The 115343-nt window shown below is 40.8% G+C and carries 115 protein-coding genes, 2 riboswitches and 1 other annotated feature (1 of these 118 running past the window's edge); of the genes, 77 read left to right on the top strand and 38 right to left on the bottom strand.

Features of this window, described 5'->3' with window-relative positions; all coding sequences use genetic code 11:
* The 3 genes from EBQ12_RS16280 to EBQ12_RS16270 all read left to right on the top strand — a co-directional run.
* A protein-coding gene (locus EBQ12_RS16280) for a restriction endonuclease subunit S (protein ID WP_125590705.1) crosses the window boundary here: on the top strand, positions 1-265 show its end. Its footprint begins 1199 nt before the window's first position; only the last 265 of its 1464 coding nucleotides appear in the window; the start codon falls outside the window, past its left edge; the stop codon is at positions 263-265.
* A gap of 836 nt (positions 266-1101) precedes the next feature.
* Positions 1102-1554, top strand: coding sequence for a MarR family winged helix-turn-helix transcriptional regulator (locus tag EBQ12_RS16275; protein WP_125590703.1), 453 nt, complete (start codon positions 1102-1104; stop codon positions 1552-1554).
* A 22-nt stretch (positions 1555-1576) separates the two neighbouring features.
* Positions 1577-2188 (top strand): FMN-binding negative transcriptional regulator, encoded by a 612-nt coding sequence (locus EBQ12_RS16270; RefSeq protein ID WP_081114873.1) that lies wholly within the window; start codon positions 1577-1579, stop codon positions 2186-2188.
* A gap of 35 nt (positions 2189-2223) precedes the next feature.
* Here the strand turns inward: EBQ12_RS16270 and EBQ12_RS16265 are convergent, their stop codons facing one another.
* Positions 2224-3102, bottom strand: a complete 879-nt coding sequence (locus EBQ12_RS16265) for a D-alanyl-D-alanine carboxypeptidase family protein (RefSeq protein ID WP_019743784.1) — start codon at positions 3100-3102, stop codon at positions 2224-2226.
* Positions 3103-3307: 205 nt separating this feature from the next.
* Between EBQ12_RS16265 and EBQ12_RS16260 the strand changes: the two genes are divergently transcribed.
* Entirely contained in the window at positions 3308-3733 is a 426-nt protein-coding gene (locus EBQ12_RS16260) for a hypothetical protein (RefSeq protein ID WP_048002790.1), read from the top strand.
* A 45-nt stretch (positions 3734-3778) separates the two neighbouring features.
* Here EBQ12_RS16260 and EBQ12_RS16255 read toward each other — a convergent pair whose 3' ends face one another.
* The 3 genes from EBQ12_RS16255 to EBQ12_RS16245 all read right to left on the bottom strand — a co-directional run bounded on the left by EBQ12_RS16255 (position 3779) and on the right by EBQ12_RS16245 (position 5534).
* The gene (locus EBQ12_RS16255) at positions 3779-4129 is read right to left on the bottom strand and encodes a DUF4064 domain-containing protein (RefSeq protein ID WP_008344359.1); all 351 of its coding nucleotides are present in this window, start codon (positions 4127-4129) and stop codon (positions 3779-3781) included.
* Positions 4130-4267: 138 nt separating this feature from the next.
* Positions 4268-4735, bottom strand: coding sequence for a hypothetical protein (locus EBQ12_RS16250; protein ID WP_025206834.1), 468 nt, complete (start codon positions 4733-4735; stop codon positions 4268-4270).
* Positions 4736-4859: 124 nt separating this feature from the next.
* Positions 4860-5534, bottom strand: a complete 675-nt coding sequence (locus tag EBQ12_RS16245) for a hypothetical protein (RefSeq protein ID WP_125590701.1) — start codon at positions 5532-5534, stop codon at positions 4860-4862.
* 209 nt (positions 5535-5743) lie between these two features.
* Between EBQ12_RS16245 and EBQ12_RS16240 the strand changes: the two genes are divergently transcribed.
* Positions 5744-6112, top strand: coding sequence for an RlpA-like double-psi beta-barrel domain-containing protein (locus tag EBQ12_RS16240; protein WP_003213878.1), 369 nt, complete (start codon positions 5744-5746; stop codon positions 6110-6112).
* Positions 6113-6185: 73 nt separating this feature from the next.
* Positions 6186-7235, top strand: a complete 1050-nt coding sequence (locus EBQ12_RS16235) for a TolB family protein (RefSeq protein WP_035391488.1) — start codon at positions 6186-6188, stop codon at positions 7233-7235.
* Positions 7236-7449: 214 nt separating this feature from the next.
* Here EBQ12_RS16235 and EBQ12_RS16230 read toward each other — a convergent pair whose 3' ends face one another.
* The 3 genes from EBQ12_RS16230 to gabP form a co-directional block, all read right to left on the bottom strand.
* Positions 7450-7824 (bottom strand): carboxymuconolactone decarboxylase family protein, encoded by a 375-nt coding sequence (locus tag EBQ12_RS16230; RefSeq protein ID WP_057078383.1) that lies wholly within the window; start codon positions 7822-7824, stop codon positions 7450-7452.
* Between the two features lie 267 nt (positions 7825-8091).
* Positions 8092-9621 (bottom strand): multicopper oxidase family protein, encoded by a 1530-nt coding sequence (locus EBQ12_RS16225; RefSeq protein WP_017359847.1) that lies wholly within the window; start codon positions 9619-9621, stop codon positions 8092-8094.
* Between the two features lie 97 nt (positions 9622-9718).
* On the bottom strand, positions 9719-11107 hold the full coding sequence (gene gabP, locus EBQ12_RS16220) for a GABA permease (RefSeq protein WP_017359846.1): 1389 nt from the start codon (positions 11105-11107) through the stop codon (positions 9719-9721).
* Positions 11108-11589: 482 nt separating this feature from the next.
* Between gabP and EBQ12_RS16215 the strand changes: the two genes are divergently transcribed.
* The 5 genes from EBQ12_RS16215 to guaA all read left to right on the top strand — a co-directional run bounded on the left by EBQ12_RS16215 (position 11590) and on the right by guaA (position 18684).
* Positions 11590-12489, top strand: coding sequence for a cation diffusion facilitator family transporter (locus EBQ12_RS16215; protein ID WP_008344349.1), 900 nt, complete (start codon positions 11590-11592; stop codon positions 12487-12489).
* Between the two features lie 102 nt (positions 12490-12591).
* Positions 12592-13554 carry an AAA family ATPase gene (locus EBQ12_RS16210; protein ID WP_035391483.1) on the top strand — a complete coding sequence of 321 codons (963 nt, stop codon included), beginning with the start codon at positions 12592-12594 and terminating at the stop codon, positions 13552-13554.
* A complete protein-coding gene (locus tag EBQ12_RS16205) occupies positions 13551-14741 on the top strand; it encodes a DUF58 domain-containing protein (protein ID WP_125590699.1) in 1191 nt (396 codons plus the stop codon). The genes EBQ12_RS16210 and EBQ12_RS16205 overlap by 4 nt, the downstream gene beginning before the upstream one ends.
* A gap of 9 nt (positions 14742-14750) precedes the next feature.
* A complete protein-coding gene (locus tag EBQ12_RS16200; protein ID WP_164511661.1) occupies positions 14751-16958 on the top strand; it encodes a transglutaminase TgpA family protein in 2208 nt (735 codons plus the stop codon).
* 184 nt (positions 16959-17142) lie between these two features.
* On the top strand, positions 17143-18684 hold the full coding sequence (gene guaA / locus EBQ12_RS16195; RefSeq protein WP_125590697.1) for a glutamine-hydrolyzing GMP synthase: 1542 nt from the start codon (positions 17143-17145) through the stop codon (positions 18682-18684).
* Between the two features lie 169 nt (positions 18685-18853).
* On the opposite strand, the gene EBQ12_RS16190 is transcribed toward guaA, so the two are convergent.
* Positions 18854-19306 carry a hypothetical protein gene (locus EBQ12_RS16190; RefSeq protein ID WP_116307536.1) on the bottom strand — a complete coding sequence of 151 codons (453 nt, stop codon included), beginning with the start codon at positions 19304-19306 and terminating at the stop codon, positions 18854-18856.
* A gap of 198 nt (positions 19307-19504) precedes the next feature.
* Between EBQ12_RS16190 and EBQ12_RS16185 the strand changes: the two genes are divergently transcribed.
* From EBQ12_RS16185 to EBQ12_RS16145, 9 genes are all read left to right on the top strand, one after another.
* Positions 19505-19828 carry a hypothetical protein gene (locus tag EBQ12_RS16185; RefSeq protein WP_125590695.1) on the top strand — a complete coding sequence of 108 codons (324 nt, stop codon included), beginning with the start codon at positions 19505-19507 and terminating at the stop codon, positions 19826-19828.
* Positions 19829-19888: 60 nt separating this feature from the next.
* Positions 19889-20251, top strand: a complete 363-nt coding sequence (locus tag EBQ12_RS16180) for a hypothetical protein (protein WP_125590693.1) — start codon at positions 19889-19891, stop codon at positions 20249-20251.
* Between the two features lie 134 nt (positions 20252-20385).
* Positions 20386-21657, top strand: a complete 1272-nt coding sequence (locus tag EBQ12_RS16175; protein ID WP_241215652.1) for an FtsK/SpoIIIE domain-containing protein — start codon at positions 20386-20388, stop codon at positions 21655-21657.
* A 298-nt stretch (positions 21658-21955) separates the two neighbouring features.
* Positions 21956-22459, top strand: coding sequence for a peptidase (locus tag EBQ12_RS16170; protein WP_116307542.1), 504 nt, complete (start codon positions 21956-21958; stop codon positions 22457-22459).
* Positions 22440-23468: a replication initiation factor domain-containing protein gene (locus EBQ12_RS16165; RefSeq protein WP_116307544.1), complete on the top strand. Its 1029-nt coding sequence runs from the start codon at positions 22440-22442 to the stop codon at positions 23466-23468. Before EBQ12_RS16170 ends, EBQ12_RS16165 begins: the two co-directional genes overlap by 20 nt.
* 20 nt (positions 23469-23488) lie before the next feature.
* Complete coding sequence (locus EBQ12_RS16160; protein WP_056705756.1) at positions 23489-23692, top strand: DUF3173 domain-containing protein; 204 nt, start codon at positions 23489-23491, stop codon at positions 23690-23692.
* Positions 23692-24948, top strand: coding sequence for a tyrosine-type recombinase/integrase (locus EBQ12_RS16155; protein ID WP_125590692.1), 1257 nt, complete (start codon positions 23692-23694; stop codon positions 24946-24948). The genes EBQ12_RS16160 and EBQ12_RS16155 overlap by 1 nt, the downstream gene beginning before the upstream one ends.
* A 215-nt stretch (positions 24949-25163) precedes the next feature.
* Complete coding sequence (locus EBQ12_RS16150) at positions 25164-26120, top strand: HipA domain-containing protein (RefSeq protein ID WP_125590690.1); 957 nt, start codon at positions 25164-25166, stop codon at positions 26118-26120.
* Positions 26121-26131: 11 nt separating this feature from the next.
* Entirely contained in the window at positions 26132-26869 is a 738-nt protein-coding gene (locus EBQ12_RS16145) for an HIRAN domain-containing protein (protein ID WP_125590688.1), read from the top strand.
* Positions 26870-27108: 239 nt separating this feature from the next.
* Here EBQ12_RS16145 and EBQ12_RS16140 read toward each other — a convergent pair whose 3' ends face one another.
* The 6 genes from EBQ12_RS16140 to EBQ12_RS19540 form a co-directional block, all read right to left on the bottom strand.
* Positions 27109-27594 (bottom strand): YbaK/EbsC family protein, encoded by a 486-nt coding sequence (locus tag EBQ12_RS16140; protein WP_125590686.1) that lies wholly within the window; start codon positions 27592-27594, stop codon positions 27109-27111.
* Between the two features lie 15 nt (positions 27595-27609).
* On the bottom strand, positions 27610-28692 hold the full coding sequence (locus tag EBQ12_RS16135; protein ID WP_125590684.1) for a helix-turn-helix domain-containing protein: 1083 nt from the start codon (positions 28690-28692) through the stop codon (positions 27610-27612).
* A complete protein-coding gene (locus EBQ12_RS16130; protein ID WP_125590682.1) occupies positions 28693-30354 on the bottom strand; it encodes a 2-isopropylmalate synthase in 1662 nt (553 codons plus the stop codon).
* 55 nt (positions 30355-30409) lie between these two features.
* Positions 30410-30674 (bottom strand) — a binding site (T-box leader).
* Positions 30675-30779: 105 nt separating this feature from the next.
* A complete protein-coding gene (locus tag EBQ12_RS19550) occupies positions 30780-31271 on the bottom strand; it encodes a hypothetical protein (protein ID WP_039168461.1) in 492 nt (163 codons plus the stop codon).
* A 38-nt stretch (positions 31272-31309) separates the two neighbouring features.
* On the bottom strand, positions 31310-31642 hold the full coding sequence (locus EBQ12_RS19545) for a helix-turn-helix domain-containing protein (protein ID WP_231101356.1): 333 nt from the start codon (positions 31640-31642) through the stop codon (positions 31310-31312).
* Positions 31642-31791 carry a hypothetical protein gene (locus tag EBQ12_RS19540; protein WP_231101357.1) on the bottom strand — a complete coding sequence of 50 codons (150 nt, stop codon included), beginning with the start codon at positions 31789-31791 and terminating at the stop codon, positions 31642-31644. Before EBQ12_RS19540 ends, EBQ12_RS19545 begins: the two co-directional genes overlap by 1 nt.
* 519 nt (positions 31792-32310) lie before the next feature.
* Between EBQ12_RS19540 and EBQ12_RS16120 the strand changes: the two genes are divergently transcribed.
* Together EBQ12_RS16120 and EBQ12_RS16115 are read left to right on the top strand one after the other, a co-directional pair.
* Complete coding sequence (locus tag EBQ12_RS16120; RefSeq protein ID WP_125590680.1) at positions 32311-32748, top strand: hypothetical protein; 438 nt, start codon at positions 32311-32313, stop codon at positions 32746-32748.
* A 421-nt stretch (positions 32749-33169) separates the two neighbouring features.
* On the top strand, positions 33170-34327 hold the full coding sequence (locus EBQ12_RS16115) for a hypothetical protein (RefSeq protein ID WP_048003530.1): 1158 nt from the start codon (positions 33170-33172) through the stop codon (positions 34325-34327).
* 311 nt (positions 34328-34638) lie between these two features.
* Here the strand turns inward: EBQ12_RS16115 and EBQ12_RS16110 are convergent, their stop codons facing one another.
* The 4 genes from EBQ12_RS16110 to EBQ12_RS16095 all read right to left on the bottom strand — a co-directional run bounded on the left by EBQ12_RS16110 (position 34639) and on the right by EBQ12_RS16095 (position 36924).
* A complete protein-coding gene (locus EBQ12_RS16110) occupies positions 34639-35370 on the bottom strand; it encodes a CPBP family intramembrane glutamic endopeptidase (RefSeq protein ID WP_048002170.1) in 732 nt (243 codons plus the stop codon).
* Positions 35371-35464: 94 nt separating this feature from the next.
* Positions 35465-35875 (bottom strand): hypothetical protein, encoded by a 411-nt coding sequence (locus tag EBQ12_RS16105; RefSeq protein WP_125590677.1) that lies wholly within the window; start codon positions 35873-35875, stop codon positions 35465-35467.
* Between the two features lie 5 nt (positions 35876-35880).
* Complete coding sequence (locus EBQ12_RS16100) at positions 35881-36333, bottom strand: LytTR family DNA-binding domain-containing protein (protein WP_125590675.1); 453 nt, start codon at positions 36331-36333, stop codon at positions 35881-35883.
* A gap of 15 nt (positions 36334-36348) precedes the next feature.
* Positions 36349-36924: a GNAT family N-acetyltransferase gene (locus tag EBQ12_RS16095; protein WP_125590673.1), complete on the bottom strand. Its 576-nt coding sequence runs from the start codon at positions 36922-36924 to the stop codon at positions 36349-36351.
* Between the two features lie 138 nt (positions 36925-37062).
* Here EBQ12_RS16095 and EBQ12_RS16090 point away from each other — a divergent pair, with 138 nt between their 5' ends.
* Positions 37063-37632: a hypothetical protein gene (locus EBQ12_RS16090; protein WP_125590671.1), complete on the top strand. Its 570-nt coding sequence runs from the start codon at positions 37063-37065 to the stop codon at positions 37630-37632.
* Between the two features lie 45 nt (positions 37633-37677).
* Here the strand turns inward: EBQ12_RS16090 and EBQ12_RS16085 are convergent, their stop codons facing one another.
* Positions 37678-37851, bottom strand: a complete 174-nt coding sequence (locus EBQ12_RS16085; protein ID WP_034282854.1) for a hypothetical protein — start codon at positions 37849-37851, stop codon at positions 37678-37680.
* Between the two features lie 179 nt (positions 37852-38030).
* On the opposite strand from EBQ12_RS16085, the gene EBQ12_RS16080 reads away from it, so the two are divergent.
* Positions 38031-38576, top strand: coding sequence for a sigma-70 family RNA polymerase sigma factor (locus EBQ12_RS16080; protein ID WP_125590669.1), 546 nt, complete (start codon positions 38031-38033; stop codon positions 38574-38576).
* Positions 38545-39993, top strand: coding sequence for a DUF4179 domain-containing protein (locus EBQ12_RS16075; protein ID WP_125590667.1), 1449 nt, complete (start codon positions 38545-38547; stop codon positions 39991-39993). Before EBQ12_RS16080 ends, EBQ12_RS16075 begins: the two co-directional genes overlap by 32 nt.
* 18 nt (positions 39994-40011) lie before the next feature.
* On the opposite strand, the gene EBQ12_RS16070 is transcribed toward EBQ12_RS16075, so the two are convergent.
* On the bottom strand, positions 40012-41193 hold the full coding sequence (locus EBQ12_RS16070; protein ID WP_125590665.1) for an MFS transporter: 1182 nt from the start codon (positions 41191-41193) through the stop codon (positions 40012-40014).
* A gap of 100 nt (positions 41194-41293) precedes the next feature.
* Between EBQ12_RS16070 and EBQ12_RS16065 the strand changes: the two genes are divergently transcribed.
* The 21 genes from EBQ12_RS16065 (at position 41294) to ablB (ending at position 60842) form a co-directional block, all read left to right on the top strand.
* Complete coding sequence (locus EBQ12_RS16065; RefSeq protein ID WP_125590663.1) at positions 41294-42172, top strand: LysR family transcriptional regulator; 879 nt, start codon at positions 41294-41296, stop codon at positions 42170-42172.
* A gap of 126 nt (positions 42173-42298) precedes the next feature.
* Positions 42299-42400, top strand: a riboswitch (purine riboswitch).
* 145 nt (positions 42401-42545) lie between these two features.
* Positions 42546-43871 (top strand): NCS2 family permease, encoded by a 1326-nt coding sequence (locus EBQ12_RS16060; RefSeq protein ID WP_024719393.1) that lies wholly within the window; start codon positions 42546-42548, stop codon positions 43869-43871.
* A gap of 206 nt (positions 43872-44077) precedes the next feature.
* Positions 44078-44239 (top strand): hypothetical protein, encoded by a 162-nt coding sequence (locus EBQ12_RS19405; RefSeq protein ID WP_008344307.1) that lies wholly within the window; start codon positions 44078-44080, stop codon positions 44237-44239.
* A gap of 18 nt (positions 44240-44257) precedes the next feature.
* Positions 44258-44440, top strand: coding sequence for a YezD family protein (locus tag EBQ12_RS16055; protein WP_008344304.1), 183 nt, complete (start codon positions 44258-44260; stop codon positions 44438-44440).
* A 217-nt stretch (positions 44441-44657) separates the two neighbouring features.
* Entirely contained in the window at positions 44658-45455 is a 798-nt protein-coding gene (locus EBQ12_RS16050; RefSeq protein ID WP_050827019.1) for a hypothetical protein, read from the top strand.
* 305 nt (positions 45456-45760) lie between these two features.
* On the top strand, positions 45761-46315 hold the full coding sequence (locus EBQ12_RS16045) for a DUF2179 domain-containing protein (RefSeq protein WP_008344300.1): 555 nt from the start codon (positions 45761-45763) through the stop codon (positions 46313-46315).
* The gene (locus tag EBQ12_RS16040; RefSeq protein ID WP_017366746.1) at positions 46312-46512 is read left to right on the top strand and encodes an NETI motif-containing protein; all 201 of its coding nucleotides are present in this window, start codon (positions 46312-46314) and stop codon (positions 46510-46512) included. Before EBQ12_RS16045 ends, EBQ12_RS16040 begins: the two co-directional genes overlap by 4 nt.
* Before the next feature lie 79 nt (positions 46513-46591).
* Positions 46592-46693: riboswitch (purine riboswitch) on the top strand.
* A gap of 169 nt (positions 46694-46862) precedes the next feature.
* Entirely contained in the window at positions 46863-47351 is a 489-nt protein-coding gene (purE, locus tag EBQ12_RS16035; RefSeq protein WP_017359824.1) for a 5-(carboxyamino)imidazole ribonucleotide mutase, read from the top strand.
* Positions 47344-48486 carry a 5-(carboxyamino)imidazole ribonucleotide synthase gene (gene purK, locus EBQ12_RS16030; RefSeq protein ID WP_041093202.1) on the top strand — a complete coding sequence of 381 codons (1143 nt, stop codon included), beginning with the start codon at positions 47344-47346 and terminating at the stop codon, positions 48484-48486. Before purE ends, purK begins: the two co-directional genes overlap by 8 nt.
* Positions 48483-49778, top strand: coding sequence for an adenylosuccinate lyase (gene purB, locus EBQ12_RS16025; protein ID WP_034664786.1), 1296 nt, complete (start codon positions 48483-48485; stop codon positions 49776-49778). Before purK ends, purB begins: the two co-directional genes overlap by 4 nt.
* Before the next feature lie 72 nt (positions 49779-49850).
* A complete protein-coding gene (gene purC / locus EBQ12_RS16020) occupies positions 49851-50573 on the top strand; it encodes a phosphoribosylaminoimidazolesuccinocarboxamide synthase (RefSeq protein ID WP_007496901.1) in 723 nt (240 codons plus the stop codon).
* Positions 50566-50820 (top strand): phosphoribosylformylglycinamidine synthase subunit PurS, encoded by a 255-nt coding sequence (gene purS, locus EBQ12_RS16015; RefSeq protein ID WP_003214349.1) that lies wholly within the window; start codon positions 50566-50568, stop codon positions 50818-50820. Before purC ends, purS begins: the two co-directional genes overlap by 8 nt.
* Positions 50817-51500 (top strand): phosphoribosylformylglycinamidine synthase subunit PurQ, encoded by a 684-nt coding sequence (purQ, locus tag EBQ12_RS16010; RefSeq protein ID WP_008344292.1) that lies wholly within the window; start codon positions 50817-50819, stop codon positions 51498-51500. The genes purS and purQ overlap by 4 nt, the downstream gene beginning before the upstream one ends.
* Positions 51484-53715, top strand: a complete 2232-nt coding sequence (gene purL / locus EBQ12_RS16005; protein WP_008344291.1) for a phosphoribosylformylglycinamidine synthase subunit PurL — start codon at positions 51484-51486, stop codon at positions 53713-53715. Before purQ ends, purL begins: the two co-directional genes overlap by 17 nt.
* Complete coding sequence (gene purF, locus EBQ12_RS16000; RefSeq protein WP_017359819.1) at positions 53691-55121, top strand: amidophosphoribosyltransferase; 1431 nt, start codon at positions 53691-53693, stop codon at positions 55119-55121. Before purL ends, purF begins: the two co-directional genes overlap by 25 nt.
* Positions 55122-55217: 96 nt before the next feature.
* A complete protein-coding gene (gene purM / locus EBQ12_RS15995; RefSeq protein ID WP_035391448.1) occupies positions 55218-56258 on the top strand; it encodes a phosphoribosylformylglycinamidine cyclo-ligase in 1041 nt (346 codons plus the stop codon).
* Positions 56255-56824 carry a phosphoribosylglycinamide formyltransferase gene (gene purN, locus EBQ12_RS15990; RefSeq protein WP_125590661.1) on the top strand — a complete coding sequence of 190 codons (570 nt, stop codon included), beginning with the start codon at positions 56255-56257 and terminating at the stop codon, positions 56822-56824. The genes purM and purN overlap by 4 nt, the downstream gene beginning before the upstream one ends.
* A 15-nt stretch (positions 56825-56839) precedes the next feature.
* Positions 56840-58378 (top strand): bifunctional phosphoribosylaminoimidazolecarboxamide formyltransferase/IMP cyclohydrolase, encoded by a 1539-nt coding sequence (gene purH / locus EBQ12_RS15985; RefSeq protein WP_125590659.1) that lies wholly within the window; start codon positions 56840-56842, stop codon positions 58376-58378.
* 12 nt (positions 58379-58390) lie between these two features.
* Entirely contained in the window at positions 58391-59665 is a 1275-nt protein-coding gene (gene purD, locus EBQ12_RS15980) for a phosphoribosylamine--glycine ligase (protein WP_125590657.1), read from the top strand.
* Positions 59666-59785: 120 nt separating this feature from the next.
* Positions 59786-59977, top strand: coding sequence for a hypothetical protein (locus EBQ12_RS15975; protein WP_017359816.1), 192 nt, complete (start codon positions 59786-59788; stop codon positions 59975-59977).
* 19 nt (positions 59978-59996) lie between these two features.
* On the top strand, positions 59997-60842 hold the full coding sequence (gene ablB / locus EBQ12_RS15970) for a putative beta-lysine N-acetyltransferase (RefSeq protein ID WP_046342864.1): 846 nt from the start codon (positions 59997-59999) through the stop codon (positions 60840-60842).
* Here the strand turns inward: ablB and EBQ12_RS15965 are convergent.
* Complete coding sequence (locus EBQ12_RS15965) at positions 60837-62495, bottom strand: PucR family transcriptional regulator (RefSeq protein ID WP_125590655.1); 1659 nt, start codon at positions 62493-62495, stop codon at positions 60837-60839. The genes ablB and EBQ12_RS15965 overlap by 6 nt on opposite strands.
* A gap of 191 nt (positions 62496-62686) precedes the next feature.
* Between EBQ12_RS15965 and EBQ12_RS15960 the strand changes: the two genes are divergently transcribed.
* Genes EBQ12_RS15960 through EBQ12_RS15945 form a run of 4 tightly spaced genes read left to right on the top strand, consistent with a single transcriptional unit; the run spans position 62687 to position 66671 of the window.
* Positions 62687-64051 (top strand): aspartate aminotransferase family protein, encoded by a 1365-nt coding sequence (locus EBQ12_RS15960; RefSeq protein WP_125590653.1) that lies wholly within the window; start codon positions 62687-62689, stop codon positions 64049-64051.
* Between the two features lie 12 nt (positions 64052-64063).
* Positions 64064-64750, top strand: coding sequence for a CoA transferase subunit A (locus EBQ12_RS15955; RefSeq protein ID WP_125590651.1), 687 nt, complete (start codon positions 64064-64066; stop codon positions 64748-64750).
* Entirely contained in the window at positions 64726-65391 is a 666-nt protein-coding gene (locus EBQ12_RS15950) for a 3-oxoacid CoA-transferase subunit B (protein WP_035391442.1), read from the top strand. The genes EBQ12_RS15955 and EBQ12_RS15950 overlap by 25 nt, the downstream gene beginning before the upstream one ends.
* A gap of 14 nt (positions 65392-65405) precedes the next feature.
* A complete protein-coding gene (locus tag EBQ12_RS15945) occupies positions 65406-66671 on the top strand; it encodes a peptidase (RefSeq protein WP_125590649.1) in 1266 nt (421 codons plus the stop codon).
* A 25-nt stretch (positions 66672-66696) separates the two neighbouring features.
* Here the strand turns inward: EBQ12_RS15945 and EBQ12_RS15940 are convergent, their stop codons facing one another.
* Positions 66697-66918: a YgaP family membrane protein gene (locus EBQ12_RS15940; protein WP_008344274.1), complete on the bottom strand. Its 222-nt coding sequence runs from the start codon at positions 66916-66918 to the stop codon at positions 66697-66699.
* Positions 66919-67043: 125 nt separating this feature from the next.
* Between EBQ12_RS15940 and EBQ12_RS15935 the strand changes: the two genes are divergently transcribed.
* Entirely contained in the window at positions 67044-68786 is a 1743-nt protein-coding gene (locus tag EBQ12_RS15935; RefSeq protein WP_041093185.1) for an adenine deaminase C-terminal domain-containing protein, read from the top strand.
* 532 nt (positions 68787-69318) lie between these two features.
* Entirely contained in the window at positions 69319-69633 is a 315-nt protein-coding gene (locus tag EBQ12_RS15930; protein ID WP_007496879.1) for a YerC/YecD family TrpR-related protein, read from the top strand.
* A 57-nt stretch (positions 69634-69690) separates the two neighbouring features.
* Here the strand turns inward: EBQ12_RS15930 and EBQ12_RS15925 are convergent, their stop codons facing one another.
* A complete protein-coding gene (locus EBQ12_RS15925; RefSeq protein ID WP_125590647.1) occupies positions 69691-70221 on the bottom strand; it encodes a DUF3916 domain-containing protein in 531 nt (176 codons plus the stop codon).
* A gap of 93 nt (positions 70222-70314) precedes the next feature.
* Positions 70315-71895 (bottom strand): FMN-binding glutamate synthase family protein, encoded by a 1581-nt coding sequence (locus EBQ12_RS15920; RefSeq protein ID WP_048002157.1) that lies wholly within the window; start codon positions 71893-71895, stop codon positions 70315-70317.
* Between the two features lie 139 nt (positions 71896-72034).
* Here EBQ12_RS15920 and EBQ12_RS15915 point away from each other — a divergent pair, with 139 nt between their 5' ends.
* Complete coding sequence (locus EBQ12_RS15915; protein WP_017366762.1) at positions 72035-72265, top strand: hypothetical protein; 231 nt, start codon at positions 72035-72037, stop codon at positions 72263-72265.
* Here the strand turns inward: EBQ12_RS15915 and EBQ12_RS15910 are convergent.
* Entirely contained in the window at positions 72246-72668 is a 423-nt protein-coding gene (locus EBQ12_RS15910) for a DUF2283 domain-containing protein (RefSeq protein ID WP_230680595.1), read from the bottom strand. The two genes, EBQ12_RS15915 and EBQ12_RS15910, sit on opposite strands and share 20 nt — an antisense overlap.
* A 273-nt stretch (positions 72669-72941) precedes the next feature.
* Here EBQ12_RS15910 and pcrB point away from each other — a divergent pair, with 273 nt between their 5' ends.
* From pcrB to EBQ12_RS15885, 5 genes are all read left to right on the top strand, one after another.
* Positions 72942-73634, top strand: a complete 693-nt coding sequence (gene pcrB / locus EBQ12_RS15905) for a heptaprenylglyceryl phosphate synthase (RefSeq protein WP_008344257.1) — start codon at positions 72942-72944, stop codon at positions 73632-73634.
* Between the two features lie 57 nt (positions 73635-73691).
* Positions 73692-75914 (top strand): DNA helicase PcrA, encoded by a 2223-nt coding sequence (gene pcrA / locus EBQ12_RS15900; protein ID WP_017366764.1) that lies wholly within the window; start codon positions 73692-73694, stop codon positions 75912-75914.
* 44 nt (positions 75915-75958) lie between these two features.
* Positions 75959-77965, top strand: coding sequence for an NAD-dependent DNA ligase LigA (ligA, locus tag EBQ12_RS15895; protein WP_007496867.1), 2007 nt, complete (start codon positions 75959-75961; stop codon positions 77963-77965).
* A gap of 15 nt (positions 77966-77980) precedes the next feature.
* Positions 77981-79168 (top strand): CamS family sex pheromone protein, encoded by a 1188-nt coding sequence (locus EBQ12_RS15890; RefSeq protein WP_008344253.1) that lies wholly within the window; start codon positions 77981-77983, stop codon positions 79166-79168.
* A gap of 163 nt (positions 79169-79331) precedes the next feature.
* Positions 79332-80339 (top strand): phosphotransferase enzyme family protein, encoded by a 1008-nt coding sequence (locus tag EBQ12_RS15885; protein ID WP_048002155.1) that lies wholly within the window; start codon positions 79332-79334, stop codon positions 80337-80339.
* A gap of 44 nt (positions 80340-80383) precedes the next feature.
* Here EBQ12_RS15885 and EBQ12_RS15880 read toward each other — a convergent pair whose 3' ends face one another.
* Both EBQ12_RS15880 and putP read right to left on the bottom strand, forming a co-directional pair.
* On the bottom strand, positions 80384-81076 hold the full coding sequence (locus EBQ12_RS15880) for an MgtC/SapB family protein (protein WP_008344247.1): 693 nt from the start codon (positions 81074-81076) through the stop codon (positions 80384-80386).
* A gap of 168 nt (positions 81077-81244) precedes the next feature.
* Positions 81245-82726, bottom strand: coding sequence for a sodium/proline symporter PutP (gene putP, locus EBQ12_RS15875; protein WP_039168534.1), 1482 nt, complete (start codon positions 82724-82726; stop codon positions 81245-81247).
* Between the two features lie 412 nt (positions 82727-83138).
* Between putP and gatC the strand changes: the two genes are divergently transcribed.
* From gatC to gatB, 3 genes are read left to right on the top strand one after another with little or no spacing between them, the layout of a single operon-like run.
* On the top strand, positions 83139-83429 hold the full coding sequence (gene gatC, locus EBQ12_RS15870; RefSeq protein WP_003213898.1) for an Asp-tRNA(Asn)/Glu-tRNA(Gln) amidotransferase subunit GatC: 291 nt from the start codon (positions 83139-83141) through the stop codon (positions 83427-83429).
* Between the two features lie 14 nt (positions 83430-83443).
* Positions 83444-84901 (top strand): Asp-tRNA(Asn)/Glu-tRNA(Gln) amidotransferase subunit GatA, encoded by a 1458-nt coding sequence (gene gatA / locus EBQ12_RS15865; protein ID WP_007496857.1) that lies wholly within the window; start codon positions 83444-83446, stop codon positions 84899-84901.
* Between the two features lie 13 nt (positions 84902-84914).
* Positions 84915-86345, top strand: a complete 1431-nt coding sequence (gene gatB, locus EBQ12_RS15860) for an Asp-tRNA(Asn)/Glu-tRNA(Gln) amidotransferase subunit GatB (RefSeq protein ID WP_007496855.1) — start codon at positions 84915-84917, stop codon at positions 86343-86345.
* 182 nt (positions 86346-86527) lie between these two features.
* Here gatB and EBQ12_RS15855 read toward each other — a convergent pair whose 3' ends face one another.
* Positions 86528-87373, bottom strand: coding sequence for a TetR/AcrR family transcriptional regulator (locus tag EBQ12_RS15855; RefSeq protein WP_035391424.1), 846 nt, complete (start codon positions 87371-87373; stop codon positions 86528-86530).
* Between the two features lie 131 nt (positions 87374-87504).
* Between EBQ12_RS15855 and EBQ12_RS15850 the strand changes: the two genes are divergently transcribed.
* Complete coding sequence (locus EBQ12_RS15850) at positions 87505-90723, top strand: efflux RND transporter permease subunit (protein ID WP_125590645.1); 3219 nt, start codon at positions 87505-87507, stop codon at positions 90721-90723.
* Positions 90724-90949: 226 nt separating this feature from the next.
* On the opposite strand, the gene EBQ12_RS15845 is transcribed toward EBQ12_RS15850, so the two are convergent.
* The gene (locus EBQ12_RS15845; protein ID WP_048002028.1) at positions 90950-91903 is read right to left on the bottom strand and encodes a nucleoside hydrolase; all 954 of its coding nucleotides are present in this window, start codon (positions 91901-91903) and stop codon (positions 90950-90952) included.
* A gap of 181 nt (positions 91904-92084) precedes the next feature.
* On the opposite strand from EBQ12_RS15845, the gene EBQ12_RS15840 reads away from it, so the two are divergent.
* Together EBQ12_RS15840 and rlmD are read left to right on the top strand one after the other, a co-directional pair.
* Complete coding sequence (locus tag EBQ12_RS15840) at positions 92085-92993, top strand: diacylglycerol kinase (RefSeq protein WP_007496845.1); 909 nt, start codon at positions 92085-92087, stop codon at positions 92991-92993.
* 61 nt (positions 92994-93054) lie between these two features.
* Positions 93055-94428, top strand: coding sequence for a 23S rRNA (uracil(1939)-C(5))-methyltransferase RlmD (gene rlmD / locus EBQ12_RS15835; RefSeq protein ID WP_164511660.1), 1374 nt, complete (start codon positions 93055-93057; stop codon positions 94426-94428).
* A gap of 298 nt (positions 94429-94726) precedes the next feature.
* Here rlmD and EBQ12_RS15830 read toward each other — a convergent pair whose 3' ends face one another.
* Positions 94727-95062 (bottom strand): hypothetical protein, encoded by a 336-nt coding sequence (locus EBQ12_RS15830; RefSeq protein WP_125590641.1) that lies wholly within the window; start codon positions 95060-95062, stop codon positions 94727-94729.
* Between the two features lie 25 nt (positions 95063-95087).
* Positions 95088-96629, bottom strand: coding sequence for a T7SS effector LXG polymorphic toxin (locus tag EBQ12_RS15825; protein WP_125590639.1), 1542 nt, complete (start codon positions 96627-96629; stop codon positions 95088-95090).
* Between the two features lie 541 nt (positions 96630-97170).
* Between EBQ12_RS15825 and EBQ12_RS15815 the strand changes: the two genes are divergently transcribed.
* On the top strand, positions 97171-98145 hold the full coding sequence (locus EBQ12_RS15815) for a tRNA dihydrouridine synthase (RefSeq protein WP_017366774.1): 975 nt from the start codon (positions 97171-97173) through the stop codon (positions 98143-98145).
* A gap of 106 nt (positions 98146-98251) precedes the next feature.
* The gene (locus tag EBQ12_RS15810) at positions 98252-99109 is read left to right on the top strand and encodes an SMI1/KNR4 family protein (protein ID WP_125590637.1); all 858 of its coding nucleotides are present in this window, start codon (positions 98252-98254) and stop codon (positions 99107-99109) included.
* Positions 99110-99199: 90 nt separating this feature from the next.
* Here the strand turns inward: EBQ12_RS15810 and EBQ12_RS15805 are convergent, their stop codons facing one another.
* Entirely contained in the window at positions 99200-99571 is a 372-nt protein-coding gene (locus tag EBQ12_RS15805) for a hypothetical protein (RefSeq protein ID WP_125590635.1), read from the bottom strand.
* Between the two features lie 181 nt (positions 99572-99752).
* Here EBQ12_RS15805 and EBQ12_RS15800 point away from each other — a divergent pair, with 181 nt between their 5' ends.
* A complete protein-coding gene (locus tag EBQ12_RS15800; protein WP_125590633.1) occupies positions 99753-100190 on the top strand; it encodes an Rrf2 family transcriptional regulator in 438 nt (145 codons plus the stop codon).
* A gap of 65 nt (positions 100191-100255) precedes the next feature.
* Entirely contained in the window at positions 100256-101170 is a 915-nt protein-coding gene (locus EBQ12_RS15795) for an NAD(P)/FAD-dependent oxidoreductase (RefSeq protein ID WP_125590632.1), read from the top strand.
* A gap of 10 nt (positions 101171-101180) precedes the next feature.
* Here the strand turns inward: EBQ12_RS15795 and EBQ12_RS15790 are convergent, their stop codons facing one another.
* On the bottom strand, positions 101181-101381 hold the full coding sequence (locus EBQ12_RS15790) for a hypothetical protein (protein ID WP_041093156.1): 201 nt from the start codon (positions 101379-101381) through the stop codon (positions 101181-101183).
* A 113-nt stretch (positions 101382-101494) separates the two neighbouring features.
* On the opposite strand from EBQ12_RS15790, the gene EBQ12_RS15785 reads away from it, so the two are divergent.
* Positions 101495-102142: a DUF3885 domain-containing protein gene (locus EBQ12_RS15785; protein WP_125590630.1), complete on the top strand. Its 648-nt coding sequence runs from the start codon at positions 101495-101497 to the stop codon at positions 102140-102142.
* Between the two features lie 32 nt (positions 102143-102174).
* On the opposite strand, the gene EBQ12_RS15780 is transcribed toward EBQ12_RS15785, so the two are convergent.
* On the bottom strand, positions 102175-103503 hold the full coding sequence (locus tag EBQ12_RS15780; RefSeq protein ID WP_125590628.1) for a 6-phospho-beta-glucosidase: 1329 nt from the start codon (positions 103501-103503) through the stop codon (positions 102175-102177).
* A gap of 204 nt (positions 103504-103707) precedes the next feature.
* Here EBQ12_RS15780 and EBQ12_RS15775 point away from each other — a divergent pair, with 204 nt between their 5' ends.
* Positions 103708-104439 carry a MurR/RpiR family transcriptional regulator gene (locus EBQ12_RS15775; RefSeq protein ID WP_017366780.1) on the top strand — a complete coding sequence of 244 codons (732 nt, stop codon included), beginning with the start codon at positions 103708-103710 and terminating at the stop codon, positions 104437-104439.
* Positions 104440-104452: 13 nt separating this feature from the next.
* Here the strand turns inward: EBQ12_RS15775 and EBQ12_RS15770 are convergent, their stop codons facing one another.
* Complete coding sequence (locus EBQ12_RS15770) at positions 104453-105655, bottom strand: MFS transporter (RefSeq protein WP_125590626.1); 1203 nt, start codon at positions 105653-105655, stop codon at positions 104453-104455.
* A 146-nt stretch (positions 105656-105801) separates the two neighbouring features.
* On the opposite strand from EBQ12_RS15770, the gene EBQ12_RS15765 reads away from it, so the two are divergent.
* Complete coding sequence (locus EBQ12_RS15765) at positions 105802-106281, top strand: aminoacyl-tRNA deacylase (protein ID WP_125590624.1); 480 nt, start codon at positions 105802-105804, stop codon at positions 106279-106281.
* A 32-nt stretch (positions 106282-106313) separates the two neighbouring features.
* Here EBQ12_RS15765 and EBQ12_RS15760 read toward each other — a convergent pair whose 3' ends face one another.
* Complete coding sequence (locus EBQ12_RS15760; RefSeq protein WP_125590622.1) at positions 106314-107222, bottom strand: LysR family transcriptional regulator; 909 nt, start codon at positions 107220-107222, stop codon at positions 106314-106316.
* Between the two features lie 103 nt (positions 107223-107325).
* On the opposite strand from EBQ12_RS15760, the gene EBQ12_RS15755 reads away from it, so the two are divergent.
* Positions 107326-108525 carry an MFS transporter gene (locus tag EBQ12_RS15755; protein ID WP_035391404.1) on the top strand — a complete coding sequence of 400 codons (1200 nt, stop codon included), beginning with the start codon at positions 107326-107328 and terminating at the stop codon, positions 108523-108525.
* A 63-nt stretch (positions 108526-108588) separates the two neighbouring features.
* On the opposite strand, the gene EBQ12_RS15750 is transcribed toward EBQ12_RS15755, so the two are convergent.
* Complete coding sequence (locus tag EBQ12_RS15750) at positions 108589-109668, bottom strand: DUF3900 domain-containing protein (RefSeq protein ID WP_017360425.1); 1080 nt, start codon at positions 109666-109668, stop codon at positions 108589-108591.
* 200 nt (positions 109669-109868) lie between these two features.
* Positions 109869-110018, bottom strand: a complete 150-nt coding sequence (locus tag EBQ12_RS15745) for a DUF1540 domain-containing protein (RefSeq protein ID WP_008344201.1) — start codon at positions 110016-110018, stop codon at positions 109869-109871.
* Positions 110019-110372: 354 nt separating this feature from the next.
* On the opposite strand from EBQ12_RS15745, the gene rfbF reads away from it, so the two are divergent.
* From rfbF to EBQ12_RS15720, 5 genes are read left to right on the top strand one after another with little or no spacing between them, the layout of a single operon-like run.
* Complete coding sequence (gene rfbF, locus EBQ12_RS15740; RefSeq protein ID WP_125590620.1) at positions 110373-111137, top strand: glucose-1-phosphate cytidylyltransferase; 765 nt, start codon at positions 110373-110375, stop codon at positions 111135-111137.
* Between the two features lie 4 nt (positions 111138-111141).
* On the top strand, positions 111142-112113 hold the full coding sequence (locus EBQ12_RS15735) for a GDP-mannose 4,6-dehydratase (protein WP_025092661.1): 972 nt from the start codon (positions 111142-111144) through the stop codon (positions 112111-112113).
* A 12-nt stretch (positions 112114-112125) separates the two neighbouring features.
* Positions 112126-113037, top strand: coding sequence for a putative nucleotide-diphospho-sugar transferase (locus EBQ12_RS15730; protein WP_058214226.1), 912 nt, complete (start codon positions 112126-112128; stop codon positions 113035-113037).
* Entirely contained in the window at positions 113034-114224 is a 1191-nt protein-coding gene (locus tag EBQ12_RS15725; protein ID WP_125590618.1) for a glycosyltransferase family 2 protein, read from the top strand. The genes EBQ12_RS15730 and EBQ12_RS15725 overlap by 4 nt, the downstream gene beginning before the upstream one ends.
* On the top strand, positions 114225-115154 hold the full coding sequence (locus EBQ12_RS15720) for a putative nucleotide-diphospho-sugar transferase (protein WP_125590617.1): 930 nt from the start codon (positions 114225-114227) through the stop codon (positions 115152-115154).
* Positions 115155-115343: the final 189 nt, after the last annotated feature.

The following is a 115343-nucleotide window of genomic DNA, read 5'->3' as shown; positions in this document are numbered from 1 at the left end:
AAGATATAATACAGGTTTTATTTGTGCACAGATGCTTATTTTACGTTTCTTAAACAAAGAAGTAATTGATTATATAAGCTATGCAATTAAGTCTCCGATGTTTAAAACAGTATTAGAAAGCAAAATAACCGGTACTGCTGTAAGACAATTGCCAGCGGCAGAACTAGCTAAAGTAATTGTACCCTTACCACCACTTGAAGAACAAAAACGAATAGTATTAAAGGTTAAAGAAATGTTACCTTACTGCCAACAGTTAGTTAAGTAATACAAGCAATTAGGGAAGCAATTAATCTATCGCTCTAGGGGGAGTCAAATCTCTACAACTGTCAATATGGCGACCGCGCCCCAGCCACACGCGAAAAATCGCATAATTCGATAGGGGGGGTACCCCTAAACCGCCAAAATTAAGCCACATAGCCTTGTAAACCTTGATATTAAGGGGTTTGCGGGTTATGTGGCTATTTTTATTTCGTCCAAAAGTAGGGGTGGGCTACCAGATTCAGATGATGGGAATTTCACTTAATTTACTTAAATACATTCCAACATGTGCAGGCTTTAAATAGGGTAACAAACGGGTAACATAATCATGTGAAAAGTCGTTATCTCTTGATAAAGATGTTACAGTACATCCCTTGTCAAAATGCTAGTATGACGCACTTTTTCAACTATCGTGGAATCAAGTGAAACATGTTACAAATCTACGGACATATGGGTGGCATGATGTAACACCCTTCGAAAACCCCTTGAAATATAGGGGTTTTTGTTTTGTCTATTTTTTGGTTAAGAGCGTTAAATGAATTGAAACTTTCACCGCTTTACATCCGTTAACTAAAGAGACAGTGATTTTTTTGGTTTTATCTAACATAAAGAGATGAGATGATTTTAAAAGAAAAGCGGTGATCATATGGGCTTTACGACTTGGGTGGCGATTATTGTTGCACTGGCTGTCGTGTTTGGATTGTTTGGATCGAAGAGGCGTGATAAATAAGAGGTTAAACCCACTTCCAGAGAGGAAGTGGGCTTTTTATTGCATATACAATATTCATGAGCTATACTAATTTTTAAAATTTATGTAAATACAATAAAAAAGAGGCGTGATAAATGAGAGAAATTTTGCGGGAGATCGGCGTGATTGCTCGCGCGCTTGATTCCATTAGTAATATTGAATTTAAAGAGTATGATTTAACGAAGGGGCAGTATTTGTATCTTGTGCGTATTTGTGAGGAGCCTGGCATCATTCAGGAAAAACTAGCGGAAATGATTAAGGTGGATCGAACTACGGCTGCTCGGGCTATTCAAAAATTAGAGCTGCATGAATTTATTGAGAAGAAACATGACTCAGCGAATAAAAAAATCAAGAAATTGTTTCCAACTGAGAAAGGGAAAGCCGTCTATCCAATTATCAAACGAGAACATGATCATTCAAATCGGGTAGCGCTGGATGGGTTTTCTGAAGAGGAAGCGGAACAGATTTATGAGTATCTTCTAAGGGTGCGAAAGAATATCGAAAAAGATTGGGAAGATGTGAAAAAAGGCAAAAAGAGAAGCTACTAATTAAATAAGGGGGGAAGGGAACATGCATATACCATCATTTTTTCAAGTGAAAGATATGGAGAAAATCAAATCATTTATTCAATCTCATTCATTTGCTACAGTTGTGACGACAACGAATGAAAAGCCCATTGCGACACATATTCCAGTGAGTTTTCATCAAATTGGCGATTCGTATGTGATCTCAGGGCATATGGCAATTGGAAATCCTCAGTGGAAAACGTTTGAAGAAAATGAGAAGGTGCTCGTCATTTTTCAAGGGCCGCATGCCTACATATCCTCTTCATGGTATGAGAAAGAAGCCGTACCGACGTGGAATTATCAAGCTGTACATGTATATGGAAAGGCTGCACTGCTCGAAAAATCAGAACTGGTCAAGGAATTAACAGCGATGCTGGAGACATATGAAAGTCATAGAGATCAGCCAGTGTTATGGGATACGTTGTCTGAGGAACTGTTAGAGAAACAAATGAAAGGGATTGTGGGCTTCAAAATCATCATTGATGAAGTTCAAGCTGCTTTTAAGTTAAGCCAAAATCGCCATGAAAGAGATTATGCTCGCATTATTGAACAGCTGGAAGCAGAGGGTGAAGTGGAAATGGCGGCTGCGATGAAAAAGAGAGAAGAGAATATATGAAAAGAGCACTCTGAAGAAAAAGAGTGCTTTTGTTGTTATCCTTTTATGTTTAAATATTCTTCAAGGGTTTTGCCGCTCTTTTTCACTTTTTTCGCATTTTTTGATCCGAGGTATCTGAGGTGCCATGGTTCATATTGATAGCCTGTCACTTTTTCTTTACCTTTCGGATAACGGATGATAAAACCAAATTCATGGGCATGTTTGGCCAGCCATTTCGCTTCTTTTGTATTGGCAAAAGAATCTTCAGCCCAATGTTTTGAATTGGCACCGCCGATATCAAAAGCAAGGCCGGTTTGATGTTCGGAATAGCCTGGTCTTGCGCTAAATCGATCTGCTTGTTTTTTGCCATGAGAGGCGACGTAATTGTTGTACAAGACACGCTGACGGTCGTATGAACGGAAGGTGCTAAAAGCGGTGAGTCGGATGTTTGCTTTTTTTGCTTTCGCGATCATAGCGTTTACTGCTTTTCTCGCTTGTTTGTTTTCTCCGGGATTGTATGAAGATGGGAGTCTATGTTTCTTATTCACAACCAATATCCCTTTTACATACGTACCTGGCGTTTTAGTGGAAGGAGCAGCATATGAAGCTGGTGAGCTTTTGCCTGCTTTTTTGATATATTGAGAGCTGACGTAACCCGTCTTTCCTTTATACTTTGTTTGAATCCATGAACCATTCTTTTTAAGATAAGGAATCCTTTTCCCTTTTGGAATGGTCAATATCACTGAATATTTTGTTCCAGGTCCCTTGCGAAGATGAACATTCGCTGTTGTCACGTATTTCGGTGCGGCTGCTTTTGCGACTGGTGTCGCATGAGTCATGTGTAAAAAGGGCAGCTGGACAGGAAAGATTCCAAGCCCAAGTACGAGAACCACACTGACAATAATTCCTTTGATCCACGGGTGTTTCATCTTCATTTCTCTCATCCCTTTCAATCTACTAACATACATATATTGAGATAGATTGAAATAAAGTGCAATGGTTTTTTTATGTCAATTGAGATTGAATCATATCATTTGGTTCTTTTTTTGTTTAAAATTACATAAAAAAATCCACTATTTCCATAAAAAATCAGATGAATTCCTTATAATAAAAGTATCTGAGAACGGGGAGTGAGTCGAGATGGACCAAAACGTGCTGCAAATGGATCAAGACAGATCAGAGAATGAATTCGCGGTTCTTAATATATCTTCTAAAGAGATTGGTGCTCTATCAAAGGGAGCAGCGGAGCAGATTTTACAAACGGGAGATACGGACCGTATTCATCAGCTGATGTACGTTTCGATTGAAAAGAAAGAAGATTTGAATTGGCTGATCCAATGTGTTGGGGAGGCGCTAAAGAATGAAGTTGGTGATGACGTTGCACTAGAAGTAGCTGATTTGCTCTATTTCTTTGTCATTCCGTATTATGGGAAGTATATGTTGAAAGATCGTCATTTGTATGAGTATATCGATCATTTGCTGGTACGATTAGCATCTAGAACTCACTCGGATATTGACACACTGATTGATATCATAAGAGAAGATTTAAATGAAAATATACAATGAAAAAAGCTTGTAGAGCGACCCTCTACAAGCTTTTTTATATCAACTTTATTCAGCTGGAACTGTTTTGACAGGCTCTTTTCTAAACACACCCATGCATCCTGCGATGAGGATTAATACAGCTGGAAGGATAAAGAACATAGAAATAGAAATAATACCACCAACAGCAGATACTAATAATAAAATCCCGCCAAGCTTTGCTTTTTTCTTCACGATAACAGATGCCACAATCGCAAGAATAGAGAAAAGCATTGCTGCCCAGCCTAATCCTGTGATTTGACTCGTACCTGATTCACTAAATGCGGCATCGAGTCCTCCAAAGGCAATGGCAAACATTGCACCAAAAAACCCAAAAATACCTCCAATTAAGCCTAAAACAAATTCCGTTGTTCTTTTCATAATACTTTCCTCCGATATGTAAATAAGAATTATTGGTACTTAAGAACCAACACAATCTTACTCATCGGCATTCTTTTCACAATGTTAATAGTTTTGTTAAAAAAAACAAGAAAATCCATAAAGGATTTTCTTGTCCAATTACTGGGCTCTCTCCCAGGTAATCTTTGTTTCAGTTGTTGTTTTCTTTCCTTTTGCCAGTACTTTTCCGTTTTCCTGTTTCACGGTAATGTTTAGGTCATAAAAGGAGTAGAGGGCGCCGAGGCTGTCATTTTCCGGTTTATGCAGGTTGTTTTCCTTTTCAGTGGATGCACCAATAGCTAGTGTTTTGGCAAAGTTCAAACCAATGACTTCAGCGTAATCACTATTGGTCTCAGATGAAGCCGTCACGTTTAAGGAAATGACTTTTTTCTTTTGATCAACGGTGATCGCTGTGTCTTTTACGAGCTTAGACTGCTCCATGACCTCTTTCGTTTCATTTTGAATGCGTTCATTAATCGTTGGAAGTGCCGTAGATTCTGTTTTTTCTTCTTTTGCCGTATTTGAGCAAGCTGCTAGGATAGAGAAGATTGCAACAAGACTCATGAAAACAAGTAGACTTTTTCTCACGTTCTTTCTCCTTTGTTCTTCAAAGTATGTATGCTTATGTTACCACGAATTGATGTTTTGATTAAAAGAGAAGTGTTGATAAGCTGTGAACAATCAAAAGCACCCAAAGTTGGGTGCTCGTGTTTTATTGTGCTGAAAGGGTTGTACTAAGTGGGATAGACGAAATGACCGTGAATTTTGGAGCCGGAGCACCAGATTCTAGATTTTTGCGTAAAAGAGATGATTTGACGGTGCCGTCCCATTTTTTATAGACACTTCCAGATGTATTTGCGCGAAGCTGTACATTAGAGAAACTTGCTTGCGAGTAGCTGTTTGTTCCATTATCTTGTACGCCATGTACCATTTTGACGACATCGAAGTCTTTCAGACGACTAGGATTGAAAACAGGCTGCTTATAACGCAGTTTTCCGTTGACGTATAGTGACACTGTGCCATCACCATTGTTGATGAGCTTTAAGTTGACACGTGCACCATCTTTAATACTTGAATCGTATTCGCTGTTCCAATATTGACTGCCGCCTTGGGAGCCGGTGCCCAGGAATACCTTATAGCCAGAAGATGTTTTTGAAATCCCGCTTTCAACAACGGCAGAACCGAGACCAAGATACCAGTCAGCATAGCCATTTTTAATAGTGGCTGTTTTTGGCAGCACAATATCAGCCGAGATACCTGACCATTTGGCTTCATCCGTTTGTGTCACGATGGCGCCGTGACGAGGACCAGCCGCAGAGGCGGGAATACTTGAAAGCATCAAAACGAAGGTCAAACTTACACTCAAAACGATGAACCACTTTTTCATGGAAATTCCTCCTTATCTTTGATTCATTTCTATTATATAAAACGAAAGGGGAGGTCTACTTACGATGTTCTGGCTGTTTTTGGTGAAATTTATGAACAAAATCGGTCATTAAGTGGTCAACTTGTATTCGAATTGTAATGTGACTGTAAAATAACTGGGTGCATCTTCATGTATAATAGGGTCAGAAACCAAATACGGAGGATTTTTTAATGAATAAAAAGCTTATCGCGACAATCGTAACAGTAGCTAGTTTATTTTTAGCGTTTAGTTTCTCACATGGAGCAAGTGCAAAAAAAGTAAGCGGCAATATTACATGGTATAATGGTGTCGGTAAAAAAGGCGCAGATGGAAAAAAACTCGGTCATTGGGATGCAGCAACGAAAATGGGATTTGACGTACCGAAAAAAGGTACAAAACTAAGAGTGACAACAAAAGCGAAACCACATAAAGTGATTACAGTATATAAATATGATGTAGGTAGAATGCCAAACGCAGTATTAGACGTAAGTCCGAAAGCATTCAAAGCACTTGGGTATAAAACAAGTAAAGGTGTCGTCAAAGGGCATTACACTTATTAATACATAGGCATGCAAAGAAGCGGGAAAAGTTCATTTTCTGGCTTCTTTTCTTGTGGAGAGGGTCTGAAAATCAATGAAAAAATCAACATGGTGGATCGTCACAGTGATTGGAGTCGCAGCAATTGCGGCCGTCATCTTCTTCATGATGAAGCCGGGGCAAGAGGCAAAACATGCAGGAAAAGTGAAAACAAATCAAGATGCAAAAGACGAATTGCTTGTTTCATTTACGGATCAAAAGTTAAACAATACTTATTACTTGCATGACAAGGCGCTTCATACAGAGAAACTGACAGCATATCCTTCAATTGCTTATGATCAGGCAAAACAGCTTTTATACTACACGTATACAGATGAAGACACACAAAAAGTAAGTATACGGGAATTGAATGTGAAAACGGATAAAGAAAAAACGCTCTTTACGAGTGACGATTCAATCGACAGTATGAGACTTTCTGGTGACGGAAAACAGTTATATTTAAGGTATAACAAGGATTCAGGTGAGCAATTTTATGTAGCGTCTTTTGATTTGAAAACACAGAAAGTGAAAGTGTTATATCCAGAAAAAAGTGATGATGATACGGTGAGTTCTTTTGCTTATGATCCAGCATCAAATCTGTTGGTCATTCAGCATTATTCGTTAAAAGAGGATTATAAAAAGACGGATGAGGCAAATGAAAAAGGAATGGATCCTGAACCAACGACCATGAAGATTACCCTACAAACAGGTGAGAAGGGAAAGCGAATTGCACGTATTTCTCAAACCATCAATGATATTTCTTTTTCACCAGATCATAAAAAACTCATTTATACAGAAGTGAAGGTTCGAAATGAAAAAGAAGTATCATCTATTAAGGTGATGGATGTAGATACAGGAAAAACGAAGACACTTGTTAAAAACAGTCAGGATGTACGTATTTTAAGTGCTGCCCAGCCGCAATTTTCTGCGGATGGTACATCTGTTTATTTCTTAGGTGTTGCAAAGAACGCAAAGGAATTAAAGGATGACACAGGACGAAAGGCGAAGGTCAGAACCATTTTTGAATATGATATTAAGAAGAAAACAGTAGAAACCGCTTGGGAGAAAGAAGGCGGGATTGTTAACAATTTCACTGTCAATCGGTAAAAGGTGCGCGTTCAGTTATTTCATATAACTGGACGTTTTTTTATTTTGTCATGGGATGTGTTGGTGAAAAATGCGGATTTGTGAAATCAACATCACTTTTTAAGCAAGGAAATGAGTGGTATTTTGATATTTTGCTACTGTGACAGAATCAGCGTAAGAGAGTAAAGTAAGTGGAAATAAAAAAACGAGAGGACAGAAGACTTCTCGTTTTCTCTTATTTATTGTTTTCATCTAGTAAGTTTTGAAAAATAAACAAGGCATTAATGGAATGAGGGAATCCTGCAACCTTTGTACAGTGTTTAATGATCTCCATAATCTCTATAACAGAGAGCCCGATATGTAATGCTTGTACAAAATGAGCTTTTAACTCTTCATCACAATCACCTTTTGCAATGAGAGCCGATAATGTGCTGATGGCCTTCTGTTTTTCATCTAATATGAAGTGATTGAATTCTTTTTGTTCACCGAGTTCAATTGTTAGTTGTTCAATGTTTGATCGAATGCTCTCGTTTTCATGAATTGAAAGCTTCTCCCTGTTACCTGCCACTGTTTCTTGCTTGAACTGGCAAGTCTCTTTTTCTTCATTCAAATTGAACTCCTCCGTTTTTTATGACGATTTTCTATTTGTTCGTGCTTGGTTTCTTAAGTGCCTTTTGATAGAGGTAATGGGTATATAGTAGTATTATCGGTTTACTTCGTCAACTTTTTAAGTGTGGAATGTTCAAAAAAATGCCATTCATGCGATACATTGTTCGTTTTTTCTCATGGAGATTGAAAAGAAAATAGAGGGCTAATATATAGAAGCTGTTAGCCCTTTTCATATTACGCAATTAACAGAGAGGAGGTTTCATATTTACTAAATGATATCCATCGGCCGCATCATGTCATAATCCTCGTGTTCTAAAATGTGACAATGCCACACATATCGTCCGCTATATGGGACAAACCGAGCGATGATGCGAATGACTTCACCGGCATGCGCCTGAATTGTATCCTTGTAGCCTTGTTCATGCAAAGGAGGCGCCTCATTTGGTCCTGTGTACACGATTTCACCTGTTGATTGATAGATGTCTGTATCGAATGGTCTTCTATCAATCACTCGAAATTGAACAAGATGTAAATGAATAGGGTGTGTACCTCTTGTTGGATTGACGATGTTCCACACCTCTACACTGCCAAGTCGAGGATTTTCTGTGACAGGATCATTCCAAAACTGGTTATCTAGTAATAAAATCGGGCGCCCATATTTATCTTGTGTGCCAGTAAGGGTCAGCGTTCGCTCGTTATCAGCTCGGCTCGGCCGGAGCGGTGGCAGTGGTTTGAAGATCGGACGTAATGTTTTAGCTGCTCTTCCTTTGAGCGGACGAGTGACTTTAAATTGCATAATGTTCGCATCTGTTTCTGGATTGACATCCTGACCGCAGCCTGCCGTATTTTTTAAAACAATCGTTTTGTTTTCATAAGCTGAGAAGTCGATGATGACATCAAAACGTTCAGCAGGTGCAATGCTAAAAGATTGGTGATGAACAGGTCTTGGCAAAAAGCCGCCATCAGATCCAATTTGTAAGATTGTGGCGTCGTTATCTAGATGAAGCTCGTAAGTTCTTGTATTGGAGGCGTTTAAGATACGAAAACGATATTTTCGCGGCTCTACTTCTAAATATGGCCATACTTTTCCATTGACTAAAATCGTTTCCCCGCAAAAAAATGGCACGATAGAGGGATCTGGAAGGTCACTATCTTCTGGTGTGTTATTTGGTCTACTTGGGTAAAACAGTGCGCCATCCTCCTGGAATGTCCGATCCATGATCATTAAAGGGATATCATATTCATCTTTCGGTAATTCGAGTGATTTTTCAAACGCATCTGAGATCAAATAAAAGCCAGCTAATCCGGCGTATACATTTAATCGTGTTAATGCCATGGCATGATCGTGATACCACAATGTGCATGCTTGCTGGTGATTAGGGTATTCGTAAACCTCTCGTTCAAAGAAGGGGCCGGTCGCTTCAAAGTCTCGCGAAAACCAAGCCTCCGGATAACCGTCACTGCTTGCAGGTGTCACGCCCCCATGCAAGTGAACGACTGTTTTGACTTCGGGTTCATCATGATGTCCAGCGTGAATGGTATGATCGACAGGCAGGAAGTGTTTCAGCGGCAATTTGTTCATCCATTTCACTTTGACCTTTTCATTTCGATTCGCTTTAATGGTTGGACCCGGCAAACTGCCATTATAGGTCCATAGCTTGGTTGGGGGCAGATCTCTATGAACTTTGAGGAACACCTCCTCCATAGCGATTTCATAATACGTTTGTCTTGGATTTTTTTTGACGGGCTCTGCGACTTCTGGAATTGGCAGCTCGTCAACAAACTTTTCTAGGTTCATGTTGACTAATCCTCACTTAAAATCAATTTGATACATTATAAGTGTGGACATCCAAATAGGTGAATAAAATAAAAAAAACCGCTTTTCAGCGGGAGAATTAAGGGTGTTTATTTTCAAGCGCTGCACTTGCAGGCACTTTTTTGTTCGGTTTAAAGATGAAGTAGGCGGCTAGTACACTGATGGTAATGATGCTTGTCAGTATGAGCTGAGGTCTCATTGATTCGATAAACAGCATAGAGGCCAAGATGGCGCAGATGACCAAAATGGTAAAGTACGTAAGGTATGGGAACAGCCACATTTTGATTTTGAGTTGTTCTGGATTTTCTTTTTCGATTTTACGACGCATTCTTAATTGTGAAACGGCAATGACCAAGTAGACAAGAAGTGCAATGGCACCAGAGGCATTGACTAGAAATAGAAAGATGGTTTCAGGGTAAAAATAGTTCATCATGACGGCAATATAGGAAAAGAAGGTACCTGCGACTGTCGCTGCTACAGGGACACCGCGTTTGCTGATTTTCATAAAACGTTTTGGTGCTTCGCCTCTTTCAGCTAATGAATAAAGCATTCTGGACGTTGTGTATAGGCCGGAGTTTAAACAAGAAAGAACGGCTGTTAAAACAATGACGTTCATGACTTGAGCGGCTGATGGGACACCGATGTATTCTAATACTGCAACGAACGGGCTTGTTAAAATATTCGCTGAATTCCATGGGAGTAACGTGACAACGACGGCGATCGACCCGACGTAGAACACAATAATACGCCATACAACTGAACGAGTAGCTGTTGTCACAGATTTGACAGGGTCTGCTGATTCACCTGCGGCAATTGCCACAATCTCGGTTCCCATGAAGGAAAAGATGACAACGACAATCCCGAGGAGCACAGAGCCGAATCCGTTTGGAAGGAAACCGCCATTCCCCGTTAAATTAGCAAGACCTGCAGTATGATGACCGCCAAAACCAAAGATAAATGCAAAACCAATGAGTAGGAAGAGAATAATGCTGACGACTTTAATCAATGAAAACCAATATTCAAATTCGCCAAAAGATTTAACAGAAAAGATATTTGTCAAAGTTAAGAGGATTGTGAGGATAAGACTTGTGAGCCAAACAGGTGCATCTCCATACCAATATTGAATAATGGCAGCACCGGCAATGGCTTCAATGGCGATGACGATGACCCAGAAGAACCAGTAAAGCCAGCCGATTGTAAACCCGGCCCACGGGCCGATGGCGTCGCTCGCATATTGTGAGAAAGAGCCGCTTGTCGGATAGGCACATGCCATTTCTCCAAGCATTCTCATAATAAAGATGACCAGAAGTCCGGCAAATGAATAGGAAAGAATCGATCCAGGCCCTGCAGAATGAATGACAGCACCACTACCAACAAATAGCCCTGCCCCAATGACCCCGGCAATGGAGATCATTGAAATATGTCTTGTCTTAAGGTTTTTTTGAAGACCGTTTGTCATGTTGGACATTTCTTTACCTCCAAACATTTCTCTTTTATTCGAGAGTTTGTTTTTAGAATATTTTAAATTTTATCATACTGAATTGTCATTCAGCATTGGACAGGTTATCAAACTGACATTTCAAACCTCTTAACATGATGTTAAAAAGTATAAAGGATTTGAGAGATTATGTTCCCTCATTTTCCTCTGCCCATTCTTAAAAATAGCATAAGAAGTAAGAAAGAAAAGTTGTGTTTTGAAATAAAACTATTCTGACAATTTTATAGTAGAGTGATTTTGTTCTTTTTCATTTTTCGGGGTGGTTTTGAAAAACGTTGATGGGAGTAGGTCTTGAGGTCAATTGACCTTATAAAAATAAGTTTGCTTAGGTCAACACATTTCTATGTATCCTATTTTGCTGATTCAAGCGAATCATGTTGCTGTAGACCCACACGGGCTTGGCTTTGTAAGATAAATATAGAAAAGTAATGTGTGAGGAGGCGCTGTTCGGTATGGAGCGCTACAACGAATTAAGACAAGGTGAAACAGGTGCTTGGGTCAGCATTATAGCCTATGTGATCTTATCTGCTGTCAAACTGATCATTGGGTATGTGTTTCATTCAGAAGCCCTTTCCGCAGATGGCTTGAATAATACGACAGATATCATTGCTTCGCTTGCCGTATTAATTGGGTTGCGTATTTCTCAGAAGCCACCTGATGAGGATCATCCATACGGTCATTTTAGAGCTGAAAATATTGCGTCACTTGTGGCTTCCTTTATTATGATGCTTGTCGGGCTTCAGGTTTTGCTGAGTGCAGGCCAGTCGCTTTTCTCATCAGAGCATCAAACGCCTGATATGATTGCAGCTTGGACGGCAGCAGGAAGTGCGGTTGTGATGTATGGCGTGTATATGTATAACCGTAAACTGTCTAAACGAATTAATAGCCAGGCGCTATATGCGGCAGCGGCTGATAATAAATCAGATGCTTATGTGAGTATCGGGACGTTTGTCGGAATTATCGCCTCTCAATTTCAGCTGGCGTGGGTTGATACGCTTGCTGCGTTTGTGATTGGCTTAATTATCTGTAAAACGGCGTGGGAGATTTTCAGAGATGCGTCTCATTCGTTAACGGACGGTTTTCATATAAAAGATATGTCTAAATATAAAGAGACGATTGAAGCGACACCAGGAGTGGGCGATTTGAAAGACATTAAAGCTCGTTATCTTGGAAGCACCGTCCATGTGGATGTGGTCGTTGAAGTAGAACCGCATTTAAACATCGCAGAAAGCCATGATATTGCAGATGAAATTGAACGCAGAATGAAGCAGGAACATGATATTCTACACTCTCATGTTCATATGGAACCAGCAAGTGAACCTAAAGAGGAGCAGAAGTCTTTTCCATCGTGAGAAGGCTTCTTTTTTCTACGTGTTGATGTTTCATGCAAATGCGCGTTGTATGGTAAAGTTAGACTATATGAAAATTGACGGAAACGTGATAGGAGGATCAGGATGGCATTTGATGAACCGATGCATTCAGATTTACAAAAAATCGTAGATAACATCAATAAAGTGATGGTGGGGAAAAAAGATATTGCGATATTAAGCCTTGTTGCGATTTTGGCGAAGGGGCATGTGCTATTAGAGGATGTGCCTGGCGTTGGGAAGACCATGATGGTTCGTGCTCTGGCAAAATCCATTGGGTGTGAGTTTAAGCGAATCCAATTTACGCCTGACCTTTTGCCTTCAGATGTAACAGGTGTGTCGATTTATAATAAAAAGACAAACGAGTTTGAATTTAGACAAGGACCGATTATGGGGCAGATTATTTTGGCTGATGAAATCAACCGAACCTCTCCTAAAACACAATCAGCCCTTCTTGAAGCGATGGAAGAAGGCAGTGTGACAGTGGACGGAGAAACGATGCCGCTGGCAGATCCTTTCTTTGTGATGGCAACGCAAAATCCAGTGGAGTATGAGGGAACCTATCCACTTCCAGAAGCGCAAATGGACCGCTTCTTATTTAAGCTGCAGATGGGGTATCCAACCATGTTGGAGGAGCTTGAGGTGCTGAATTTGCAGGAGAAACAATCGCCAATTGACACGCTTCAGGCAGTCATGACAAAAGATCATATCCATGCTTTGCAGCAAGCGGTTCAGACCGTACATGTGGATGCGTCGATTAAAGAATATATTGTCGAAATCGCCCAAGCGACGCGAAATCATTCGTCTGTCTATTTAGGCGTGAGCCCAAGGGGTTCAATTTCATTGATGAAAGCGGCTCAGGCGTATGCGCTGTTGAACAGGCGGGATTATGTGATTCCTGATGATGTACAGTATTTGGCGCCTTACACATTGCCGCATCGCATGATTTTGACATCAGAAGCAACATATGAAGGGAAGAAGGCGGAGACACTGTTGCGACAGATGATTGAGCATATTGGCGTACCAGTTCAAAAGTCGATGACTCAATGAAGTCACGTGACCGTTTCGCTTTTTCACTATGGTTACGGGTGTTTATGCTCTTTCTCCTCACGGCAGCAGCCTTTTGCTATGCCATGTTTCAGGGCGGCTTTGTGAGCTGGTTCCTTTTTTATGCATTTTCACCATATGCTTTGTATGCTTTGCTGTTTGCCCTTGTTCCACTTCGTGCAACAGCCAAAAGGACATTACAGCATACCCGGTTAAAGGCAGGGGAAGTGCTGTCTGTGGACCTTGAAATCAAGCGGACGAATCTATTTCCGTACGTGTACGTCATACTTGAGGATGAACCGCCGGATACCTTCCATTTACAGGAACAGATTGAAATGAAGCGAATGATCTTTCCATGGTTTCGGAAAACGTGGCGATTTTCGTATCAATTCAATGACATCATGCGGGGAGAGCATCAATTGACGGCGATTAGAATCAAAACGGGTGATATGTTTGGGTTTGTTGAAAAAGAAGTGATTCTTCCACTAGAGAAAAAATTGCTTGTGTATCCGAAAATGTTGGATATTCCGGTTGAATCTGCTGCATCGGTGAATGAAAATGGAGGCAAAGCGGTGCACTCTTGGTTAAATGAACCGACAAATGTGACGACAGGTGTGCGTGAATACCAGCAAGGAGACCGTTTCGCTTGGGTGGACTGGAAGACAACAGCTAGAAGAGGTCAGCTTATGACGAAGGAGTTTGAACAGAATCAGACAAAGGATCTGGTGGTGTTTGCTGATTTTACAGATGAAGCCGCTTTTGAAACGATTGTGTCTATGGCCGCATCGGTTTTGCAAACGGCTGTGAAAAAAGGGGTGCCGGTAGGCCTTGTCCCGCTTGGGGATCAGCACTTATTTCGAGTGGATCAAGGAGAGTGGCATTTACAGGACATGCTCTACTATTTAACGAAGGTGCAGTATCAGCCTTCTCGTGCACCTGATTATCAATCATTAACAGCGAGTGAGCACCAGCAGACAGGAAAGTATGTGGTGACAGGTCATCTGCAAGAAGAGCTTGCTGCCATTTTACTTGGGAATCGAAACAGAAAGAACATCACCGTTCTTTTAGTGAAGAGAGCCGTTGATCGATTGACGGCAAAAGAAAAACAGCTTGTGGACCGGCTTAAAGCTTCTGGGATACACACGACCCTTTTATTTGAGGACCGGCTGCACGAAAGAACTGTGAGGTGACAAACATTTATGCTGCATATGCATCAGCGGCAAAGTCGTTTTGAGTTGTTCATCTATTATGCTGTCGCATTTCTGCTGCTTTGGGAGTGGCTTCGTCCGCTTCAAGATTTTACAGAGACGAGTCATACGTCTTATTTCATCATTTTTATAGGGCTTACGTGTTTGTTTACGTTCTTTCGATTGAAGTGGTATGTGACGTTTCCTATTTGTGCTGGATTGATCTTGCTCGCATTATATTTGATTTTTTATCAATCAGAGCCAAGTTATCTGCCTGCGCTGTTTGCTGATATTCAAGATAATATTTCTTTGATGAGCATGGGCATGTGGAGTGACATGTATCCGTCTTTCCGCACATTGTTGTTTTATATTTTGCTTTGGCTACTTGTTTATTTACTTCATTATTGGGTTGTGTATCAGCAGCGTATCTTTTTCTTTTTACTGATGACGATTGTATATGTCACGATTCTTGATACGTTTACGCCTTATGATGCGACTTTTGCGATCGTTCGAATTATGGTATTTGGCTTTTGTTTGCTTGGCCTGCTCTATTTCGACAGGCTTCGTTCGGCTGAAGGTGTGCGGGTGTCACAGAAAGCGCGTCTCAATTGGTTCTTACCCATGCTGGCGCTTGTCCTTGTATCAGCATCACTCGGTGCTTCTTTGCCAAAATCTGATCCAAAATGGCCTGACCCTGTTCCGTTTTTTAAAGCGGTCACGAATCAAGATGGTTCCGCCGGGCAGAATAAGGTGGGATATAGTGCGGATGATTCGTCGCTTGGGGGACCGTTTAGTGAGGATCGTACACCGGTATTTAAATGGAGCGGAAAAGAGCCGTCTTATTTTCGTGTAGAAACAAAAAGTATTTACACGGGGAAAGGCTGGGAGGATGCTTCAAATGATACGAAACCTACTCGGTTAAAAGGGAATGAAGTGCCGAATCGGTGGTTTACCAATCGCGTGAAAACAGAGGAGCATGAAACGAGAGTCGATATGGAATCAAATTATCGATTTAATCATGCTGTTTATCCGATTGGTACGGTTATGCTGACGCCAATGGAAAACATTCCACTGCAAATGATGGGCAAAACGGAGAAAATTGTCCCGTCTACTCAAAACCCGCCCAAAAATTTAGGGAACTATCGAGTCAGCTTCTTATCACCTACATTTATCCTAGAGGACTTACAGCGAATCAAAGTGCCAACCAAGAAGCAAGTGAATCAGCAGGTCGGACGTGAATACTTGCAGCTCCCATCCTCGCTGCCAGAGCGTGTGAAAACATTGGCGAACAGCTTAACGGAAACGAAGGATAATATGTATGATAAAGCAAAAGCGATCGAGGATTATTTAGGATCTGCGAAGTTTTCATATGAAACCCAAAATGTCGCTGTGCCTGGGCGTAACGAAGACTATGTGGATCAGTTCTTATTTGACACAATGATTGGCTATTGTGATAACTTTTCAACCTCGATGATTGTCATGCTTCGCTCGATTGGAATTCCGGCGAGATGGGTGAAAGGGTACACGTCAGGTCAATTATATGAAACACAGATGGATGGAAACAATGTGTATGAAGTGACCAATAACAATGCCCATTCATGGGTAGAGGTGTATTTTCCAAACCGTGGTTGGGTGACTTTTGAACCGACAAAAGGGTTCACGAACCCAGAGACATTTACGAATGAAACCACGGCTAACAACGACCAAGCAGATGATCAAGAGGATGAAAAAGATCAGCCCGCATCTGATCAACAAGAAAACGAGCAGACACAGCAGCCGCAGCAACAAGAACCAGAACAGGCGGCAAAACAAGAGGAACAAGCTGCTAAAGCAAAGCCAAGTATGGTTCATGTTGGTTCAATCTTGGGTTACGCAGCAGGTGTGCTTGTCCTTCTTGGCTTCATAGGCTGGATGCTTTACCGGTTCAGAGCAAGGTGGCTGCCAATCTTTATTGTGAGAAAGGTAAAACGTCTGCCAGATGAGGAAGCTTTTTTCTACGCGTATGCTGCTCTATTAAAACAGCTAAGGCGCAGAGGGATCGAGAAAAAGCCAGGCATGACGCTAAGAGAATTTGCTTCTTTGATCGATGACAAGGAAGGGAATCATCACATGTCTGAACTAACGCAGTTCTATGAGCGGGCGCTCTACAGGCGAGAAGATGCGTCGGCGCTTTGGCGGCAGTCGGTGAAGTTATGGGAAAATTTAATAAACAGGAGATAGTCTTGACCACATACCTTCCTGTTGTTAGAATAGGTGAATATTAAAACCTTCTAAAATACATGAAATTGAAGCGTTCGGATGTGAGTCTGGGCGCTTCAAAAGCGTGATTTACACTGAGAGAGGTTTTCTCCTCTCATTTTTTCTGTGCGTTTATAAAAACTATATTGGACATAGAGGTGACACCATGACAAATTTAGTAAATGAAATGATTTTGGTTCTCGATTTCGGTAGTCAGTACAATCAGCTGATCACTCGCCGTATTCGTGAATTTGGTGTGTACAGTGAGCTTCATCCGCACACTTTAACTGCTGAAGAAATTAAAGAAATGGCCCCTAAAGGAATCATCCTTTCTGGTGGACCAAACAGTGTTTATGATGAAGGATCTTTCCGCTGTGATGAAAAGATTTTTGATCTAGGCATTCCGGTTCTAGGCATTTGCTACGGCATGCAGCTGATGACTCACTATTTAGGTGGGAAAGTAGAAGCGGCTAGCCAGCGTGAATATGGAAAAGCAGACATCCATATTAACGGAACACCAGCTTTATTCAAAGACCTTCCAACGGATCAAGTCGTTTGGATGAGCCATGGTGACCTCGTTGTTGAAGTACCAGATGGCTTTACAGTCGATGCAACAAGTGCACATTGTCCAAACTCAGCCATGAGCTTAGCTGAGAAGAATTTCTATGGCGTTCAGTTCCACCCAGAGGTTCGTCACTCTGAGTATGGAAATGACCTATTGAAAAACTTTGTCTTCGGCGTGTGTGATTGCGATGGCAAATGGTCAATGGAGAACTTTATTGAAATCGAAATGCAGAAAATCCGTGAACAAGTAGGCGACAAGCAAGTATTGTGCGCACTAAGCGGCGGTGTGGATTCATCTGTTGTAGCGGTATTGATTCACAAAGCAATTGGCGATCAGCTGACATGTATTTTCGTTGACCACGGCCTTCTTCGCAAAGGCGAAGCAGAAGGGGTTATGAAAACATTTAGCGAAGGTTTCAACATGAACGTGATTAAAGTAGATGCAAAAGATCGTTTCTTAAACAAGCTAAAAGGTGTGTCTGATCCTGAGCAAAAACGTAAAATCATCGGTAACGAATTTATTTATGTATTCGATGACGAAGCGGACAAGCTAAAAGGAATCGACTACTTAGCACAAGGAACACTTTACACAGACATTATTGAGAGCGGAACAGCAACGGCACAAACAATCAAATCTCACCACAACGTAGGCGGTCTTCCAGAAGACATGCAGTTCGAATTGATTGAGCCACTCAATACGCTATTCAAGGATGAAGTCCGTGCCTTAGGTTCAGAGCTCGGCATTCCTGATGACATCGTCTGGAGACAGCCATTCCCAGGTCCGGGACTAGGTATCCGTGTATTAGGTGAAATTTCTGAAGAAAAACTAGAAATCGTCCGTGAATCTGATGCGATTCTACGAGAAGAAATTGCCAACTTCGGCCTTGAGCGCGACATCTGGCAATACTTCACAGTCCTCCCAGACATCCGCAGCGTAGGTGTCATGGGTGACGCAAGAACATACGATTACACAATCGGTATCCGTGCTGTTACATCTATTGATGGTATGACGAGTGACTGGGCAAGAATCCCTTGGGATGTACTTGAAAAGATCTCGACTCGTATCGTGAATGAAGTGAAGCATATTAACCGTGTGGTGTATGATATTACGAGTAAGCCGCCTGCTACGATTGAGTGGGAATAAGACATATAAATAAGTTGGTTTGTAAAAGCCTATTTATTGACTTTTTATATACTGATAAAGGTTGAAAACAACCTTAAAATAAATAGTTCCCCACCAAAAAACCCCCCAAGAAATTCTTGGGAGGTTTTTTTATTGTTAAGGAAATAATATTCGTGAATTGTAAATCACACTATGAACTAAACTTAAATTCATTTTTAACTACAAAACGACCTTTAGTCGCTATACCTTTTTCTTCATAAGCTTTAAACAGTTCCTCTATTTCTTGTTCATGGTAAGTATAGTTACTTTTATTAGAGAGATTGGCAATTAAATTCATATCTGCAAATACCTTGGAAAGACGAGTCTGTGCTATTTCTCTAAACTTATCGTTTTTTTCATTATTAATTTTATCTGTTCTAAAAGTAAAAGTTTTTGTTAACACTTTTTTCTCTGCAGAAGCTTCAAAAAATGACCTTATCTCAATTCCTTTTTCTTCATAAGCTTCAAACATTTCATTTACTTCTTCAATGGTGTAATCATAATATCGCTTATTGGCTAAATTCTCTATTAATGACATTGTTGAAAATACTCTTGAAAGACGATTTTCTGCTATTCTTCTAAATTTATCATGTCTACTTTCCACTTCTAGCCCCCCTATCCTATATATTCTAACATTCACTAAGGTTGTTATACAAATAATTATTGTGTACACGTGTGTATAAGATATATTTAATTTTTTGAATTGATTTAATAACATTAAAATGTTATAGTATCAACTAACACTATATATGTTTTGTACACATGTGTTTTGTTATTTAATTAATGAAAATGGGGTGAGAGGGTGAATTCGGAGTTTGAAGATGTATTGGAGAAGCTTCTAAAGGGAGAGTATTCAGCAAGAACGATTCGCAAGATCCATGGTCAAGAAAGGAAGATTAGAGGAATAAAAAACATTCCTCATTATGACCTTGAAGAGACTGCAAGAAAAAAGTTAGAGGAGATATTCAACGCAGGTAAAGTCTTCGGTAAGTATGCAAGAGAGACCTTATGTGCTTTACAGTACTGTTCAAATCATCATCATTATTTAACAGATTCCTTATTGATAGACGATATTGTTGATCATAAGAGAATTGTTTTTAACAACTATCTCATCGAGTATAGGTAATCAAAAAAGGGGGTAGCTAACTAGTTACTCTCTATTAACTAGGGAAATAAGGAGATTTTAATGAAAAATAAAATTAAAGTGATAAATAAATTCATCTTTGAAGTAGCTATAATTCTTCTACCTTTTGCGATTGTTTATTTGGTATTGGGGAATTGGCTGTCAGGTGTTACGGATTTTGGTAGAACTTATGTGTTTTCATCTGATGTAGCTAATCTTCGTGAAGTTTATGGGACAGGAGTAAAGTATGGCTGGATAGAGTTTGATACCTTTGGTCAAGGTTTTGGAAATTATAGTTTTGATGTTTCCCATGTATTTTGGGGCGGATTAATATCTGCAATTCTTCTAGTTTTAATTGGCAAGCTAATTCATGTGGGCCTTGTAAAATTATTAGTGAATCGAGTAAATATAAAAAATAGAACTTGAAAGGGCGTTAGTGATCCGTGAAGCTAGAGGCACTAAAGAATATCCTTAGTAGAAGGCAGAGTGAATGGCATCATGTTGTTTTTCCGCGCAGGAAAATGAATTTATTAAAATATCTCCTTGGAGTATTCATATTTGTGCTGACAGCTTTTTGTGGAATGGTGTCTAATGCTATTCCTCCACTAATAATTAATATTCCTGTTGTGTATCGCTCAATCAGTTTTAATGGTTTCGTTAATCTAATCATCATCATTTTTTGGGCGGTATCCATTTATAAAAGTATAAGGTTCTATTTTAAATTTGTTAAGAATCCTAAATCATGGATTGCAAACAATTTAGCTTATATGATTGATACTTTGAAATTATATGACGAAGACCACTTTGAATCTATTAAAAACGATAAAGTTGTTAGGGAAAAGCGTATTGTCAGAGTAATTCGCATTCAATATAGGGAAACAAGTAAGCATGTAGTCGTAAGGATTTTACGTGACGGTGATAGGTTTACCAAAGAAGCCACTAAACTTGGAGAGAATTTAGAAGCTGCTTTAGGCTTGGAGCTAGACTCTACCAATAAGACAGTGGATTATGCTGAATATGTATTTTTAAAGCATAAAGATGAACGTATAGATTTAAATTCTACTGTAACTAACGTAAATGATTCAGATGTAATCAAAATAACTGGCAACATATCTTATGAGCTTCATAAGGTTCCCCATTCTCTCATTGTAGGAGGTACTGGATCGGGCAAGTCATTCTTTATATTAGGTAAGATTGTTAATTATTTGAAGTTAACTCCGCAAGCTGATTTACGAATTATAGACCCTAAAAAAGCCGATTTGAGTCTGTTTAGATTTGTTACTGGATTTGAAAATAAAGTTGCAACAGATGCTAACCAAATATGTCGAATTCTTAGGGAAACTGTCGAATTGATGGATCGAAGATATACGGATTATTTTAATGATATATCAGCTTTCGGAAAAACGTATCGAGACTTCAATTTGCCTGTCGTTATTGTGATATTTGATGAATTTTCAGCTTTTATGCATTCAGTGGATAAGAAAATTGCTAAAGAAGCATTAGATTATGTATTTACTCTAGTAATGAAAGGTAGACAAGCAGGAGTAATGATCGAGATCCTTATGCAACGTCCATCGGCAGATGATCTACCTACAAATATAAGGGCACAAATGGGGTTTAAAGCTGGGTTAGGTGCTATGGATTCCATTGGCTATAATATGATATTTGATACGAAAAACGTTGAATATAAGACTGTCACAGAAAAAGGTGGAGGTTACATACAACTAGATGGCAAACACACTTCTCCAGTTTATTTTGAAACGCCGTATATAGACAAAGATTTTGATTTTATAGCAGAAATAGAAAAACTAATGATTCATAGAGCAAATTAAGTGTTTAATGCTTTTCTTGTCAAACAGCTACAGCCAACATTGACCGTCAATTTTTGTGAAGGTTTGAGGCGGTGGCAGAGCCAACCGAACGGAGTGGTCGAAAACGTTCAGAAAAAGTGATGGCCAGTTGAGCGATTTTTGCTCAACATGAATCGAAAAAAGGGTCGCACCAGTTGGGTAACACTGGTGAATCTCCCTCAACGAAAATGCTCGAAACCCTTGGTGCTCATAGGTTAGAGGGCTGTGTGAAATCCCGAGAGTTGGGGATTTAAAAAATGATAAAGAGGTGTCTGTAAAAATGGGAAAACTAATATTAAAATCGTCTAAATTACATTCGTTAAATGACTCGGAAAATGTGGATTTAGCTGATTTCCACTTTGATATTAAACAATTTAAGATTCCTACAGCCATGCTGATTCAGAAAGATGGCTTTACTACTCGAATTGAGAAAGAAAAAAATCTAAATGGAGAGTTAGTTGAAACTGGAAAGTATTCTGTCACATTTAAAGTATATGATCGTCCATTTATCGAACTCGTCTTACAAAATGGCGGTACTGAAATTGGCTCCCCTATTACTGTAATAGTTGAAAAACAGGATAGCCTACCTATTTTAGATGATTATGAAGATGGTGAGTTCATTCCAATTTCCTTTTTGGGACTAAAAGTAAAGCCTAAAAAGGTTCAAAAGAAAGCATTTGTTGGGCAAGGTAAACCAATGATTGATACATGGCAGTATTCAGAGCTTAAAGTTGAAGCTGATAGTTATATCATTGGTGAAGCACATGAGCCTAAATCGAAGTAATCAGTGTCTTATTGATTACTTTCGTTGTTCAATTCCAAATAGTGAATTTTCAATCGTTGCTAATGAAATTTTAGGAATCCCTATCTCTGAATTTTCTTCAGAGATTAAGGGGTCGCCTTATCCAACATACGATAGGTGCATTAGCTTTGCGAATATAAAACTCCACTCTTCAGGAAATCATGGAAGCATTCTTGTAGATATGTCAGGACAAGCTTGTCGACAGTATGAGGAATACATGTCAAGAATTGATGGATGGCATTGGTACAAATTTGTATCATTTATTTTAGGAATACAAGGGAAGGTATCAAGGATAGATTTGGCATTAGATATATTCGATAATGCTTCTCCATCTGTAAAAACGCTACAGGATTATGTGAAACGAGGGCAGTTGAGTACAAAAAGCCATAAATATGTTGAAATAAATAGTGGAAGGATTCTTGATGGAAAACTAACAGGGTTTACGTTGTACGTAGGATCATCTCCTCAAATTTTACGAATTTATGATAAGAAACAAGAAAGACGAGATAATGCAGATGAAGTTGTGAACATTGGAAAATGGGTTAGATGGGAACTTGAGTTGACAGGAAACAAAGCAATGTTAGTTGCTCTTCAAATCTCAAATGGGAAACCATTGAACGCTATAGTTAAAGGTGTTCTATCAGCACATTATTGTTTCAAGAGACAACCTAAGAATGTTAGTGAGTTACATAACAAAAATAGGCTTCCTACAATGAAATGGTGGGGAAAGTTTATAGAAGGTATTGAAGAAATACCTTTGAAAGTACAGCGTGAAAAGTTGACTTTAAAGAAAAAGAAAAAATGGGTTGAGCATTCAACTGTAAAGTCAATAAGTATGGTCTATGAATCATTTAGGCGAGTATACGGTGAAAAATATGCTGAGGAATATTTGAAAGAGTTAGTACACATAGGGAAAGAAAAAATCACTGAGTCTGATCAATCATTAATCGAGCAACGTGTTTTAGAACTTGTAAGCGAAGATGAATATTAGTGTGGAAAGGGATATGTGTGATGGGTACAACAATTTGTAAAGATGATTTAATAAAACTAGGCTATAAGAAATATCAAGCTATTTCGCTAATTAGGCAGGCAAAAGCAATCATGGTACAAAAAGGTTGTCCGTATTATAACAACAAAAGGCTGGGGAGAGTACCGAGGGATGTGGTTGAATCAATTTTAGGAGTTTCCCTTTTGGCAGAAATGAGTAACTCCTAATGAAAAATAAAACGCAACAAACAACGAAATACCCTGGTGTATATGTTGATGATAAAGGAAATTTCTTTTATCAATCGGAATTTGGTATTGATCGAATTACGGGAAGACGAATACGTAAAAAGGGAAGAAAAGATGTTAATGGTAAGCCTTTTGCTTCCGCATTTGAAGCAAACAAAGAGTTAACTAGATTAAAAAGAGAATATCATAAGGTTAACAGTTATTCTAACTATAAAATGACATACGAACAATTTATGAATAGTGTGTACATACCTTATTATCAAACAAATGTTGAGGAAAGTACATTCTCCGTTCGAAAAAGAATATTGGAGAAGATCAGGGATAGATTTGCTTCTATCCCTCTTCGTTCAATTTCAGTTGAAGACGTACAGCATTTTCGCACATGGTTATTAACAAGTAAAGAAAATGGTGGTGCTGGGTATTCACAATCGTATGCAAGTCTAGTCTTTGGAACGTTCCGTAAAAGTTTAGATAAAGCTGTGGAAATGCAATACCTAGAAATGAATATTACTAAGAAGGTTAGAGCAATACCAAAAGGTAAGGCAAATGTGTCGTATTGGACAAAAGAAGATTTTGAAAAAGTGATAAACCAAATTTATATAGAAGATTTTTATGAACATTTGAATTTTGTCATGCTGTGGGTCTATTATATGACTGGAATACGAGTGAATGAAGGCACTGCTTTATGGTGGAATGATGTTGATTTGAAAAATAAACGTTTACGTGTCCATCATATGTTAATTATGAAAACGAGAAGTGAATGGAAAAGAAATTCGTATACAAAAACGGAAGATGGAAAGAGAATAATTGCACTTGATGATGATACAATAAATATATTAACAGTATGGCGAAATCGACAATTGGAGATAGGGTTAGGTAATTCAAATGACTTTATTTTTAGTTATGATGGATTGCCAATGATTAAATCGACAATAGGCAGAATCATTAAACGCTATTCTCAATTCGCAGGAGTAACAGGGATTCAAGCAAAAGGATTGCGTCACTCCCATGCTTCATATCTAATCAACGAGTTTAACGTTTCTGTTCTTGTGTTATCACAACGTATGGGGCATTCAAATCCAGAGATTACTTTAAAACACTATGCTCATATGTGGAGTGGGGCAGATACTGCAATTGCTGATGCAATGACTGGAAATATTGAAATTAAAACCTCTGAACGATCTAAAATTAAATTCAAAGGAAATCAAGTATTAAATAAAAGTAATATAAGAAGGTAACTATTATTTAGGGGACAAACACAAAATAGGGATTTCCTTTTGACTTAATAAAGAATTTATTTTTAATTTTGGTGTCCGTACCTTAAATAAATATTTACAAGATATATAAATTTGGTAGGCTATATTCGACAATACTTTGATTAGATTTGTTACAAAGTTGAAAGCTGATGTTATACTTAAATAGGGTTTATTCTAAGCTATTGGAGAGAAGTACTATGGATTATTTTGAGGTTGACATCTCTAGTTGGAAATATGAAAATATTAACGTTTCAGGTTCAAAAGAAAAGCGTTGGTATCGATCACTAGATACAAACCAGTTAGCGCTATTTAAATTGCCTATTTCTATGACGAGCGATAGCTCAATTGGTTTAGGGGAGTCTACTGGGGAAGTGTGGTCTGAAAAGATATGTAGTGAAATCGGTAATTATATTGGTTTTCCTACACATAATGTAGACATAGGTGCTCTTGTAATTGATGATGAGGCTATAGAGTTCTACGGCTTGAATGGGAAAGGTGTCCAATCTGGAGATAAGGTGTTTGGTGCTTTATGCTGGTCTTTTCTAAACGAGGATAAAGATAGTTTAGTTGAGGGTGCAGATATGATTATGGATTTTGACGAAACTTATGATCGAGAAATATTACAAGGTAAACGTGAAATATATAATTTTGACTTGTTATATAGGCTTTTCGGTGAAAATAATATTTTAGATCATTTATTTCAAATGATAATATTCGACACATTGATTGGCAATACTGATCGACATCAGGATAATTTTGGTGTAATCAGGGACGAAGAAACCGGACAGCAAAAATTTGCTCCATTATATGATAACTCCTCGTCACTGGGGAGAGAAATGAATGAAGAACGAATAAAACTTATGTTACGCGATCAAAAAATGTTTGATTCTTATATATTTGGGAACAAGTCTTCTACACTTATACGATGGGAAAAGTCATGGACGAAAAAAAAGTTAAATATTATAAAGTTCTATGAGAATGTGAAAAAAGTACATCCGCAAGAAATTAATAAACATTTATCCAATGTTGAAACACTTACGGACGAAGTTATAGAAAGTATAATTTCTAAGGTTCCGTCGATAGTAATGTCTGAACCTAAAAAAGAATTGGTAAACAAAATTTTAAGAACGAGAAGAGATTATTTAGTAGAGTAGGGGAATGTGATATGCCCAAAGGAAATGAAAAATTATTAGTATCATGGAAAGGTCCTAAATCCAAAGAAAATTATTTTGTTGGACTAATCTCAAAAAATCATAGTCCTGATGGTTTAAATTATAAATTCATTTATAATCATGAAGTTGTTCTACAAGCAAAGGAAGAAGGTTTTATTCCATTTGTTGGATTGAAGGATATTAATAAAGAATACATTAGTGATAAATTATTTTCTGTTTTCGAGAGAAGGTTGCCCAACCAAAGTCGCAATATTTTTAAAAAAACCATTGATGATTATCAGCTTCAAAAAAGTGATTCTGTAACGTGGGAATATTTAAAAATTACGAAAGGAAGAACTGCTACTGATAATTTATCTTTCTTAGAGCCTGTGTATTTTGAAGATGATAAACTAACCTATAATGGAGAAATTGCGGCTTGGTCCTTCACCCAAAAAAATAATATTGACTTGAAAGTGAATGATCAATTAATTTTACGTATCGACGAAAAAAATGAAAAGGATATTCAGGCAGTTGAAATTGTTAATCCAAATAATAAAAATGGACGTGTGGGATTTATTCCAAAGCCCTTCAATAAAGTATTTTTTAATTTGTTGAAAAAAGGATATGTTTTATCGGGATACGTTAAATCATTGGATATTAATGATAGTAGGCCAACTTTAACTTTAGAAACAAAAGTTTCTAAGGAGGATATTGATTATAATGAATTAGAATACTTAATTCATTTTAAGTAATAAAGGGATAATTTTTTAAAATATAATGAGATATGTTTAAATGGCTAATAGTGAATGATGAGGGATTGTTTTTCCCACCTAAAACACCACCAAAACAATAGGATTCTCCAAGAAGTACCGTCATTTAAGGAAATACAGAGTACTATCAATTATTGAGTGGGAATAGTTATAATAGAGCTAGAAACCTTGTGTATCAAGGGTTTCTAGCTCTTTTTTATTTTTAATTCTTTCCTTTCGTTTTAATGTGTGAATTCATCATTCCATCCCTTACACACATCAATCCATTGTGTATAACCAGAGTGTTTTTCTAATTGTTTGATTGTGAGTTCAATAGCACTGTTACTGCTCCCGCAGGCTGGATAGACTGTCTCAAAACGTTTGAGTGACATATCTAAATAAACAGAAACGCCATTCTTTATAGCAAAAGGACATACTCCGCCAATTTCATGACCGACCAAGTCAACGACCTCATGAGGAGGCAGCATTTTCGCTTTTGTTTTAAAATATTCTTTGAATTTTTTGTTATCAACTTTTGCATCGCCAGAGGTCACAACTAAAATAGCTTGTCCATTTACTAGAAAGGAGAGTGTTTTTGCGATTCTTTCAGGTTCGCAGCCCAATGCAGAAGCAGCCAAGTCTACGGTTGCACTAGATACTGAAAATTCCTGAATTCGAGTATCCATCTCATATTGTTTAAAATAATCTTTTACTTGCTTGATTGACATGATGATTTCTCCTTTTTATTCGTATTGATTTGAAGTTTGCTCGACTTTATTATTTAAACGATATTGATGTGGTGTTAGGTGATACTTTTTCTTAAATAAACGAATGAAATGCTCTACATTTTGATAACCAACGGCTCCCGAAATATGATCCACTTGTAAATTACTCCCGGTTAGCATTTCGCAGGCTTTGTCCAATCTTATTTCTTGTCGAATCTCACGAAATGATTTGCCGAGTTTACGAGCTATATATTTTGACAGATAAGATTGTGAAAGGTTAAATTCCTCTGCCATCTCCTGAATTGTTATATGCTCACAACATTGCTGGATATATTGAAGCATTTGAATCATACGTATATCACTATATTGTTTGACCTCAATGACGTTCATATGACTTGGTTTGAATCTTAATAAGAGACATAATAATATCTCAAACAAATTATTCATAATCAACTGGTAACTAGGAAACCGATTGTGATTTTCTATAAATAGTTGAAGAGAGCAGTCTAGCAAATTTTTATCCAAGTGACTATGGAAAATAAGAATATGTTTATTTTCTTTTATATACAATGCATTCAAAAAGAACTCTGAAATGACATGATTTCCTTTTAACATTTTAAAAAACACTTTTTGAAAAGTACTTTTACGGATCATGATTTGGATTGCGATTGTATTCTCCATTACATGTGGCTTGTGTATTGTGTCAGGTGGAATAAAGGCAATATCTCCTGATTTTAAAACGATTTTTTTATCTTCCACTTCTACATACATCTCATTTTCCAGAACATAGATCATCTCAAAGAAATCATGGATAGCCGACAATTGAGGCATAAAACGGCTATACTTTCTCACTTCGATATCTTTCTCCTGACCTAACCACATGCTATCCTCTTTTTCAAATTCGTTTTGCCCTTTTAGCAAAAATTCTTCTATATATATTTGCTTTTGCATGAAATTGTTTTGATCATAATCCTTCAAAAATAATTGCAATGATTGTTTGTCATGCTTTTTCTGTTGGTATTGTTGATAAAAGATTTCTTGTTCGTTATATTCTCTTAAATATTGCATCGCTTCATGTTTTTCAAGTTTATCTGTTTCCATCTACATCCAAACCTCTAGTTTATTTACTGCAACCACCAGGGCCTTCACTGTTGCTTCTATAATATCTTTATCGATTCCAGCACCCCAATGCATTTTTCCTTGATATGAAATACCAATCTGTGCACAGGCTTTTGCTTGAGAATCGTTGCCCAAAGAATTCTGTTCATAGACTTCCAAATCATACTCGAGATGAAAATGTGCTTTTAACGCATTACTGATTGCATCTAAACTTCCAGTGCCAGTTCCTTGTATGTCAATTTGTTGATGATCTCTCAGCAAAGTTAAGGTGACTTCTTGCTTCTCTCCTTTATGAAATTGATAATCGATCAGCTGGAAATGAGGGTGAAAAACAACATACTGCTCTTTAAAAACATGATATATTTCTTCGACAGACAATTCCCTATTTGTCTGATCAGATACTTTCTTCGCTGTATATCCCATGGCTTCATTCATTTGATAAGGAAGTTGAATACCATAATTTGTTTCTAATATATAGCCTATGCCGCCTTTTCCAGACTGGCTATTGATTCGAATTACATCCGTTTGATAATTCCTCCCCAAGTCAACTGGATCTACTGGGATATACGGAACGTCCCATGTATCAACATGATGTTCCTTTCTATATTTCATCCCTTTAGATATCGCATCTTGATGTGACCCAGAGAATGCGGTGAAAACCATCTCACCAGAATATGGCTGCCTCTCATGAACAGTGATTCTTGTTAGTTTTTCATATTTTTTACGAATCGCTTCTAAGTTATTGAAATTTAATTGTGGATCATAGCCTTGTGAATACATATTCATCGCCAAAGTAATCAAGTCTACGTTCCCTGTACGTTCACCGATACCAAATAATGTCCCTTCGACTCTTTCTGCGCCAGCTAGCACACCAAATTCTGCATCACTCACTCCAGAGCCACGGTCATTATGAGGGTGAACAGACAATGTCACACTGTCTCGGTAAGATAGATTTTTGTGTATATACTCAATCTGACTTGCAAAGATATGAGGCATTGAATATTCAACTGTTGTCGGAATATTGATGATCGCTTTATGATGTGGTGTTGGTTTCCAAATATCTAAAACACTATTACAAATATCTAATGCATAATCCACTTCTGTTCCTGGAAAGCTTTCAGGACTATATTGAAAATAAATGTTACTTTTTGTTTTTTCGGCCAGTTCTTTTACTAAAATAGCGCCATCAATGGCAATTTGTTTAATTTCATCTTTTGTTTTCTTAAATACTTGTCTGCGCTGCGCTTCTGACGTCGAATTATATAAATGAACAATCGCTTTCGGTACCCCCTCAATGGCTTCGAAGGTTCGGCGGATAATATGCTCTCTCGCTTGCGTGATCACCATAATCGTGACATCGTCTGGAATCATATGACGATCAATCAGTGTCCGTAATAGCTTAAACTCCGTATCATTAGCAGCTGGAAATGCGATTTCAATTTCTTTAAAACCTATCTCTACTAGTAGCTGAAACATGTCCAATTTCTCTTCTAAGTTCATAGGAATAGGTAATGCTTGATTTCCATCCCGTAAGTCCACACTGCACCATATCGGAGCACGTTCTAATGTTTCTTTTTTCACCCAATCATAAGTAAGGTTCGGTGGCAAAAAGTATTTCTTTTCGTATTTTTTGTGGTTAAACATCATCGATTCCTCCTAGTAAATAGAATAAAAAAAGTCCTTCATCTCCAATATTTTCATTGGAGACGAAAGACTTCTTCTTACGCGGTACCACCCCTGTTTCATGATAACTTTACATTATCATGCGCTTATTCGGATACAGATTGTTTGATCTGATATCCTTCCCGTATAACGGCGGGGTGCCGACCTTAACTACATCAATCATTTTCATTTCACTAAGGCTACTCTAAGGTGAGTTCCCTACCTTTATGTTATTGCTTCTCATCAACCAGCAACTTTCTGAAAACATTTCGGCAAGTATTATTCCTTATCATCGCATTCTCATTTTTCTGATTTTTTCTATTATACCAAGATGACAAAAAAGTGATAGTGGTAGGGATGTCTTTTTTAATTGATTTTTTTTGTCCTGTGGGTGCCTATCTTCATTTTTAATCCTCTTCACCAAATAAAAATCCAAGGCCACAAATAAAGGTGAGTGAATTCATAGCGAACAATAAAATCGCACCAATTTTTTTCATGGCAATTAACCTCCTCTTAAATTCAGTCTGATAACCTTCAAAATTTAAATTCACTGGTTTATCCTCTAAATCATCCACAGCGTTTTGTTCTGTCACTGGCACACTTTCATCTACCGTTTTAAAACTAAGTTCGTCCATCCAAATTTGACCTTGACCATGCAGTAATATGCCAAACGCAATCACTTCACTTTTTACTGGAACATCTAGAACTACACTAAAATGATTCCAGCCGTTTGTTCCTGTAATGGGACGGTTCATCATATTGTCAAACGCAAGAACTTCACCTGAAGAATGATCAATTCTCATCCATAAACCAGCTGAACCTTTCACATCTTCGCTTTTGACAAAAGCAGAAAATTGAAGGCGTTCTCCTCGGTAACGATCAGACTTAATTTGCTGCATCAATGTTGCGAAACCTCGAGCTTTTTCATCTTTTGATTTTAAATAAGCGGAGTTAGTCCCACTGTGTACAATTCTGTTATCCAAACCTGTTTCATAGTCAGATGGGGTATCCTTGTCATAATCCATCTAGCAGGTGTGTTCTGATGATCAGCCATATTTGTTTCCTCCTCATCAATGACATTCCTTAATAACTTCCGATAATGTGCGGGTGACATGTCATATATCTTCTTAAAGGCTCTAGGAAAGGATTCCTGTGAACCAAAACGATACTGCAATGCGATATCGATCGCCCTTTGGTCCGTATGAATTAAATCCTTCGCCGCTTGGGTCATTCGACGTGCCCGTATATAATCAACAACTGACTTCTTCATCACTTCACTTTTTTGAACATACGGTGAAAGTGAAACCTAGAATAACCAGCGTGTTTCGCTAGAGTTTGAAGCGGTAAATCATCTTTCAGATACTGTTCAATATAATTCAATGTTTCTTGAATCGTTTTCTCATGTTCTTGATAGGACAACCGAGCACCTCCTTGCCTTACGAGTTTAGTATAGCGGAAATGATCTTTAGGAAACTTGACTTTTTGTGCTGTGTTGAAATATTAGAACGGAGACAGTCGTTCCCAGGTTCAAGACTAGGTATTCTTATACTGATTGAAATTTATGGGGGGAAATAGAAATCGTCCGTGAATTGGATGTGATTCTATATTAAGGAATTGCTCTCTTAGGCCTTGAGTGTGACATCTGGAAAATACTTCACGGTTTCTCCAAACATCCGCAGCTTAGGTTTGTCATGGGGAGTATACAAAAACTGAAGATGGAAAGAGAATTATTGCTCTTGATGATGATACAATAAATATATTAACAGTATGGCGAAAAAGACAATTAATTGTTCCTGTTTTTTTATACTAAAATAGTGTATTTTTTCAAAAAATAAATGAACATTAGATCACTATAAAAAGGAAATGTAAATGTTTATGTCGAATTATGATCTTGATGTGAGATTTTATGATTTAGGAAATAGTAAAGGAGATCAAATTATGGCAGATACAAAACTGTGGGTGAGAAATATGTATACAGGTCCAGGCGGTGGCGCGTATACAGGTCCAGGCGGTGGACTATATACAGGTCCAGGTGGTGGACTATATACAGGTCCAGGCGGTGGACTATATACAGGTCCAGGTGGTGGACTATATACAGGTCCAGGTGGTGGACTATATACAGGTCCAGGTGGTGGACTATATACAGGTCCAGGTGGTGGACTATATACAGGTCCAGGTGGTGGACTATATACAGGTCCAGGCGGTGGGCTATATACAGGTCCAAGCGGTGGAATGTATACGGGTCCTGACCAAAATCCTTATATGGCAATACATCCACCTTGGCCATTATTTGTTAAAGAACTTCAGAAGCTGAGAAAGCAAAGAGAGGCTAAAATAATTGAAGAGGCTCTTAGGGGAATTGGTTGGAGAATATAATTTTGTGTATAATCCGACACGATAGTATCGGAAAAGCAATCTTATCATATTATAGAAAATGATATAGTTATATTAGAAATAAGAAAAAATTTTGGTTTTGATAATTGCATTTCCCACCAAACAAACCACGAAAACAATAAAGTTACTCGAAAAATATAGGTGCTTAGTAATTAAAAGCTTATTGTATATTATCGAGTGGGAGTGATTTTATGCTTGATAGAAACCTATGTATATCAAAGGTTTCTATTTTTTATTATCAGCTTTTTATTAATATATCTTATCCCTACTCTGTTGAATTTTATTTGTAAGTTTCCGATAATAGAAAGTACAGGAGCTTTGTTTTACAAAGTGTAAAGTTTTTAATTGCATTTTTTAAATTGAATTAATAGAACTTTAACTGAGATGGGTTAGGAGAGGTCTTATGGAAAATTTAATTGAAGAATTGTTAAAAACAGATACGCCTTTGGATTTTTTTGAGGAAAACTATTATGCTGTTCAAGATATTAGGCTATTTTGTTTTGACACTAAAATTAATAATTTTGGTATTGATTTTACTTCAAGAAAAATAGATAAATATATTGTTCAAAGCTTTTCGAGGTTGGAGCAAACTCTAGTTATTGATAAATATAACTTTGATTCTTATTTTAGAACAATTAAAGTACATCGTTGTTTTGACTTTGATTCTAATATAATTAGTTATTTAAGAGATTATCTAGTACATAAGCATACTGATGAATCATTCAGAAAATTGTTGTCATACTTAAAAAGATCGGGGGCACAAATCAGTTGTGGTCCATATATATTAGAAGCAAGTGCTAACAGGCACGATATTGACTGCAAATATATTTATGAAAGTTTAATTTCATTCTTTGCTTTTGATAATGCTAAAAGTATAGAGGAATTTGAAAGTTATAATTTTAATATTATTAAAAACGAAAGTGAAATCGCCAAGCATGCCTCGAGAGTAATGAAAGAAGTTAAAATGAAAAAATCATTCTTAGATCTAACAAATTATTATTTAATATATTGTTTGTTACTTAAGATGTTTGAAATAGACTTTAAGTCAAAGAAAAGCTCAAAGAATAAAATGTTAGAATTACTAGAATACATAAACCATGAAATATTTGCGTATGTAGAAAAAGAGTTATATTTAGCATATTTATTTTTCGATAAAGATAAACGAGTTAGTTCTTTTTTTGATCCTATTAAAAAAAATTCAACAAATGTAATTTCTAAGATTAGTGCCATGGCTTGGGATTTATTACATTTAAGAAATTTAGAGTTACAAGTTGCATTTAGAAACTCTGGTTCAAGAGATGTTTTTTTGCATTTTTTTTGTTCACGTGATTTTGGAATTAATAATATATTAAATTTAAATCCAATAAAAAGGTTAGCAATAGTAAATAAGAGAGCTTATCCATTACACGAAAATAATATAACTCAACTAGAATTTGGTAAGCAGATTACAGATATTTTATTGATGTATAAACATCATAGAGTTGAAAATAGAGCAAAATCTAATTTGAAAAAACTATCATTTAAATATGAACAATCTTTAATAAAGGTTTTGGGAAAATAATTTTATTTGGGTTTTTGTAAATCATAATAAAGTAGCTTGGCATTAAGCCAAACTACTTTTTATCAAATTACGCATTCCACTCATAATCTTCATTTTGATGAAATTTACCTTGATCATTTCTTTCATATGCACATAGGATTTCTTCAATAAATTGAAGATCGGTTACTTGTTTGCTGGTTTAAGTATAAGGAAATGTAACATTTTTCGTGTACGTTGTCTAATTGCCTTGACATGGAGAACCGTCTTTCGGTTGTAAGTCTCATTCATATGAAAGAATAAAAAAGCGATTCATAGATTGACAAGATGATCATTCAATGACGATGATTCACTTTCTTCCTTCTTAAATATCTCCACAACACCACCGCAAGAACAAGCAAAATGACACATTGAATCGATAGTAAAAGCATTTGCAATTCCATAGGCGTTTGCCCATTTGTGGTTTGATCCAAGATATTATGCACCGCGTGCCATATGATGACCCATTGCAGGCTGTTAGTGAGTGCCACGATTTCGGCTGCAACTAGTCCAAATAAAAAGGCGAATATGATTTGTGCCACTGTTAAAGTGAGGCTTTTTCCACTTAATAGATTAGCAGCATGTCCAAGGGCGAATAGTACCGCAGATCCCCAGATGGCAGTGCTAAGATTGATTCGTTTTAAATATTGAAACAGGATGCCGCGAAAAATACCTTCTTCAAAAATACCGACACAGACCATGAAGAAGCAAAGCGCCGTAAAGGAAGAGAGGGATAAATCTGTGTTTAATCCAGCAATAAACGGGATGGCCTCAATGAAAAGAATGGGAATGACCCACATACCAAGAGATCCTTTTTGAAAACCTATTTCTTTCAATTGAAAACGGCTTTTTTGAATAATGAATAGAAGAAAGAGAGACCCAGCCATCATGGCGCTGCCATTGATGAAATAGATGGTCATTGGGTCGGTTACTTCTTTGATGGATAGATAGACACCTGCGCTTGTTGGAATGATTAAAGAAAAGAGCAGTAGAAGTACTGATTTTCGAATGCTTGTCATTGGTTTCATTGTTGATTCCCCCTCTAATGTCAGAGTAATGGAATCAAGCAGAAGTCACAATGAAATCTTCCTAACATGTCAATTTTTAGCCCTAAGATGCGCTTTAAACTGTTGTTCGTTTCTCTCGCTGCTGTAAAAGATCGTTGATTTCCTCAGCGGTTGCTTGATCTTTTTTATACAATAGGTACTTGATCACAAAGAATAAAGCCATGACCACAAGGAAATTCACGATAAACGAAAGGGGGCTGATTTCACCGCTGACGATGATGATGGTGGTCATAATCATGCACATCACAAGGACGATATATAGAATTTGTTGAAAAAGAATCCGTTTATGGCTGTACGTTTGTTTTGGGTATAGCAAGAAGGTCAGGGCGCTTGAAAAAAAGGAACTGAACATGATGGCTTGTAAAATATAGATGGGCATCGTTCCAAACGTAAAACAGTAAATCAATACGAGTGCAGTAAAGATTATACAAAATGTGATCAAAAGATTTGTGATATAACGTTTCATCCTGTTCACTTCCTTCGTAACCCAAGTTTCTCTTTTAATGATTGGATATAAAAACGTGAAATCATCACCTTTTCCTCATTTGTAAGCTTTGCTTCAAAACGACCACTCGTTTTAGGAGAAATAGCGGCAATAGAATCTATATTCAGAATCATCGATTTTGAAATCCTGACATAATCGTGCGCTTCAAGCCGTTCTTCAAGTTCAAATAACTTTTCCTTTAAGAGAAACACTCCATCTGACGTATACAAGAACGATCTTTTATCAACGCTTTCTATATATAAAATGTCGTGATAATAGACCTTTTTCACTCTTTCTTTCGTGGGTTCTTGTGCTAAGAAATAGGGAGCTGACTGCTCCACTTGCTGGACAAGTTTTTCAATCGCTGGATTGAGTTCATAAATGTGAAAAGAAACATACTCTGATTGCGGCTTTTGGATGAAATGAATATCCGTTTTCATTTGTTTCTCCTCTGTTTAATAGGATTTTTCATAATCTCTCTTCAAAATTGAATACATATACACATCATCGAATCCCTTCTGACCCAATTCATACTCTCTTAATAAACCCTCTTGTACAAAATGTATCTTCTCCAATAATTGAACAGAGGACGTATTAGCTGGATCAATGATCGCTTCAATCCGATTCAAGTTCATCTCCTGAAATCCATATCGCAATACCGCAGTAATCGCTTCCTTCATGATGCCTTTTCTCCAATGATCGTGGTGTAATTCATAGCCAATTTCCGTACGGCGGTGCTGTTTTTCTAGATTGAGAAAGCCGCAGCTGCCGATGATGGTTGGGTTGTCTTTTAAAGAAATGCCCCAGCGGATGCCTGTTTGTTCTTTGAAGATATTGTCATACCACTTGATTTCACCTTTTGTGTCTTCGATGGATTCATGTGCATCAATGCCCATGTAGCGGCAGACAGTTTCATTGGATAAATAGATGTGCATATCCTCAGCATCTGCGATCGTTGCTTGTTTTAAGATCAGTCTTTCGGTCTGTATTGTTGGAAATGATTGTGGAAATATCAGTTTATGTCTAGTCATATGTATCTCCTATAGTTTATTTTATTTAAATTATACCTGTATTGGTACAATTTGTGGAATGCTCTGATATAATATGAATTTATCATTGGGGTAATCATGTACATTCGAATTTTACTTTAAAAAAAGAGGATAAAAGAAATGGGCATTTTTCTGATCATGATTTGTATCATGATGATCACCGTATCTTTAATGATTTATTTATTTAAAAAGGGAGCCTTTCGTTCTAAGGTGTTAGTGATAATAGGTTCTGTTTTAGGTGGAGCCATACTAGTTGTCTGGATAGCAATGTTTTTTAATTTTCACTCTATCACTTTAACAGATGAATCGATAGGTCATTTTAAGATCGGTCAAACATTTAAGGGAGATCATCAGTTTGTTGAGAATTCTCAATTCTCTCATCAAAAACAGACGGTCTACATGGAAAAAGAAAATGAAGATTTTGTCGTATCAGTTGATCAAAATCATCGAGTAACATCTATTTACAATCAGTCAAAACAGAAAAATCTTCAAACATCTAAGGGAGTTAAAATAGGAGAAGATTATTCATCTGTGATACAAACATATGGAGAGCAATTCAAGAAGCTCTGGTTTGTCGAAGGGTATAGCAAAGGTATACAATACCAAGATCAATCAAACGGTATCATTCTAGAGTTCTTTTTCAATGACAATAAACTAGCACTCATTGAACTTCGTAGTAAGCGGAAATAAAAAAGTAGAAAGTAAAAACAAGCATTTTAGTTGAAATGCTTGTTTTTATGTTGCTTTTCCATAACATGCCTTACAATAAAAAACCCCTTCATTCCTTAGCCAAGCCTTCACCTCTGTCATCCCTCGTCTTTTTGGATAGATCAGCTTGACGTACACTTCTTCGTTTCCTTCTATCTTTTTCTGACAGCTAGCACACGTGGGTTCTTCAAATAGAAACAATCAATATCCTCCTTTTTGTAGATATTTATTCCATTATATCAAATATTCAACATAATCTTTGCGGCCTGTTCTTCACTTTTTCTATTTTTGTCCGACATATGGTAAGGAAAAGAAATTTTCGTTTGTTGAAACCGTTTGAGAGAAACCTTGCTCTAACAGGTGTAGGAGGTGTGGATGAGATGAAACAAGTGCGTCTAATTAAAAAAGCACAAAAAGGGAATGTCCCGGCATTTGAGACATTAATGCTGATGTATCAAGAGCGTTTATATAAAACGGCTTTTCTCTACACAAGAAATAAAGAGGATTCGTTAGATGCTGTTCAAGAGACGGTCATTAAAGCGTTTAAGCATTTATCTGGCTTAAAAGAGCCGGCTTATTTTTCTACCTGGCTGACGCGGATTTTGATTCATACGATTTTTGCGATGAAGAAAAAGCAGCAAGATGTTGTTCCGTTTGAACAGCATCATGAGAGCGTGGAGCGACATGATTTTTTAGAAGACAAGCTCGATTTAAAAAATGCACTTGAAGTGTTAGATGAGCAATATCAGCTCGTGATTCAGCTATTTTATTTTCAAGATTATTCGATTTCAATGATTTCTGAACAGATGGGTGTGCCTGAAGGAACGGTTAAAACTCATTTGTATCGAGCAAGAAAGCTATTAAAGCAAACATTGGAGAAGGAGGAGAGTGTCGATGGAACGAAAAGAAATGAAAAAGCTTTATGAAGAGATTGATGTACCAAAAGTTGAATTGACCTCTGCAATTCGTCAAGCAATGGGAGATGTGAAAGCGGAAAAGAAAAGACGTTGGTTCACATGGAATTGGAGAACGCCAATCTATTCAGTTATCGCCCTTGTTGTCCTTTACTTTTCATCAGGCTTCATTTTTCCTTCTCTTAATACAGCGATGGCTCGAGTGCCGTTTGTTGGACAGTTATATATGATGTTTCACGATAAAGTAGGAATGTCTCTTTTTCAGAGTGAGTTGGTGAAGCATGTCAATGAGGGGGCTGAATCAAGAGGGGTTACTGTGAAAGTAAACAGTGTGTATTATGATGCAGGGCGGCTTGTTTATACGTTTACTGTGGAGAATTTGAATACAAAGGAAGATTCTGTACCATTCATAGTCAACAACTTCGATCGTATAAATGACACTTTCCAACCGAGTTACGACAATCAGGGATTGAAAAAAATGAAAGATGGCCGCTATGTTGGGCAGACGGAAGTCTATACAAATGGACAAACGATCAAACAAGGTCAGCAAGTACCGCTTGTTATTTCGAAGATTGGGGATATTGTAGGGAATTGGCGCTTCAAGTTACCTGTGGTCAAGCAAAAAACCACTTTATTAGCGGGACAAAAAGACGTGTCTATTTTAAATGGACGTTATCAAATAAGAAATGTAAAGGTAGAAAATGGAGTGAATGGCTCTGCAATTCAATATGCCATTGATTACAATGGTTTTGCCAAAGATGATAAAGTCAGTATAGATGGAATGAAGGATAATTTAGGGAATGAGTATCAGCTTGAGATTGGGACCGTTTTAAGAAAAAAACAAATGTCTTCTGACAAAACTAGAAAAGATCATTTAACGATTTTGAATCAGCCGATCAATCCAAAGGCGACTGAATTGACATTTGACACATATGTGAATATCGAACGGGAAGAAAGCAAAATCATTCCTCTTCAGACAAAGCTGCCTGTTCAGTTCAAAACAAAACACCATGGCATCGGAATCAAAATCAATAAGATAGAGCAAAAAGACCGTTCTGTGATTGTTGATTATCAATTTACTGGAGTAGACCAGAAAGAATTAGATGAGGATGTGATGAAGAATATCGGTGAATTCATTGGATTAGGCGATGTTGAAAAGATGAAATCATGGCCCAATCCACAAGCAGACTATGAAAGCGGATATTACTTGAAGGGGAACCATGCGAAGATGACGAATTTAAAGACAGCTTCCATGCAATCCACCTTTGAATTTGATGATAAGAATTTAGAAACTTTATCATTAAAACATTTTTCTTTTAAAGAATATGGGCTTTACCTTGATTTGTCAGAACTGAATATGTTGGCACCACAGAAGGCGATAACGGTAACCATTCCAGTCAAAAAAGAAACATCAAAAGCTAGTCAATAAATAAGAAAGCGAACATGATTACACATGTTCGCTTTTTGTCTGCTTTTGAACCAGCTGATTGAACGAGTACCGAATCAACATCAACGCAACAAAACTGGCTAGCCCGCCGATCCAACTTAAATTCGTTACATTTGTATATTGAATAATCAGACCACCCATTGATGATCCGAGCATCATGCCGATATTCATAATCGCTGTATTAAAGCTCAGCACGGTTTCAGATGTTTCGGGTTTTAGGGAGATGAGATAAAATTGCTTCGCTGGTGTTGTTGTCCATGTGGCGGTGCCCCAAATGGCGAGCGTGATGAAGACGCCAACTACCGAAAATTGTGTAAAGGATAATGCAAAGAGCATGAGCATCTGAACCGTGATGCTGATTGAAATGGTTCGGTTTGGTCCCCATTGATCGACAGCGTATCCACCAAAGCGCGAGCCAATAAAAGCGGAGATGCCTAAGACAAGCAAGGCAATGCTTGTCAGTTCAAGCGTAAATCCGGATGTTTGCCGCAATAATGGCGAAATGTAAGCAAATACCATCGTGTAACCTAAAATCCAAAAGGCTGTCGTGGCTAAGCCGCTTAACACCCTACGGTCTTGAAGAATTTGCATTTGCTGTTTGAATGGCACATGGGAATGGCCCTCCATAGGCGGTAATAATTGATAAAGAAGAAACAAGAGACATGTGGTCCCTATTGCAATGATGAGAAAAATGGCATGCCAATCTACATATCCTGCTAAAAATGTTCCAATCGGTACACCGAGTACTAGTGAAACAGTAAATCCAGTGATTACTGTTGCCATCGCACTCCCCTTTTTTTCTGGCGGGGCGAGCTGCGCTGCGTAATTTGTTGCGAGCACAATATATAAGCCGCCACTCATGGCCATGATGACTCGCGAGAGCATGAGCAGCATAAAGTGATGGCTAAAAAAGGCAAGCACATTACCTGCTATAAACATGGAAATCGCCGATAAAAGAACCTTTTTTCGATTCAATTTCGATGTGGCCATGACTAAAAAGAGGGCACCCACGGCATAAAAAAGAGAATAGATGGTGATGAGCTGTCCTGCAACCGGGATGGAGATGCGCATATCGTCAGAAATGATGTCCAGTATGCCTGATACGACGAATTCTGAAGTACCTGTGACGAAAGAACCGACGGCTAAAAGAAATATGAGCAATGGATAAGATGTACTTTTCATTTTGAACCCTTCCTTTATGTTGAAACGTTGTATTCATTTTAAATTCCGTGCTAACATAAGTAAAATTGATGTTTTTCATGAAAGGGATGAGTGAATACTCATGAGCTTTGTTCGATTCGAGACGATGGCTAAGGTGGTCGAGCTAGGCAGTTTTACCGCTGCAGCTGAAGCATTAAATATGACACAGTCTGCCGTGAGTCATGCGGTGGCAAGTTTAGAGACGGAGTGGGGTGTGTCTTTATTCGTGCGTGACCGAAAAAAGGGCATTACGCTGACAGACACCGGCGAAACCCTTCTTCCGCATATAAGAGAAGTGCTAAATCGAGTAGAGAAAATTCAACAGGAAATTGCGCTCACCAAAAATATTGAATCTGGCTTGATTCGGATTGGAACATTTGCCAGTGCATCCGCTTGTTTATTGCCAAAGCTACTTGTGAGCTATCAGAAAAAGCACCCAAAGATTGAATTTAAATTCTATGAGGGGACATATGAAGAAATATTGGAGTGGCTCGATTCTGGCATTATTGATGTTGGGTTTGTCGTAAAAGGTAAAGCGGATGAAGCGTTTGATCTATTGCCACTTATGAAAGATAAAATGGTGGTTGCCTATCACGAAAATCATCGTTTTAAGCAGCAGCCAATTGTAGACATGAAAGAATTAGCAGATGAACCGTTTATTATGCCAACTGGCATGTATCAGTCCCATGTAGAGGATATTTTTGCAGAGGCGCAAATCAAGCCGTCTATTTTATTTGAAGTGCATGATTGTACGACCATTGCCCGCATGGTTGGGGAAGGACTTGGTGTGACGATAGGTCCTGAGTTATTCCTGAAAACGCAGCAACTTGTGCAGATCAGTCACCTGAATGTATCGCATCATCGTGAGGTGGCGCTTGCCTGTCCATCGCTCACGCAAGCTTCTCCTGCTGTGAAGGCATTTTTCGATGTAGCAGAAACGGTTTTTGCCAGAATTCAGTGATGGGTGTATAAAGAACTAGATGTGATTTTCCAAATTCGTGTAATAAGACGAATGAAGCGGACATTTCTTTGAAAAATGTTCGCTTTTTGTATTGTGTTTTAAAAATGAAGTTGGTACAATAGACACAGAAATCAAATAGATAGAAGTCGTATAATGGCGGGGATATGGCCCGCAAGTTTCTACCAAGCTACCGTAAATGGCTTGACTACGTCAATTCACACTCGTTTGATATAAATCATGCATTGTTCTTGTTTGATGTCACGGTCTGAATTCACATTGTAGTCAAGCGTCCCAAAAACTGTTGGGGCGTTTTTTATTTGACTTGTGAATGGGACAGACTAAAGCAAAAGGACATGAAGGGAGTCAGTTGGCTTTGAAACAGTTTTTTCAGTTTGATGAGTTAGGTACGAATTATCGCAGAGAGATCATCGGCGGTTTAACGACATTTTTGTCGATGGCTTACATCTTGTTTGTTAATCCGATCACACTTGCTTTAGTAGCAGTACCGGATTTTCCAGATAAATTACGAATTGATCAGGGGGCTGTCTTTACAGCTACGGCGTTAGCTTCTGCGGCAGGTTGTTTCCTGATGGGATTGATCGCCAGGTACCCGATTGCGATTGCACCAGGTATGGGTCTGAATGCGTTCTTTGCTTTCTCGGTGGTTCTTGGTATGGGAATCTCATGGCAGGCAGCACTTTCCGGTGTGTTTGTGTCAGGATTGATTTTCGTTGCCCTTTCTTTAACAGGTTTCCGTGAAAAAATCATCAATGCTATTCCGAGTGAGCTGAAGCTGGCTGTTGGTGCAGGGATTGGTTTGTTCATTACATTTGTGGGTCTTCAAGGCTCCGGTATTATTGCAAATAACGATAATACGCTCGTTTCGATTGGAAACATTCATAGTGGTCCTGTCCTGTTGACGGTATTTGGAATCGTTGTGACTGTCATTTTAATGGTTCTTCGAGTGAATGCAGGTGTCTTCATTGGGATGCTTGTGACAGCCATTGCTGGAATGATCTTTGGTCTTGTGCCAGTTCCATCTCAAATTATCGGAAGCATTCCAAGTTTGTCTCCAACCTTTGGTCAAGCTTTGATTCACTTGCCAGACATCTTCTCCATTCAAATGCTTGTGGTCATTTTAACGTTCCTATTCGTTGGGTTCTTTGATACAGCTGGTACACTTGTGGCTGTGGCAACGCAGGCTGGTTTAATGAAAAATAATGAGCTGCCTCGTGCAGGAAGAGCGCTTCTGGCGGATTCTTCTTCTATCGTCGTCGGTTCTGTTCTTGGAACATCAACGACGACGTCTTATGTTGAATCTAGTTCAGGTGTTGCTGCGGGTGCTCGCTCTGGTTTTGCAGCCGTCGTGACAGGTATTTTCTTCTTACTTGCGATGTTCTTCTCGCCACTATTATCTGTCGTGACATCGAATGTAACGGCACCTGCTTTAATCATTGTCGGTGCACTGATGGTAGCACCTCTTGCGAAGATCGCATGGGATCGTTTTGAAATTGCGGTACCGGCCTTCTTAACCATGATTATGATGCCACTGACATATAGTATTGCGACAGGGATTGCGATTGGTTTCATTTTCTACCCGATCACCATGATCTTTAAAGGAAAAGCAAAAGAAGTGCATCCAATTATGTACGGCCTGTTTGTCATCTTTATTCTATATTTTGCTTTCTTAAATCATTAATCGTTTGTCTGAAACAGCAGCTCATGGAGGCTGCTGTTTTTTGTAGGAAAATTTTAAAAACATAGTTGACTTATAGGAATTATATGTTTATGATAAAAAGACATAATTCGCTGATTGGATCACCAAAGGCGCTTTGATTTCCTTTTTTCTATAGAAGGGTTCAGAGTGCCTTTTTTCTTGCATTCATCATAACGGGAGGGGATGACTTGTCACGCTGGCTTAGGCAGGTGATTGAGCGGAAAAAGCAGGTATTGATTGAGCAACTCCTTTTATGGGGGCATGAAGAAAAACATGAAGCGCTCATGCACTATACGATTCATGAGCTGGAAAATGAGGTTCTCTATTTAAAAGAGCGCAAGCAAAATTAGTGGGATGGGGGATGAGCGATGGATGAACAAAAGCTGAATTTTATTTTATCTGCCTTAAAAGGGATTGAATACGGGTCGGTGGTGATCACCATTCATAATGGACAAATTACACAAGTCGATACGACAGAAAAGACTCGTTTCCCCGCACACCAAGAGAATCTTCGGATTCAGAAAGCAAAGCAGGGGCGCTATCGTTCATGAAAAGTAATGAAAGATGATGAAAAGCTGATCCACTCATCAGCTTTTTTGTTTTGTCTTATTTTCTCTCCATTTAAAACCTCTTCATTCTTTTATCCGTCTATTCGTATGAACGTCAAGGAATCTTGACTGAATAGAGAGACTCCGCTACTTTAATAGGAGTCATTCGGACAGGTCACCTGAGCCTGTGCGGATTGTCTGAGATAGGAGTTGATATGGGATGTTAGAGAAAGATCAAGAGCAGGTCACATCTGAAACGAAAAACGAAAACGAAGAGCCATCAATAGATCAAGAAACAAGGCAGTCCCGCCTCAGCCGCAGTGCTGCAAAACGAGGAAGAACGGCTAAGCCAGCTGATGAAGAGGGTTCAGCCATTCAGCGCATCGCAAGAGGTGTTGGAGGTGCGTTTAAGCGCTACGGCTCGTATGGGCTCGCAATGTTAAAATCACCGAGTCGTGCGATCCATCAAGCGGACACTTTACGCATGAAGTACGCCTGGATTTCAATTGTGTTATTCAGTGTGTTTTTTGCTTTAGGCAACTACGTTCAATTAAAGGCGTCAAAGACCCGTTTATTAGGTTTTGGTATTCATTATTCTTTTGGTGACGCCTTTTTGAAGGTAGCGGTCTTTACACTCATTTTGTTGACACTGATGATGCTGACGGTTTGGGTGCTCGGTAAGTACATGCTGAAAGGAAACATATCGCTGAAAGAAGTGATCATGAAGTTCGGTGCCGTGCTTGTGCCGGTTTTGGTTTTATCTATCCTTTGGCTTGTATTTGCCATGCTGAATATTCCATATGTAACGGTGATTTTATCCGTCATGATGTTTTTTGGTCTTCAGCTGATTGCCATTGTGCTCTTCCGCTCCATTCAATCAGAGCAAGATGTTGTACGGGGAGACTTGATGTATGCCGGCTGGGTCTTTTTGTTGATTGAGCTCGTTATCATTGCCCTTTTATGGGGCATTGTCGGAGAGTATTTGATCCCATCACTTGTTCCAGTTCGGTTTGGATAAAACACGTTTCAGCGTGTACTCGGTCTTTTTAAAATTCAAAGGTTTTCTATCACGCTGAAAAGAAGACAAAGGGTTAAAATAAAGTATATTTTAGCCCTTTATCAACCATCTAAAGCCTCCTTTTGAAAAAGGAGGTTTTTCATGTTGAGAAGAGGAAAAAACGGGTAAACTCTTGGTAACAAAGACCACCCCTTGTTGTCGAAAGATATATGTGTTTTTCTCGCGCAAATTTGATTGTATCAAGGTTTGTTCTCTAGTAGAATATGGGGTGCTTTATTTGATTTTTAGTGCAGGGGGTTCGAATCGTGCTTCAACAACTTTTATCCAATGCGTTCACCATGGTTTTGATTATTTTAGTGATTAACATTGTTTATGTCTCTTTTTCCACTATGCGTTTAATTTTAACAATGAAAGGCAGAAGGTATGCAGCCGCTTTTGCTGGTACTGTCGAGATGCTGATTTATGTCATTGGTTTGAGTATCGTATTAGATAACTTAGATCAAGTACAAAATGTCATTGCGTATGCGCTAGGTTATGGGATTGGAATCATTGTCGGGATGAAAATTGAAGAGAAGCTGGCACTAGGCTACATTACTGTGAACGTGATTACAAAAGAAATCGATCTAGATCTCCCAAAACAATTGAGAGAAAAAGGATATGGCGTCACCAACTGGGTAGTAGGAGGTCTTGAAGGAGACCGGTCAGCGATGCAAATTTTAACACCGAGAAAATATGAACTGCAATTATATGAAACGATTAAAACGCTTGATTCAAAGGCGTTTATCATTTCGTATGAGCCCAAAACGATTCATGGCGGCTTCTGGGTGAAGGCTGTGAAGAAAAGGAGAATTAAAGAATGACCGCAAAACCAAAGAAAAAGAAATTCTACGTGGAAGACAACATGACGATTGATCAAGTGTTGTCCCAGATGGCGGACGAAGGCTACTCACCTGTCCGACGAATGGAGGAACCGATCTTTCAGGAAAAGAAGGAAAATGGGTCGATTCAGATCATTCCGATTGGGAAAAAAATCGTATTTGAGGGAAAAATACTCTAAATCCGAACATTAAAACGACGACTTCATAGATTGTTCGATAAATCCGTTGACATCATGAACATCCGTTGTTAAGATAAACATGAAATCAAAACACGAGCCTCATATAATCTTGGGAATATGGCCCATAAGTTTCTACCCAGTTACCGTAAATGACTGGACTATGCAGGATAGTGAACAAAACTGACATGGCGTTTTAAAAGCGAACAGCGCTTACCATGGCCCGGTTTGTGTTGCTTCCTAACAATGCAATACAAACCGGGTCTTTTTGTTCGGCGTTTGACAAGCTACTTAGGTTTGGGAAGCGTGTCAAACGATACAAAATCGAATAATAGCTTAAAGGTGGGGACAAAATGAAGCCGCTTGTAGGTGTCATCATGGGAAGTACATCTGATTGGGAAACAATGAAACATGCGTGCGATATCTTAGAGGAATTAAACATTCCGTATGAAAAACAGGTTGTATCCGCACATCGGACACCTGATTTGATGTTTGAATATGCGACTGAAGCAAGAGGTAAAGGACTCAAGGTCATTATTGCCGGTGCTGGAGGCGCAGCACATTTACCGGGGATGGTCGCAGCAAAAACGACACTGCCGGTCATTGGTGTGCCCGTACAATCAAAAGCATTAAACGGGCTGGATTCCTTATTATCCATCGTTCAAATGCCAGGCGGTGTACCTGTTGCTACAGTGGCAATCGGCAAAGCCGGTGCAACAAATGCAGGGCTTCTAGCCGCACAAATGATTTCAGCATTCGATGAAGCCGTTGCAGCACGCCTTGAAGAAAGAAGAGAACAAACAAAACAAACTGTATTAGAAAGCAGTGATCAGCTTGGCTAAGCAGACCATTTTTCCAAACGCAACCATTGGTATCATCGGCGGCGGACAGCTTGGCAGATACATGGCTGTCAGTGCAAAGCAAATGGGCTACCGTGCAGCAGTTCTTGACCCAGTCAAACTTTCTCCTTGTGGACAGGTTGCTGATACAGAAATCACAGCCGCATACAGTGACCTTGAAGCGATCAGGCAGCTGGCGGACATCAGTGATGTGGTCACATATGAATTTGAAAACATTGACTATGATGCACTCAATCAGCTGAAGGAAGAGGCGTATTTACCGCAAGGAAGCGAACTTCTTCTTTTAACCCAAAACCGTGAAACGGAGAAAAAAGGGATTGTAGATGCAGGCTGTGAAGTCGCCCCTTATCGCATCGTTCATGATGAGAAGGAGCTGGAAGACGCAGTAAATGCGCTTGGTTTGCCAGCTGTGCTGAAAACATGCAGAGGCGGTTACGACGGTAAAGGACAGTACGTGATCAAAGAGAAGGATCAGCTTCATGAAGCGGCTGCACTTCTCACTCATGGGACATGTATTTTAGAAAGCTGGGTTCCTTTCCAAATGGAACTGTCCGTGATTGTGACGCGGTCTGTTCATGGAGAAATTGCGACATTCCCAGTCGCTGAGAACATTCATAAGCACAATATTTTATTCCAAAGCATCGTGCCTGCACGGGTAGATGGCAGCATTCAGGAGAAAGCAAAAGAACTGGCAACAACGCTTGCTGAAAAGCTAGGGCTAGTCGGTACGCTTGCTGTTGAACTGTTCTTGACAAATGAAGGGAAGCTGCTCGTCAATGAACTGGCACCCCGCCCGCATAACTCTGGACATTACACATTGGATTTATGTGAGACGAGTCAGTTTGAACAGCACATTCGCGCCATATGCGGTTTGCCGCTTGGCGGAACAGCTCTTTTATCAGAGGGCATGATGGTGAATTTGCTGGGCGATGAAGTGGACATCCCAAAAGAACATCCTGAGCTTTTAAAGGAAGCGAAGCTTTATCTATATGGTAAACATGAAGTAAAAGCCGGCCGCAAAATGGGGCATATGACATTTATGAAACAGCTTGATGATGAATGGATGGCAAACATCACAAAGATATGGACTGAAAGAGATGGAGGAAACGGGAAATGATCGAACGTTACGCACGACCAGAAATGTCAGCAATCTGGACAGAGGAAAACAAATTTAATGCATGGCTTGAAGTAGAAATTCTCGCTTGTGAAGCTTGGGCAGAACTTGGTGTCATTCCGAAAGAAGACGTTGTGACTATGCGTAAGAATGCAAGCTTTGATATTGATCGTATTCTAGAGATTGAACAAGACACGCGCCACGACGTGGTTGCCTTTACGCGTGCTGTATCTGAATCTCTAGGAGAAGAAAGAAAGTGGGTTCATTACGGGTTAACATCTACAGACGTAGTGGATACGGCGCTTTCATATCTATTAAAACAGGCGAACGATATTTTGCTCAAGGACATTGAGAGATTTGTTGACATACTAAAAGAAAAAGCAAAAGAGCACAAATATACCGTCATGATGGGCCGTACACACGGTGTACACGCTGAACCGACAACATTTGGCCTAAAGCTTGGTCTTTGGTACGAGGAAATGAAGCGTAACTTAGAACGTTTTAAACAAGCAAAAGCCGGCATCGAATACGGCAAAATCTCTGGTGCTGTTGGCACATATGCGAACATCGACCCGTTTGTTGAGCAATATGTATGTGAGAAACTTGGCATCAAAGCTGCACCAATTTCAACCCAAACCTTGCAGCGTGACCGTCATGCAGATTACATGGCAACCCTTGCTTTAGTTGCAACAAGCATTGAGAAATTTGCTGTTGAAATTCGTGGTCTTCAAAAGAGTGAAACACGTGAAGTAGAAGAGTTCTTTGCAAAAGGACAAAAAGGATCATCCGCGATGCCTCATAAACGAAACCCGATCGGTTCTGAAAATATGACGGGAATTGCCCGCGTCATCCGTGGTTATATGCTGACTGCTTATGAAAATGTACCGCTTTGGCATGAACGTGATATTTCTCATTCATCTGCTGAACGCATCATTTTACCAGATGCAACGATTGCACTGAACTATATGCTGAACCGTTTCTCAAACATCGTGAAAAACTTAACGGTTTTCCCTGAAAACATGAAGCGCAACATGGACCGCACACTCGGCTTAATTTACTCACAGCGTGTTCTTCTTGCATTAATTGATACAGGTATGGCACGTGAAGAAGCATATGACACGGTTCAGCCAAAGGCGATGGAGGCTTGGGAGAAACAAGTACCATTCCGTTCATTAGTAGAAGCAGAAGAGAAAATCACTTCACGCTTAACACCTGAACAAATCGCTGACTGCTTCGATTACAACTATCACTTGAAAAATGTCGATATGATTTTCGAACGTCTAGGTCTTGCGTAAGAAATGGGCCGCCTGCTAGTCAGGCGCCTAATCCTGAAAATTGCCAACATTCAAATTAGGAGGCCAATCTGAATGACTGTGAAACAAGAACTTCTCTACGAAGGCAAAGCGAAAAGAATCTATCAGACCGATGACGAGCATATTTTATATGTTGAATATAAAGACTCAGCTACAGCATTTAACGGTGAAAAGAAAGCGGAAATTGAAGGCAAAGGCAGACTGAATAACGAAATTTCCAGCTTGATTTTTCAAATGCTACATGAGAAAGGGATCAACAATCACTTTGTTAAACGCCTATCTGAAACAGAACAGCTCATTCAAAAGGTAGACATCGTACCGCTTGAAGTCGTTGTGCGAAACGTGGTGGCAGGCAGTATGTCAAAACGTCTTGGGATTCCAGAGGGAACGAAACTGGACACACCTTTGATCGAGTTTTACTACAAAGATGATGCACTTGGCGATCCGCTCATTACTGAAGATCATATTCGCATTTTACATGCAGCGACACCTGAGCAGGTCGAGGAAATGAAACAAATCACAAGACAAGTGAATGAAGAATTGAAGCAAATCTTCTCAGATTGCCATGTGAATTTAATTGATTTCAAGCTTGAATTCGGAATAGATCACGAGAATCGTATTTTGCTAGCTGATGAGATTTCACCTGATACGTGCAGGCTTTGGGATAAAGACACAAACGAAAAGCTTGATAAAGACGTGTTCAGACGAAACCTGGGCGGCTTAACAAATGCATACGAAGAAATTTTCAAAAGACTTGGAGGCCATAAACATGTATAAAGTGAAAATTTTTGTCAGCTTAAAAGAGAGCGTTCTTGATCCACAAGGAAGTGCCGTGCAGCACGCTTTGCACAGCATGTCTTATCAGGAAGTAAAGGATGTCCGTATCGGGAAATATATGGAGTTAGTCATTGAGAAATCAGATCGTGACTTAGACACAGTGGTCAAAGAAATGTGTGAAAAATTGCTTGCCAACACGGTGATTGAAGATTACCGCTATGAGGTGGAGGAGGTTGTCGCACAGTGAAGTTTGCAGTGATCGTCTTGCCTGGCTCTAACTGTGATATCGATATGTACCATGCGATTCAAGATGAGTTAGGTGAACAAGTTGAATATGTATGGCACGACGAAACGAGTCTTGATGGTTTTGACGGTGTACTCGTACCAGGCGGTTTCTCTTATGGGGATTACTTAAGATGCGGTGCGATTGCTCGTTTTTCTAACATCATGCCGGCTGTGAAAAAAGCAGCTGCGGAAGGAAAACCTGTTCTTGGTGTTTGTAACGGGTTCCAAATTCTTCAAGAGCTTGGCATTTTGCCAGGTGCAATGAGACGGAATAAAGATCTAAAATTTATCTGTCGTCCAGTTGAACTCATTGTAGAGAACAACGAAACGCAATTTACAAGCGGTTATCAAAAAGGTGAATCGATTACGATTCCTGTAGCACACGGTGAAGGCAACTTCTACTGTGACGAAGACACGTTAGCGAAGCTGATTGAACGAGGCCAAATCGCTTTCACTTACGGTGACGATATTAACGGCAGTGTCAATCGAATTGCAGGTGTAACGAATGAACAGGGCAATGTACTCGGCATGATGCCGCACCCTGAGCGCGCGGTTGACTCATTACTAGGCAGCGCAGACGGACTTAAATTGTTTCAATCTATCGTGAAAAATTGGAGGGACACTCATGTCACTACTGCTTGAACCAAGTCACAAGCAAATTAAAGAAGAGAAATTGTATCAGCAAATGGGATTGAGTGATGAAGAATTCGCTTTAATCGAATCCATTATTGGCAGGCTGCCAAACTACACAGAAACGGGTATCTTTTCTGTCATGTGGTCAGAGCATTGTAGTTATAAAAACTCAAAGCCTGTTTTAAGCAAATTCCCGACAAAAGGAGAGCATGTTCTGCAAGGTCCTGGGGAAGGCGCTGGAATCGTTGATATTGGAGACAACCAAGCGGTTGTATTTAAAATCGAATCACATAACCATCCATCTGCAATTGAACCGTATCAAGGAGCGGCAACAGGTGTCGGCGGAATCATCCGTGATGTATTCTCCATGGGTGCTCGTCCAATTGCGGTATTAAACTCTCTTCGTTTTGGTGAACTGACTTCACCGCGCGTGAAGTACTTGTTTGAAGAAGTAGTGGCAGGGATTGCAGGCTATGGAAACTGTATCGGTATTCCAACAGTCGGCGGAGAAGTTCATTTTGATCAAAGTTATGAAGGCAATCCGCTCGTTAACGCGATGTGTGTAGGGTTAATCAACCATGAAGACATCAAGAAAGGGCAGGCAAAAGGTGTTGGCAATACGGTCATGTACGTTGGTGCTAAAACGGGACGTGACGGGATTCACGGTGCAACATTTGCGTCTGAAGAATTTTCTGATGAATCAGAAGAAAAACGTTCAGCGGTTCAAGTCGGCGATCCGTTCATGGAAAAGCTTTTGCTTGAAGCATGTCTTGAAGTCATCAAAAATGATGCGCTTGTGGGCATTCAAGATATGGGAGCGGCTGGCTTAACTAGCTCAAGTGCAGAGATGGCAAGTAAAGCCGGTTCAGGTATCGAAATGAACCTAGACCTGATCCCTCAGCGTGAAACAGGCATGTCAGCGTATGAAATGATGCTGTCTGAATCCCAAGAGAGAATGCTGTTGGTCATTGAAAAAGGCCGTGAGCAAGAAATCATTGATATTTTTGAAAAATATGATCTTGAAGCAGTCTCAGTCGGTCATGTGACAGACGATAAAATGCTTCGTTTACTCCATCAAGGAGAAGTAGTGTGTGAGCTTCCAGTTGATGCACTTGCAGAAGAAGCACCGGTTTATCACAAGCCGTCAAGTGAGCCTGCATACTATCGTGAGTTTTTAGAAACAAAAGTGGAAGCTCCAGCGATCACAGATGCAGCAGATACATTGAAACAGCTGTTAAAGCAGCCAACGATTGCGAGTAAAGAATGGGTTTACGATCAATACGACTATATGGTTCGTACAAACACTGTCGTTGCACCTGGCTCTGATGCGGGCGTGCTCAGAATCCGTGGGACGAAAAAAGCTCTTGCGATGACAACAGATTGTAACGCACGTTATCTCTACCTTGATCCAGAGGTTGGCGGTAAGATCGCCGTTGCAGAAGCCGCACGTAACATTGTCTGCTCAGGCGCTCGTCCGCTTGCAGTAACAGATAACTTGAACTTCGGTAACCCGGAGAAACCAGAAATCTTCTGGCAGATTGAAAAATCTGCTGACGGCATTAGCGAAGCTTGCCGTACATTAAGTACACCAGTCATCGGCGGTAACGTCTCTTTATATAACGAGTCAAATGGAACAGCCATTTACCCAACGCCAGTTATTGGCATGGTTGGTTTGATTGAAGATACAGCTCATATTACGACTCAATCGTTCCAGCAGGCAGGCGATGTGATTTTCGTCATTGGTGAAACGAAGGAAGAATTTGCAGGCAGTGAGCTTCAAAAAATGACAGAAGGTCGTATCTACGGAAAAGCACCAGAAATTGATTTGGATGTAGAGCTGGCGCGTCAAGAAGCCCTATTAGCAGCAATTCAAAACGGACTTGTTCAGTCAGCACATGATGTGTCTGAAGGCGGTCTTGGTGTAGCACTAGCTGAAAGTACATTTGGAACAGATGGTCTTGGCGCTGATATCCAGATCGATCTAAACAGTGCAGCATCACTATTCAGTGAATCACAGTCACGTTTTGTCGTCACAGTGAAACCAGAAAATCGCGAAGCGTTTGCTGCGGCTGTGCAAGATGCAAAAGAAGTCGGAACGGTCACAAATGATGGTGTATTCACTGTCAAAAATCAAGAAGGACAACAATGGATTCATGCGGCAGTCAACGAGCTTGAACGCGCATGGAAAGGAGCGATCCCATGCTTGCTGAAATCAGAGGCTTAAACGAAGAATGTGGCGTCTTTGGGGTTTGGGGACACGAAGAAGCCCCGCAAATCACCTATTACGGATTGCATAGCCTTCAGCACCGAGGACAAGAAGGTGCGGGAATTATTGCAACAGACGGTGAAAACCTGACGTCACACAAAGGCCTTGGACTGATTACGGAAGTGTTCCAAAATGGTGAGCTTAAGGATTTAAAGGGAAAAGGTGCGATCGGACACGTTCGGTATGCGACAGCAGGCGGAGGCGGCTTTGAGAATGTGCAGCCCCTCTTCTTCCGCTCGCAAAACAATGGCAGTCTTGCCCTTGCTCATAATGGAAACTTGGTCAATGCAACGCAATTAAAACAGCAGCTAGAGAACCAAGGAAGTATTTTTCAAACGTCTTCTGATACCGAAGTGCTTGCTCACTTAATTAAGCGCAGCGGATATATGGATTTGAAGGATCAAATCAAAAATGCTCTGTCTATGTTAAAAGGAGCTTATGCTTTCTTAATCATGACGGAAACAGAAATGATCGTAGCGCTTGATCCGAACGGATTACGCCCACTTTCACTTGGTATGCTTGGAGATGCTTATGTTGTCGCTTCTGAAACATGTGCCTTTGATGTCGTTGGTGCTACCTATTTACGAGATGTAGAGCCTGGCGAAATGCTGATCATTAATGATGAAGGCTTAAAATCTGAGCGCTTCTCGATGAACATTAACCGCAGCATGTGCAGTATGGAATACATTTATTTCTCAAGACCGGACAGCAATATCAATGGCATCAACGTGCATAGTGCGAGAAAGAATCTTGGCAAGAAGCTTGCAGAAGAAGCACATGTCGAAGCAGATGTCGTGACAGGTGTGCCAGACTCCAGTATTTCTGCAGCGATTGGCTATGCCGAAGCAACAGGTATTCCATATGAGCTAGGTTTAATTAAAAACCGTTATGTCGGCCGGACATTTATTCAGCCGTCTCAAGCATTGCGTGAGCAGGGCGTGCGAATGAAGCTGTCTGCTGTGCGTGGGGTGGTCGAAGGCAAACGTGTCGTCATGGTGGATGATTCCATCGTACGAGGAACAACAAGTCGCCGGATTGTGACGATGCTAAGAGAAGCAGGTGCGACGGAAGTGCATGTACGCATTAGTTCACCGCCAATCGCTCATCCGTGTTTTTATGGAATTGATACGTCTACACACGAAGAGCTGATTGCGTCATCTCATTCAGTGGAAGAAATTAGACAGGAAATCGGTGCAGACACCATTGCATTTTTATCTGTAGACGGTTTAATGGACGGGATTGGCAGAAAGTATGATGATCCGCAGCGCGGTCAGTGTTTAGCATGCTTTACTGGAAAATACCCGACCGAAATTTATGAAGATACTGTCCTTCCTCATGTGAAGGAAACAGTCCTGACGAAATAATCGAATAATGGAGCAGCAGTCAACGTGATTTGATATGCTGCTCTTTCATTCTGCCGAAAATATATGAAAGACAAGCAGATAAAAGGAGTGAATGGGATGTCAGAAGCATATAAAAACGCCGGTGTCGACATCGAAGCAGGATACGAAGCCGTTAAACGAATGAAAACACATGTAGAACGTACAAAAAGAGCAGGTGTCATGGGTGCTCTAGGCGGATTTGGTGGGATGTTTGATTTATCTGAACTGCCATACAAAAAGCCCGTTCTTGTCTCAGGAACAGATGGTGTTGGTACGAAATTAAAGCTAGCATTTTTAATGGATAAACACGATACGATCGGTGTAGATGCTGTTGCTATGTGTGTGAACGATGTACTTGCACAAGGGGCAGAGCCGCTCTTTTTCTTAGATTACTTAGCAGTTGGAAAAGCAGATCCTTTGAAAATTGAATCCATCGTCAAAGGTGTAGCTGACGGATGCGAGCAGTCTGGCTCAGCGCTTGTCGGCGGAGAGACAGCAGAAATGCCGGGTCTTTACACAGAAGAAGAATATGATATTGCTGGATTTTCTGTAGGTGTCGTTGAAAAAGATGAAATCGTCACAGGAGAGAACATCAAGGAAGGGCATTTGCTGATTGGACTCAGCTCTAGCGGAATTCATAGCAATGGCTATTCTCTTGTACGAAAAGTATTGCTTGAAGATGCGGGTCTAGATCTTCACCAAACGTATGAACCTTTTACAAGACCACTTGGAGAAGAGCTGCTTGAACCGACGAAGATTTATGTCAAGCCTGTTCTTAAACAAGTGAAAGCTGGCAAAGTTGACGGTATGGCACATGTGACAGGCGGCGGCTTTATTGAGAATTTACCACGTATGCTACCTGAAGGACTTGGTGTTGAGATTGATAACGGCTCATGGCCAGTTCCGCCTATTTTCTCCTTTATCCAAGAAAAAGGGCAATTAAAAGCAGAAGAGATGTTCAATGTATTTAATATGGGCATCGGCTTTGTCCTAGCCGTCAAAGAGGATGATCTCGTCGATGTGATTAGCGGACTTGAACAAGACGGAGAGAAAGCCTTCCTTATCGGACGAGTTCAAAAAGGAGAAGGCGTCACTTTCGGTGGTGGAAGCCTCTCATGAAAAAGTTTGCGATCTTCGCCTCTGGAAGCGGGACAAATTTTCAAGCCATTATTGATACGTTAAAAGAAGAACAGTGGCAGGCAAAAGCCGCCATTGTGATCTGTGATAAACCGGGTGCGAAGGTGCTGGAGCGGGTAGAGAAAGAGGGCATTCCGTCCTTTTCTTTTACGCCGAAGGCTTTCCCGAGTAAAGCCGCTTTTGAGCAAACCATCATTGAACAGCTGAAGCTGCATGAAGTGGAATGGATTTTCCTCGCTGGGTATATGCGACTGATCGGTCCGACATTACTTGACGCATTCAGAGGGAAAATCGTGAATATCCACCCTTCTTTATTGCCAGCATTTCCTGGACTCGATGCGATTGGACAAGCCTATCAAGCAGGAGTCAAAGTGGCTGGCATCACGGTTCATTATGTCGACGAAGGCATGGATACCGGTCCGATTATTGACCAAGCAGCCATTCATATTGAACAAGGGGAAGACCTTGAATCCATTGAAAAAAGAATGCATGAATTAGAACATACACTATATCCAAAAGTGATCAAATCACTTTTAGAATTATCTTAATGAGGTGACAAAGGCATGACGATCAAACGCGCATTAATCAGTGTTTCCGATAAAACAAATCTTGTACCTTTTGTGAAAGAACTAAAAGAACTTGGCGTTGAAGTGATTTCAACTGGTGGTACACACAAACTTCTTCAAGAGAACGGCATTGATGTCATTGGTATTTCTGAAGTGACTGGCTTCCCAGAAATCATGGACGGACGTCTCAAAACGCTTCATCCGAACATTCACGGTGGACTGTTAGCAGTGAGAGAAAACGATGAGCATATGGCACAGATTGAAAAGCACGGCATTCAGCCGATTGATCTTGTCGTTGTGAATCTATATCCATTCAAAGAGACCATTTCTAAAGACGATGTCACGTATGAAGAAGCGATTGAAAACATTGATATTGGCGGACCGGGTATGCTTCGTGCTGCTTCTAAAAACCATCAGGACGTCACTGTGATTGTAGACCCGCGTGATTATGATTCTGTCGTTCAACAAATTAAAGAAGGCGGCGTCTCACTAGAGAAAAAACGTGAGCTTGCAGCAAAAGTATTCCGTCATACAGCTGCTTACGATGCCCTGATTGCGGATTACTTAACGAACTTTGTTGGCGAAACAGAGCCAGAACAGTTCACAGTCACATTTGAGAAAAAGCAATCTCTTCGTTATGGAGAAAACCCACACCAAGCGGCGACGTTCTATGAAAATGCGCTTCCAAGCAAAGGCTCTTTAGCTACTGCAACGCAATTACATGGAAAAGAACTTTCCTACAACAATATCAAAGATGCAGATGCAGCTCTTCAAATTGTACGTGAATTTACGGAGCCAGCGGCTGTGGCTGTAAAGCATATGAACCCATGTGGTGTTGGGACAGGAGAAACGATTGCAGAAGCATTTGATCGTGCATTTAAAGCAGATGAAACATCTATTTTCGGCGGCATTGTGGCGCTTAATCGTGAAGTAGACAAGCAAACGGCTGAGGTGCTCCATACGATTTTCTTAGAAATCGTCATCGCACCATCGTTTAGCCAAGAAGCACTTGACGTGTTAACAGCGAAAAAGAATCTTCGTCTACTAACATTAGATGTAGAAGCAGATCTTGGGAAAAAAGAAAAGCAGCTCACAAGTGTTCATGGTGGATTGCTCGTTCAGGATATCGACACATACGGCTTAGAGGAAGCAACGATCTCTATCCCAACGAAGAGAGAGCCAACTGAAGACGAATGGAAAGACTTAAAGCTCGCTTGGAAAGTCGTCAAACATGTGAAATCAAATGCCATCGTTCTAGCGAAGAATCAAATGACAGCAGGTATTGGTGCTGGTCAAATGAACCGTGTTGGCTCGGCTAACATTGCGATTGAGCAAGCAGGTGAAAAGGCAAAAGGGAGTGCACTAGGTTCTGATGCATTTTTCCCAATGGGCGATACAGTAGAAGCTGCTACAAAGGCAGGCGTCACAGCGATCATTCAGCCAGGCGGATCTATTCGTGATGAAGAATCGATTCAAAAGGCAGATGAATACGGCATCGCCATGGTCTTCACTGGCGTTAGACATTTCAAACATTAAGGGGATGACAGTGTGAACGTATTAATTATCGGCAGAGGCGGAAGAGAGCATACCATCGCATGGAAAGTGAATCAAAGCGAACTTGTCAGCCAAGTATTTGTCGCACCCGGCAATGATGGAATGACAGACGCAGCAAAGCTTGTACCGATCGACGAAGGTGATCATGAGGCGTTAATTCGTTTTGCAAAAGACAATAACATCGGCTTAACAATTGTCGGTCCAGAGGTTCCTTTAATTGCAGGTGTCGTCGATGCATTTGAAGAAGCAGGTCTAAAGGTATTTGGACCGAATGCAAAAGCCGCAGTCATTGAAGGCTCAAAAGAATTTGCAAAAGATTTAATGAAAAATTATGATATCCCGACAGCCGCTTATGCCACCTTTACATCGTTTGAAGAAGCGAAGGCATATGTGGAAGAAAAGGGTGCCCCAATTGTCATTAAAGCAGATGGGCTTGCCGCAGGAAAAGGCGTGACTGTGGCAATGACGCTTGAAGAGGCGATCAACTGCCTGCATGACTTTTTAGAGGATGAAAAGTTTGGTGATGCGAGTGCATCGGTTGTCATTGAAGAATTTTTAACAGGTGAAGAGTTTTCTCTGATGGCCTTTGTCAATGGAGAAAAGGTGTATCCGATGGTGATCGCACAGGATCATAAACGGGCATTTGAAGATGACAAAGGACCAAACACCGGCGGGATGGGTGCTTATTCACCGGTTCCACAAATTTCAGATGAAGTCGTACAAAAAGCGGTGGAAGACGTCGTCAAACCAGCAGCTCGCGCGATGGTGCAGGAAGAGCGTTCGTTTACAGGCATTTTATATGCAGGCTTAATGCTAACACCAGAAGGCTCAAAAGTCATTGAGTTCAATGCACGCTTTGGCGACCCTGAAACGCAAGTAGTGCTCCCTCGTCTTGAATCAGATCTAGTCCAAGTATTCCTCGACATTCTAGATGGAAAAGATGTGGACTTGCAGTGGAAAGACACAGCCGCTGTCAGTGTCGTTCTTGCATCAGAAGGATACCCGGAAGACTACGCAAAAGGCACGCCAATCGGTGCTTTGCAAACAACGGTCTCTGATGTCGTGACCTTCCATGCAGGAACGAAAAAGGAAAACGATCAATTCGTCACAAATGGCGGTCGTGTAGCGAATGTGACCGCATTTGACGACACATTCGAAGCGGCAAGATCAAGAGTGTATGAAGCGGTTGAAGAAATCATTCAGTCAGGTTTATTTTATCGCCGTGACATTGGCGCCCGTGCGCTGAAGGCTGCGGGGAAAAACGTTTAATCAAAACACCTTTCTATCTGACGAGATGGAAAGGTGTTTTTTCTTCTTCTGTTCATAGGAGGGATGCGGGCAGATGATGAAGAAGTAGTATGGGATTACGAATAGATTTAGGGAGGAAACATGGAAATCAAAGCATTTATCATCTTTGCAAACGTCATGCTTGTTTTATATCTCATAACTATAAATAACATCATGGTGACTGCCATTAAGCAGAATAAATTGAAAAAAGGCTTTGCCATTAGTTATATGATCCTATCCATTTTTTCTGGTATTGCTATTTCTTCATTTTTAATTTGGAAGTTTTTTTATTAGCTAAGAGGGGAATGAGTATATGGTGCAATTGAAGAAGCTTGCAAACGATCGTTTTTCTGCTTTGATCTGTATGGATTCATTTAACGAGAGAATTCGTTTGGATGATTATAGCGGCAGGGTGCGTGATGTGATTCAGTCCGTGCTTCAGGAAGCGGCGGACTGCAAGGCGTCTAAGGTCATTGTAAAAGTAAGGCGTGAGCATATGCCTCTTTTTTTAGAAAAAGGCTTTCGGCTTGAAGGCGTGTTTTCTCATTATTTTCTCGGAAGTGATGCATGGGGCATGTCGCTCTTTCTGACCGAAGATCGAATGAACAGCCCATTTTGGTTGAAGGAAGATGAAATCGTTGCGTCTATTCAAGAAAAGCCGATTAAAAAAGACCAAGGCGTGTGGCAGGATGAGTATGTGATGAGGAAAGCCGGTCCAGAGGATGTGCACAAGCTGGCAGCGCTCTATGATACGGTCTTTGAAACGTACCCCACGCCAATGAATGAGCCAGATTACATCCGAAAGGTAATGGAGGAAGGGACGGTTTTTTATGCCGTTGAACATGACGGTCAACTTGTAAGTGCCGCTTCTGCTGAAATCAATGTACCGTATGGTCATGCAGAACTAACAGATTGTGCAACCCTTCCCACATACAGAAAACTAGGATTCATGCATCATTTGATTCTAGCCCTCGAACAAGAGCTTCAATCCATGCACATTTATGTCTTTTATTCTCTTGCCCGTGCACTGTCCTATGGAATGAATCAAGTATTTTATCAGCTCGGGTATACATACACCGGACGCTTTCAAAACAACTGCTATATTTTTGACAAAATTGAAGATATGAATCTATGGGTCAAAACGCCAAATGAATCATGAAATGGTTCTCATCTGATCAAGCAGACCAGATAGGCGGTACGCCATGATACTGAGCTGCAGCTTCATCCGATCATCAGTGGATTTGAGGCTGCAGCCTGTTCTCGTTTCAATTTGTTTCAACCGGTAGCTTAACGTATGCCGGTGAATAAACAATTCCCCCGCTGACTTTTGAATATTTTCATTGTGTGCCAAATACACTTCGAGTGTATGAATCAGGTCAGCTCCTTGTTTTTTTGTATAAAGCAGCGGGCTTAACAGCTCCACGTAAAAGTCATGCAAATTCATTCCGGCTTCGTTCATTTCAAGTAGCATACCATATAGACCGAGCTTCTGATAATGAATGATGCTGTCATCTGTTTTCAAAAGAGGAAGAAGCCTTGCTGCATACTGGGCTTCTTTTGCACTTTTGGCAAAGAGACTGATCTGGTCGTAGGCTCTTCCAATGCCAATCACAATGGGATGGACGGGGAAAAAATAAGACCAAGTACTGCGGCATTCTTCTGATGCGCGATACCAATTTGTTTCTTGGAAAGTGCTTTTCCCCGCTGGTGTCAGGACGAAAATGGAATCAAGCCTTGCCTTTAATAAAAAAGGAATTTGTCTGCGTTCAAAAATGGATGTGAGCAATTGGGATAGGCGCTGCACCATTTGATGATCGAGCTGTGTGTGCTGATGCTGAAATTGAAAGTAGATGACGACTTGTTCCTCGCTCATATCATATTGCAGCTTTCTTGCTTGTTCGATGACATAGCTTTCTTCTGTGTATTGCTGCTGCAGCATATCATCCAATAAATGCCCCTGCATTTGGTTTTCTGTATCTTGAATGGCTTTTTGTTTCAACCATTCAATCGCATACACCGCACCGGCATGCTCAATGGCGATGGCATCGAGATGGTGCCATGTCTCTTTTTTCTTTAACGCCACAATGAACCCGAAAATATCCCCCATTGCAATCACGGGGCATGCCGCTAGAACAAACGCACCATATGTGTCATAGACGAGCCGACCTTTTTCCTCTGCCTGCTTGAGCAGAGAAGAGGTTTCAATCGGTTCGTCATCTGTTAGAAAGCCAAAAGCAGGAGAATAGGTCACTTCGTCTGTTTCGAGATGAGCTGCTGTTTGGTGCAAAAACACATCCAGCACCACGATATTTGCTGCTGTGAGATGTGCCAGTTCATCCGTAATTTGCGTGACATTTTTATTGCTCACATTTAAATGGGTCAGTCTTTGATGAATCGCGGAAGAATATTTGAGCTGATGGAGCTGACTGCTGACGATTTGTTCTAAAACGGCTTTTGTGATGTCTGAAAAATTGACATGGGGCGGAATCTCGATGAGCGGAATACCGCTATTTTCGGCGGCTTCAATGAGTGATGCGGGAATTTCCGTTAAGTACACGCCTTTATAGATGGCAATGGCTGAAAGACGATGAGATTGAATCAATTTTTCAAGCCGGATGCGTCTTTCTTTATTTTCTGTCAGTCCAAACCCAGTTGTAACAAGTAATTCTCCTTCTGAAAGTCTAGACGTGTCCTCAATAATTTCCACAATGGTCACCCACTGGATAAGACGATCCAGTCCATTTTCTCCAGCAAGCAGTTTGGTTTCTTTCATCATATCGAGCGAGAGTGCATCTTTGACGAGAATCGCCATAGACTCATGACCTCCTTTTGAACACTCTTATACACCATGTATAAAAAACACGTGTGAAATTCGGGCATATGGCGAATGGAGGATGACTGCCCTCTTGATTAAGCTAATCTTATACCAAGTATACAAAATTTTCTTGCGATTCATGTAAAAAGAAAAGTGCAGCTGCTGACAAGAGAGGGAGGAATGACAAAGTGGAGACCCGGGATTACTTAATCAAACCGATGTTAAATCAGCAATATCCTGTGGCTGTGAGAGGAGAGGGGATTTATTTATATGATCGGGACGGAAAGAAATATATAGATGGCTCATCAGGGGCAGTCACGGCAAGTATTGGACATGGCATACAAGACATTATTGATGCGATGACGGAGCAAGCGAAAAAGGTGAGCTTTACGTACAGGTCACAATTTACGAATGAACCAGCGGAAGAACTAGCGTATGAATTGAGTACACTTTGCCCAGGTGATCTGAACTGGTCTTTTTTTGTAGGGAGCGGTTCAGAGGCAACGGAGACTGCTATGAAAATGGCGATACAGCATTGGCAGGAGCAGGGGAAGACGGAAAAAAATCATATCATCTCAAGATGGATGAGTTACCACGGCATTACATTAGGGGCGCTGTCGATGTCAGGTCATATTGCAAGGAGAGAGCGTTTTGAACCACTGCTTGAAAAGTACCCAGTGCTGTCTCCGCCCTATAGCTACAGGTCATGGCTGCCAAAGGAAGACAGCAAGCAGGTCGAGTGGTATGTCCAGGAATTTAAAACCGTCATCCAGCGTATAGGAAAAGAGAGGATTGCCGCATTGATCGCCGAACCGATTGTTGGCGCAGCGGGAGCGGCGCTCCTGCCGCCAGACGGATATTTCGAAGCGATGAAGCGTGTCTGTGAAGAAAACGACATTTTAATGATCGCAGATGAAGTCATGACGGGCTTTGGACGAACTGGGAAAATGTTTGCGATGGAACACTGGGGCACGGTACCAGATATCATGGTTCTTGGAAAGGGCATGAGCGCAGGTTATTCTCCAATCGCAGCAGTTGTCTCAACGGATCGTGTGATGGCACCGATTATCAGCGGCTCCGGCTCTGTCATGGCAGGGCACACATATAGTGCCAATCCGCTTTCAGCAGCCGTTTCATTAGCGGTCATTCGATATATGAAAAAACATCAGCTTCCCGACCGGGCTGACCTTTCTGGGCGATATCTGATGAATGCTTTAAAAGATCTGCAAGTAAATCATTCCATCATAGGAGATGTGAGAGGGAAGGGATTGCTGATTGGCATTGAGTTTGTCGCAGATCGTTTATCCAAAACGCCATTTCCTGCACATGCTCAGATAACCAATCTCGTCGTTGAAACGGCAAAACAAAATGGACTGCTGGTGTATCCAGCAAGCGCTGGAGAGGATGGAGTCGGAGGCGCAGCGGTTATGATCGCACCGCCGCTTTCCATCACACAGCAGGAAATGGATGAACTGATTGATTTATTCGGGCAGACCATCACACAAGTCGAACAAGAAGTGATCAATCGAGGATTTTTCCCATCTGCTATGTAAGGAGGAACGAACATGAACAAAACTGTGGGTTTGGATGAAGTGATGACGCGATTAAAAGATGGCATGACCATCATGTTTGGCGGATTTGGCGGCGTGGGTTCACCACCATCGTTGATTGATGCCATTTTGGAAGCAAATATTCAAGATCTGACATTGATCGGAAATGATGCAGGTTTCCCGCAAATTGGTGTGGGCCGGCTCATCACAGAAGGAAGAGTGAAAAAAATCATCGCCTCTCATATCGGCTCAAATCCCATTGCCGGACAGAAAATGCAGGCTGGTACATTAGACGTTCATTTTTATCCGCAGGGCATTCTTGCAGAAAAAATCAGAGCAGGCGGAATGGGGCTGGCGGGCATTGTGACAGATGTTGGGATGGATAGCTTGAATCTTGATGAGAAACAATTGGTTGAGCTGAATGGGAAGAATTGTATGTTGGAGCCTGCGCTCACAGCGGATATTGCCATCGTCAATGCCTACAAAGCAGATGAAGTGGGAAACCTCATTTTTGATAAAAGCGCACGGAATACAAACCCGATTGTGGCGATGGCAGGAGACTGGACCATTGCGGAGGCAGAAGAAATTGTGGCAGCGGGGCAGCTCGATCCAGAAGAAATCGTGACGCCAGGCGTATTTGTGAATCAAATCGTGCAATCAAAAGGAGTGAACTGGACATGGGCATGGGAGACATCGATTTAAGACACCGCATTGCCAAAAGAGCAGCACAAGAAATTGAAGATGGCATGATTGTGAATCTTGGGATCGGCATTCCGACCCTAGCAGCAGATTACATTCCATCACATTACGAGGTGTGGCTGCATGCAGAAAACGGCATTATGGGTGCAGGAGCCTCGCCTCTGCAAGGGGAAGAAGATCCGAATTTATGCAATGCCGGCGGTTTTCCCATTACGTTAACAAAGGGCGGCTCGTACATGGACAGTACGACTGCTTTTGGCATCATCCGAAAAGGCATGCTGGATATGACGATTTTGGGTGCACTTGAAGTAAGCAGCCAAGGGGATCTTGCCAATTGGATTGTACCGGGGAAAAGAGTACCGGGTATGGGCGGAGCGATTGAGCTGGCGCAAAAAGCGAAAAAAGTGGTAGTGGTGATGAGCCATCTGGATAAACACGGTCGATCTAAAGTGAAATCGACTTGTACATTGCCCTTAACCGCTAAAGCGTGTGTCGATTTGATTATTACGGATATGGCGGTCATTGAGGTCAAGTCTCAGCTGCTCATTTTACGTGAAGTCATGCCGCCATTTCAGCCGGAAGATGTCATAAGGGCGACTGAAGCGCCATTAATTTTAGCGCCTGATGTCAAATCTGTTGTGTAGAAAGGATGAATGACTTGCAGCCAATGATACGTATCAGAAACTGGATGAAAGAGCATCAGGATGAAGCCATTACGCTTCTTCAGCAAATGGTGCAATGTGACAGCACCCAAGGAAATGAAGAAGACGTGCAGCAGATCGTGGCCAATAAACTGTCCGCCATTGGCTTTGATGTAGACGTTTGGGAAATTGGCGGCGATGAATTACTAGAGCATCCTTATTTTTATTCCCCGCGCCGATCTTTTCAAGGGAGTCCAAACGTTGCTGGGCGATTGAAAGGAAAAGGTGGCGGCAAATCGATTTTATTAAACGGGCACGTAGATGTGGTTCCGGCAGGAGATAAGAATCAATGGACATATCCGCCTTACAGCGGGCATATCATAAACGGGAGACTTTATGGACGCGGGGCAACAGATATGAAAGGTGGAAACGTTTCTTTACTCTTTGCGCTTGAGGCACTGCATGCGCTTCAGATTCCCCTGAAAGGAGATGTGGTGTTTCATAGTGTCGTTGAAGAGGAAAGCGGCGGAGCAGGCACACTTGCAGCAATATTGAAAGGGTACACAGCGGATGCTGCCATCATTCCAGAGCCAAGTCATATGAACATTTTTCCGATTCAGCAAGGATCAAAGTGGTTCAGGCTGCATATTAAAGGAAGGGCAGCTCATGGCGGAACAAGGTATCACGGTGTTTCTGCTATTGAAAAGAGCACGGTGGTCCTTTCTCATATAGCGGCACTAGAAAAAGAAAGAAATCAGCGAGTGACGGAGCCGCTGTTTCAGCATATCCCGATTCCAATTCCAATCAACATTGGGAAAATTCAAGGCGGTGATTGGCCGTCCTCTGTTGCAGATCTTGTCACAATGGAAGGCAGGCTAGGTGTGATGCCAGGTGAGACAGTTGAGCAGGCAGAGAAGGAATTAGAAAATTGGATGACTGGACTCGCGGAAAAGGATGATTGGTTTCAAGAACATCCTGTGGAGGTGGAATGGTTTGGTGCTAGATGGCTTCCAGGGTCAATCGACTCTGATCACCCGCTTTTAGGTCTATTGAAGGAACAATATGAAGAGGTCATGCAGCACCCGCCAAAGGTAGAAGCCGCCCCTTGGGGGACAGACGGCGGATTACTGTCACAAGCAGCGGATATCCCAATCATTGTGTTTGGACCTGGAACGACAGAGCTTGCCCATTTCCCGAATGAATCTATTGAGATCAAACATGTCATTGAAGCAGCAGAAATCATTGCTGGTACGTTGGTCAAATGGTGCGAAGCAGCGGAGTGATTCACACACAAAAAAAGAAGGCTGTCTACTCAGCCTTCTCTTTATGTGTATTCTGCTGCTCACACATATAGGTCACTGGACAAAAACGAAGAATACCAGATCCCAATTTTAATCCGCCGAGCATGATGCCGAAAAGCAGCATTTTACTCCATGGTTTTCGAGCATATAAGGATCCAGCTACAGTACATATCGTCATTCCGCAGGCAATTCTCATGAGCGCTTCCATTAAGCCAAGATTAGGTTTCATTGCAAGTGATTCTCCTTTTTTAAATTATTTTAAGTGTGATTTCAAGAAATTGTAACGTTTCATTAATGCGTAACGTGGTTCGTTATGTTACGATAGGGCTAATACAAATGAAGGAGAGTATGTGAATGTCCGAACGTACTTTTAATTGGAGAAACAATGACATCCGCACACAAATCGATGTAGTCGACTCAAAAATAGTTCCAACACTCCTTTTAACGAATGGACTCGTGCTAAACCCGTTTTTGAAGCAATGGGTGAAGGCAAATATTTGGATACATGATGATCGAATTGTTTATGTCGGAGCAGAGCTTCCTCAAAATAAATCAGCTAAACGTGTGATTGATTGTGAAGGTAAATACATTGTGCCGGGGTATATTGAACCTCACGCGCATCCGTTCCATATTTATAATCCCCAATCACTTGCAGAATATGTGTCTCAATTTGGCACAACAACGATGGTCAGCGATAACTTATTTCTTCTTTTGCAAAGCAATGAAAAGAAAGCGCTTTCCACTCTATGTGAATTAAAAAAGCAGCCATTTCAGTATTTCTGGTGGTCCAGATACGATCTTCAAACCGAGGTCAGGTATGAAGATGAGATGCTTCCTATTAACTATCGGAAAGAATGGATTGATCATCCCGACGTCCTTCAAGGCGGCGAATTAACGAGCTGGCCAAGATTAATGGACGGTGATGATCTCATTTTATATTGCATGCAAGAAACGAAGAAGCAGAGAAAACGAATTGAAGGACATTTCCCTGGGGCTTCTGAGAAAACGCTAACAAAAATGAAGCTGTTTGGAGCGGACAGTGATCATGAAGCAATGAATGCAGACGATGTGCTCAAACGCTTGTCTCTTGGCTATCATGTGTCCTTGCGTCATTCTTCCATCCGCCCAGATTTAGTGAACATTTTAAGAGAGTTGCATGAGCGTGACTTTAGGCACTACGATCACTTTTTCTATACAACAGATGGATCAGCACCTCATTTTTATGAAGAAGGCATGATCAATCGTCTCATTTCCATTGCCCTTGAAGAAGGCGTGCCTACTATTGATGCGTACAATATGGCGACCTTTAACATTGCGAAATACTATCAAATTGATGACTTATTAGGCGTGGTCGGTCCTGGTCGATTGGCTTCTTTGAATATCTTAGATGATCCGATGAATCCAAATCCAGAAACGGTTATTTCTAAAGGGGTGATCCTTAAATTAGAGGGGGAGAACCAGCATCAATTCCAAGAGACAAAATGGGAAAATGGCGGGCTCGAACCATTAGATTTAAGCTATGACCTGACGATGAGTGACTTGCAATTCTCAATGCCGCTCGGTGTCAAAATGCGAAATGCTGTCATTATGGAGCCTTATACAGTGGAGATTGATAACTCTGTCAATCAGCTGTCCTGTGACCATGATCAAAGCTTCTTCAGTCTGATTGATCGAAAAGGCGAGTGGCGCGTGAACACAATGTTAAAAGGATTTGCAAACAAGGTGCAAGGGTTTGTCAGCTCATTTTCAACCACTGGTGACATTTTAGTGATTGGGAAAAATAAAGATGATATGATGCTTGCTCATAAGCGAATGAAAGAAATTGGCGGGGGAATTGTGCTCACAGAAAACGGAAAGATTTTGCATGAAATCCCGCTGCAATTATCAGGCTGTGCATCAGCTGAACCGTTTGAAACGGTTCTTCAGCAGGAGCAAACGTTACGCGAGCTACTCATTGAGCGAGGGTATCCATTTGACTGCCCGATTGATACACTTGTCTTTTTCCAAAGCACACACTTGCCGTATATTCGAGTGACACCAAGAGGAATATTTGATGTCATGAAAAAAACTGTACTCTTTCCGTCTATAATGCGTTAAAATATAACAGAGTGGAGCTGTATCATATTTGCTAGATTTCTGACCGCTGTTATAGGGCAGAAGTGAGCAAGAGATCTCTTCGCTGCTAGATATGGTGACAAAGCATAGGGCTTTGACATGACGAATGAAGTGCCCAATTGTAAAATGAATCTGTCGGTTACGCTGGCCGACCAACATATTTTGAATAATTAAGCAAGGCGGGGCGCAGGTTTGTCGTCTCGCCAAGCTTTCTACACATACTGTTTTTTTAGGGAAAGACTTAACAGAGCAGAAGTGTTCTAGATATCGGAGGCAAACAAGTTTGTCAGATTGTCGCACAAGGAATATGACAAAACTTGTCGAATTTGTTTACGATAAAGAAGCTTCGGCTTACGAAAGAACCTGATAGCATTTTCAGCGTAGAACCAAACCTGTCATGATTCGTTCAAAGCTCATTGCTGAGGTTGAAAAAAATGAGTCAGGAAAGATACCGCTTTCTCGGAAAAGTCAGTGCGAAGCGGTGTGCCAATAGTAAAGGAGAAGATGTATAAAGATGCAAATTGATAAATTAAGGGGCAAAAGCTTAGATCAGCTATTCAACTCCATCTTATCCCTTAAAGACCTGGAAGAATGTTATCGATTTTTTGATGATTTGTGCACCATCAATGAAATCCAATCTTTATCACAGCGTCTTGAAGTAGCGCGTATGCTTCGCGAGGGAAATACGTATCACAAAATTGAAACGGAAACAGGTGCAAGTACAGCCACTATCTCACGTGTCAAACGCTGCTTGAACTACGGAAATGATGCCTATACGATGGCACTTGACCGCGTAGCAGAGCAACAAGCAACGGACGAAACAAAATAAAGCAGCTTTCACTGCAAATATTATTTGTCGTTTTGAAGTTGAACAAAAAAAGCCATTTCATTTGAAATGGCTCTTTTTGATATCATCAAGTTCCCCCATAAACCATCGTTCACCTTCATAGGACACTTCATCGTCATCAGTGATTACTTCCTTAAAACCGATGGTTCGCATATTTTGTGCAACAGATAAATCCCATTCTTTTTGAATATTTCTCTGATCAGAAAGGGGAAGCCATGTCTGATACTTATCTTGTCTGTTGAAGAAATCTTTCACATAAGAATCCCCTTTAAACACAATGATTTGTGAATGCCATAATCCAGGCAGATCGACTGCGACCACGACACGATATATGTCCCCGTCGTTTGGTTTCAAATCAATGAGATGCTCCGCTCTATTCAATAGAGTTTGAATGCATAGACGTTTGATCTTTTTCGGTGTTCTGTTGGACGTCATAAAATCATAAGCCGCTGGTAGAGGCAGGTGCCAGTAGTCAGAAACATTCGCCGGAAACGACTGCGTATGTGCGTTCATTTCTTTTATGATCTGTTGAGTCTTTCGTTTCATACCGCGGACCTTTTTTTCACGCATACTCTTTCTCCTTATCATAGATCTATTAAGTTCTTTATACGTGATTGAGCAAGAATGTCAACGAAAAAAGGTGCGGAAACGCACCTTTTTAAACTAGACAGACTGCTCTGTGCCTGAGAACATAGGGACTTCACTTGTCTGACCGTTTTCTTGTCTAAAAATAATATGTTTTTCGTTAAAATGAATAGGTGATTCAATTCCAGCTGCTGCGCATAAATTAAACAAACCTTCTCTAAGGGACAGGATATAATTGCAGACGCGGTATTTCTTTTCTTCAATGGATAAACCTTTTTGCAGCTTTGGATCTGTGGTGGCAACCCCAACAGGGCATTTATTCGTGTGGCATACTTGCGCCCGAATACAGCCAACCGAGAACATCAATCCCCGTGCGATATTCACAAAATCCGCTCCCATGGAAAGGGCAATGGCGATTTTATCAGGGGAGAGAAGTTTACCAGACGCAAACAGCTTGAGTTGATCTCGAACCCCGTATTTCTTCAAAATTTGATGGACCATCGGCAGTGCGGTGAAAATGGGCAGGCCGGCGGAATCAGCCAGTTCATGAAAGGAAGCACCTGTGCCACCTTCTCCGCCATCCACTGTAATGAAATCAGGATGTTTTCCGCTTTTTTTCATATAGAGAGCAAGCTCCTCGATATCTTCTTTATGTCCAACAACTAGCTTGATTCCAACTGGTTTTCCGCCGATGTTTCGCAGTTGTTCAATAAAATCAAGCATGTCAGGAATGGAGTGAAACATCTCGAACCGGTTCGGACTGTCAATGGATTGGTGTGGCGGCAGTTTACGGATTTGGGCAATTTCTTCTGTGACTTTTTCACCGTCAATGTGTCCCCCGCGTGTTTTCGCTCCTTGTGCTAGCTTGAGTTCAAAGGCTTTTACTTCATCATGCTCACTTTTTTTCTTAAACTCTTCAAACGAAAATGCGCCATCCTCCGTTCGAACCCCAAATAAACCAGGTCCAATCTGGCAAATGATATCGGCGCCCCCTTTGAGATGGTAAGGCGAAAGCCCGCCTTCACCTGTGTTCATCCATGTGCCGCCAGCCATTTTTAAGCCGGAGGATAGAGCCGTAATCGCCCGGTCGCCTAATGAGCCGTAGCTCATGGCTGATTGACCGATTAATCCTTTGACGTGGAAGGGTTTTTGGCACGTATGTTCACCAATGATTTGTACATCTTCTTCATGGAGATAATAAGGTTTTGCTTCGACTTCTTTCGTGTGTTCACTTCTTCTCAGTAAATTGTCTTGATCGATCTGATACACTTTTGTTTGGATTTTTTCAGATTGATCGATGCGTAACTCATCTCGCTGCTTTGGAAATAGGACGTTGCGAATATAGTAACCAGGCTTGTCAAAATCACGTTTTGATCCAAAGCCCATTGTCCGGCTTTTGTACTTCCCAGACATGACAGCTTGCTCGTATTCTCTTCTTGAGAAAGGAAGCTCCTCTCGATCATTTAGAAACAGATATTGACGAAGCTCAGGTCCTATTTTTTCAAAAATGAACCGCAATTTTCCAATGACCGGATAATTTCGTAGGACAGAATGCTCTTCCTGTTTTTCATCTCGCATCCAAATCCAGATGAATAAAATGATTGGTATGATGAAAAAAATCACTAATAATGCGCCAATGACAATGAAAGTTGTTGTCACGAAAATCCCCTCTTTTCTCTATCATTACTGTTGTTATTCCACTTTTCATTGAAAGAGAAACCACTTCAACAGATTGTGACGTTTAGAAATGAAAAGGCGGGGTAACTTACAAATAAGATCATAAGGGGAGGGAACATACATGAATAAGCGTCCGAATGCGTATGTACTTGCAGGATTAGGGGTTGGTGGTGCAGTGTTATTAGCAGTGAAAAATAAACAGCATCTCAAAAAATGGGCAAGCATGTTCCGATCAGATGAAAAGGTTCCTGAAAAAGCTGGACACCCTGATCCATTAGATATTCAAGACAACAAGATGGTCGATGAAGGGGCCATGACATCTGTTCATTATTTTAATGAAGTGAGACAATAGCTTTAAAAAACCGTTTTGACCATTCAAAACGGTTTTTTCTTGTCTTTTTTTTGATGTGATATCGAAGAGGATCGACAATCGTAAAACCGATCAACCCTTCGTGATCAGGCGTCGAGAAAAGAAATTCAATGCCCGATAAATGATAGGTTGAGAGAACTTCCTGATCCGTAAAACGTAAGGAAAGCTCGTCTTCATAAACGGGTGTGTGTTTCAACACCTCTGCTTCTTCTGCAAATAACTCCAGCCCAGCCACTCGGTCCTCTTTGTCGATGTCTACGTTCACACATTCATTCACGTCTAATTCAATGGTTTCTTTGATTGTCCCGATTCGAGGCGGGATGAGATAGATGTATCCGATGTCGATCGTTTGATCATATGTGATGGTTCTTTTCAAATCATTCACCTGCTTGGTCGATAGTCAAATGTTCCTTTCATGTATAATATCATGTGATGAGATGAAGTAGCTCTCATTTCAGTTCAGTATCCATCTATTGATCTCACTCAGCTCCTATTGAAGTGGAGCTTTTCATATAGTCTCCATTCACCTCGCCTAAAGTGAAAATCGACTATTTTCAAAAGAATGAAACTTTTAGCTGAAGGAGGTTACCCATTTTTTGCGGTGTCTGATTTTGTTATAATATTTAAATGGAATGAAACGAATGGAGGAACGTTTTTCATGTATGATGTTACCGAGTGGAAGCATGTCTTTAAACTCGATCCAAATAAAGAGATTTCCGATGAACAACTTGAAGCGATTTGTGAATCCGGTACGGATGCCATTTTAATTGGCGGCAGTGACAACGTGACAGAAGACAACGTGCTGCAACTGATGTCAAAGGTGCGCCGCTTTCTTGTGCCATGTGTCCTTGAAATCTCGACACATGAGATGATTGTGCCTGGCTTTGACCTGTATTTTATCCCCACTGTGTTAAACAGCGCTCATCCTGATTGGATTGTTGGTCTGCATAAGGATGCGATGAAGGAATACGGTGATTTGATGTCAATGGAAGAGATTGTGCCGGAAGGATATGTCATCTTAAACGAAGAGTGTAAAGCGGCTAAGCTGACAGAGGCAAATACGGCACTGGATATAGATGACGTAAGGGCATATGCGAGAGTGGCAGAGCACTTGATGAAACTACCCATCTTTTACTTAGAATACAGCGGGACGCTTGGAGACATAGAGCTTGTGAAAGAAACCAAAGCAGTGCTACATGAAACGGTTCTATTTTATGGCGGCGGTATTGAAAGCGAAGAGCAGGCGAAAGACTTTGCACAGCATGCAGACGTTGTCGTCGTGGGGAACGTCATTTATGACAATTTTAAAGAAGCGTTAAAGACAGTCGACGCAGTGAAAAAGTCATCATAGTCAAACAAGACGAAACGGGTTAAAATAGAACATAAGTTCGAATTGGCGGTGAATGAAATGAATGAAATATCGAATCATCTATTAGAAGGGCTGAATGACGCGCAGAAAGAAGCGGTCAAAGCAACAGACGGGCCGCTGCTACTGATGGCAGGAGCAGGTAGTGGAAAAACACGAGTGCTCACGCATCGAATTGCGTATTTAATGGCAGAAAAGCATGTGGCACCGTGGAATATTTTAGCGATTACCTTTACAAATAAAGCAGCAAGAGAAATGCGTGAGCGTGTACAAGCCATTTTAGGGCCTGGTGCGGATGACATTTGGATCTCTACGTTCCACAGCATGTGTGTACGCATTTTACGACGCGATATTGACCGTATTGGTGTGAATCGCAACTTTTCTATATTAGACACATCTGACCAGCTTTCAGTCATTAAGAACATTTTAAAAGAACGAAATATCGATCCTAAAAAGTTTGATCCACGTAGCATTTTAGGTTCAATCAGTAGTGCAAAAAACGAACTCATTGACGCAGAGGAATACGCAAAAACAGCCGGTGACTTTTACGATCAAGTCGTGAGCGATGTCTACACAGATTATCAAAAACGATTACTCAAAAACCAATCACTCGATTTTGATGATCTTATTATGATGACGATTCGTCTGTTTGAGCGAATTCCTGAAGTATTAGAACACTATCAGCGAAAATTCCAATACATTCATGTCGATGAGTATCAGGATACGAACAGAGCGCAGTACATGCTTGTGAAATTGCTCGCGCAGCGTTTTCAAAATATATGTGTGGTCGGTGACTCGGATCAGTCCATCTACCGCTGGCGTGGAGCGGATATTACAAACATTCTTTCCTTTGAAAAAGATTATCCGTCCAGTGAAGTGATTTTGCTTGAGCAAAATTACAGATCGACTAAACGTATTCTGAATGCCGCAAACACGGTCATTCAAAACAATTCAAACCGCAAGCCAAAAAACCTTTGGACAGAAAATGACGAAGGAGCGAAGATTGCCTATTACCGTGCGGATAATGAATTCGGTGAAGGTCAATTTGTCGCTGGAAAGATTCGTCAGCTTCATCAGAGCGGCAAGCGTAAATTATCTGATTTTGCGATCCTCTATCGAACGAACGCTCAGTCACGTGTCATAGAGGAAACGTTAATGAAGGCGAACATTCAATACAACATCGTCGGTGGCACGAAGTTCTATGACAGAAAAGAGATCAAGGACATTTTGGCATACTTACGCCTTGTGGCAAATCCAGATGACGATATTAGTTTTGCACGCATTGTCAACGTACCAAAGCGTGGAATTGGGGCGACTTCTGTTGATAAAATTGCCGCATACGCAGAAATGAATGATCTCTCTATGTTTGAAGCACTTGGTCAGGTGGATTTCATTGGACTCAGTGCAAGAGCAGCCAATGCACTTGATGAGTTCAAACAGCTCATTGATCAAATGACAAATATGCAGGATTATTTATCTGTCACTGAATTAACGGAAGAGATCCTAGAGAAAACAGGTTACCGTGAAGCGCTGAAGATCGAAAAAACGATTGAAGCACAAAGCCGTTTAGAAAATATTGACGAGTTTCTATCGGTCACTAAAAACTTTGAAGAACAAAATGAAGATAAATCACTTGTCACCTTCCTGACAGACCTCGCCCTCGTCGCAGACATTGATAAGCTGGATGAGGCAGAGGAAGAAGATCAGGATGCGGTCATTTTAATGACCCTCCACGCAGCAAAAGGACTTGAATTCCCTGTTGTGTTCTTAATGGGAATGGAGGAAGGCGTCTTCCCGCACAGCCGTTCATTAATGGAAGATGCAGAGATGGAAGAAGAGCGCCGTCTTGCTTATGTAGGGATCACACGGGCCGAAGAAGAGCTTTATTTATCAAGTGCAAAAATGAGAACGTTATTCGGCCGGACGAACATGAATCTGGAATCACGATTTATCAGAGAAATACCAGCTGATTTATTGGACAACCTAAATGAGAAAAAAGAAACGAAAACACCGTTTGGCCAAACGAGAGAAAGACCGCAAAGACGAGGGCCTGTCTCACGTCCACAAACGCAAACCATTCAAAACACAGGCGGCGGCAGCATTGGCTGGGCTGTCGGTGATAAAGCCGCTCATAAAAAATGGGGCGTTGGCACGGTTGTGAGTGTAAAAGGTAGTGGAGATAGTACAGAGCTTGATATTGCCTTCCCAAGCCCTACAGGCATTAAGCGTCTCCTTGCCGCATTTGCGCCAATCGAAAAGCAATAAACTGATAGGACTGACAAAACGGATGAAGTGAAAGGAAGAAGCAGATGGATAAAGAAGCAGCGAAACGCCGGATCGAGGAACTACACCAGATTTTGAATCAATACAACTACGAATATCACACACTGGATCGTCCAAGTGTTCCTGACGCTGAATATGATGCGCGGATGCGTGAGCTGATCTCTCTGGAGGAAGAATACCCTGATTTAAAAGCAGCGGATTCACCCTCGCAAAGAGTAGGAGGTGCTGTTTTAGACGCCTTCCAAAAAGTACGTCACGGTACACCGATGCTTAGTCTCGGCAATGCGTTTCATGAACAGGACCTTCTTGATTTTGACCGCCGGGTTCGTCAAGCAGTCGGTGACGACGTCGCTTACAATGTCGAGCTGAAAATTGACGGACTCGCTGTTTCTCTCCGTTATGAAAATGGCGTGTTTGTCCGGGGTGCCACGCGGGGTGATGGGACAACAGGTGAGGATATTACCGAGAACCTCAAAACCATTCGTTCCATCCCGCTCAAAATCAATCGGCCTCTGTCGATTGAAGTGAGAGGCGAGGCATTTATGCCAAAACCTTCTTTTGAAGCCCTTAACGAAAAAAGATTACAAAACGAAGAAGAGCCGTTTGCGAACCCGCGTAATGCGGCTGCTGGCTCACTTCGTCAGCTCGATACGAAAATTGCAGCGAAACGAAACCTTGATATCTTCGTCTACAGTATAGCGGAGCTTGATGAAATTGGTGTTGAAACGCAAAGCGCAGGACTTGATCTTCTCGATGAGCTTGGCTTTAAAACGAACAAAGAAAGACGGATGTGCCAAACCATTGAAGAAGTGATCGACCTCATTGAAACACTGAAAACAAAGCGTGCTGATTTCTCATACGAAATCGATGGCATTGTCATTAAAGTCAATTCATTGGCTCAGCAAGAAGAACTAGGCTTCACAGCAAAAAGTCCACGCTGGGCTGTTGCGTACAAATTTCCGGCCGAAGAAGTCGTGACGAAGCTGATTGATATTGAACTAAGTGTGGGGCGTACTGGCGTCATCACCCCAACAGCGATTCTTGAGCCTGTAAAAGTGGCAGGAACGACAGTGCAACGTGCTTCTCTTCATAATGAAGATTTGATCAAAGAGAAGGATATCCGCCTTTTTGATCAAGTGATTGTCAAAAAAGCGGGCGATATTATCCCAGAGGTTGCAGGGGTTCTTGTTGATCAGCGAACAGGAGAAGAAAAGCCGTTTCACATGCCGACTGAATGTCCAGAGTGTCATAGTGAGCTGGTCAGAATTGAAGGAGAAGTTGCGCTGCGGTGCATCAATCCACAATGCCCCGCTCAAATACGTGAAGGACTCATTCACTTTGTGTCTCGTAATGCGATGAATATTGATGGGCTAGGCGAGCGAGTCATTACACAACTTTTCAAAGAACAGCTTGTCTCTCGTGTATCAGACCTTTACCGTTTAACAAAAGAAGAGTTGATTCAGCTAGAACGAATGGGCGAAAAGTCAGTCGATAATTTACTGCGTTCGATCGAGCAATCGAAAGAAAACTCTCTTGAACGGTTATTATTTGGACTTGGTATTCGATTTATTGGTTCTAAAGCAGCGAAGACGTTGGCCATGCACTTTGAGGATATCGATCAGTTAAAACAAGCAACGAAAGAACAATTACTTGAAGTAGATGAAATTGGTGAAAAAATGGCCGATGCAGTCGTCACGTACTTTGAGAAAGAAGAAATACTAGATCTGCTAAATGAACTAAAAGAACTTGGGGTCAATATGACCTACACAGGGCCAAAACCGGTGAAAGTAGAAGAAAGTGATTCCTACTTTGCAGGAAAAACCATTGTGCTGACGGGGAAATTAGAAGAAATGTCTCGTAATGATGCAAAGGCAGCGATCGAAGCATTAGGCGGCAAGTTAGCAGGTAGCGTAAGTAAAAAAACAGACTTAGTCATTGCCGGCGAAGCAGCTGGAAGTAAGCTGACAAAGGCAGAAGAACTCAATATTGAAATTTGGGACGAAGCCAAAATGCTCGAGGAGCTAAAGAAATAAGAGGAGTGTTTTCTATTGAAAAAGTTGCTATTGCTGCTGACAATGCTCACACTGGTATTGTCAGCGTGTGCACCTTTTGGGGGAAAGGATGAGGAAGAGGTCACACAAAAAACGGATGAAACGAAAGAAACAGCGATCATCCCAATGTACAACATCTCTGATTCCTATTACAAAATGGTGCTGCCGTTTAAACAAGGAGCGGCAAGAGGACTAACAGCAGAGCGTCTCAATACACGCTTAGACATTGATGAATTTGAAACAGGACTCATGCGCCTGGCAACAGAATCATTCAATACAAACGACTATCTGTTCCAAGAAGGACAGCATTTAGATGAAGATACTGTTCTCAGCTGGCTTGCCCGTAAAAAAACAGGCAGTGATCTGAAAAAAGCTGAAAAAGAAGACAAAGACTTTAAGAACTTAGGCTTAAACCCTGCTCTTCCAAACTCAGGTTCAACAAAGTCAAAAAATGAAAATAGTCCAATCTACTTAGCTTCCATGCTAGAACATAATTACTTAATCAGAAAAGATAAAAATAGCTTACAGCTTGGCGGGGTTGTCATCGGTCTTGCGCTTAACTCTGTCTATTATTATCGCGAAAATATCGGGGATCCTCAGCAAGAGGTGACCATCGATTCATCGAAAAATTCAAAGAAACTTTTAGCAGAGGGCGAAAAAATTGCGGAACAAGTCATTAAACGACTTCGTCAAATGGACGGACTGCAAAAAGTCCCAGTCATGATTGCCCTTTATAAACAAGCACCAAAATCATCTATTGTTCCAGGAAACTTCATCGCTAAAACTGATGTAAAAGCAGGATCAGCTGATATTGGCAGTTGGGATACGATTAAAGAAGAGAATGTCTTCTTCCCTTCAGATAATGCCAAGAGCAGCTACAAAGATGATTCAGAGCGATTTGACCGCTTCAAGACAAAGGTAGAAGACTACTTCCCGAATTACACAGGTGTGGTAGGCAAAGGTTTCTATAAAAACGGGAACTTGCAAAAAATGAAAGTAGAAATTCCAATGCAATTCTACGGAAAAACAGAAGTCGTGGCATTCACGCAATACTTAACAGGTGAAGTCATGGATTACTATAAGAGCACCAATATAGAAATCAACATCACCTCTTCTGATCAGCAAGAAGCCCTCATCACAAAAAATGCAGAAGACAAAGAACCAACGGTCCATATATATGACTAAATAAAAACCGCCTTTTGGCGGTTTTTTATTTCTAATTAGAGGAATCTTTCAACTTTTGTCAAAGAATGTGAGGAAATCAAAAGGAAAGGCAGGTATGTTGATGCTCATAAAAATGCTGATTACCGTCATGTATAAGTAAAAAGACGATAAAAGGAGAATCAGCATGCATAAAGAAGTAAAAGCACGATACGATGAACAAATGGTCTTAAAGAAAGCGGCTCTACTCTATCATTTTCAGCCAGAACAGGTCATATTTCTAGCCGATGCAGAAAATTATGTGTATGAATATACGGATGAAAAAGGGGCGAGTTATATATTGAAAATTACCCATACCATTCGCCGCTCCCGCACATATATTTTCGGAGAAATGGACTGGATTCGGTACTTATCTCAACATGGAATCTCAGTAGCTAAACCGATTTTATCCGCAAGAGGAAAAGATGTTGAAGCGATTCCCGATCAAGCAGGAGGCGCTTTTTTGCTGAGAGTGTACGAAAAGGCGCCTGGCAGAAAAGTGACCGAAGCAGATTGGAATGGACAGTTGTTTCAAGCGTTAGGAGCCTATACAGGGCGTATGCATCAAACGACTAAACAATATCAAGTGAAAGATCCTCGCTATAAGCGTCAAGAGTGGTATGAGGAGGAGCAATTAAAGCTTGAAACGTATATTCCTTCTGATCAAACGGTTGTGTTGCAGAGAAAAGATGAACTGATGCAAAAGCTTCACCAGCTCCGAATATCCAAGGATGTCTATGGACTGGTGCATGCGGATTTACATCACGGGAACTTCCATTATCATCATGGAGAAATCATTGCATTTGATTTTGATGATTGTGGGTATCACTGGTTTATCAACGATATGAGCATTTTGCTATACAACGTTCTTTGGTATCCGGTGATTCCGTATGAGGATAAAGCTGAATTTACGGGTGAATTTATGAGCCATTTTCTCAAAGGCTATCGACAGGAGAATGAGCTTGATGACGCATGGCTGGCGACAATACCAGATTTCCTTATGCTGCGTCATATGCTTATTTATGGGCTTTTACATCAAGCATTTGATCTCCGAACACTAAGTGCTGACGAAAGTGCCATGCTGGCGCGTTTTCGAAAGGAGATTGAGGACAAAACCCCAATTACGCCTTTTGACTTTCATCAGCTAACAACATAAATCAAAAGCCCCTTGCTGTTTCACATAGCAAGGGGCTTTTGATCCTAAACCGTATCACACTTCACACCAACAACGCCTTCTAAATCTTTAATATCAAAGTACACATCGGTTGTATAGCGGTCTTTATGTACGCGAACACGTACTTCCATGATCGGATAGTCTTTTTCCTTTAAATCATCAATACGTACAGAATGAATACGAATATTGAGTGCTTTCATTTCTTTTAAAATTTCTGTCATGCGGTTTCGGTCAGAAAGTGACATTCTGATGCGGATTTCTTTTTCCTGTAAGCGAATGGGTCCAATCCGCTGGAAGAGCCAAGGTAAAAATTCCACACTGACAAGAATAAAGAAAAGACTGAGGAAGGCTTCTTTATAAAAACCTGCACCTGTTGCAACCCCAAGTCCTGCTGCTCCCCAAATCATCGCAGATGTCGTAAGACCTGAGATGACGTCATTGCTTTTGCGAAGAATCACACCTGCTCCAATAAAACCAACACCAGATATAATTTGCGCCGGTAACCTGAGTGGGTCCATTTGAAGCTTAGAGACTCGAGGGAAATTGTAGGCTGCATCAATGCTGATGATGGTTAATACGCAGGAGCTGACAGCAATGACAATACACGTTTTCAGCCCAAGCGGCTTTTTCTTAAGTTCGCGTTCAAGACCGATGATCAAACCGATTAAGGTGGCAACGGCTAATTTTAAGACCGTATCCCATTCAATTGTCCAAAACATGCGTATCGCTCCTTTCACTTCATGTACGTTTCACATCATGTATATGATCTTCTCACAGCCCATATGGCTGCACAACTTCTATTTTATTCAGAAACGGGAGAAAGAAAAGCATTTTATTTAAAAATAAAGAGAGTCATCCGCATAATGCAGATGACTCCTCATGTCTAGTTATTTTGTTTCTTCTTCGAGATGGTCTTCCATTTTGCTAAACAGCTTTTTAGAAGCTTTAGACGGTTTATTTGTTAAGAGGCTGACAATAATAGCAGTCAAACCACTTAAAATAAATCCAGGAACCATTTCGTACAATCCAGTCGTGTTGTTTAAGCCTGTTGAAATCCAAACGAGAACGACAACAGCCCCAACAATCATTCCGGCTAAAGCGCCATGATGATTCATTCGTTTCCAGTATAGACATAACAAGATGACGGGACCGAATGAAGATCCAAATCCAGCCCAAGCATAACCGACAAGGTCAAGAATCGTATCACTTGGGTTTAGAGAGAGACCAATGGCAACAATCGCTACGACTAGTACAGAGATACGTCCAATCATCACAAGTTCTTTGTCAGAGGCTTTTCTTCTAAAGAACGTACGGTATAAATCCTCTGTCATCGCACTTGCAGTGACAAGCAGCTGAGAAGAAATTGAACTCATAATCGCAGCTAAAATGGCAGAAAGTAAAAATCCAGTAATATATGGATGGAATAACACTTTAGAAAACACAATAAAGATGGTTTCTGGGTCTGCCAAAGTGGTGCTTGTTTCATGAACATACGCTACGCCGACTAAACCGACAGATAGTGAACCAATGACAGACACAATCATCCAGCTCATACCGATACGACGTGCTGGCTTTAAATCTTTTACAGTCGTAATCGCCATAAAGCGAACAATAATGTGCGGCTGTCCAAAGTAACCGAGTCCCCAAGCGAGGAAGGAAATAATGCCAATGACGCTCGTTCCTCTAAAAATATCAAGCAATTTAGGGTCAATCTGTTGAATATCATTGAATGTGGCAACAGGTCCACCTAATTGAGTAAAGGCAACGATCGGCACGAGCACTAATGCTAAAAACATAATAGCTCCTTGAACAAAATCAGTTAAACTAACTGCCAAAAAGCCGCCGAATAGTGTGTACAAAATCACGATACTAGAAGTTAAGATTAAACCAAACATATAATGAGCACCAAACGCTGATTCAAATAAGCGTCCGCCTGATACCATACCTGATGAGGTGTAAAGCGTAAAGAAAATCATAATGATGACAGCTGAGACGGCTTTCAATAAAGTAGATGAGTCTTTAAACCGTTTGTCAAAAAAGTCTGGAATGGTAATCGCATCATCAGCAACTTCTGTATACGATCTCAATCGTGGCGCTAGGAATAGATAGTTTAAGTAAGCCCCACTAATTAAACCAACAGCAAGCCATCCAGATGAAAGACCAGTTGTATACATAGCGCCTGGAAGCCCCATCAGCATCCACCCACTCATATCAGCTGCACCAGCAGATAGAGCCGTTACATAAGGACCTAACCCGCGTCCGCCTAACATATAATCATTCAAGTCGTTTGTTTTTCTGAATGCATACCAGCCAATGGCAAGCATTCCAATAAAATAAATAGATAGAGAAATTACAATCTCAATACTCATGTTTCCATATCACCTTTTTCGTATTAATTTGACATCACCTCAATCAAAATATACAAAGAACAGCCTATTGAACTGTCTGCTCACTGCTATGGTTACTTAACCTATCAGAGTATTCCCAAGTGATCAACCTTCTTAAACATCCTCATCAGACAAAAAAAATACGTGTATGCGTGATAAGCGTCTATATGTAAGCGCTTACTAAATTAAATAAAAGAAAAAATTTTCTGAAAAATAAAAAGTCAACTTGATGAATATTTTAGACACTGGCTGCACCACAATGACATATTGGTGGACAAAGCCTTTCTAGGCGTCCTCGTAAAGTTGCTTTAGAACAGTAAAATTTGATATGATAAAGTGTATATGACTTATGATCATGACCACGAACACGTATCATTTTTGGAGGTGAACCTGCATGTCAAGAATTTCAATAGAAGAAGTAAAGCATGTTGCGCATTTGGCACGGCTTGCGATTACAGAAGAAGAAGCTGAGATGTTTACAGAACAGCTTGATAGCATCATTTCATTTGCAGAGCAGTTAAACGAGGTAGATACGGAAAACGTTGAACCAACAACACACGTATTAAAAATGAAAAACGTCATGAGAGAAGATGTTCCGAATAAAGGTCTTTCCATTGAGGCAGTCATTAAAAACGCGCCTGATCATAAAGACGGCTATATTCGTGTGCCATCAATTTTGGACTAAAGGAGGCCTGAGGCATGTCACTGTTTGACCACAAAATTTCTGAATTAAAAGAGCTTTTACATAAAAAGGAACTGTCTGTTTCTGATCTAGTGGACGAGTCTTACAAACGAATCCATGAAGTAGACGGGAAAGTACAAGCATTCCTAGCGCTGGACGAAGAGAAAGCACGTGCGTACGCAAAAGAATTGGACGAGGCCGTTGGTGAAAAGGACGAGCTTGGTCTATTGTTCGGTATGCCGATCGGTGTCAAAGATAACATCGTGACGAAAGATTTACGTACAACGGCATCAAGTAAAATCTTGCAAAACTTCGATCCTATTTACGATGCAACCGTTGTGAACCGCTTAAGAGAAGCGGAAGCTGTCACAATCGGTAAATTAAACATGGACGAATTTGCGATGGGATCTTCTACGGAGAACTCGGGCTTCAAAGCAACGAAGAACCCGTGGAATTTAAACACAGTTCCAGGTGGGTCAAGTGGTGGATCAGCAGCATCTGTTGCAGCTGGAGAAGTACCATTCTCTCTTGGATCGGATACAGGCGGCTCCATTCGCCAGCCGGCATCATTCTGTGGTGTTGTTGGTCTTAAACCAACGTATGGCCGTGTATCTAGATACGGTTTAATCGCATTTGCTTCATCATTAGATCAAATTGGGCCGATTACGCGTAATGTTGAGGACAACGCATATGTTCTTCAAGCGATTTCTGGTGTTGATCAAATGGACGCAACGAGTGCAAATGTCGATGTCCCAGATTTTCTTTCTTCATTAACTGGCGACATCAAAGGTTTGAAAATCGCTGTGCCAAAAGAATATCTTGGCGAAGGTGTTGGCGAAGAAGCAAAAGAGTCTGTTCTTCAAGCGTTGAAAGTATTAGAAGGACTTGGTGCGACATGGGAAGAAGTGTCTCTTCCGCATTCTAAATATGCGCTTGCGACTTACTACTTGCTTTCATCTTCAGAAGCATCTGCAAACCTTGCGCGTTTTGACGGTATTCGCTATGGCTACCGTACAGACAATGCAGACAACCTGATTGATTTATATAAAAATACCCGTTCTGAAGGCTTTGGAGACGAAGTCAAACGCCGCATCATGCTTGGCACATTCGCTCTAAGCTCAGGATATTACGATGCATACTATAAAAAGGCGCAAAAAGTCCGTACGCTGATCAAAAAAGACTTTGAAGATGTTTTCGAAAAGTATGATGTCATTGTAGGACCAACAACACCAACTCCGGCATTTAACATTGGTGAAAAGACAAGCGATCCACTGACGATGTATGCAAACGACATTTTAACGATCCCTGTTAACCTTGCAGGCGTCCCAGGAATCAGTGTGCCTTGTGGATTTGCAAATGGTCTTCCGTTAGGACTGCAAATCATCGGTAAACACTTTGATGAAGGAACCGTTTACCGCGTGGCTCACGCTTTCGAACAAGCAACAGATCATCATAAAGCAAAACCTGAACTGTAAGGGGTGAATCAGAATGAACTTTGAAACGGTAATTGGACTTGAAGTCCACGTAGAGCTCAAAACACAATCAAAAATTTTCTCAAGCTCACCGACGCCTTTTGGTGCGGCTGCCAATACGCAAACAAGTGTCATCGATCTTGGTTATCCAGGCGTACTGCCTGTGCTGAACAAAGAAGCGGTGAACTTTGCGATGAAAGCAGCAATGGCACTGAACTGTGAGATTGCAACTGATACAAAATTTGACCGTAAAAACTATTTCTATCCTGATAACCCAAAAGCGTATCAAATTTCTCAATTTGATAAACCGATCGGTGAAAACGGCTGGATTGAAATTGAAGTAGACGGCAAGACAAAACGAATTGGTATTACACGTCTTCATTTGGAAGAGGATGCAGGAAAACTGACGCACACAGGCGACGGTTATTCACTCGTCGATTTCAACCGTCAAGGTACACCACTTGTTGAAATCGTATCTGAGCCTGACATTCGTACGCCAGAAGAAGCGTATGCTTACTTAGAAAAATTAAAATCCATTATTCAATATACAGGCGTTTCTGACTGTAAGATGGAAGAAGGCTCACTACGTTGTGATGCCAACATTTCTCTTCGTCCAATCGGTCGTGAAGAGTTTGGAACAAAAACAGAGCTGAAGAACTTAAACTCATTTGCTTTCGTCCAAAAAGGTCTTGAGTTTGAAGAAAAACGTCAAGAGCAAGTATTGCTTTCTGGCGGCTTGATCGAACAAGAAACTCGCCGCTATGACGAGGCGTCTAAAAAGACGATCCTCATGCGTGTCAAAGAAGGTTCTGATGATTACCGTTACTTCCCAGAACCAGATTTGGTGGAGCTGTATATTGATGACGAGTGGAAAGAACGTGTAAGAGCATCCATTCCAGAGCTTCCAGACGAGCGCCGCAAACGCTACATTGATGAACTAGGACTTCCTGCATATGACGCAATGGTACTGACGCTGACAAAAGAAATGTCTGATTTCTTTGAAGCGACCATTTCAGAAGGTGCAGAAGCGAAGCAAGCATCAAACTGGCTCATGGGTGAAGTATCTGCGTACTTAAACTCGGCCCAAAAAGAGCTGGAAGATACGAAGCTAACGCCGCAAGGACTGGCTGGTATGATCAAGCTTATCGAAAAAGGAACGATTTCTTCTAAAATTGCCAAAAAGGTATTCAAAGAGCTTATCGAAAATGGGGGCGACGCAGAAACAATCGTCAAAGAAAAAGGACTTGTCCAAATTTCTGACGAAGGTGCACTGCTCAAACTTGTCACAGAAGCTCTTGATAACAACCCGCAATCCATTGAAGACTTCAAAAATGGAAAAGACCGCGCAATTGGTTTCTTAGTCGGACAAATCATGAAAGCATCGAAGGGACAAGCAAACCCACCGATGGTCAACAAGATTCTTCTTGAAGAAATTAAAAAACGATAAATCGCAAAAACCGCCTCTTCATTGAGGCGGTTTTTTTGTTGATGGATATGACAGGGTCTTATCACAGATTCAGACCACCGCCGTATATCAATTCAATGGTTCTTTTTTTATAATGAAGCATAAGCTTTAGCACATATTCGAAGGGGATAAAGGTGAACTAAAGTGAACATCGCCACGTATTGTCATTGGAGGAATAGCTTCAATTGTTCCACAGCTCTTTGGACAGCGGAGTCCTCACACGTTTCTAAATTTGTCAGCATCCCTTGAATGACCGGCTTGCGAGGCTCATTTTTGGCCAATTCTTCTTCAATAACTTCAATGGATACAAGGGTATCATCCGAAAGCAGATGCTCAGATTTTAACAATCGAAGCTCTTCTTGAAGAGTAGCGGCATTTGGCGCTTCATCATCCCAAATGTTTTGCTTTAGAATCGGCTTCGCATGAGAATGGAGAAGCCCATGCACCAAATCATCAAATCGGTCGAGAATAAAGGATGAGAGCTCATCACATGATAATTGCATCTGATCTTGTAAAAGCAGTACCTGCACATAAGATTGGATGATTCCTTGAATCATGACTGACAGGTCAGTTATGTATGGTTCGATCTCCTGTCCATACGTGGTCAAAATAGAAATTTGGATTTCATCATTCATCTGCTTTTTAACCGTTTTGGAATACTTTTTAATTTGCTGGTTTTCCGGAATAATGTTCTCGCTGAGGATCAAAATGATAAAATCCTTGTTCTCAGCAAAGTGCTGGAACTGTTCAGCGATTTGTTTCTGAAAGATATCTCTAGGCGCAAGATGTTGATTTTCTTTTCGAATCTTTTCAATACTTTGCATAGACGTGTCGATATAATATTCAAACGCTCTGTTGAAAAGCTGTTCTTTTGATTTGAAATGCAAATAAAATGCACCTTTAGAAATTCCACATTCATCTGCAATTTCCTGAATGGTCGTAGAAGAAAAACCTTTTTTCGCAAACAACTGAATGCTTGCTTTAATGATTTTTTCTTTTTTTTCGTTCATGAAATAAGGCCCCTTCAGCTTTAGAATGTTACGTCAAACGCAAGTGAAATGGTTGACGGCATTGTATATCACCGTTTATTATGATATAGAATGACCAGTCAGTCAATACATAAAGGAAAATGGAGGACATAATGAATTCGATCATCAATTTTGTATTAAAGAACAAGTTCGCTGTATGGCTCATGACGATTATCGTAACAGTTGCTGGTCTATATGCCGGATTGAATATGAAACAAGAATCAATCCCGAATATCAACACTCCAGTCATTACGGTTTCTACAACGTATCCTGGCGCAACGCCGGACGAAGTATCAGATAAGGTGACAGACCCAATTGAGAAGTCGATACAAAATCTCAATGGGGTGAATGTGGTCACTTCTAATTCTTTTGAAAATGCCTCATCGATTCAAATCGAGTACGATTACAATAAAGATATGGATGAAGCAAAGAAGGAAATTGAAGATGCCATTAGCAATATCAATTTTCCAGAAAATGCAGAAAAACCAAAAATCACACGTTTTAGCATCAATGCGATTCCAATCTTAGCTCTAAGTGTCTCCGGTGATAAAGAATCATTACAAGACCTGACACAAAAAGTGGAAAATGACCTTATTCCTTCTCTTCAAAGCTTAGAGGGTGTCTCGTCTGTCGAAGCTTCTGGACAACAAATCAAAGAAGTAGAATTTTCTTTTAAACAAAAGAAATTGAAGGAATATGGTTTAGATGAAGAAACTGTCCAAAACATGATCAAAGGCTCTGATGTCAATGTACCTTTAGGGTTATACACATTTGGCAACAAGCAAAAATCAGTCGTAGTGGATGGCAATATTTTAAGTGTTAAAGATTTGAAAAACATGCGAATTCCTGTCACACCAAGTGCAAGCGGCGGTGCGGGAAGCGCAGGAGCTGGAGCGTCTTCTAGCGGCTCAGGAAATGCAGGAGCTCAAGGTGCTGATCAACAGGCTGGAAGTGCAAGTCAGCAGCAAGCAGCAGCTCAGCAACAAACTGGTGCAGCAAGCGGTCAATCTGTAGAGCTGCCGACGATCAAACTTTCTGAGATAGCAGATATTAAAGTCGTGAAAGATGCAGAATCAATTTCTAGAACGAACGGAAAAGACAGTATCGGTTTGCAAATTGTCAAAGGCTCTGATGCCAACACAGTGAGTGTAGCAGAAGCAGTCACAAAAGAACTTGATACATTCAAAAAAGACAATAAAGGAATCAAAGTCAGCACGACATATGATCAAGCAGAGCCGATTAAAGAATCTGTCAGCACAATGCTGAACAAGGCGATCATCGGAGCAATCTTTGCGATCATTATCATCATGTTGTTCCTTCGAGATATGAAATCAACATTAATTTCGGTCATCTCCATTCCGTTATCCCTGTTGATTGCTGTTTTATTATTAAATCAGCTAGATATCACATTAAATATCATGACACTTGGTGCCATGACAGTCGCCATTGGGCGTGTTGTCGATGACTCGATTGTTGTCATAGAAAACATCTATCGACGAATGGCGTTAAAAGATGAACCGTTAAAAGGCAAAGCACTCGTTAGAGAAGCCACAAAAGAAATGTTTATTCCGATTATGTCTTCGACGATTGTCACAATTGCGGTATTCTTGCCATTAGCTCTAGTGGGTGGAATGATTGGTGAACTATTCATCCCGTTTGCATTAACCATTGTGTTTGCTCTAATGGCTTCACTACTTGTCGCCATTACAATCGTTCCAATGATGGCTCACAGCCTATTTAAAAAGAACCTGTATGGCAAAGCGAAAAAGGTAAAAGAACACAAACCAAGCAAACTTGCTGGTGGTTATAGACGTGTACTCAATTGGACATTGAACCATAAATGGATCACGTCAGGAATTGCGATTCTGATGCTGGTCGGAAGCTTATTCCTCGCACCACTTGTCGGTGTCAGCTTCTTACCGCAGGAAGCAGAAAAAACGGCAATGGTGACATACACGCCAGAGCCTGGACAAACGAGAGAACAAGCCATTGCTGAAACGAAAAAGGCAGAAGATTACTTAATGAAACGTGATCATGTCAATACGGTTCAATATTCATTAGGCTCTTCAAATGCAATGACAGCAAGTGTTGGCGGAAATTCTAACGGTGCATTATTCTTCGTACAATACGACGAGGACACACCGAACTTTGATAAAGAAAAAGATCGTATGGTTAAAGCCCTTCAAGACAAAACGTCTAAAGGGGAATGGAAATCACAAGACTTCTCCTCTGCTGGCGCAAGCAATACAGTGACGTACTATGTGTACGGTGACAAAGCAAGTGATATTGAAGGCACAGTCAAAGATGTCGAGAACATTTTAAAAGATGAGAAGAACTTGAAAAACGTCAGCACAAGCTTATCTGAGAAGTATGACGAATATACGTTTAATGCAGATCAAGAAAAACTGGCGAAACTAGGCTTGACCGCTTCACAAATCGCACAGGCGATCGCTCCTCAAAGTAATGAAACAACGTTGACGAAAGTAACAGAGGACGGCAAAGAACTAGATGTGAAGCTTCAAACGGAAAAAGATGAATACAAGAGTAAAAAAGATCTAGAGAATAAAAAGATCACAACACCAACAGGACAACAAGTCCGAATTGGCGATGTGGTGAAAGTGAAAGATGGCACAACAGCAAACACTGTGACAAAGCGTGATGGGAAGATTTACGCTGAAGTATCTGGTGACATGACAACAGACGACGTATCAAGTGTGACACAAGATGTCCAGAAGAAAGTTGACAAGCTTGATTTAAAATCTGGCGTTACGATTGATACAGGCGGTGTAAGTGCGGATATTGAGGAATCCTTTACACAGCTAGGACTCGCAATGCTTGCAGCGATTGCGATTGTATACCTCGTTCTCGTCATTACATTTGGCGGAGGTCTTGCACCATTTGCGATTCTGTTCTCACTTCCATTTACGGTTATTGGGGCACTCGTTGGATTGTTTGTAGCGAAAGAAACCATCAGCTTAAATGCCATGATTGGATTGCTGATGCTAATCGGAATCGTTGTAACAAATGCCATTGTCTTGATTGACCGAGTGATTCATAAAGAAAAAGAAGGTCTTTCAACAAGAGAAGCCTTACTTGAAGCAGGTACAACAAGATTACGCCCAATCTTAATGACGGCACTTGCGACAATTGGTGCATTGCTGCCACTCGCATTAGGTTTTGAAGGCGGAAGTCAGATCGTATCAAAAGGACTTGGCGTCACCGTTATTGGCGGTTTAACAAGTTCTACACTTCTCACATTGGTCATCGTGCCAATCGTGTATGAAATCTTAAGCAAGTTTAGACGTAAGAAAAAGTACGCTGAAGAAGAGTAAGAGGAAGCCCCGCTAATGAGCGGGGCTTCAGCGTGTAGACAAACCCTCGCATTCTTTGTCAATCCTGCGTGCTGGTGCTCACGAATGTCAAATTCGCTCCGCGCCGGTACTCGTTCTTCCTAGAATGCAAAGGTTTTCTATCACGCTGAAAAGAAGACACAGGGCTAAAAAAGTACATTTTAGTCCTGTGTCAACAATCTGAGCCCCGCTAATAAGCGGGGCTTTTTTATGATGAAATCTGACAAACCGCTTTTCTCATCAGCTCTTCAAAGGCCTCGAAAAAGGCATCCCGATCGACGTGGTCAATGACTTGAATCAATTTTCCATCTGGATGTTCTTCGGTACGTCCTTGTCTTGGTGTTTCGGTATAAACAATTGCATTCATTTCTTTTGAACGGGTAAATGAGGTGGATGCAAGAGTGATCGTTGTCAGCACATCCCATAAGTAGTAAGTCGAGTTCGTTTCGTGATGAATGAGAGGCGGACAAAAGGCATAACATTGTCCAATAAAGTCAATCCCGATGTGAGAGCGAAGGGAAGCCCAGCGTTGACGGACATCGAGTGTGAGCGGGACTTGATTCGTGCTTTCCAGTGCGACCATTTCAATTGGAAAACGCTCTTGAAATACGGTGCTCACAGCATAAGGGTCCCAAAAAGCATTCCATTCTGCTGTTCCATCATGCTCGGGTTCTTCGACATTGCCTTTTTCAAGGAATGTGCCGCCCATCCACACCAGTTTCTCAATTTTATTTGAGATGGAAGGATCTTCTTCTAAGGCGCGTGCAAGGTCTGTGAGCGGTCCTGTAAAGAGCAGCGTAACAGGTTCTGTTGACTTTTTCACCGTTTCAATCAGGTGAAGATGTGCAGGAAGCTTAGATACTTTTGTATCAACAGCGCCTTTTTCATTTAAAATCGGCAGGGCATCTACATAAAAAGCATGCATGCGCCATTCCTTTGGAAAAGGATTCACACCTCTAGAATTGGAAGCGGCGACTTCAATCTCATATGGGCTAAAACGATCAATAATTTTCTGAGAAGCGCTCAGCGCAGGCTCTAAATAACAATCAGCAGGAATCACAGACATTCCGATCACTTTCAGGTGTTCCATTTGAAGAAGTAGAAATAAGGACACAAGATCATCAACACCGCCGTCATGGTTGAAATAGACAGGCTTTTTCATGGCATACCATCCTTTTCATCGTTTTCTTTTATCTTATCAGAATGTTGATCTGCTCAGGGAAACGTGCCATGAGATTTCAAATATTAGGGGGTTGTTCTGTTGCCATTTTCAAATCTCATAGTATAATTAAAGGTTGTTAGTGGTGAAAATAGATTGCATAATGATAATAGGATGATGATGAATGAAACGTGCTCGAATTATATACAATCCGACATCTGGACGTGAACTCTTTAAGAAGAATTTACCGCAGGTTTTGCAAAAATTTGAACAGGCTGGCTATGAAACATCTTGTCATGCGACGACATGTGCAGGAGATGCAACACAAGCAGCCGAAAAAGCCGCACAGAGAGACTTTGATTTAATTGTAGCAGCTGGTGGAGACGGCACGATTAATGAAGTCGTCAACGGATTAGCGCCGCTTGAAAAAAGACCAAAATTAGGAATCATTCCAGTTGGAACGACCAATGACTTCGCAAGAGCACTTGGCATTCCAAGAGAAGATATTTTAAAAGCGACAGATGCCATCATTGATGGTGTAGCAAAGCCGCTTGATATTGGTAAAGTGAATGGACAGTATTTCATTAATATTGCGGGAGGCGGCCGATTAACAGAGCTGACCTATGAAGTGCCTAGTAAGCTGAAAACCATGCTAGGACAACTTGCGTATTATTTGAAAGGCATGGAGATGCTTCCTTCCATTCGCCCGACAGAAGTCGAAATTGAATATGACGGCAAATTGTTTCATGGAGAAATCATGCTGTTTCTTGTTTCACTAACAAACTCAGTAGGCGGCTTTGAAAAGCTGGCACCAGATTCCATTCTAGATGATGGGATGTTTGACCTGATCATTCTAAAGAAGGTCAATCTAGCAGAAGCCATTCGAGTGGTCAGCCTTGCACTCAGAGGCGAGCATATTCATGATAACAATGTCATCTACGCAAAAGCGAATCGCGTGAAGGTAGATGTAAAAGATAAAATGCAATTGAATTTAGATGGTGAATACGGCGGCATGCTGCCAGGTGAATTTGAAAATCTGTATCGCCATATTGAATTTATTGTGCCAAAAGCAACAGCTGAAAAAATAGGGTGAAGACTAAACTTGGTTCCTTATGGCGACCAAGTTTTTCTTTGCAAATGAGGTGATAAAATTGGTGAAAATGAAACCGCCTGTTGAAAAGAATGAATACTACAATGTAACCTTCGAAGATTTAACGCACGAAGGTGCAGGTGTAGCGAAAATTGAGGGTTTCCCTGTGTTTGTACCGAATGCCCTTCCTGACGAACAAGGGAAAATCAAAGTCACACGTGTCAAAAAAGGATTTGCTTTTGGACGACTCATGGAGCTGACAAAGGAAAGTCAGCACAGGCAAGATGCGCCATGTCCTATCTATAAGCAGTGCGGAGGCTGTCAAATTCAGCACATGAGCTATGAAGGTCAGCTGCTTTTTAAACAGAAACAAGTAAAGGACGTTTTAGAGCGGATCGGTAAGCTTGATATGAGCCGTGTAAAAGTTCATCCTGTACTCGGCATGGAAGACCCTTGGAATTACCGAAACAAAGCACAAGTACCAGTTGGCGAACGTGAAGGCGGACTTGTTGCAGGATTTTATCAGCAGCGTACCCATGAAATCATTGATATGGAAAAATGCTTGATCCAGCAGTCGGAAAACGACGAAGTCGTTCAAGCTGTCAAAGAAATATGCCAAGCGTTCGGTATCAAAGCGTATAACGAAGAACGTCATAAAGGCTGGCTGCGTCATGTCATGGTTCGATACGGCATGGCAACAGGTGAAATGATGGTTGTGTTTGTCACAAGAACGGCTGATTTTCCGCAAAAGCAACAGGTGATTGAGCAGATTATAGCACGCTTCCCACATGTTCGGTCAATTGTGCAAAATGTGAATTCAAAGAAGACAAATGTCATTTTCGGAGACGAAACGACCGTTTTATGGGGAGAAGAATACATTTATGACACGATTGGCGACATCAAATTTGCCATTTCAGCCCGCTCGTTTTATCAAGTGAATCCAGCTCAAACAAAGGTTCTTTATGATAAAGCCCTTGAATATGCCGAGCTGCAAGGAGAAGAAACCGTGATCGATGCGTATTGCGGAATCGGTACAATTTCCTTATTTCTCGCACAAAAAGCAGGCAGAGTATATGGGGTTGAAATTGTTCCAGAAGCAATTGAAGATGCAAAACGCAATGCTGCCTTAAACGGAATAAACAACGTCGAATTCGCAGTCGGCGAAGCAGAAACCGTCATCCCAAACTGGTACAAAGAAGGCATCATAGCAGATACGCTAGTTGTTGATCCGCCAAGAAAAGGCTGTGATGAAGCACTGCTTGATACGATTTTAAAGATGAAACCGAACCGTGTTGTGTATGTGTCCTGTAATCCTGGGACGCTTGCTCGTGATTTGCGTATTCTTGAAGATGGTGGGTATGTGACAGAGGAAGTGCAGCCTGTGGATATGTTTCCGCATACGAGTCATGTGGAGTGCGTGGCGTCTTTATATAAATAAGGGTTTAAGAGCGTACAAGTTACGATTTATAACAAAATCAAAGAAAAAACAGCAGACCGCGGGAAATGTAAGAAATTTTGACAGAAAACCTTTTTATTGATCGAAAAGAGATGATGCGCTGATCAAATAAGAATATTTCCTTGATTTGTTGGCCGAGGGGCAAGCGAAAGGAATTACGATAAATAGCCTTCGGATTTAAAAAGGTATCTTCAAATAAAACAAAGCTTACGAAATATGTTCAGTTAAAACAAAAGAAAGCTCTTCTTTATTAGAGGAGCTTTCTTTTGTTATTCATCTGTTATTTATCACTGTCCAATTCCCATATTTTTTGACCGTCCGGTAAATATACTGCTGTTGGTGGATCGTTATAAAGGGAAATTTCAGTAAAAGCATTACCTTCTTTCAGCCATTCATAAACAATACCACAATTATTGGTAGGATTAGCTAATATTTTATTCGCTTTAAATCCAGCAGCATGGTATTCCGTGTAATTTACATCGTCATCTTCTAATCCATTGTCTGTTTCATAAACAGTATCTAGTTTACCGATAATTCTAAAACCACTTTCCCATTCTAGTATCATATCACTTTTTTCAAAATCTATTAATGTTCTAATTAATGAATCGTATCCCATGTATATCCCCTTCTGATAATGATTTTTATGGTCTCGCTGGTACTATGTGAGCTCCATCTTTTCCGTAATGTATCAATCCGTTAGTAGTTTCTAGATACGTTTTGGATTTGTGATCATAGTATTTTCCTATTACTTGACCAAAATTTATTCTTTCTCTATTTTTAGTGAACATATCACCTTTTCCTGCAAATTTATCTAGTAATTCTTGTGCCTTTTTATTGTCTCCATAGAATATACTCTTGGTTTTACCATTCGCAACTTCTTGCTTATAGTTAGGTGCATCAGGAATATGTTTCTCTTGAGCGCCTGGTTTTACTTTTGCCGGGAACCCATTTACTTCACGATACGGACCTTTTGGTACGGAGTGTTTGCCGAAGGAAGGTGTTTTGACAATCTTCTTGGCTACTTTCTCTCCTTTCATGATTTTAAATACGTATTTTCCAACTTTAGCGATTTTAGCTACGGGTATCATGTACAAGCTTGATACTAGACGGTCCATGTCAGCGACTTTGTCACCTGATACAGGGTCTCTCCCTGTTATGATTCGAATTGCATCATTTATTCCTGTAAATTCAACCGCTGTATTTAAGATTTTTGGGGTTTGTTTTAAGTCGGAAATCTTTGTGATGCTCTCAATATTCACTTTGTTTTGGTCCGTTATTCGTAACCGATAGAGCATTCCATCTCGAATAACGTCAACTATTTTGGCATTTGCGAAGTCAATCTTTTCATCTGTATTATATACTTTTCCATTTACGAACACGGCGTCTTGATTAATTTTATTAGAGGGTTTCCTATTTACAACCGTATCCACATTCGATCGCTCTTTATCATTCAGCTTATTCAGCATGATCGCCATTGGATTTCCATCGGGATTGTCTATTTTTTTATTCAATTCGTTTAGGTTACTGCTGATCTTTTTGTCTTCCTTATCTTTGAGAATGGATCCTTTTTGATAGGTGGTGATCCCGATTTTCGCACCAGTGAACATTGTGCCTAGAGTATCTATGTATTCCTTCATTGTTTGTATGGAGTTCTTGGTTTCATTCAAAGCACTGGCTTGTTCCCTGTCAAAGGCATGGAGCGTACCGATGGTTTTTGAGATGTTCATCCAGGCTTTTTGGTAACTGACTTGAAAAGCAGACTCGTCCACACTTGGTAAATGAATAATATGGCTGACTTTGCCGATGGCACTGCTCACATCTGACATGATATCAGATACAGCTGTTTCGGCATTTTTTAAACCTTGATCAAGCTCATGCTCGAGAAATGATTGTGAGATAAAGCCATTTTCATTTGACTCAAATGCATGAAGTGCATTCTGTACCTTTTGGAGTACGGAGGTGTATTCTCCAATCGTGACTTGAAAGAATTGCAAGAAAGGGATATGGCACTCTGAGTAAAACGCTCGAATCGCTTCTCCAGCTTCCCCCTTTAGTTCGCCATCCAATGAAATGATTCGATTGATTTGGCTTTCAAGGGATTTGATATGTATTGATTGTTGTTTTAACTGTGTCAGTGTTTGATCAATTGCATGGTGCAAAGTTTTAACATCTAACGTTTTCATGGTATTCTCCTTTAATGCTTGGTCGCAATCAATAGAGATTTTACCATTATACGGAGAATGATTGGGGAATAAATACTTAATTTCATGAAGTTGAACCGATTTGCTTAGGTGATAAAGACTAGTTGTTCAAAAAACAAGTGGAACAGTTTGAAAAGGTGTACGTTCTCACAAGCTTGCCATGTGCTTTATTGACAGCACGTTGTATAACACGATTCCCGAAAGTTTCCTTTTTGAACAACGTTTACGCCTTCTGAAATTTTTGATATTTTATATAGTGCTGATCGTATTTTGTTAACGTTTGTTTTACGCTTCTTTTGCATTGTCGCTTATAAAAAAACATAATATTACCCAAAAGAATACTTTTAACTGCAAAATGATTTGCAATTATTGGTCATAGTTGATTATGATCAAGGCCTGTTATAATAAGGTTTTTAACACCAAGAATGAACGTTTGCGTTGGCTTCTTACTAAAGTATATAATGATATTTTATAGAAGGACATGCCCTTTAGGTGCTATGTCATGAGAGGAATTGGATGAAAGATGAGTAAAAATTTCTGGCGTGATTTACCACGGCCATTCTTTATATTAGCACCAATGGAAGAAGTGACAGATGTTGTGTTTCGTCATGTTGTGAGTGAGGCGGCGAGACCGGATGTGTTTTTTACAGAGTTTACGAACAGTGAGAGCTACTGCCACCCTGATGGCATTCAAAGTGTGAAAGGCCGTTTAACATTTACAGAGGATGAGCAGCCGATTGTTGCTCATATTTGGGGAGACAAACCTGAGAACTTTAGACAAATGAGTATTGGAATGGCGGAGTTAGGATTTCAGGGGCTTGATATTAATATGGGTTGTCCTGTCCCAAATGTCACGCAAAACGGGAAGGGTAGTGGATTGATTCTTCGCCCAGACGTTGCGGCAGAGCTGATTCAAGCGGCAAAAGCAGGGGGATTACCTGTTAGTGTGAAAACAAGACTAGGGTTTACAGAGGTCGATGAATGGCGTGGTTGGCTCAGACACATTTTGGAGCAAGACATTGTGAATTTATCGATTCACCTTCGCACAAGAAAGGAAATGAGCCAGGTGGATGCGCATTGGGAGCTCATTCCTGAGATTAAGAAATTGCGTGATGAAGTAGCACCTGATACGCTTTTGACGATCAATGGTGATATTCCTGACCGTCAAACTGGCTTAAAGCTTGCTGAACAGTATGGAGTGGACGGAGTGATGATTGGACGTGGGATTTTCCATAACCCATTTGCTTTTGAAAAAGAGCCGAAAGAGCATACGAGTGACGAACTGCTAGGTCTTTTAAGATTGCATCTTGATCTTCATGATCAATATTCTTCATTAGGTTTGCGTCCATTTAAGGCACTGCATCGTTTCTTTAAGATTTATGTAAAAGGATTCAGAGGAGCCAGCTTCCTAAGAAATCAATTAATGAACACATCATCAACAGATGAAGTGCGTGCAATGCTAGATGAATTTGAGGCGAGAAATCAGGAACAATCATAATCAACAAGAGGAGGGAGAACCCTTCTCTTTTTTTATGAATAGGACTATTAAACTAGTTTTCTCAAATGGTAAAATGAGATGGAAATAACAATTGGAGGTATTTTATTTGAAACCATTTTGGGATACAGACAGAGAAAGTGAAGAGACATTTAAGAAAATCAATGAAAAAGGCATTGCAAAAGCAGAAAAGAAACTAGGCGTCATCTTGCCTGATACATATAAGAAGCTTATCCTCGAACAAAATGGCGGTTATACCTTGCATAATGCTTTTCCAACAGACCAGCCGAATGGATGGGCAGAGGATCATGTGTCATTTGATCATTTAAGAGGAATTGCCAAAGGCGAAGGTATCATGGACAGTGATTATTTAATAGAAGAATGGGAATTGCCTGAGAGGCTTGTGCTGATTTGTGGGGATGGTCATACGTGGATCGCATTGGATTATAGAGAAACAAAGGAACATCCGCCGGTTCATTACTTTGATCTAGAATATGAAACGGATTTTAAATTAGCGGATTCGTTTGATGAATTGATTGCGGGGCATTATACCGCAGAGGATAGCGAAGAAGATGGGATGTCAGATGAAGAGTGGCAGGCTGAATATGAAAAGCAGAATCCGCCATTATCAAAAGAAGAAGTGAAAGACATATTGAAGACTCGAGACCCTGAGGCACTTCATAAAATTGTGTTTTTTCATTTAGACCAAATTGATGATATCAAGTGGTTTTTTTCAGAAGTAGAAACTTTTATGAACTCCATTCAAGACGAAAATATGTTAGTAACTGCTGGCTGGGCGCTCAGCACAATCCTTACACTGAATGATGTGGTGGTTAAGCAGAATGACGATATTTTTCAAAGGGCACGTCGTTTTGCGGAGCAATTGAATCAATCAAAAATAGAAGAAATGCATGAAATCGCTTTTAATATATCATTATGGTTGGAATTTGATTTAGAAGAGCAATAAGAATATCTATTTCATGTGAAAAATATCAGAAATAGAAATCTTTTAAATTATTAAAAAGACCCCCTCACCAAAAGGGGGTCACCAATTCCTTTACTCCGAACTCTCCTCAACATCACGGCTATCTTCTGTTTCACCAATATAAATAGGACCGTTTGCATGGTCGATTCGGATTGGCCATTCGTATGGGACTTGCAGGCGTCGTGCGATGGCTCTCCAAAATTTTGCAGAATCAAATTCTAGTTCTTGAAAGTCTTTAAGCAATTCTTTATAAGAAGATCCATCAAATTGAATGTACGAGTCTTGCAGACGCATAAAGGCGTAATGTCTCACTTCTAATGCTGCCGCAGCTTCCATTTCTTCTTCTGTTGCTTCGCCAATGATTGTTCCTGCGGGTGGAAGCATGTCGTATACGTTAAATTCCTCTTCTTCTTCGTGTGCTGCATTGTGCTGTTGATCTGACATTTTTTTCACTCCTTCTAGTCTTCATCAAGCTTTTATTCGTGCTTACTTCTATTATCGGAAGGAAATGCGAAATGTGGAATGAAAAAAGAAGCAGATCCACAATACTTGCTTTTTCTTCTTGAATCTTTTATGATCAATTACAGATATAAAAGGTCTACAATAGATAGAAAGGAATGTTTTGATGAAATATTCTAAAGCGACCAACTATGCCCTGCATACGATGGTTTTTTTAACCCTTGCACCAAAGGGGAAAGCAATAGGCGTTGAGCCTCTCGCCAAGATGCAAGATCTTTCACCTACTTATTTATCTAAAATTTTAACAAAGCTTGTGAAGGCGGGGTTGATTGAATCAACACCTGGCGCAAAAGGTGGTTACACCATTCTGAAAAAGAAGGAGGACATTTCGTTTTTAGACGTCATTCAGGCGGTAGAAGGACAAACCCATTTATTTCGTTGTTCTTTAGAACATGATTCTTTCATGCCTCACGATGGCTGTTTGATTGAACAAGTCATGCAGGATGTTGAAATGAACATGCAGGAGACGTTAAGTCAAAAACGGTTAGTTGATATTGCAAGTCAAATAGAGCAGACAGAAAAAAATCCATTTTTTAAGATGTGATTTTTTTTGAGTGAATTATAGATATTAAGAGTCTTTAAAGTCTTGGATAAAAAGGAGAGATTGACATGTTATTAGATTGTGCCATTATTGGAGGCGGGCCAGCCGGATTAAATGCAGCTCTTGTTGTGGGGCGGGGCAGAAAACAGGTCATGGTATTCGATGATGAGATGCCAAGAAATCGAGTGACTCAGGAATCACATGGATTTATTACAAACGATGGAATGACACCGTTTGAGATCAGACAAGCGGGAGAAGCGGATCTTCAAAACTACCCTGATATTCAAATCAAACGAAGCAGAATTGTGGAGATACAAAATCATGAGGACAACTTCGCGTTACTGACACAAGAAGGAGAAAGATTCGAAGCGAAAAAAATTATTTTGGCCACAGGACTTCAGGATATATTACCAAAGATCAACGGGATTCATGAAGTGTATGGAAAGACGTTGTTTAGCTGTCCTTTCTGCGATGGCTGGGAGCTGAAGGATAAGCCACTTGCCCTGATTGCAGAGAACCAGCGCGCTTCGCATATGGCGAAACTTCTTTCGAATTGGACAAAGGATTTGATTGTGTTTACAAATGGACAGCAAGTGTTAGTTGAAGAGGAGAAAGCACTGTTATCAGCACATTCTATTCAAGTTATTGATGTGCCAATTGTAGCGATCCATCATGACAATGGTCAGCTGCACTCAATTCACCTTGCGAATGGGGAAACAGTGAAACGAGAAGGCGGATTTGTCGCAAGTGATTTTAAGCAGTCAACCCCTTTTGCTGAAAAACTAGGCTGTCAAATGACGAAAAATGGGGGCATTGAAACAGATATTCTTGGGCGTACAACCGTCAGCGGTATTTTTGCATGTGGTGATAATTTAGGCGGGCCTGCTCAGCTTGTTCTTGCAGCAGCAGCCGGAAGTCAGGCAGGAATGGGTGTGATTCATGAACTTGTGCAGGAAGAGTTTCAACAAAAAACATCTCTGTAAAAAGAGATGTTCAGCGATGAGCGATTTTCCGTTTTGCTAAGACGTGAGCAGCCCATTCAAAAAGTGCGTAGATGACAAAGAAGATTAGGATCCAGCTGCTGACATCGACCCATACATTGGTGATATGAATGATGTTCGCCTGATCAAGTCCAGTCTGTATCCACATCGTGATCAATGCGGTGAGGAACACCTGTAAAAACCATTTTTTCAATTGGTCACACCTCCATCTCTTTCTATTATATAAGAAATGACAGTTTATTTCCAATTGAATTTCCATCAGTTTCAACGGTAAAATAAGAAATAAAACCAATGGAAGGACATGAGATGAGCGATCAAACCAATCGTTTTTTAAAAAGTCATTTTCCTGATCTTGTCCTCACGCCGTCTCTTTTTTATGGGTGGCCTTTTGGTCTTCGCTTTGAAGTGGCAGATTGGTCATTAGGAGAAGAATCGGTTGTATTAGAAAAAGCAGGCGATCGGGCTTTGAAAATCGTCAGATATGCTTTTGATTCAGAAGACGATATTCTATTTGTCACAGATGTCTATACGCAGCATGAACATGAATTAATGAAGCAAAAGCTCCTTGTTTATCAAAAATATGCCGACCGACAAGTGCGTCACCGATTGCGTCACGAGCGTTTGACCTATGTACAACCAAAACAAGAAGAAACAATGAAAATAGAGAGATTTACACTCAAGTGTCAGTTGCAAGATATTCGATTGCGCCCGCTAGTACAAGCCATATGCCAAGAGGATTTCTGCAAACCGAATCAAATCTTGAAAGGAAAGCTAGGTTATGACATTTATCTCATCAATCTTTCAAAACAGATGATTTTCCACTTATATGATGATCGAGGCTGTGATCTTATTGCGGCAGATCCAGAACATCTGCATCCAGTTTATGAAGGTTTACAGCACTGGCTCTTAGACTATGACCGTGCTCAGATGGATCAGTTGTTTGCCGGGAAATAAGAAAACCGCACTTTGACAAGTGCGGCTTCTTTTTATGCTTCGACTTTATTAAAAAATTGTGGTAGATATTCTTTATGTGCTTCTAGCATTTCATCTAGGATGCTTTTTGCAATGGCATCTGATGGGACGAGCGGATTGATGGTCATGGCGACAAGTGCTGTGTTGTAGTCGCCTGTCACGGCTGCTTCAGCGGCTACACGTTCAAAGGATTTAATTTGAGAAATAAGTCCTTTGACAGCGACCGGCATTTCACCAACAGCGATTGGTTTTGGGCCGTCTTTTGTGATGACACAGTTCAGTTCAACGGCAGAATCATTTGGAATGTCACTGATGGCGCCATTGTTGATTGTGTTTACAGGCTGAATGTCATGCTTGTCGTTATAAATGGATGCGATCAAGTTACATGCTGCATCACTGTAATAAGCACCGCCTCGTTTTTCAAGCTGTGGCGGCTTAATATCAAGATCAGGATCTTTGTAAAGCTCGAACAGGTCATTTTCTAGTGCACGGACGACTTCTGCACGAGTTCCCTCATTCGCTGCTGCTTTTTTCTCTTCAGCCAGCATATCACTTGTTTTGTAATAGTAGCGGTGGTACGGACAAGGAATCACACCAAGCCCTTTTAAGAAATCTGCATCCCACGGAATCGCTTGAATGTTGTTCATGGACATGGTGGAGTTTGGATCTGCCATGTCTTCGATCACTTGATCCATGATGCTTTTGCCATCTAAGAACACGTTCAGTCCAAAGACCATATGGTTTAATCCAGCAAAGCTGACTTCGACTCTGCTTGCGTCGACATCAAGTCCTTTGGCGATGCCCATGCGAATGCCGATTGGTACGTTACATAAGCCAACGACTTTGCGGTGGTTTGAATAGCGAAGTACGGCTTCTGTGACCATACCAGCTGGATTTGTGAAATTCACAAGCCAAGCATCCGGGCATAATTCTTCAATGTCTTTCACAATCTCAAGAATGACAGGGATGGTGCGCAGACCCTTGAATAGACCGCCTGGACCGTTTGTTTCTTGACCAATGACATCATATTTTAAAGGAATGCGTTCATCCTTCATACGTGCTTCCAGTAATCCGACGCGGAATTGTGTTGTGACGAAATCAGCGTCTACCAGTGCTTTCCGGCGATCTAAAGTTAAATGAACCTCGATTGGAAGTCCCGCTTTTTTTACCATGCGTTTTGCAAGATTTCCGACGATCTCAAGCTTTTCTTTACCTGCTTCGATATCGACGAGCCAAAGTTCGCTAATTGGAAATTCATCGTACCGTTTAATGAATCCTTCGACAAGTTCTGGTGTATAGCTTGATCCTCCGCCGATTGTGACAACCTTTAATCCTTTTGTCATGTTCTGCACCTCCGAATAATGTAACGCACAATGTTATAATAGAGTGAATCAATCTTTTATCATTTGTTTGTACATTTATAGCTTATCGTGAGAGTACCTTGTGCGTAAACGGTTTAAGCGTCTTTAGGCAAGGGTGCCCTATTTAGAGATTTGTTACATAAAAGAAACGTCTTGTGTCATGTTGTTGGAGAAAGGGGAAGTCAGATGTTTTCAAGTGAGGTCATTTCCAGCTTTAATGAACTAGAAAGCGCTTTATACCGATACATTATGGAAAACAGTGAAAAAGTCGTCTATATGAGAATTCGTGATTTGGCAGATGCCGCACATATATCGACCTCATCTGTCCTTCGCTTTTGTCGAAAAGTGAATTGTGAAGGCTTTTCAGAATTTAAGGTGAAGCTCAAAATGTATTTAGAAGCAGAACAAACACCTTCTTTGAAAAGCACGCAGCATTTCCTGTATGAATTTATCGAACGGACACTTAAAGGAGATTTTGAAGAGAAGATTAAAGAGGCAGCGAAGCTCATTGCGGATGCAAAGAATGTGCTATTTATCGGGACAGGCAGTTCTGGTATTTTGGCGCAGTATGGGGCAAGGTACTTTTCAAGTCTTGAGAAATTTTCATTTTACATCAACGATCCGTTTTTCCCGATGAATATGCAGTATTTAGACAATAGTGTCACCATTGTGCTGTCGGTATCAGGAGAGAACAGTATTACGATTGATCATATTTCGAAACTAAAAAGAGAAGGCAGCACGATCATTAGTATTACAAACAATCAGCACTGTACAATTTCTCGTATTTCCGACTTGAATATTGCTTATTACGTCACAGACGAACGAGTCCATAGAGCCAACATCACCACACAGACACCCGTTGTGTATATCCTAGAAGCAATGGCGCGTGACATGTTTGCGATGTTAAAAGAAAAGTAAAAGAGCCGCTGCCTTAAACAGTGGCTCTTTTTTTCTGCATCATGAAAGCGGTGATGGCAATCCCGGAACAGATGAGTACAAACAGTCCGCCTAACAAATACACAAATCTCGCTCCGAATGTATCCGCAATTAATCCAACAAAGAAAATAGATAAACTGACAGACATAGAAGAGAGCACGTATTGAGCCGAATACACCTTTGATAACTCATGGACTGGCGTTTCCGTTTGGAGAATGGTTTGCTGCGAAACATCCCGAATTTGATAGGCAGGCCCCATTAAAATACAAAGCAGCAATGCAAGCCATGGCAGGCTGTTTAGTGAAAATAGGATCGTCAGCACTGCATAAATAAAAGAGCCCGCTGCCATAAAGAGGAGAAGTTGTTTTTGAATAAACTGACTTAGCCATGCAGCCATGAGTCCGCCTATAATGGCACCTATATAATATGCGGCATTGATATATCCCCACCATTCCGCACCTTCCTTTAAAACAAGTGTGACAAAGGCAAGCGTAACCGGTCCGACCCACAAAGCACCTGCAATATTTTCACTAACATCCATGAAAGTCAGGATGCGAACCGTTTTGTTTGTCCAAATGATCTTCCAGCCATCTTTGAACCCGTTCATCTTATTTTCTTTTTGAACCGTGTCTTCTTGCTTGAGTAGAGAAAAAACAGGGATGATCAATAGATAGGACAACACAATCATGAAACAAGAGGCCCACATTAAATAAGATGGACCAATCAACAGGACGAGCATTCCAGTAAACGAATAGCCGGCGATTTGAACAGATTGATAAAAAACGGAGGCTGTACTGTTCGCTTTCACAAGCTGATTTTCTGGCACAATCATCGGCATGATGGCCTGTAATAAAGGACTAATGAACCCGCCTGTGATGGAAATTAAAATGAACGCACTAAACAGCCAGATCAGGTGCTGCTGAAAGAAATCAAATTGGGTCGTGAATACGACGAGCATTCCAATACGTAAAAGAGGGATCCATTTCAATAGACGCTTGGTTTGAAAGAGTTCTGTCAAAACAGGAGAGAGGAGCCCAGCCAATAGCTGACATAGTGTTCTTATGAGCGGAAATACAGCCGCATAGGCGACAGATTGTGTATCTTGATAAATAACCAATGTGACTGTCATCAAAAATAGAATATCACTCAGCATCAGCAGGCTTTTACTGCCTGTATAAAACCAAAACTTATTTCCCATATCCAACCGACTCCTTTTCAAAAACAAGTTCAGTATAGCATGTTGGCGAAGTGTTCAGAGGTTTTCCATTGAAAAATACATCTTAAGGATGAGAGGATTGTGATAAGCTAAATGAAAGAACATCGTAAGGAAAGGGGTTCAATCCATTGAAAAAATTACCAGCGCATGACTTTTTGGACAAGCATGGCATCCCGTATGACATCAAAACATTTTCTGCCGACACAGAGAAGGGCGCAGCGAATGTAGCGGCTGCTCTTGGTTTTAGAGAAAGACAAATGATCAAAACATTGATCTTTGAAACAGGGGAAGGCGAGCAGCTGCTTGTAATGGTGGGTGCTGACCAGCACATCAAATCAGGGAAACTAAAGAAAGCCGCTGGCTCTCGTAATATCAAAATGGCTTCACCAGACACAGTGCTTGAAGTGACGGGCTATCGGATTGGCTCGATTCCGCCATTTTGCTGGCAGCCGGAAGGGTTCCGCACGATTATCGAAACATCGCTATTAAAAGAAGAGATATTAGGCGTTGGAGCGGGAGAATGGGGAAATGAAATACTCATCACACCAGAACAATTAGTGATAGCCTCAAAAGCGGTCCCATTTGATCTTGTTCAGCCATCCGAATAGAAAAAGTGCCTGTTGCTGAAGCAGGCACTTTTTTAATTGGAGTCAGGTGCTATAAAGGGTCCGATGTCTTTCATTTGCAGAAAAGCATTCACCGTCCTATTTTCCTCAAGGTCATTCGCCCGTTTGCAGACCACAACAGGTCTGATAATGTCTATTCCTTCGATATACACGCGCCCAATCTCTCCGCGTTCTAAGCTTCGTTGAACAGCGTCACGAGGAACAAGGGTGATGCCATAGCCAGCTTTGATCATTTGAATGGCTTCGTGGACACCACTGAATTGTAAATCAACGGTCGGTTTTTTAATTCCTTTAGCGGTAAAAAGGGAAGAAAGCTTGTCTCTCGTTGAACTGCCTTCTTCTCGCATTAAAAAAGGTTCATGGCTCAGTCGTTCTAGGGGGACGGTTTGTCCATTTAACGGATGATCCACAGGCACGATAAAGTCATAACTTAAATCAGTTAAGTGAGAGGTGTGAAGATCTTCGTGGTGCAGATCCTCTATTACGGCGATCGCCACATCTGATTGATATTGAAGCAGGCTTTCGATCACTTGAGCGGAGTTTCCGCTTTTTAATTCAATATCTGTCTGTGGCGATGCTGTTTTAAAAGAGGCAAGCCAATCAGGCAGTAAAAAGTTAAGTGGTACGTAGGTAGAAGCAATTCTGAGTCTTCCTTTTTTTCCGTTTTGCAGAAGAGTAATCTGATATTCTACTTCTTTTTCCGCCTCGAATACTTGCCGGGCATATGGATACAGGATCTTCCCCATCTCCGTCAGGGTAATCCCCCGGCCGTTTCGTTTGAAAAGACGAAAGCCGATCTCTCGTTCAATGCTTCGTAATTGTGCTGTCACAGCCGGCTGCGTCAAAGACAGCACGTCTGCCGTTTGTGTGACACTTTTTGTTTCGGCTACCTTTGCAAAAATACGGAGGGCATGTAAATTCATCTTTGCACCGCCTATCAATTATTTTGATGATTCAATCAAAAACATTCATTAGATTTATTATAAGGTATCCCTTATCGTAAAGGTAGCGAAGGGGGAAGAAAAAATGGATCGTCGTCAAAAGCAAGTGGTGTCAATTGCACTCATCACAGCATTTGCCCTTATTGGGGATTCAATGCTCTATATTGTTCTCCCGGTCTATTGGAAAGAGATTGGTTTATCATCCATTTGGGAGGTGGGGTTACTGCTGTCTATCAACCGATTCATTCGTATCCCGCTAGCACCTGTCGTATGGTGGCTTTATCGATATATTCCAATGAAGACCGGTGTACTGATCGCAATATTGATCGCGTCAGTGACCACGATATTATATGGTATGAGTGGATTTTGGCTGCTATTGATTTGCCGCTGTGCATGGGGTCTCGCTTGGACGTTACTCCGTATGAGTGGGATGAGGGTCCTAGCTGAAATGGACGAAGGCTCACAAGGACATTTGACGGGTCTTTATAATGGGCTTTACCGGCTTGGCAGTTTATTTGGCATGTTATTTGGGGGAATCCTTGCCAGCTTGATCGGTTTTCAGTCCATGACGCTTGTCTTTGGCTTACTCACATTAATGGGCTGCATTTTTTATGTATCGTTGGATGAAATTGAAAAGAGAGAAGGCACGCAGGTGTATCATGGCATCAAACAGAAGTGGTTTACACGAGATGTGGTAAAAGTACTGATAACAGGCATGCTGATCGCACTGATCATCCAAGGTTTATTCGCATCCACCCTGAGTCATGTCATTGAAGCAAAGATTGCCCAAGATGAATTGACTCTGTTTGGCTTTGTCATCGGAGCTTCGGCTTTAAGCGGTGTTATTCAAGCACTCAGGTGGGGATGGGAACCATTTCTCGCACCGAGAACGGGCAAATGGTTTGATCGTCTTGTGATGAAGGAACGAATGTTATGCTGGATGTTTCTTTCATTTGGAGGGCTCAGTTTTCTTGTGATCATGTTGAAGGTAAGCGGCTGGTTCCTATTGATGCTGCTTTTGATTCAACTAATGGCAACAATTGTCACAACGTTCACCGATACACTTGCCTTTCAAAAAGCTTCTGCTCAAACAGATAAGAACCGCTTTCTCGCCAGCTATTCTTTTGTTCAAGATATGGGGGCTGCTTTAGGACCTTTGTGTGGGTATACGTTGATCCAGTTTTTCGGAACAAACAGCGTCTTTTGGCTGATGCTTATCATAAGCTTAATGCTCGTCAGCATGTGGATAAGAAGCGGGCAGCATGTTTCTTCTAGTGCAGTGTAAAAAATAAAGCTTTATATAAAAAACTGCCTCATGCAGCTGATCGCAGGAGGCAGTCATATTCTCTTATTCTAAGTCTGAATCATAGGCTTTTTGCGTGAGTTGGCTGACGACCTCTTTCAATCCATTGGGTTTATGGAATTCAACAGGTGTGCTTCCTTTTTCAAATACAATTTGATCTGCTTCAACGAGCACGACATATCGATTGTTGACCTTTGCGATATGAATCGAGTGGCCGAAGTCGGCTAAAAGTCCTTTAATTTCTGTTTCGCCTAGACGCATCTTCATTGTGATATCAGGGGTTTGTTCAACAATATGCGAAGCCGCTAGTGTGACCTGTTCTGTATCGAGTGTTTCCCGAATCTCCCGTTTTTCACTTGCTTCCCATATTTCAAGGTCCTCTTCAAATTGTTTTAATTCTTCACTTTCATCCTGAAATGTTTCAAATACATGTTCCTGCACCATATTCATGACCTGTGATTTCATGATTTCAGGCATCGATTCTCCGTATTCGACGAATTTCAGAAAGTCTTCAAAATAACGAGCGTGTGAGGATTGGTGAATTTTCACTTCGGCTTCCTCTGTCATGCCCTCTTCTGGCATAAACGGGTATTGAATCGATTTCATGTTTTTTGTTGTAATCGCCATTTCTACTTTTTTGATCAAGGTAGATGTATCAGCAATAGAAGCGACTTTCTGTTCAAAATCGCATTTCATGATAAAGACAAAAGAGTCATCGAAATATTTTTTAGGAACCGCAGATGCAACCAAAAACACGCCGCCTCTGACAGCACTTGTATCTAAATAGGTGCGAACAAATTGTTCACTGCATTCGTTAAATACTTCTTTTGTATCTGCAAATCTCGTCTGATGAAATAAATTGTAGTTTGGATTTGAATCGAGTTCATGCCCGGGTTCGACAATAAATCGGCCAATTTTAGTCGGTACTTGCTCAGACTTAGGGTGTCTGTCCACTTTTCGTTTGACGATTTTTTTAAGCTCACCGTCTAGAAAGTCTTTCAGCTCACTTTGTTCAAATTCCTCTTGGTCTAATGTTTGGTAATGTTTAAACCGTTTATTTGCTTGTTCCTCTTTGCCTTCTATTTCAACCACATAGAATGATAGAAAACGTATCGTAAAATCCACTGATTGGTCACCACTTTTTCTTCTTTGGATATGTTGAGTATAGAAAAAGGAGTGAAAATCGTCAACGAATGGAGAAATATCGTGTCATTATTTCCCGAGAAATGTTTCGTGAAAAACGCTTGATAATAATTATCATTCTTGATAGAATGATAAAAGAAAAGAAGGAACCTGCCAGTTCCTTCATCTCAGAAAATCATGTATTATTTTGTTTCAAATGTTTCGCAATCCGTTTCAGCATTGCGAGTCACGTCAGTCATTGTGCTTTTACCAATTTTAATGGTAGAAGCTGTACAGCTGTTGTCAGCCCAAAAACGGCAAGAGTTCACTTCACAAAGTACATTTTGTGCCATGGGAATTCACCTCCGTGATTCATATTAAGAATGAAGCAAGCTGCCACTTGAGTTCATTCAATCTAGTAGTCTCTTTATCGAAAGAGGCTGTTTGTGCTGTATATGCACATGTTTATCATACCATCTACCCTGAAAATATACAATTTAAACTTTGAAAGAGCGAGAATGCAAATCTCGCTCTTTTTTGTTTGTAAAAATAGTTAAATGCTAGGTGGCATCCTCTCTTATTCCGACATATGAATAGAGTAGATTCAAAACCTGATGTCGGACAAAGTATAAGGGTACATGTACTGATTTTCCGCATGAAGATAGGGTTTTCAATCAAAAATTTTCATAGAGAGATGAGGGGAGAAGATGAAAGCAGTCATTCTCTGCGGAGGAAAGGGAACGAGAATGAGTGAGGTCACACAAGCGCTTCCTAAACCACTTGCTATGATCGGAGATCGGCCTATTCTATGGCATATTATGAAAATCTATCAGTATTACGGTGTAGACGAGTTTATCTTATTGCTTGGATATAAAGGAGAGAAAATCAAAGAGTATTTTCTCAACTACGACTGGCGGCATCACAGCATGCAGCTGGATATGTCGACAGGGGAAATGAAGCTTTTAGGGAAGTCGGAGAATTGGAAAATCACCTTTTTAGATACGGGTGAGGATACAATGACAGGCGGGCGGTTAAAGCAGGTACAGGATTATATTGGTGATGAGACATTTATGATGACGTACGGGGACGGACTTGCCAATATCAATATGTTTCATTTGCTCAAGCGCCATCAAGAGCTTGGAGCAGCTGCCACTGTCACAGGAATTGAAAAGAAATCACAGTACGGCACGCTGAAGGTGTATAACGGGATGGCACAATCCTTCTCTGAGAAGACAGACAGTATCGGGATGATCAATGGAGGATTTTTTGTGTTGTCTCCAAAGGTTTTTGATTATTTAACAGATGATGATCAATGTGTGTTCGAAGCAGAGCCTCTTCAGAACTTGGCGAATGATGGAGAGCTAGCAGTCTATGAGCACCACGGATTTTGGACAGCAATTGATACGTATAAAAACTTGAAAGAAATCAACGGCATGTGGGCAGATGGAAAACAACCATGGAAGGTTTGGTGACAGCATGAGCGGATTTTGGAATGGGAAAAACGTATTTGTGACTGGGTGTACGGGATTGTTAGGGAGTTACCTCGTCAAGGAATTGATAGATCAAGGAGCAAACGTAACAGGGCTTGTACGTGATCAGGTGCCAAGATCGAACTTATATCAAGGCAGTCAATTTGAAAAGATGAATGTCGTCCAAGGCGCACTTGAGGACATGCAAACGATAGAACGTGCGTTAGGAGAATATGAGATTGATACAGTCTTTCATTTGGCCGCCCAAGCGATTGTTGGAGTCGCAAATCGTCACCCGGTCTCTACATTTGAAGCCAATATTTTAGGAACATGGAATGTGCTGGAGGCATGCAGAAGACAGCCGCTTATCAAACGAGTGATTGTGGCATCGAGTGATAAAGCATACGGGGATCAAGAGCAGCTTCCTTATGATGAAGACATGCCGCTTAACGGCAAGCACCCATATGATGTGTCAAAAAGCTGTGCAGATTTAATTTCTCACACGTACTACAACACATATGGTCTTCCGGTTTGTATTACGCGCTGCGGTAATTTATATGGAGGCGGGGATTTGAATTTTAACCGAATCATTCCGCAAACCATCCAGCTGGTATTAGAGGGAAAGGCGCCAGAAATTAGAAGTGACGGTACCTTTATCCGTGATTATTTCTATATTGAAGATGCGGTCAAGGCTTATTTACTGCTAGCTGAAAAAATGGAGGAAAAAGGGCTTGCAGGAGAAGCATTTAACTTTAGTAATGAAATTCAGCTGACCGTGCTTGAGCTCGTTGATAAAATCTTAAAGGCGATGGGCAGTGAACTAAAACCTCGTATTTTGAATCAAGGAACGCATGAGATTAAGCATCAATATTTATCAGCAGAAAAGGCGAGAAAGCTGCTTGATTGGAAGCCTGATTACTCCATTGATGAAGGGTTAGAAAAGACAATTGAATGGTATCGTGAATTCTTTCAAAAATAGAGGTGTATACAGATGAACAGCATATATTGTACGGTTCTATCAAGTGGAAGACTTTATCAAGCTATTGCGTTTTTCTTATCGTTGAAGCAAGTAGAAGATGATGCTGTCATCAAGACGTTATGTATGGATGATGCTGCATTTGATTTGCTTCATCAAATGAATTTCCCGCATGTCGATCTTGTTCATGTGCGTGAGCTTGAAACGCCGGAACTTCTAGAGATCAAAAAGGAACGAAATGATTCGGAATATTGCTGGACATTAAAACCGATTTGGATTGAGTGGCTATTTAAGCAGGGCCAGGCGGAGGAAGTGACGTATCTTGATGCGGATTTGTTCTTTTATGAGCGTCCACAAGTGATTTTTCAAAATCAGCCTGATGCCTCTGTGCTTCTATCAAGAGGGGATATTGTCATTCCAAGCTTTGATCGAGAGGAAGTGAAAATGCTTCAGAAACTTTTAGGGCGCTATAATTCAGGATTCCTGCATTTTAAAGGAGATGAAGCCGGCCGGAAGTGCCTGAGCTGGTGGAAAGAAGAATGTCTAAAGGAATGCAAAAATGCGCCTGGAGAGGGGAAATTTGGCGATCAAGGGTATTTGGATCATATGCCGATGCTGTTTGAAAAAGTAGAAGATATTCAAACAAAGGGTGTGAATATTGGTCACTGGAATTATGGCCAGCATTCTTATCAGGAAGAGAATGGACGTATTTTGCTTGAGGATGGAAGCCCACTCATTTGCTATCATTTCAGTGGTTTTCGGATCTTAAGCAAAGATGATATGCAGCAAATCCATGAAAAAGGAAGAGATGATTTGCCATTTTTCCAAGAGGCCTATCGGGAAGTGCTGCGTCATGTGATTGAATCGGTAGAACAAGTCAATCCGATGTTTAACGGCTATGCCAAACTGGAGGAGGATGGCGCATGAATGAAAAGCCGAAGGTCAGCGTCATTATTCCGAGTTATAATGCGAAAGAGCGTTTAGAAGGGAGCCTCTTTTCCTTAACGCTTCAGGAAACCGATATTCCATTTGAGGTCATTGTTGCTGATAATGGGTCAACGGACGGCACGATGGAAATGCTCGAAAACATTGAGGTGAACTTTCCATTCAAAAAGGTGCGTATTCCTGTCAATCAAGGAATTGCCAAGGGGCGCAATCATGCCATTCGTGAGGCAGAGGGAGACCTCTTAATATTCCATGACAGCGATATGTTGGCAGAGCCCCAATTTATTCAAAAGCACGCAGAGGCACATGCTGATCATGAGGACCGTGTCATTTGCGGTGTATGCTGGAAGCGAATCTACCGTTATTTTTACACCGGTTTTGATAAAGATCATGTGAAACGATTAAAAAAACAAGGGCTGTATCAGCGGAAAATGAAAGACAAAACGTCTCTTGTGTCGATGGAGGAAGTGAAAAGCGGCGCATTTCTAGAGAGAAGCTTCGACTTGCAGTCCGAATTTATTGATATCCTGAAAGACATTTTAAACACGTACGACTATGATTTAAGTTCTTATCAATTGCCGTGGCGATTTTTTATCACAAATAACTCTTCCGTCAAGCGAAAGCATGTCATGGAACTAGGGATGTTTGATGAAAAAATCGTTCGATACGGGTTTGAGGATTATGATTTAGGCATTCGTCTGCATCAGCTTGGCCTCTCATTTGAGCTGCGTGAGGATATTTTAAGTGTGCATCAGGAACATCCAAGTAATTTAACGTCATTCGATGACATCAAATATAACATTTTGTATATGTGCGAGAAGTACAACAATATTGATTCGATTGATGTTCATTTGGCTTTCTCTGGTCCGTTTTCTCATACCGTGACAAATGATATCGTGAAAGACATTCGCCAGCTGCGTAAGAATGCAGCATATGATGATATGCTTGCTTATTTTTTGGAGCTGCTTCATATGATCACAGAGCGGAATGTGGGCATTAAACGTGATCAAAAGGACGTGCTGACGGCAAAGCATTTCCCTTTGAAAAAGCTGTCAGAGGCGGCCCAGCTTGCCAAGCAGGAACATGGATGCAAGGTGCTGGTAGAAGCCATTCAAGGGCTCACAAAAGAGCTGCTGCATGTTGACTTGTTCCAAGTGGATGTGTTGTAGATGGCATCCTATCATTTCACAACCATTGTGTCGAATACCCATGTATTTAAACTGCTGGCGCTGATTCATTCACTTGAGCAGACGGCTCAATCATACAAACTTTCTGTCTTATGTGCTGATCCTTTGGCTTACAAGGTGTTAAGTCAGTTTCCTCATCCACATGTCCAATATGAAAAGCTTGAAGATGTGGAAGATGATTCGCTGCGAAAAGCAAAGGCGGATCGTACGTTCCACGAGTATTGCTGGACGCTTAAGCCTGCGTTTCTACTCAGAATTCTTGAGTCCTCTGATGCAGATTATCTCGCTCATTTGGATACGGATTTGTATTTTTATCATGATCCAGAGGCGATATTTGCAGAAAATCCACTCGCTCATGTATTTTTGACAGATCATATGAATTCCAAGCGATTCTATCACTTTTATGAATTATCCGGCCGTTTTAATACTGGGTTTGTAGGCTGTCGAAACACAGATGTGGCCAAACGGGCTGTGACGCAGTGGAAAGAGAACTGCATTGCGCACTGTACAGTAGAAATGGATACGGAAAAAAAGACATATGGTGATCAGCGGTATGTTGAAAGATGGGTCGATGATTTTGAGGGTGTCCATGTGGTGGCATCTAAAGGTGCCAATGCAGCGATTTGGAATATTGAAAACTATAAGCTCTCCGTTGTGAAAGGAGATATGTATCTCGACGAATGTCCACTGCTGTTCTATCATTTTTCTGCCTTTACGATCATTGATGAAAATACCTTTAATCTGAACTGGTATTACTATATGACAGAACACACTCTTGTGGATCATTTGTATATTCCGTATGCGGATTTGATTCATCTGAAAATTAAACAGGTGCAAAAGGTCTTTCCAGACTTTCAGCAGGGGTTTATTGCAAAGAAGCATGTTCCGGACACGCATTTTTATGAGATATGAAAAAACCGCTCATTTATTGAGCGGTCAGGCTGTCGAGAAAATCTCGACAGCTTTATTTTTTTCCTTAAATTTTCCACTATCCCATTTTATAATAGAGAAAAGCATACTAAAGGAAGGTGTTTTTCTCATGTTCCACACTAGAAATTCTTCTCAGCACGAAGCCGAATTTGTTTTGCTAGATCAATTGGT

Source organism: Bacillus sp. 2B09, from assembly GCF_003946835.1.
Classification (GTDB): domain Bacteria; phylum Bacillota; class Bacilli; order Bacillales; family Bacillaceae; genus Bacillus; species Bacillus altitudinis.
The sequence above is the reverse complement of the archived record's forward strand: the minus strand, read 5'-3'. Positions and strand labels throughout refer to the sequence as shown.

Excerpts from the sequence above, each read along its gene's own strand:
- EBQ12_RS16275 (WP_125590703.1), top strand. The coding sequence starts at position 1,102 with ATGAGAGAAATTTTGCGGGAGATCGGCGTGATTGCTCGCGCGCTTGAT.
- EBQ12_RS16270 (WP_081114873.1), top strand. The coding sequence starts at position 1,577 with ATGCATATACCATCATTTTTTCAAGTGAAAGATATGGAGAAAATCAAA.
- EBQ12_RS16265 (WP_019743784.1), bottom strand. The coding sequence starts at position 3,102 with ATGAAGATGAAACACCCGTGGATCAAAGGAATTATTGTCAGTGTGGTT.
- EBQ12_RS16260 (WP_048002790.1), top strand. The coding sequence starts at position 3,308 with ATGGACCAAAACGTGCTGCAAATGGATCAAGACAGATCAGAGAATGAA.
- EBQ12_RS16255 (WP_008344359.1), bottom strand. The coding sequence starts at position 4,129 with ATGAAAAGAACAACGGAATTTGTTTTAGGCTTAATTGGAGGTATTTTT.
- EBQ12_RS16245 (WP_125590701.1), bottom strand. The coding sequence starts at position 5,534 with ATGAAAAAGTGGTTCATCGTTTTGAGTGTAAGTTTGACCTTCGTTTTG.
- EBQ12_RS16240 (WP_003213878.1), top strand. The coding sequence starts at position 5,744 with ATGAATAAAAAGCTTATCGCGACAATCGTAACAGTAGCTAGTTTATTT.
- EBQ12_RS16235 (WP_035391488.1), top strand. The coding sequence starts at position 6,186 with ATGAAAAAATCAACATGGTGGATCGTCACAGTGATTGGAGTCGCAGCA.
- EBQ12_RS16225 (WP_017359847.1), bottom strand. The coding sequence starts at position 9,621 with ATGAACCTAGAAAAGTTTGTTGACGAGCTGCCAATTCCAGAAGTCGCA.
- gabP (WP_017359846.1), bottom strand. The coding sequence starts at position 11,107 with ATGTCCAACATGACAAACGGTCTTCAAAAAAACCTTAAGACAAGACAT.
- EBQ12_RS16215 (WP_008344349.1), top strand. The coding sequence starts at position 11,590 with ATGGAGCGCTACAACGAATTAAGACAAGGTGAAACAGGTGCTTGGGTC.
- EBQ12_RS16210 (WP_035391483.1), top strand. The coding sequence starts at position 12,592 with ATGGCATTTGATGAACCGATGCATTCAGATTTACAAAAAATCGTAGAT.
- EBQ12_RS16205 (WP_125590699.1), top strand. The coding sequence starts at position 13,551 with ATGAAGTCACGTGACCGTTTCGCTTTTTCACTATGGTTACGGGTGTTT.
- EBQ12_RS16200 (WP_164511661.1), top strand. The coding sequence starts at position 14,751 with ATGCTGCATATGCATCAGCGGCAAAGTCGTTTTGAGTTGTTCATCTAT.
- guaA (WP_125590697.1), top strand. The coding sequence starts at position 17,143 with ATGACAAATTTAGTAAATGAAATGATTTTGGTTCTCGATTTCGGTAGT.
- EBQ12_RS16180 (WP_125590693.1), top strand. The coding sequence starts at position 19,889 with ATGAAAAATAAAATTAAAGTGATAAATAAATTCATCTTTGAAGTAGCT.
- EBQ12_RS16170 (WP_116307542.1), top strand. The coding sequence starts at position 21,956 with ATGGGAAAACTAATATTAAAATCGTCTAAATTACATTCGTTAAATGAC.
- EBQ12_RS16165 (WP_116307544.1), top strand. The coding sequence starts at position 22,440 with ATGAGCCTAAATCGAAGTAATCAGTGTCTTATTGATTACTTTCGTTGT.
- EBQ12_RS16160 (WP_056705756.1), top strand. The coding sequence starts at position 23,489 with ATGGGTACAACAATTTGTAAAGATGATTTAATAAAACTAGGCTATAAG.
- EBQ12_RS16155 (WP_125590692.1), top strand. The coding sequence starts at position 23,692 with ATGAAAAATAAAACGCAACAAACAACGAAATACCCTGGTGTATATGTT.
- EBQ12_RS16150 (WP_125590690.1), top strand. The coding sequence starts at position 25,164 with ATGGATTATTTTGAGGTTGACATCTCTAGTTGGAAATATGAAAATATT.
- EBQ12_RS16145 (WP_125590688.1), top strand. The coding sequence starts at position 26,132 with ATGCCCAAAGGAAATGAAAAATTATTAGTATCATGGAAAGGTCCTAAA.
- EBQ12_RS16140 (WP_125590686.1), bottom strand. The coding sequence starts at position 27,594 with ATGTCAATCAAGCAAGTAAAAGATTATTTTAAACAATATGAGATGGAT.
- EBQ12_RS16135 (WP_125590684.1), bottom strand. The coding sequence starts at position 28,692 with ATGGAAACAGATAAACTTGAAAAACATGAAGCGATGCAATATTTAAGA.
- EBQ12_RS16130 (WP_125590682.1), bottom strand. The coding sequence starts at position 30,354 with ATGTTTAACCACAAAAAATACGAAAAGAAATACTTTTTGCCACCGAAC.
- EBQ12_RS19550 (WP_039168461.1), bottom strand. The coding sequence starts at position 31,271 with ATGCAGCAAATTAAGTCTGATCGTTACCGAGGAGAACGCCTTCAATTT.
- EBQ12_RS19545 (WP_231101356.1), bottom strand. The coding sequence starts at position 31,642 with ATGAAGAAGTCAGTTGTTGATTATATACGGGCACGTCGAATGACCCAA.
- EBQ12_RS16120 (WP_125590680.1), top strand. The coding sequence starts at position 32,311 with ATGGCAGATACAAAACTGTGGGTGAGAAATATGTATACAGGTCCAGGC.
- EBQ12_RS16115 (WP_048003530.1), top strand. The coding sequence starts at position 33,170 with ATGGAAAATTTAATTGAAGAATTGTTAAAAACAGATACGCCTTTGGAT.
- EBQ12_RS16110 (WP_048002170.1), bottom strand. The coding sequence starts at position 35,370 with ATGAAACCAATGACAAGCATTCGAAAATCAGTACTTCTACTGCTCTTT.
- EBQ12_RS16105 (WP_125590677.1), bottom strand. The coding sequence starts at position 35,875 with ATGAAACGTTATATCACAAATCTTTTGATCACATTTTGTATAATCTTT.
- EBQ12_RS16100 (WP_125590675.1), bottom strand. The coding sequence starts at position 36,333 with ATGAAAACGGATATTCATTTCATCCAAAAGCCGCAATCAGAGTATGTT.
- EBQ12_RS16095 (WP_125590673.1), bottom strand. The coding sequence starts at position 36,924 with ATGACTAGACATAAACTGATATTTCCACAATCATTTCCAACAATACAG.
- EBQ12_RS16090 (WP_125590671.1), top strand. The coding sequence starts at position 37,063 with ATGGGCATTTTTCTGATCATGATTTGTATCATGATGATCACCGTATCT.
- EBQ12_RS16080 (WP_125590669.1), top strand. The coding sequence starts at position 38,031 with ATGAAACAAGTGCGTCTAATTAAAAAAGCACAAAAAGGGAATGTCCCG.
- EBQ12_RS16075 (WP_125590667.1), top strand. The coding sequence starts at position 38,545 with ATGGAACGAAAAGAAATGAAAAAGCTTTATGAAGAGATTGATGTACCA.
- EBQ12_RS16070 (WP_125590665.1), bottom strand. The coding sequence starts at position 41,193 with ATGAAAAGTACATCTTATCCATTGCTCATATTTCTTTTAGCCGTCGGT.
- EBQ12_RS16065 (WP_125590663.1), top strand. The coding sequence starts at position 41,294 with ATGAGCTTTGTTCGATTCGAGACGATGGCTAAGGTGGTCGAGCTAGGC.
- EBQ12_RS16055 (WP_008344304.1), top strand. The coding sequence starts at position 44,258 with ATGGATGAACAAAAGCTGAATTTTATTTTATCTGCCTTAAAAGGGATT.
- EBQ12_RS16050 (WP_050827019.1), top strand. The coding sequence starts at position 44,658 with ATGTTAGAGAAAGATCAAGAGCAGGTCACATCTGAAACGAAAAACGAA.
- EBQ12_RS16040 (WP_017366746.1), top strand. The coding sequence starts at position 46,312 with ATGACCGCAAAACCAAAGAAAAAGAAATTCTACGTGGAAGACAACATG.
- purE (WP_017359824.1), top strand. The coding sequence starts at position 46,863 with ATGAAGCCGCTTGTAGGTGTCATCATGGGAAGTACATCTGATTGGGAA.
- purB (WP_034664786.1), top strand. The coding sequence starts at position 48,483 with ATGATCGAACGTTACGCACGACCAGAAATGTCAGCAATCTGGACAGAG.
- purC (WP_007496901.1), top strand. The coding sequence starts at position 49,851 with ATGACTGTGAAACAAGAACTTCTCTACGAAGGCAAAGCGAAAAGAATC.
- purS (WP_003214349.1), top strand. The coding sequence starts at position 50,566 with ATGTATAAAGTGAAAATTTTTGTCAGCTTAAAAGAGAGCGTTCTTGAT.
- purL (WP_008344291.1), top strand. The coding sequence starts at position 51,484 with ATGTCACTACTGCTTGAACCAAGTCACAAGCAAATTAAAGAAGAGAAA.
- purF (WP_017359819.1), top strand. The coding sequence starts at position 53,691 with ATGCTTGCTGAAATCAGAGGCTTAAACGAAGAATGTGGCGTCTTTGGG.
- purM (WP_035391448.1), top strand. The coding sequence starts at position 55,218 with ATGTCAGAAGCATATAAAAACGCCGGTGTCGACATCGAAGCAGGATAC.
- purN (WP_125590661.1), top strand. The coding sequence starts at position 56,255 with ATGAAAAAGTTTGCGATCTTCGCCTCTGGAAGCGGGACAAATTTTCAA.
- purH (WP_125590659.1), top strand. The coding sequence starts at position 56,840 with ATGACGATCAAACGCGCATTAATCAGTGTTTCCGATAAAACAAATCTT.
- EBQ12_RS15975 (WP_017359816.1), top strand. The coding sequence starts at position 59,786 with ATGGAAATCAAAGCATTTATCATCTTTGCAAACGTCATGCTTGTTTTA.
- ablB (WP_046342864.1), top strand. The coding sequence starts at position 59,997 with ATGGTGCAATTGAAGAAGCTTGCAAACGATCGTTTTTCTGCTTTGATC.
- EBQ12_RS15965 (WP_125590655.1), bottom strand. The coding sequence starts at position 62,495 with ATGGCGATTCTCGTCAAAGATGCACTCTCGCTCGATATGATGAAAGAA.
- EBQ12_RS15955 (WP_125590651.1), top strand. The coding sequence starts at position 64,064 with ATGAACAAAACTGTGGGTTTGGATGAAGTGATGACGCGATTAAAAGAT.
- EBQ12_RS15950 (WP_035391442.1), top strand. The coding sequence starts at position 64,726 with ATGGGCATGGGAGACATCGATTTAAGACACCGCATTGCCAAAAGAGCA.
- EBQ12_RS15940 (WP_008344274.1), bottom strand. The coding sequence starts at position 66,918 with ATGAAACCTAATCTTGGCTTAATGGAAGCGCTCATGAGAATTGCCTGC.
- EBQ12_RS15935 (WP_041093185.1), top strand. The coding sequence starts at position 67,044 with ATGTCCGAACGTACTTTTAATTGGAGAAACAATGACATCCGCACACAA.
- EBQ12_RS15930 (WP_007496879.1), top strand. The coding sequence starts at position 69,319 with ATGCAAATTGATAAATTAAGGGGCAAAAGCTTAGATCAGCTATTCAAC.
- EBQ12_RS15925 (WP_125590647.1), bottom strand. The coding sequence starts at position 70,221 with ATGCGTGAAAAAAAGGTCCGCGGTATGAAACGAAAGACTCAACAGATC.
- EBQ12_RS15915 (WP_017366762.1), top strand. The coding sequence starts at position 72,035 with ATGAATAAGCGTCCGAATGCGTATGTACTTGCAGGATTAGGGGTTGGT.
- pcrB (WP_008344257.1), top strand. The coding sequence starts at position 72,942 with ATGTATGATGTTACCGAGTGGAAGCATGTCTTTAAACTCGATCCAAAT.
- pcrA (WP_017366764.1), top strand. The coding sequence starts at position 73,692 with ATGAATGAAATATCGAATCATCTATTAGAAGGGCTGAATGACGCGCAG.
- ligA (WP_007496867.1), top strand. The coding sequence starts at position 75,959 with ATGGATAAAGAAGCAGCGAAACGCCGGATCGAGGAACTACACCAGATT.
- EBQ12_RS15885 (WP_048002155.1), top strand. The coding sequence starts at position 79,332 with ATGCATAAAGAAGTAAAAGCACGATACGATGAACAAATGGTCTTAAAG.
- EBQ12_RS15880 (WP_008344247.1), bottom strand. The coding sequence starts at position 81,076 with ATGTTTTGGACAATTGAATGGGATACGGTCTTAAAATTAGCCGTTGCC.
- putP (WP_039168534.1), bottom strand. The coding sequence starts at position 82,726 with ATGAGTATTGAGATTGTAATTTCTCTATCTATTTATTTTATTGGAATG.
- gatC (WP_003213898.1), top strand. The coding sequence starts at position 83,139 with ATGTCAAGAATTTCAATAGAAGAAGTAAAGCATGTTGCGCATTTGGCA.
- gatA (WP_007496857.1), top strand. The coding sequence starts at position 83,444 with ATGTCACTGTTTGACCACAAAATTTCTGAATTAAAAGAGCTTTTACAT.
- gatB (WP_007496855.1), top strand. The coding sequence starts at position 84,915 with ATGAACTTTGAAACGGTAATTGGACTTGAAGTCCACGTAGAGCTCAAA.
- EBQ12_RS15855 (WP_035391424.1), bottom strand. The coding sequence starts at position 87,373 with ATGAACGAAAAAAAAGAAAAAATCATTAAAGCAAGCATTCAGTTGTTT.
- EBQ12_RS15850 (WP_125590645.1), top strand. The coding sequence starts at position 87,505 with ATGAATTCGATCATCAATTTTGTATTAAAGAACAAGTTCGCTGTATGG.
- EBQ12_RS15845 (WP_048002028.1), bottom strand. The coding sequence starts at position 91,903 with ATGAAAAAGCCTGTCTATTTCAACCATGACGGCGGTGTTGATGATCTT.
- EBQ12_RS15840 (WP_007496845.1), top strand. The coding sequence starts at position 92,085 with ATGAAACGTGCTCGAATTATATACAATCCGACATCTGGACGTGAACTC.
- EBQ12_RS15830 (WP_125590641.1), bottom strand. The coding sequence starts at position 95,062 with ATGGGATACGATTCATTAATTAGAACATTAATAGATTTTGAAAAAAGT.
- EBQ12_RS15825 (WP_125590639.1), bottom strand. The coding sequence starts at position 96,629 with ATGAAAACGTTAGATGTTAAAACTTTGCACCATGCAATTGATCAAACA.
- EBQ12_RS15815 (WP_017366774.1), top strand. The coding sequence starts at position 97,171 with ATGAGTAAAAATTTCTGGCGTGATTTACCACGGCCATTCTTTATATTA.
- EBQ12_RS15805 (WP_125590635.1), bottom strand. The coding sequence starts at position 99,571 with ATGTCAGATCAACAGCACAATGCAGCACACGAAGAAGAAGAGGAATTT.
- EBQ12_RS15800 (WP_125590633.1), top strand. The coding sequence starts at position 99,753 with ATGAAATATTCTAAAGCGACCAACTATGCCCTGCATACGATGGTTTTT.
- EBQ12_RS15795 (WP_125590632.1), top strand. The coding sequence starts at position 100,256 with ATGTTATTAGATTGTGCCATTATTGGAGGCGGGCCAGCCGGATTAAAT.
- EBQ12_RS15785 (WP_125590630.1), top strand. The coding sequence starts at position 101,495 with ATGAGCGATCAAACCAATCGTTTTTTAAAAAGTCATTTTCCTGATCTT.
- EBQ12_RS15780 (WP_125590628.1), bottom strand. The coding sequence starts at position 103,503 with ATGACAAAAGGATTAAAGGTTGTCACAATCGGCGGAGGATCAAGCTAT.
- EBQ12_RS15775 (WP_017366780.1), top strand. The coding sequence starts at position 103,708 with ATGTTTTCAAGTGAGGTCATTTCCAGCTTTAATGAACTAGAAAGCGCT.
- EBQ12_RS15770 (WP_125590626.1), bottom strand. The coding sequence starts at position 105,655 with ATGGGAAATAAGTTTTGGTTTTATACAGGCAGTAAAAGCCTGCTGATG.
- EBQ12_RS15760 (WP_125590622.1), bottom strand. The coding sequence starts at position 107,222 with ATGAATTTACATGCCCTCCGTATTTTTGCAAAGGTAGCCGAAACAAAA.
- EBQ12_RS15755 (WP_035391404.1), top strand. The coding sequence starts at position 107,326 with ATGGATCGTCGTCAAAAGCAAGTGGTGTCAATTGCACTCATCACAGCA.
- EBQ12_RS15745 (WP_008344201.1), bottom strand. The coding sequence starts at position 110,018 with ATGGCACAAAATGTACTTTGTGAAGTGAACTCTTGCCGTTTTTGGGCT.
- rfbF (WP_125590620.1), top strand. The coding sequence starts at position 110,373 with ATGAAAGCAGTCATTCTCTGCGGAGGAAAGGGAACGAGAATGAGTGAG.
- EBQ12_RS15735 (WP_025092661.1), top strand. The coding sequence starts at position 111,142 with ATGAGCGGATTTTGGAATGGGAAAAACGTATTTGTGACTGGGTGTACG.
- EBQ12_RS15730 (WP_058214226.1), top strand. The coding sequence starts at position 112,126 with ATGAACAGCATATATTGTACGGTTCTATCAAGTGGAAGACTTTATCAA.
- EBQ12_RS15725 (WP_125590618.1), top strand. The coding sequence starts at position 113,034 with ATGAATGAAAAGCCGAAGGTCAGCGTCATTATTCCGAGTTATAATGCG.
- EBQ12_RS15720 (WP_125590617.1), top strand. The coding sequence starts at position 114,225 with ATGGCATCCTATCATTTCACAACCATTGTGTCGAATACCCATGTATTT.